This is a genomic window from Exiguobacterium sp. E17S (assembly GCF_057772545.1).
The window spans coordinates 1,549,261-1,664,603 of record NZ_JBYLRU010000001.1; the positions used below are offsets into that span (position 1 = coordinate 1,549,261).

General features: G+C 48.5%; 106 protein-coding genes and 2 riboswitches (2 of these 108 only partly in view). Of the genes, 39 read left to right on the forward strand and 67 right to left on the reverse strand.

Annotated features, from left to right (window positions below; all coding sequences use genetic code 11):
* Positions 1-203 carry the end of a hypothetical protein gene (locus AC3B4V_RS08025; RefSeq protein ID WP_029342519.1) on the forward strand. 301 nt of this gene lie to the left of the window's left edge, so only the last 203 of its 504 coding nucleotides appear in the window; its start codon lies beyond the left edge, outside the window; its stop codon occupies positions 201-203.
* Between the two features lie 83 nt (positions 204-286).
* Here the strand turns inward: AC3B4V_RS08025 and AC3B4V_RS08030 are convergent, their stop codons facing one another.
* Complete coding sequence (locus tag AC3B4V_RS08030) at positions 287-1,552, reverse strand: HAMP domain-containing sensor histidine kinase (RefSeq protein ID WP_488378094.1); 1,266 nt, start codon at positions 1,550-1,552, stop codon at positions 287-289.
* Positions 1,549-2,205: a response regulator transcription factor gene (locus AC3B4V_RS08035; protein WP_488378095.1), complete on the reverse strand. Its 657-nt coding sequence runs from the start codon at positions 2,203-2,205 to the stop codon at positions 1,549-1,551. Before AC3B4V_RS08035 ends, AC3B4V_RS08030 begins: the two co-directional genes overlap by 4 nt.
* Before the next feature lie 130 nt (positions 2,206-2,335).
* On the opposite strand from AC3B4V_RS08035, the gene AC3B4V_RS08040 reads away from it, so the two are divergent.
* From AC3B4V_RS08040 to AC3B4V_RS08060, 5 genes are all read left to right on the forward strand, one after another.
* The gene (locus AC3B4V_RS08040) at positions 2,336-3,490 is read left to right on the forward strand and encodes a hypothetical protein (protein ID WP_488378096.1); all 1,155 of its coding nucleotides are present in this window, start codon (positions 2,336-2,338) and stop codon (positions 3,488-3,490) included.
* Positions 3,491-3,688: 198 nt separating this feature from the next.
* Complete coding sequence (locus tag AC3B4V_RS08045) at positions 3,689-6,514, forward strand: sensor domain-containing protein (RefSeq protein ID WP_488378097.1); 2,826 nt, start codon at positions 3,689-3,691, stop codon at positions 6,512-6,514.
* 86 nt (positions 6,515-6,600) lie between these two features.
* On the forward strand, positions 6,601-7,482 hold the full coding sequence (locus AC3B4V_RS08050) for a YitT family protein (protein WP_294747993.1): 882 nt from the start codon (positions 6,601-6,603) through the stop codon (positions 7,480-7,482).
* A 23-nt stretch (positions 7,483-7,505) separates the two neighbouring features.
* Entirely contained in the window at positions 7,506-8,402 is an 897-nt protein-coding gene (locus AC3B4V_RS08055; protein WP_488378098.1) for an alpha/beta hydrolase, read from the forward strand.
* 15 nt (positions 8,403-8,417) lie between these two features.
* A complete protein-coding gene (locus AC3B4V_RS08060) occupies positions 8,418-8,585 on the forward strand; it encodes a hypothetical protein (protein WP_223040779.1) in 168 nt (55 codons plus the stop codon).
* 50 nt (positions 8,586-8,635) lie between these two features.
* On the opposite strand, the gene AC3B4V_RS08065 is transcribed toward AC3B4V_RS08060, so the two are convergent.
* The 14 genes from AC3B4V_RS08065 to AC3B4V_RS08130 form a co-directional block, all read right to left on the reverse strand.
* Positions 8,636-9,460 carry a squalene/phytoene synthase family protein gene (locus tag AC3B4V_RS08065; protein WP_029342526.1) on the reverse strand — a complete coding sequence of 275 codons (825 nt, stop codon included), beginning with the start codon at positions 9,458-9,460 and terminating at the stop codon, positions 8,636-8,638.
* Between the two features lie 194 nt (positions 9,461-9,654).
* Positions 9,655-9,879, reverse strand: coding sequence for a carbon storage regulator CsrA (gene csrA / locus AC3B4V_RS08070; protein WP_029342527.1), 225 nt, complete (start codon positions 9,877-9,879; stop codon positions 9,655-9,657).
* Complete coding sequence (gene fliW, locus AC3B4V_RS08075; protein ID WP_058705009.1) at positions 9,879-10,319, reverse strand: flagellar assembly protein FliW; 441 nt, start codon at positions 10,317-10,319, stop codon at positions 9,879-9,881. The genes csrA and fliW overlap by 1 nt, the downstream gene beginning before the upstream one ends.
* Positions 10,320-10,323: 4 nt before the next feature.
* Positions 10,324-10,902, reverse strand: a complete 579-nt coding sequence (locus tag AC3B4V_RS08080) for a DUF6470 family protein (protein WP_488378099.1) — start codon at positions 10,900-10,902, stop codon at positions 10,324-10,326.
* 13 nt (positions 10,903-10,915) lie between these two features.
* On the reverse strand, positions 10,916-11,854 hold the full coding sequence (gene flgL, locus AC3B4V_RS08085) for a flagellar hook-associated protein FlgL (protein WP_488378100.1): 939 nt from the start codon (positions 11,852-11,854) through the stop codon (positions 10,916-10,918).
* A gap of 7 nt (positions 11,855-11,861) precedes the next feature.
* Positions 11,862-13,388: a flagellar hook-associated protein FlgK gene (gene flgK / locus AC3B4V_RS08090; RefSeq protein ID WP_488378101.1), complete on the reverse strand. Its 1,527-nt coding sequence runs from the start codon at positions 13,386-13,388 to the stop codon at positions 11,862-11,864.
* 12 nt (positions 13,389-13,400) lie between these two features.
* Positions 13,401-13,808, reverse strand: a complete 408-nt coding sequence (locus AC3B4V_RS08095; protein WP_488378102.1) for a flagellar protein FlgN — start codon at positions 13,806-13,808, stop codon at positions 13,401-13,403.
* A 96-nt stretch (positions 13,809-13,904) separates the two neighbouring features.
* Positions 13,905-14,153 (reverse strand): flagellar biosynthesis anti-sigma factor FlgM, encoded by a 249-nt coding sequence (flgM, locus tag AC3B4V_RS08100; RefSeq protein WP_047393186.1) that lies wholly within the window; start codon positions 14,151-14,153, stop codon positions 13,905-13,907.
* A 36-nt stretch (positions 14,154-14,189) separates the two neighbouring features.
* Positions 14,190-14,570: a hypothetical protein gene (locus tag AC3B4V_RS08105; RefSeq protein WP_029342533.1), complete on the reverse strand. Its 381-nt coding sequence runs from the start codon at positions 14,568-14,570 to the stop codon at positions 14,190-14,192.
* Between the two features lie 42 nt (positions 14,571-14,612).
* Positions 14,613-15,017 (reverse strand): ComF family protein, encoded by a 405-nt coding sequence (locus tag AC3B4V_RS08110; RefSeq protein ID WP_230088504.1) that lies wholly within the window; start codon positions 15,015-15,017, stop codon positions 14,613-14,615.
* Positions 15,018-15,250: 233 nt separating this feature from the next.
* Positions 15,251-16,459, reverse strand: a complete 1,209-nt coding sequence (locus AC3B4V_RS08115) for a helicase-related protein (protein ID WP_488378103.1) — start codon at positions 16,457-16,459, stop codon at positions 15,251-15,253.
* 229 nt (positions 16,460-16,688) lie between these two features.
* Entirely contained in the window at positions 16,689-17,537 is an 849-nt protein-coding gene (locus tag AC3B4V_RS08120) for a DegV family protein (RefSeq protein ID WP_488378104.1), read from the reverse strand.
* A 134-nt stretch (positions 17,538-17,671) separates the two neighbouring features.
* Entirely contained in the window at positions 17,672-18,364 is a 693-nt protein-coding gene (locus tag AC3B4V_RS08125; protein ID WP_029342537.1) for a response regulator, read from the reverse strand.
* Positions 18,361-19,521 carry a sensor histidine kinase gene (locus AC3B4V_RS08130; protein WP_230088503.1) on the reverse strand — a complete coding sequence of 387 codons (1,161 nt, stop codon included), beginning with the start codon at positions 19,519-19,521 and terminating at the stop codon, positions 18,361-18,363. The genes AC3B4V_RS08125 and AC3B4V_RS08130 overlap by 4 nt, the downstream gene beginning before the upstream one ends.
* A 111-nt stretch (positions 19,522-19,632) precedes the next feature.
* On the opposite strand from AC3B4V_RS08130, the gene AC3B4V_RS08135 reads away from it, so the two are divergent.
* The 3 genes from AC3B4V_RS08135 to AC3B4V_RS08145 all read left to right on the forward strand — a co-directional run bounded on the left by AC3B4V_RS08135 (position 19,633) and on the right by AC3B4V_RS08145 (position 21,766).
* Complete coding sequence (locus AC3B4V_RS08135; RefSeq protein ID WP_488378105.1) at positions 19,633-20,274, forward strand: YigZ family protein; 642 nt, start codon at positions 19,633-19,635, stop codon at positions 20,272-20,274.
* A 135-nt stretch (positions 20,275-20,409) separates the two neighbouring features.
* Positions 20,410-21,375 carry an LCP family protein gene (locus AC3B4V_RS08140; RefSeq protein ID WP_353049752.1) on the forward strand — a complete coding sequence of 322 codons (966 nt, stop codon included), beginning with the start codon at positions 20,410-20,412 and terminating at the stop codon, positions 21,373-21,375.
* Positions 21,350-21,766: a GNAT family N-acetyltransferase gene (locus AC3B4V_RS08145; protein ID WP_488378106.1), complete on the forward strand. Its 417-nt coding sequence runs from the start codon at positions 21,350-21,352 to the stop codon at positions 21,764-21,766. Before AC3B4V_RS08140 ends, AC3B4V_RS08145 begins: the two co-directional genes overlap by 26 nt.
* A gap of 62 nt (positions 21,767-21,828) precedes the next feature.
* Here the strand turns inward: AC3B4V_RS08145 and chrA are convergent, their stop codons facing one another.
* The 4 genes from chrA to AC3B4V_RS08165 all read right to left on the reverse strand — a co-directional run bounded on the left by chrA (position 21,829) and on the right by AC3B4V_RS08165 (position 25,704).
* The gene (chrA, locus tag AC3B4V_RS08150; protein WP_488378107.1) at positions 21,829-22,980 is read right to left on the reverse strand and encodes a chromate efflux transporter; all 1,152 of its coding nucleotides are present in this window, start codon (positions 22,978-22,980) and stop codon (positions 21,829-21,831) included.
* 52 nt (positions 22,981-23,032) lie between these two features.
* Positions 23,033-24,136, reverse strand: a complete 1,104-nt coding sequence (locus AC3B4V_RS08155; RefSeq protein ID WP_488378108.1) for a DUF418 domain-containing protein — start codon at positions 24,134-24,136, stop codon at positions 23,033-23,035.
* Between the two features lie 62 nt (positions 24,137-24,198).
* Positions 24,199-25,242, reverse strand: a complete 1,044-nt coding sequence (locus AC3B4V_RS08160) for a glycosyltransferase family 4 protein (protein ID WP_029342543.1) — start codon at positions 25,240-25,242, stop codon at positions 24,199-24,201.
* Between the two features lie 60 nt (positions 25,243-25,302).
* The gene (locus AC3B4V_RS08165; protein WP_029342544.1) at positions 25,303-25,704 is read right to left on the reverse strand and encodes a Rok-like winged helix domain-containing protein; all 402 of its coding nucleotides are present in this window, start codon (positions 25,702-25,704) and stop codon (positions 25,303-25,305) included.
* Between the two features lie 292 nt (positions 25,705-25,996).
* Between AC3B4V_RS08165 and AC3B4V_RS08170 the strand changes: the two genes are divergently transcribed.
* On the forward strand, positions 25,997-27,481 hold the full coding sequence (locus tag AC3B4V_RS08170) for an N-acetylmuramoyl-L-alanine amidase family protein (RefSeq protein ID WP_488378109.1): 1,485 nt from the start codon (positions 25,997-25,999) through the stop codon (positions 27,479-27,481).
* A 93-nt stretch (positions 27,482-27,574) separates the two neighbouring features.
* Here AC3B4V_RS08170 and pgmB read toward each other — a convergent pair whose 3' ends face one another.
* Positions 27,575-28,246, reverse strand: coding sequence for a beta-phosphoglucomutase (gene pgmB, locus AC3B4V_RS08175; protein WP_488378110.1), 672 nt, complete (start codon positions 28,244-28,246; stop codon positions 27,575-27,577).
* A gap of 279 nt (positions 28,247-28,525) precedes the next feature.
* On the opposite strand from pgmB, the gene secA2 reads away from it, so the two are divergent.
* Both secA2 and AC3B4V_RS08185 read left to right on the forward strand, forming a co-directional pair.
* A complete protein-coding gene (gene secA2, locus AC3B4V_RS08180; RefSeq protein WP_488378111.1) occupies positions 28,526-30,889 on the forward strand; it encodes an accessory Sec system translocase SecA2 in 2,364 nt (787 codons plus the stop codon).
* Positions 30,873-31,634, forward strand: coding sequence for an SLAP domain-containing protein (locus AC3B4V_RS08185; RefSeq protein ID WP_064299378.1), 762 nt, complete (start codon positions 30,873-30,875; stop codon positions 31,632-31,634). Before secA2 ends, AC3B4V_RS08185 begins: the two co-directional genes overlap by 17 nt.
* 38 nt (positions 31,635-31,672) lie before the next feature.
* Here AC3B4V_RS08185 and AC3B4V_RS08190 read toward each other — a convergent pair whose 3' ends face one another.
* Together AC3B4V_RS08190 and AC3B4V_RS08195 are read right to left on the reverse strand one after the other, a co-directional pair.
* The gene (locus AC3B4V_RS08190; protein ID WP_029342549.1) at positions 31,673-32,005 is read right to left on the reverse strand and encodes an Asp23/Gls24 family envelope stress response protein; all 333 of its coding nucleotides are present in this window, start codon (positions 32,003-32,005) and stop codon (positions 31,673-31,675) included.
* 57 nt (positions 32,006-32,062) lie between these two features.
* Entirely contained in the window at positions 32,063-33,124 is a 1,062-nt protein-coding gene (locus AC3B4V_RS08195) for an acyltransferase family protein (protein WP_488378112.1), read from the reverse strand.
* A gap of 42 nt (positions 33,125-33,166) precedes the next feature.
* Between AC3B4V_RS08195 and AC3B4V_RS08200 the strand changes: the two genes are divergently transcribed.
* Both AC3B4V_RS08200 and AC3B4V_RS08205 read left to right on the forward strand, forming a co-directional pair.
* Positions 33,167-33,907: an SGNH/GDSL hydrolase family protein gene (locus AC3B4V_RS08200; protein ID WP_050678748.1), complete on the forward strand. Its 741-nt coding sequence runs from the start codon at positions 33,167-33,169 to the stop codon at positions 33,905-33,907.
* Between the two features lie 332 nt (positions 33,908-34,239).
* A complete protein-coding gene (locus AC3B4V_RS08205; protein ID WP_214746825.1) occupies positions 34,240-34,707 on the forward strand; it encodes a hypothetical protein in 468 nt (155 codons plus the stop codon).
* A 60-nt stretch (positions 34,708-34,767) separates the two neighbouring features.
* Here the strand turns inward: AC3B4V_RS08205 and AC3B4V_RS08210 are convergent, their stop codons facing one another.
* Both AC3B4V_RS08210 and AC3B4V_RS08215 read right to left on the reverse strand, forming a co-directional pair.
* Positions 34,768-35,364, reverse strand: a complete 597-nt coding sequence (locus tag AC3B4V_RS08210; protein WP_214805444.1) for an alpha/beta hydrolase — start codon at positions 35,362-35,364, stop codon at positions 34,768-34,770.
* Positions 35,361-36,299 (reverse strand): VOC family protein, encoded by a 939-nt coding sequence (locus AC3B4V_RS08215; protein WP_488378113.1) that lies wholly within the window; start codon positions 36,297-36,299, stop codon positions 35,361-35,363. Before AC3B4V_RS08215 ends, AC3B4V_RS08210 begins: the two co-directional genes overlap by 4 nt.
* 177 nt (positions 36,300-36,476) lie before the next feature.
* Between AC3B4V_RS08215 and AC3B4V_RS08220 the strand changes: the two genes are divergently transcribed.
* From AC3B4V_RS08220 to AC3B4V_RS08230, 3 genes are all read left to right on the forward strand, one after another.
* The gene (locus AC3B4V_RS08220; RefSeq protein WP_064299374.1) at positions 36,477-37,370 is read left to right on the forward strand and encodes an ABC transporter ATP-binding protein; all 894 of its coding nucleotides are present in this window, start codon (positions 36,477-36,479) and stop codon (positions 37,368-37,370) included.
* Positions 37,360-38,559: an ABC transporter permease gene (locus AC3B4V_RS08225; protein WP_195864483.1), complete on the forward strand. Its 1,200-nt coding sequence runs from the start codon at positions 37,360-37,362 to the stop codon at positions 38,557-38,559. Before AC3B4V_RS08220 ends, AC3B4V_RS08225 begins: the two co-directional genes overlap by 11 nt.
* Before the next feature lie 66 nt (positions 38,560-38,625).
* Positions 38,626-39,054, forward strand: a complete 429-nt coding sequence (locus AC3B4V_RS08230) for a hypothetical protein (RefSeq protein WP_029342557.1) — start codon at positions 38,626-38,628, stop codon at positions 39,052-39,054.
* Positions 39,055-39,102: 48 nt separating this feature from the next.
* On the opposite strand, the gene AC3B4V_RS08235 is transcribed toward AC3B4V_RS08230, so the two are convergent.
* The 8 genes from AC3B4V_RS08235 to AC3B4V_RS08270 form a co-directional block, all read right to left on the reverse strand.
* Entirely contained in the window at positions 39,103-39,732 is a 630-nt protein-coding gene (locus AC3B4V_RS08235) for a helix-turn-helix domain-containing protein (protein WP_029342558.1), read from the reverse strand.
* 30 nt (positions 39,733-39,762) lie between these two features.
* Positions 39,763-41,694 (reverse strand): ABC transporter permease, encoded by a 1,932-nt coding sequence (locus AC3B4V_RS08240; protein WP_488378114.1) that lies wholly within the window; start codon positions 41,692-41,694, stop codon positions 39,763-39,765.
* Positions 41,660-42,424, reverse strand: coding sequence for an ABC transporter ATP-binding protein (locus tag AC3B4V_RS08245; RefSeq protein ID WP_488378115.1), 765 nt, complete (start codon positions 42,422-42,424; stop codon positions 41,660-41,662). Before AC3B4V_RS08245 ends, AC3B4V_RS08240 begins: the two co-directional genes overlap by 35 nt.
* The gene (locus AC3B4V_RS08250; RefSeq protein WP_481266176.1) at positions 42,417-43,409 is read right to left on the reverse strand and encodes a sensor histidine kinase; all 993 of its coding nucleotides are present in this window, start codon (positions 43,407-43,409) and stop codon (positions 42,417-42,419) included. Before AC3B4V_RS08250 ends, AC3B4V_RS08245 begins: the two co-directional genes overlap by 8 nt.
* On the reverse strand, positions 43,406-44,092 hold the full coding sequence (locus AC3B4V_RS08255; RefSeq protein WP_047393119.1) for a response regulator transcription factor: 687 nt from the start codon (positions 44,090-44,092) through the stop codon (positions 43,406-43,408). The genes AC3B4V_RS08250 and AC3B4V_RS08255 overlap by 4 nt, the downstream gene beginning before the upstream one ends.
* 97 nt (positions 44,093-44,189) lie before the next feature.
* Entirely contained in the window at positions 44,190-46,106 is a 1,917-nt protein-coding gene (locus AC3B4V_RS08260) for an ABC transporter permease (protein WP_488378116.1), read from the reverse strand.
* The gene (locus AC3B4V_RS08265; protein ID WP_214723972.1) at positions 46,093-46,854 is read right to left on the reverse strand and encodes an ABC transporter ATP-binding protein; all 762 of its coding nucleotides are present in this window, start codon (positions 46,852-46,854) and stop codon (positions 46,093-46,095) included. The genes AC3B4V_RS08260 and AC3B4V_RS08265 overlap by 14 nt, the downstream gene beginning before the upstream one ends.
* A 158-nt stretch (positions 46,855-47,012) precedes the next feature.
* Entirely contained in the window at positions 47,013-47,516 is a 504-nt protein-coding gene (locus tag AC3B4V_RS08270; RefSeq protein WP_035396161.1) for a PTS sugar transporter subunit IIA, read from the reverse strand.
* 175 nt (positions 47,517-47,691) lie between these two features.
* On the opposite strand from AC3B4V_RS08270, the gene AC3B4V_RS08275 reads away from it, so the two are divergent.
* Complete coding sequence (locus tag AC3B4V_RS08275) at positions 47,692-49,398, forward strand: M3 family oligoendopeptidase (protein ID WP_290721269.1); 1,707 nt, start codon at positions 47,692-47,694, stop codon at positions 49,396-49,398.
* A 302-nt stretch (positions 49,399-49,700) separates the two neighbouring features.
* On the opposite strand, the gene AC3B4V_RS08280 is transcribed toward AC3B4V_RS08275, so the two are convergent.
* Together AC3B4V_RS08280 and AC3B4V_RS08285 are read right to left on the reverse strand one after the other, a co-directional pair.
* A complete protein-coding gene (locus tag AC3B4V_RS08280; RefSeq protein ID WP_290721272.1) occupies positions 49,701-52,487 on the reverse strand; it encodes a putative bifunctional diguanylate cyclase/phosphodiesterase in 2,787 nt (928 codons plus the stop codon).
* A 138-nt stretch (positions 52,488-52,625) separates the two neighbouring features.
* Entirely contained in the window at positions 52,626-53,048 is a 423-nt protein-coding gene (locus AC3B4V_RS08285; RefSeq protein ID WP_064299368.1) for a CBS domain-containing protein, read from the reverse strand.
* A 465-nt stretch (positions 53,049-53,513) separates the two neighbouring features.
* On the opposite strand from AC3B4V_RS08285, the gene AC3B4V_RS08290 reads away from it, so the two are divergent.
* Positions 53,514-54,671 carry a helix-turn-helix domain-containing protein gene (locus AC3B4V_RS08290; RefSeq protein ID WP_214858285.1) on the forward strand — a complete coding sequence of 386 codons (1,158 nt, stop codon included), beginning with the start codon at positions 53,514-53,516 and terminating at the stop codon, positions 54,669-54,671.
* Positions 54,672-54,772: 101 nt separating this feature from the next.
* Positions 54,773-56,902 (forward strand): bifunctional glycosyltransferase/CDP-glycerol:glycerophosphate glycerophosphotransferase, encoded by a 2,130-nt coding sequence (locus AC3B4V_RS08295; protein WP_082874146.1) that lies wholly within the window; start codon positions 54,773-54,775, stop codon positions 56,900-56,902.
* Between the two features lie 57 nt (positions 56,903-56,959).
* Here AC3B4V_RS08295 and AC3B4V_RS08300 read toward each other — a convergent pair whose 3' ends face one another.
* The 10 genes from AC3B4V_RS08300 to AC3B4V_RS08345 form a co-directional block, all read right to left on the reverse strand.
* The gene (locus AC3B4V_RS08300; protein WP_488378117.1) at positions 56,960-57,883 is read right to left on the reverse strand and encodes a hypothetical protein; all 924 of its coding nucleotides are present in this window, start codon (positions 57,881-57,883) and stop codon (positions 56,960-56,962) included.
* Between the two features lie 132 nt (positions 57,884-58,015).
* Positions 58,016-59,374 (reverse strand): 23S rRNA (uracil(1939)-C(5))-methyltransferase RlmD, encoded by a 1,359-nt coding sequence (gene rlmD, locus AC3B4V_RS08305; protein WP_035396153.1) that lies wholly within the window; start codon positions 59,372-59,374, stop codon positions 58,016-58,018.
* 25 nt (positions 59,375-59,399) lie between these two features.
* Positions 59,400-60,362 carry a diacylglycerol kinase gene (locus AC3B4V_RS08310; protein WP_023469333.1) on the reverse strand — a complete coding sequence of 321 codons (963 nt, stop codon included), beginning with the start codon at positions 60,360-60,362 and terminating at the stop codon, positions 59,400-59,402.
* A gap of 147 nt (positions 60,363-60,509) precedes the next feature.
* On the reverse strand, positions 60,510-61,943 hold the full coding sequence (gatB, locus tag AC3B4V_RS08315; protein ID WP_488378118.1) for an Asp-tRNA(Asn)/Glu-tRNA(Gln) amidotransferase subunit GatB: 1,434 nt from the start codon (positions 61,941-61,943) through the stop codon (positions 60,510-60,512).
* Positions 61,944-61,957: 14 nt separating this feature from the next.
* Positions 61,958-63,400, reverse strand: a complete 1,443-nt coding sequence (gatA, locus tag AC3B4V_RS08320) for an Asp-tRNA(Asn)/Glu-tRNA(Gln) amidotransferase subunit GatA (RefSeq protein ID WP_058264632.1) — start codon at positions 63,398-63,400, stop codon at positions 61,958-61,960.
* 15 nt (positions 63,401-63,415) lie between these two features.
* Positions 63,416-63,706, reverse strand: coding sequence for an Asp-tRNA(Asn)/Glu-tRNA(Gln) amidotransferase subunit GatC (gatC, locus tag AC3B4V_RS08325; protein ID WP_023469336.1), 291 nt, complete (start codon positions 63,704-63,706; stop codon positions 63,416-63,418).
* A 199-nt stretch (positions 63,707-63,905) separates the two neighbouring features.
* A complete protein-coding gene (locus AC3B4V_RS08330) occupies positions 63,906-65,150 on the reverse strand; it encodes an Nramp family divalent metal transporter (protein WP_488378119.1) in 1,245 nt (414 codons plus the stop codon).
* Positions 65,151-65,261: 111 nt separating this feature from the next.
* A complete protein-coding gene (gene putP, locus AC3B4V_RS08335) occupies positions 65,262-66,773 on the reverse strand; it encodes a sodium/proline symporter PutP (RefSeq protein ID WP_488378120.1) in 1,512 nt (503 codons plus the stop codon).
* Positions 66,774-66,852: 79 nt separating this feature from the next.
* The gene (pruA, locus tag AC3B4V_RS08340) at positions 66,853-68,397 is read right to left on the reverse strand and encodes an L-glutamate gamma-semialdehyde dehydrogenase (protein WP_029342578.1); all 1,545 of its coding nucleotides are present in this window, start codon (positions 68,395-68,397) and stop codon (positions 66,853-66,855) included.
* A 130-nt stretch (positions 68,398-68,527) separates the two neighbouring features.
* Complete coding sequence (locus AC3B4V_RS08345; RefSeq protein WP_023469340.1) at positions 68,528-68,815, reverse strand: HesB/YadR/YfhF family protein; 288 nt, start codon at positions 68,813-68,815, stop codon at positions 68,528-68,530.
* Positions 68,816-68,937: 122 nt separating this feature from the next.
* Between AC3B4V_RS08345 and AC3B4V_RS08350 the strand changes: the two genes are divergently transcribed.
* The 4 genes from AC3B4V_RS08350 (at position 68,938) to AC3B4V_RS08365 (ending at position 73,140) form a co-directional block, all read left to right on the forward strand.
* Positions 68,938-69,777, forward strand: a complete 840-nt coding sequence (locus AC3B4V_RS08350; RefSeq protein ID WP_488378121.1) for a hypothetical protein — start codon at positions 68,938-68,940, stop codon at positions 69,775-69,777.
* 13 nt (positions 69,778-69,790) lie between these two features.
* Entirely contained in the window at positions 69,791-70,240 is a 450-nt protein-coding gene (gene bcp, locus AC3B4V_RS08355; protein WP_149427820.1) for a thioredoxin-dependent thiol peroxidase, read from the forward strand.
* A gap of 330 nt (positions 70,241-70,570) precedes the next feature.
* A complete protein-coding gene (locus AC3B4V_RS08360; protein WP_064299361.1) occupies positions 70,571-72,220 on the forward strand; it encodes a peptide ABC transporter substrate-binding protein in 1,650 nt (549 codons plus the stop codon).
* Between the two features lie 269 nt (positions 72,221-72,489).
* A complete protein-coding gene (locus AC3B4V_RS08365) occupies positions 72,490-73,140 on the forward strand; it encodes a homing endonuclease associated repeat-containing protein (protein WP_047393045.1) in 651 nt (216 codons plus the stop codon).
* A gap of 96 nt (positions 73,141-73,236) precedes the next feature.
* Here the strand turns inward: AC3B4V_RS08365 and AC3B4V_RS08370 are convergent, their stop codons facing one another.
* Complete coding sequence (locus AC3B4V_RS08370; protein WP_064299360.1) at positions 73,237-74,934, reverse strand: GGDEF domain-containing protein; 1,698 nt, start codon at positions 74,932-74,934, stop codon at positions 73,237-73,239.
* A gap of 133 nt (positions 74,935-75,067) precedes the next feature.
* Here AC3B4V_RS08370 and AC3B4V_RS08375 point away from each other — a divergent pair, with 133 nt between their 5' ends.
* Complete coding sequence (locus tag AC3B4V_RS08375) at positions 75,068-75,676, forward strand: YktB family protein (RefSeq protein ID WP_064299359.1); 609 nt, start codon at positions 75,068-75,070, stop codon at positions 75,674-75,676.
* Positions 75,677-75,707: 31 nt separating this feature from the next.
* On the opposite strand, the gene AC3B4V_RS08380 is transcribed toward AC3B4V_RS08375, so the two are convergent.
* The 6 genes from AC3B4V_RS08380 to AC3B4V_RS08405 all read right to left on the reverse strand — a co-directional run bounded on the left by AC3B4V_RS08380 (position 75,708) and on the right by AC3B4V_RS08405 (position 80,715).
* On the reverse strand, positions 75,708-76,217 hold the full coding sequence (locus AC3B4V_RS08380) for a hypothetical protein (protein WP_064299358.1): 510 nt from the start codon (positions 76,215-76,217) through the stop codon (positions 75,708-75,710).
* A 161-nt stretch (positions 76,218-76,378) separates the two neighbouring features.
* Positions 76,379-77,452, reverse strand: coding sequence for an ABC transporter substrate-binding protein (locus AC3B4V_RS08385; RefSeq protein ID WP_214858294.1), 1,074 nt, complete (start codon positions 77,450-77,452; stop codon positions 76,379-76,381).
* 3 nt (positions 77,453-77,455) lie between these two features.
* Positions 77,456-78,256: an ABC transporter permease gene (locus AC3B4V_RS08390; RefSeq protein ID WP_029342587.1), complete on the reverse strand. Its 801-nt coding sequence runs from the start codon at positions 78,254-78,256 to the stop codon at positions 77,456-77,458.
* Positions 78,256-79,065 (reverse strand): ABC transporter permease, encoded by an 810-nt coding sequence (locus tag AC3B4V_RS08395; protein WP_029342588.1) that lies wholly within the window; start codon positions 79,063-79,065, stop codon positions 78,256-78,258. The genes AC3B4V_RS08390 and AC3B4V_RS08395 overlap by 1 nt, the downstream gene beginning before the upstream one ends.
* Positions 79,062-80,156, reverse strand: a complete 1,095-nt coding sequence (locus AC3B4V_RS08400) for an ABC transporter ATP-binding protein (RefSeq protein ID WP_023469351.1) — start codon at positions 80,154-80,156, stop codon at positions 79,062-79,064. The genes AC3B4V_RS08395 and AC3B4V_RS08400 overlap by 4 nt, the downstream gene beginning before the upstream one ends.
* Before the next feature lie 13 nt (positions 80,157-80,169).
* Positions 80,170-80,715, reverse strand: coding sequence for a helix-turn-helix domain-containing protein (locus AC3B4V_RS08405; protein WP_064299356.1), 546 nt, complete (start codon positions 80,713-80,715; stop codon positions 80,170-80,172).
* A gap of 187 nt (positions 80,716-80,902) precedes the next feature.
* Here AC3B4V_RS08405 and AC3B4V_RS08410 point away from each other — a divergent pair, with 187 nt between their 5' ends.
* The 3 genes from AC3B4V_RS08410 to AC3B4V_RS08420 are packed head-to-tail and all read left to right on the forward strand — an operon-like array spanning position 80,903 to position 82,938.
* Positions 80,903-81,748, forward strand: coding sequence for a DegV family protein (locus AC3B4V_RS08410; RefSeq protein WP_290721323.1), 846 nt, complete (start codon positions 80,903-80,905; stop codon positions 81,746-81,748).
* Between the two features lie 59 nt (positions 81,749-81,807).
* The gene (locus AC3B4V_RS08415) at positions 81,808-82,539 is read left to right on the forward strand and encodes a hypothetical protein (RefSeq protein ID WP_050678116.1); all 732 of its coding nucleotides are present in this window, start codon (positions 81,808-81,810) and stop codon (positions 82,537-82,539) included.
* Positions 82,540-82,590: 51 nt separating this feature from the next.
* Positions 82,591-82,938 (forward strand): iron-sulfur cluster biosynthesis family protein, encoded by a 348-nt coding sequence (locus tag AC3B4V_RS08420; RefSeq protein WP_050678117.1) that lies wholly within the window; start codon positions 82,591-82,593, stop codon positions 82,936-82,938.
* A gap of 233 nt (positions 82,939-83,171) precedes the next feature.
* On the opposite strand, the gene AC3B4V_RS08425 is transcribed toward AC3B4V_RS08420, so the two are convergent.
* The 3 genes from AC3B4V_RS08425 to AC3B4V_RS08435 all read right to left on the reverse strand — a co-directional run bounded on the left by AC3B4V_RS08425 (position 83,172) and on the right by AC3B4V_RS08435 (position 86,680).
* The gene (locus AC3B4V_RS08425) at positions 83,172-85,214 is read right to left on the reverse strand and encodes a bifunctional diguanylate cyclase/phosphodiesterase (RefSeq protein ID WP_064299354.1); all 2,043 of its coding nucleotides are present in this window, start codon (positions 85,212-85,214) and stop codon (positions 83,172-83,174) included.
* Between the two features lie 184 nt (positions 85,215-85,398).
* The gene (locus AC3B4V_RS08430) at positions 85,399-86,136 is read right to left on the reverse strand and encodes an anti-sigma factor (RefSeq protein WP_029342595.1); all 738 of its coding nucleotides are present in this window, start codon (positions 86,134-86,136) and stop codon (positions 85,399-85,401) included.
* The gene (locus AC3B4V_RS08435) at positions 86,117-86,680 is read right to left on the reverse strand and encodes an RNA polymerase sigma factor (RefSeq protein WP_488378122.1); all 564 of its coding nucleotides are present in this window, start codon (positions 86,678-86,680) and stop codon (positions 86,117-86,119) included. The genes AC3B4V_RS08430 and AC3B4V_RS08435 overlap by 20 nt, the downstream gene beginning before the upstream one ends.
* A gap of 226 nt (positions 86,681-86,906) precedes the next feature.
* Here AC3B4V_RS08435 and AC3B4V_RS08440 point away from each other — a divergent pair, with 226 nt between their 5' ends.
* From AC3B4V_RS08440 to AC3B4V_RS08450, 3 genes are all read left to right on the forward strand, one after another.
* Entirely contained in the window at positions 86,907-87,170 is a 264-nt protein-coding gene (locus tag AC3B4V_RS08440) for a metal-sensitive transcriptional regulator (protein WP_023469359.1), read from the forward strand.
* A gap of 167 nt (positions 87,171-87,337) precedes the next feature.
* Positions 87,338-88,144, forward strand: a complete 807-nt coding sequence (locus AC3B4V_RS08445; protein WP_488378123.1) for an SMP-30/gluconolactonase/LRE family protein — start codon at positions 87,338-87,340, stop codon at positions 88,142-88,144.
* A gap of 126 nt (positions 88,145-88,270) precedes the next feature.
* Positions 88,271-88,999 (forward strand): MBL fold metallo-hydrolase, encoded by a 729-nt coding sequence (locus AC3B4V_RS08450; protein ID WP_488378124.1) that lies wholly within the window; start codon positions 88,271-88,273, stop codon positions 88,997-88,999.
* A gap of 72 nt (positions 89,000-89,071) precedes the next feature.
* On the opposite strand, the gene AC3B4V_RS08455 is transcribed toward AC3B4V_RS08450, so the two are convergent.
* Positions 89,072-90,682 carry a glycoside hydrolase family 13 protein gene (locus AC3B4V_RS08455; RefSeq protein WP_406747246.1) on the reverse strand — a complete coding sequence of 537 codons (1,611 nt, stop codon included), beginning with the start codon at positions 90,680-90,682 and terminating at the stop codon, positions 89,072-89,074.
* A gap of 148 nt (positions 90,683-90,830) precedes the next feature.
* On the opposite strand from AC3B4V_RS08455, the gene AC3B4V_RS08460 reads away from it, so the two are divergent.
* The 4 genes from AC3B4V_RS08460 to AC3B4V_RS08475 all read left to right on the forward strand — a co-directional run bounded on the left by AC3B4V_RS08460 (position 90,831) and on the right by AC3B4V_RS08475 (position 94,782).
* Entirely contained in the window at positions 90,831-92,018 is a 1,188-nt protein-coding gene (locus AC3B4V_RS08460; protein ID WP_488378125.1) for an aminotransferase class I/II-fold pyridoxal phosphate-dependent enzyme, read from the forward strand.
* Positions 92,019-92,080: 62 nt separating this feature from the next.
* Positions 92,081-92,186: riboswitch (SAM riboswitch) on the forward strand.
* Between the two features lie 84 nt (positions 92,187-92,270).
* On the forward strand, positions 92,271-93,284 hold the full coding sequence (locus AC3B4V_RS08465; RefSeq protein WP_058712982.1) for a methionine ABC transporter ATP-binding protein: 1,014 nt from the start codon (positions 92,271-92,273) through the stop codon (positions 93,282-93,284).
* Positions 93,274-93,939 carry a methionine ABC transporter permease gene (locus tag AC3B4V_RS08470; RefSeq protein ID WP_023469366.1) on the forward strand — a complete coding sequence of 222 codons (666 nt, stop codon included), beginning with the start codon at positions 93,274-93,276 and terminating at the stop codon, positions 93,937-93,939. Before AC3B4V_RS08465 ends, AC3B4V_RS08470 begins: the two co-directional genes overlap by 11 nt.
* Positions 93,940-93,966: 27 nt before the next feature.
* Entirely contained in the window at positions 93,967-94,782 is an 816-nt protein-coding gene (locus AC3B4V_RS08475) for a MetQ/NlpA family ABC transporter substrate-binding protein (RefSeq protein WP_064299347.1), read from the forward strand.
* A 59-nt stretch (positions 94,783-94,841) separates the two neighbouring features.
* Here AC3B4V_RS08475 and AC3B4V_RS08480 read toward each other — a convergent pair whose 3' ends face one another.
* The gene (locus AC3B4V_RS08480; protein WP_488378126.1) at positions 94,842-95,339 is read right to left on the reverse strand and encodes a GNAT family N-acetyltransferase; all 498 of its coding nucleotides are present in this window, start codon (positions 95,337-95,339) and stop codon (positions 94,842-94,844) included.
* Positions 95,340-95,432: 93 nt separating this feature from the next.
* Entirely contained in the window at positions 95,433-96,311 is an 879-nt protein-coding gene (locus AC3B4V_RS08485; protein ID WP_488378127.1) for a CAP domain-containing protein, read from the reverse strand.
* Positions 96,312-96,659: 348 nt separating this feature from the next.
* On the opposite strand from AC3B4V_RS08485, the gene AC3B4V_RS08490 reads away from it, so the two are divergent.
* Positions 96,660-97,016: a hypothetical protein gene (locus AC3B4V_RS08490; RefSeq protein ID WP_050678127.1), complete on the forward strand. Its 357-nt coding sequence runs from the start codon at positions 96,660-96,662 to the stop codon at positions 97,014-97,016.
* A 15-nt stretch (positions 97,017-97,031) separates the two neighbouring features.
* Here AC3B4V_RS08490 and AC3B4V_RS08495 read toward each other — a convergent pair whose 3' ends face one another.
* Positions 97,032-99,779 carry an FN3 associated domain-containing protein gene (locus AC3B4V_RS08495; RefSeq protein WP_488378128.1) on the reverse strand — a complete coding sequence of 916 codons (2,748 nt, stop codon included), beginning with the start codon at positions 99,777-99,779 and terminating at the stop codon, positions 97,032-97,034.
* A 129-nt stretch (positions 99,780-99,908) separates the two neighbouring features.
* A complete protein-coding gene (locus tag AC3B4V_RS08500) occupies positions 99,909-100,088 on the reverse strand; it encodes a DUF2188 domain-containing protein (protein WP_050678129.1) in 180 nt (59 codons plus the stop codon).
* A gap of 600 nt (positions 100,089-100,688) precedes the next feature.
* Between AC3B4V_RS08500 and AC3B4V_RS08505 the strand changes: the two genes are divergently transcribed.
* Together AC3B4V_RS08505 and AC3B4V_RS08510 are read left to right on the forward strand one after the other, a co-directional pair.
* On the forward strand, positions 100,689-102,719 hold the full coding sequence (locus tag AC3B4V_RS08505) for a thioredoxin domain-containing protein (RefSeq protein ID WP_488378129.1): 2,031 nt from the start codon (positions 100,689-100,691) through the stop codon (positions 102,717-102,719).
* Between the two features lie 201 nt (positions 102,720-102,920).
* Entirely contained in the window at positions 102,921-106,505 is a 3,585-nt protein-coding gene (locus tag AC3B4V_RS08510; protein ID WP_488378130.1) for an SH3 domain-containing protein, read from the forward strand.
* Between the two features lie 225 nt (positions 106,506-106,730).
* Here AC3B4V_RS08510 and AC3B4V_RS08515 read toward each other — a convergent pair whose 3' ends face one another.
* The 5 genes from AC3B4V_RS08515 to AC3B4V_RS08535 form a co-directional block, all read right to left on the reverse strand.
* A complete protein-coding gene (locus tag AC3B4V_RS08515; RefSeq protein WP_058704512.1) occupies positions 106,731-107,819 on the reverse strand; it encodes a universal stress protein in 1,089 nt (362 codons plus the stop codon).
* Positions 107,816-108,337, reverse strand: a complete 522-nt coding sequence (kdpC, locus tag AC3B4V_RS08520; protein ID WP_023469375.1) for a K(+)-transporting ATPase subunit C — start codon at positions 108,335-108,337, stop codon at positions 107,816-107,818. Before kdpC ends, AC3B4V_RS08515 begins: the two co-directional genes overlap by 4 nt.
* 14 nt (positions 108,338-108,351) lie before the next feature.
* Positions 108,352-110,418 carry a potassium-transporting ATPase subunit KdpB gene (kdpB, locus tag AC3B4V_RS08525; protein ID WP_488378226.1) on the reverse strand — a complete coding sequence of 689 codons (2,067 nt, stop codon included), beginning with the start codon at positions 110,416-110,418 and terminating at the stop codon, positions 108,352-108,354.
* 20 nt (positions 110,419-110,438) lie between these two features.
* Entirely contained in the window at positions 110,439-112,079 is a 1,641-nt protein-coding gene (kdpA, locus tag AC3B4V_RS08530) for a potassium-transporting ATPase subunit KdpA (RefSeq protein WP_488378131.1), read from the reverse strand.
* A gap of 325 nt (positions 112,080-112,404) precedes the next feature.
* Positions 112,405-112,558: riboswitch (cyclic di-AMP (ydaO/yuaA leader) on the reverse strand.
* 241 nt (positions 112,559-112,799) lie between these two features.
* Positions 112,800-112,994, reverse strand: a complete 195-nt coding sequence (locus AC3B4V_RS08535) for a hypothetical protein (RefSeq protein WP_029342614.1) — start codon at positions 112,992-112,994, stop codon at positions 112,800-112,802.
* Between the two features lie 170 nt (positions 112,995-113,164).
* Here AC3B4V_RS08535 and AC3B4V_RS08540 point away from each other — a divergent pair, with 170 nt between their 5' ends.
* Positions 113,165-113,644 carry a glutathione peroxidase gene (locus AC3B4V_RS08540; RefSeq protein ID WP_214858312.1) on the forward strand — a complete coding sequence of 160 codons (480 nt, stop codon included), beginning with the start codon at positions 113,165-113,167 and terminating at the stop codon, positions 113,642-113,644.
* Between the two features lie 46 nt (positions 113,645-113,690).
* Here AC3B4V_RS08540 and AC3B4V_RS08545 read toward each other — a convergent pair whose 3' ends face one another.
* A complete protein-coding gene (locus AC3B4V_RS08545; protein ID WP_047392959.1) occupies positions 113,691-114,260 on the reverse strand; it encodes a hypothetical protein in 570 nt (189 codons plus the stop codon).
* A gap of 63 nt (positions 114,261-114,323) precedes the next feature.
* Positions 114,324-115,343 carry the 3' portion of a glycerate kinase gene (locus AC3B4V_RS08550; protein ID WP_214858316.1) on the reverse strand. It continues 54 nt past the right edge of the window, so the window shows 1,020 of its 1,074 coding nt (coding positions 55-1,074); the start codon falls outside the window, past its right edge — the gene reads right to left on this strand; its stop codon occupies positions 114,324-114,326.

Genomic DNA, 115,343 nt, shown 5'->3' on the forward strand with positions numbered 1-115,343 from the left:
ATGCCGATGAGCAAATCGAAAAAGTCGTTCTTGGGGTCAAAAAGGCGATGCAAGATGAGCACATCAAGAATCACGATCTCGTCGCGAACTTCTATAAGGAAACACTCGAACTTGCTTGCCAGATGGGCAGCCGTGTCGGGATGAGCGATGAGTTCTATACGCTCGTCAAACCAAGTCTCGTTCATGCGAACGACGGTCAATAATCGTTACATTAATTCAAGAGAGGTCAGTTCCGGAATGGTTTCCGAAAACTGACCTCTCTTTTTGTATGCCTGATAGAATCCGTTTAAAACTGAACGTAGAACACCGCTCCCCCACCACTCCGGTCACGAACACCATAGTCAAATTGATGACTATCGAGAATCATTCGACTGATCGCAAGACCGAGTCCATGTCCGGCACTGCCTTCTTGTTTAACGTAAACGTCCCAAATCGTTGCCCGGTCTTCTGCTCGGACACCCGCTCCCTCATCCTCGACCGTCAATTGGTCATGCGTTAAGCGAACGGTGACCGTCCCGCCGACGGGTGAAGCAAAACGGGCGTTCATCAGAAAGTTGATCAAGACACGTTCGAACATGCGTGGATCAAGGGACTGCCTAACCGGTTGCAGCTCCGTCGCCAGTATCAGTCCTGCCTGTGTGAACGTCCCGCGCAGGCGTTCAACTGTCGCAATCACGAGTTCATCGAGTGCCACATCCGTTCTTTCAAGCGGCATCCGTCCACCGGCAAGCTTCGAATAAAGCAACGTCTCATCAATCAGATGACCGAGTCGATCCGTCTCCTCGATGATGCTCGTCGTCACGTCGGGCAGTTCAGCAACGGGAATAACACCTGCCGCGAGTGCCTCGGTCTCGTTTCGAATGATCGCAAGCGGTGTCCGCAAGTCATGGGTGATGCCAGCAATGAACGTCTTCTGTAGATGATCCTTTTGTTTAAGTTGCGTCTGCATCTCGTCAACTGCGTCAATCAACTCCCCGACTTCATCCTTCGGTCGTGCCGGTAAGACGACATCCGTTTCACCAGCACCAATCTTTTGGGCAACGGAACGGAGCGTCACAATCGGTCGTGTCAGGTGCCGTCCCATATAGTAAGCGAGCAATGATGCGAGCAACAGTGTCACGAGTAACGCGAGTCCGATTGCGAGATAAACACCACTCAGCGCACTACTCGCCAGTGGTGCTTGCCGGACCGTCGTGATGCGCGTTCCGTCAACCGTCAACTGATACGTCAGCAACCGTTCGTCTTGCACTTCAATGACATCTTCCTTCTTGAGATTATCAAGAAGTGGCAACCGCCCCGCCGGTCCGCGCGCCCCGATCCGTTGCGTCAACCCGTCGGTCGTCAAAAATCCTTGGATGTCACGCGGTATCGGCGTGTTGGCTTCAAGCGCTTGTTTGATGATGTTCGCTTCCCGGGCGAGTTGATCGTACCGTTCGCCTTCTGCGAATCGATTGACGAGAAACGCCGTCAAGACGAAACTAAGGACGCCCATCACGAGCAGCGGACCGACGACAGCGTATAAAAACTTCCGCATCAAAGGACGTCGTTTCATTCAATCGCCTCCAATCGATAGCCGACCCGGTGGACCGTCTTCAATTGTTGTTTAACGACGGGTAACTTATCCCGCAATTGTTTAACGTGTGTATCGACGGTCCGGGTATCACCTCCGAACGCATACCCCCAGACGTCATCAAGAATCTGATCCCGACTGAGTGCCTCTCCGAGGTGTTCGATGAAATAAAGCAACAGTTCGAACTCCATCTTTGCGAGACTGACCGCCCGCTCACCTGTTTTGACTTGGCGTCCCTTCTCATCGATCGTCAAGTCACCAAACGCATGGCGAGCAACCGGACGGACTTTAAGTGCCCGTTCAAGCCGGATCGTCAACTCCTTCAGGACGACTGGTTTGACGAGATAGTCATCGGCACCGAGTTCAAGTCCGAAGACGCGATCATCGGCCTCTCCACGCGACGTCATCATGAAGACGACCGGCGGCTGGACTTGTGATTTGATGCCTGGCACGAGCGACCAACCGTCCCCGTCCGGTAAGCGGACATCGATCAAAACGGCATCAAATGCTCTCGTCAGGCACTGTTTCGCCTCTGCTAACGAACCAGCAATCGTTACGTCATATGCATGGTGCCGGAGGAAACGTGCCGTCACTTGCGCTAATTTTTGTTCATCTTCAATCAATAGTACTTTCATGGTCATCCCTCCACTCTTAGTGTAGCGCCTTTTTGCTCAGATTTGCCTTTCTTCGCAGTTTCTTTGCAACTTCCTCACAACTTCTCTTTCGTGACCCTCTACCATAAAAGGTGAAAGGAGTGATCAACCCATGACATTCAAAAAACAATGGATCACTGCATTGACAATTAGCGCATTAACAGTCGGAGGCGCATCAGCATACGCTGCGACGAACGACGACTCGAACACAACAAAACAAGCGAAACACGGGCACCACTTCGAAGGTATGAAAAAGCACGACATGACGTTACTCTTGAAAAAATTGAACCTGACACAAGCCGAGGCAGATGCTGCCCGCGAGAAAGGACAATCGATCGCTGATCTCGCAAAAGCAAAAGGGATCTCGTTCGCTGATTACAAGAAGGCAGAACTCGCAGCAGCGAAGGAACAACTCGCAAGTCTCGTCAAATCAGGCGACTTAACGCAAACGCAAGCAGACGACATGTTGAAGCGTCAAACGGAACGATTCAGTGGCGTCAAGAGCTACGATGAACTCAAAGACAAGATGCCGATGGGTCGCCACGGTGGACCAGGTTTCTTCAATGAATCATTGATCGCCGACGTCCTGAAGGCACTTGGACTGAGCCAGTCGAAGTTCGATGCAGCGAATCAATCGCTTGCTGCTTATGCGAAGGCACAGTCGATCAAGTTCGCCGACTATAAAAAAGCATTGCTTGCGGCGCAAACAAGCGAACTCAATCAACTCGTCAAAGATGGGAAGATGACGAAAAAGCAAGCAACGGAAATCAAGTCTCGTCTGACCGAAGAATATAAGGACGCGAAGAGCTACGACGATCTTCCGGATCGCGCCGAACACGGCAAGCGTGGTGACCATGGACCGGGTGGTGTCTTCGGTGATTCGACATCCGCGATTTTAAAAGCACTTGGACTCGATGAAGCGAAATTCGAAGCTGCAGAGCAATTCCTGCCTGAGTTCGCAGAAGCGAACAAGATCGCTTATGCCGATTTCGAGAAAGCCGTCCTGACAGCACAAACTGCTGCGATTGATCAACAAGTCAAAGATGGTAAGCTGACAGAAAAACAAGCGAAGCAGATCAAGGAACACATCCAGTCCCGCGCGGATGAAGCTTCAAGCTACGCTGATCTTAAGAAAGGTCCAGCACGCGATGGTGGTCATGGTCGCGGACACGGACCTGGTCCGGACGGTGACATGCCGGGCGCACCGAACCAAGGAACGGATACGGATCCCAATGCCAGTGAATCGTCCGTCGATTTAGCGATTTAAGGATGAGACCGAAGCTCTTTCATGAGAGTTTCGGCTTTTTTGTGTTCGATTTAGGACAGATGTCTTTTAATCATGATTTTTATATACTGGTTTACTTTTTTGAAAAATAAGTCTATTCCTTGAACGAAGGTTGCAATTTCCATTTCCTACACCCGATACTAGTAAAGAGAACGCTAGTATTGCAAGGAGGTGACGTGGATGGCTTTTCATGAAGCGATGAATCGGATTCGTCAATCCGACACAGCCCCACTCTATATCGGTGGACTGGAAGTGTCCCGTCCGGAAACGGCGGAAGCCTTCTTTCAGCAACAGACAGATGCAATCTTTTTATTCGATGCCTCTGGAACGATCATCTATTTCAATGAACAGTTACCAGACATGCTCGGCTATTCCGCTGAGACGCTCTATGAGCATTTCGCCGTGTTCAATCCGCCTGATCAGATTGAAGCGGTGACTGCCTTTTTCACGCGTGCCTTAAACGGTGAGACCGTTCATTATACGGCACAAGGACTTCATGCTGACCAACACCGGGTCACATTGAAGATTACGAACATGCCGGTTGAACAAGACGGACAAGTGATTGGTGTCTACGGAGTTGCGCGCGATATCACACGTGAGAAACAACTCGAAGAAGATGTCTCGTCGATTCGTTCTCAACTTGAACTGACGGAACAGATTCCGGAACTCGTCGTCTTTCACTTCGACGTCAACACACAAACAATCGAGTTTTCTCCCGCTTTGTTGCATTTTTTAGGTCTTTCAGAAATCGACGCGACGACGCTTGACCAAGAACAGTTATTTAGTCGGATTCATCCACGTGACTTCGATCCACTCCGGTTCGAGATGGAACGTTTGATTGCGGGTGAAAAGGAACGTTTTGAAATGGAAGTCTCCCTGCTGACCGCTGACGATACCTATCAGCTGTTGCGCTTGAAAGCCTTCCATCGTCCGCATCATCCAGATCATCTATCGGTCGTCCTCTATGACTTATCGGAAGTCGACGAGGCGCGACGTCAACTCGTCACGGAACGGGCACAGGCACGTGAAATCTACGAAGCCGTTAATGCCGCGATCTCACAAATCGACTTATTTTCGGGACGAATCCTCTTTCACTCACAAGGGTTCCTGCACATCTTTGAAGAATTGCCGCAGGATTTAATTCTTAGTCGTGAGTGGTTGTTCGAGCGGTTGGACGTCCGTGATCACGCGGCGATGAAACAGTTCATTAGACGGTTGGTCGACGGTCAGGCCGGCACGATCCAATACCGCCTTCACTTCCCGGATGGTCGCGTCAAATGGATCGAGGACCAACAGATCCCGGTCTTCCAACTGGATGGAACGATTGCTTACACGAATAGCATCATGCACGACATCACGCTTCAAAAAGCGTACGAGGAACAATTACGGCAACTTGCTTTGCGCGACGTCGTGACACATCTGCCGAACCGGCAAGCGCTCATCGAGACGATCGACGCGTGGCAAGAAAAGAATCAATCGTTCTTCATTCTCACCGTCTCCTTCAACCGGATCGCTGAGATCAACAACGCCTTCGGACACGGTTCCGGTGATCAGTGGCTACAAGGAACGGCAGCCTTATTACAACAAACAAAGCCGGACGAGACGTTTCTTGGGCACCTTGGCGGCGATGAGTACGCCTTGCTCGTACCGACAAGCTATAAACAAGACGTGACGACATGTGCTGAGGCACTACTCGACTTATCGGAAACACCAATCTCGATCGAACCATATGCCTTGTTCGCGCGGATCTCGGTCGGAGTCAGCCGGTATCCGGAAGACAGTACGGACGCTGTCGAATTATTGAAGCATTCCTACACTGCCTTACGTCGCTCACGTCGTGAAAACCACAGCACGATGCACCACTATGCATCGAATCTTGATATCGATTATTACCGTCGTTATCGCCTTGAGCAGGATTTACACTATGCGATCGAACGCAATCAACTGTTTCTTGAATATCAGCCGAAAGTCGACAGCTGGACCGGAAAAATTGTCGGTCTCGAGGCATTGATTCGCTGGCAACACCCGGAATGGGGGCGGATTCCACCGAACGACTTCATTCCGCTTGCTGAAGAAAGTGCCTTACATGTCGCAATCGGAGACTGGGTCGTCGAGACGGCGTGTCGTTCGATGCAACACTGGAAAGCAACAGATGCAGAGCTCGTTCCGATTTCCGTCAATGTCTCACCAAAACGATTCTTGATTCCTGGTTTTGAACATCATATCGAACGGATGCTATCAACGTATCAGCTCGCACCTGAATTACTCGAACTCGAAATCACGGAAGCGGCCTTGATCATGGATGACCCGATGACGAGTCGGACGCTTGAATACGTCAGTCGGATCGGTGTTCGAATCGCACTCGACGACTTTGGAAAAGGCTATTCTTCAATGGTCTATCTGCAACGGTATCCGATCAACGTCATCAAGATTGACCGACAGTTCGCGACCCACATCACGGATGACGCCAAAGCCCAAGCGATCGTCAAAAGTATTCTCTACATGGCAGGTGAGTTCAATCTAACGGTTGTCGCAGAAGGCATTGAGACGCTTCGTCAGCTCGATACGTTCCGGACGCTCAATTGTCCGAGTATCCAAGGTTATCTGTTTAGTCGCCCAGTGCCAGCGGACGTCATGGAATCGTTCCTCCTGCGTGAGATCTTGTATCCGATCGAAGCCTGTTCCTTGTCGAGCGATACGGTTCCTCGCTTCTCTGTCTCAGGAAAGGTTCGCATGTTAACGCATCATGAACGCCCGTTCGAACTGCCTTTTTCGGACATCGAAGCCCATCAGACGAGCACACGTGCACTCTATTTTTCGACGAAGACACCGTTACCGTTGTCGGATGCGACGTTTGAGATTCGCTTGAGTGAAGGATTACAACTCGTCACGTGTACGGTGACGATCACCGGACAGGAAGATGAACAATATATCGGCGAATACACGAATCCGACAGAAGCGGAACAGATCATGCGCTTCTTCCAGTCGTTACGCTATCGCCCTTGACCTCTCCACGAAGACGTTCACACACGTCTTCGTGCTTTTTTGTTATAGTAATCGTAAAGCGTTTTACTTCAGAAGGGAGGAATGGCATGCAGTCACCACTACCTACGAAACATCATCGCCGCTCTACGAAAGGTCAGCTTTTTCGACGATTGTTGATGCTGACGATCGGTGCCATCATCTTCGCGCTTGGACTGAAAGGATTCCTTGTTCCAAATAACATCATCGATGGCGGAATCGTTGGGATTTCGATCATCGGCTCAAAAGTGACCGATACGACGCTCGCCTTATGGCTGTTCTTCTTGAACATTCCATTCATCTTCTTTGGCTACAAACAAATCGGAAAGACGTTCGCCCTGTCGACGTTATATGCGATCTTCGTCATGGCGATCGCAACGAAACTCCTCGAACACATCGGTCCGCTGACGAGCGTGGATTTGCTCGCGACCGTCTTCGGTGGCTTGATTCTCGGAATCGGCGTTGGCATCGTCATCCGCTCGAGTGGATCACTCGACGGAACCGAGATTCTCGCTGTCTCCTTCAGCCGCTCGACGCCGTTTTCAGTCGGTGAGATCGTGATGTTCTTCAACGTCTTCATCCTCGGCGCCGCTGGCTTCGTCTTCGGTTGGGACCGGGCGATGTACTCGTTGATCACCTATTTCGTTGCCTTCAAGACGATTGATGTCGTCATCGACGGACTCGATCAGTCGAAGAGTGTCTGGATCATTTCGGAGAATTACGAAGAGATCGGTCTTGCAATCATGGATCGACTCGGTCGAAGCATGACGTACTTAAACGGAGAAGGTGCCTTCACCGGCGACGGTAAAAAAGTCATCTTTTGCGTCATCAGTCGCCTCGAGGAATCAAAACTCAAAGACATCGTCCGTGACTTCGATGAGGAAGCCTTCATTGCGATCGGCAACATCCATGATGTCCATGGCGGTCGCTTCAAGAAAAAAGATATCCATTAACCGAACGAAAGGAAGGAACACGGGTGTGGAAAAAACATCGTAAGAAAATCATCGGTGGCGTGATCGTCATCGTGACGCTTGCTGTCATCGTCGTCATCGGAATTTCCGGTTATGTCGGCTCCTCGTTGACGCAACCGGAACGGGAAGCCTTGACGACGACACCAAAGAAAGCGGAAGGACTCGACTATGAAGACGTCACCTTCCGCTCCTATAAAGACCGGACACGTTTGTCCGGCTGGTGGATGCCTAGCGAGGACGCCAAACTGACAGTCGTCTTCGCCCACGGTTACGGCAAGAACCGGGAACAAGAAGATGTTCCGGTCTTCCCGTTATTCAAGAAGTTCCACGACGCGGGCTATAACGTCCTGACGTTTGATTTCCGAGGATCCGGTGAATCGGACGGAAAACGTGTCACAGTCGGTGCAAAGGAACAAGATGATTTGCTGACGGCCGTTCGCTACGCGAAGTCGCGATCTTCTAAACCAGTCGTCCTCTACGGTATCTCGATGGGCGCTGCAACATCACTCGTAACCGCTCCAAAGGCGGACGTCGTCGGTGTCATCGCCGACAGCCCGTTTAGCGATCTCGAGAACTATCTCGCAACGAACCTGCCTGTCTGGAGCGGATTACCGAACTTCCCGTTCACCCCGATCATTCTGGAGATCACGCCACCTCTGACGGGTCTTAATCCAGAACGCGTCAAGCCGATTGAAGCGGTTCGACGAATCGAGTATCCGGTCCTGTTGATCCACGGGAAGGACGACGATGCGATTCCGGTCACGGAAAGCATGAAGATTCAAAAGGCGGCGCCGCGCTCCGAGCTCTACGTGACGGAAAACGGTGGACACGTCCAATCGTATGCGCACGACCGAAAAGCGTATGAAGAGAAAGTCATGACGTACTTGTCAGATCTGCACTGATGAAAGGAGATTGACATGCAACAGTTATCGTTGTTCCTGACCTTTTTCGTCGCACTGACAGTTATGACAATCGGACTGCTCGTCTCCCGCCGTGCCGGCTATCGTTTACCGTACGGACGAACGATTGTCTTGATTTGGACCGGCTCTGCTCTGATCGGACTAGCCCTTTACTTATTACGTTAAACGAACAGCCGCCCGCTTCCTTGACGGAAACGAGCGGCTGTTGTGTGTGCTTATCGTTTTAGTACGGCAGCGCCGACAATCTTCAAGACTTCCGGACGACTGAGTTTCTCTTTCCCTTTTGCAAGGGCATCGAGCGTCCCATGTGCGAGTGCAAGTGGAATGTGACAGAACTCATAAATCGTCGTCTCCTTCGGAATGGACGCAAGGTAGGCATCGGCTTCTGCGAGATTCTCACGCGCATAAGCAAACATCGTATCCGTCGTCCAACCAGGTGGGAAGTAACCGACACCACGCTCCGCATCCTCCTGTTGGTTCCGCAGGATGTTGACGGCTTGTAAACCACGACCAAATCCGATCGCTTGCTGTTTATCAGTGACGATACCAGCCTTCCAGTACCAAATGTCGGATAACATGACACCGACAAGTCCGGCGACATAATACGTATACTCGTCAAGATCTGCTTCCGTCTCGACCGTCCAGTCACGCTCTGCCCAGACCGCCATCCCTTCTGCCATCTCCGCCGTCGAATCGAGGACCTTCGGACGAATCGCGGCCGGACAATAGGCGATCCACTCCGGTAGACGGAGTGTTACTTCCGGTAGATGCGCCGTATAAGGCGCAATCAACTCGAGATAGGTCGTAGCGGAGAACGTGCCCCGCATCAATAACGCTGTCTCGCGAAGTAACATCGTCTTGACGTCCGTCGCCAAGTCCTCGTGGTCTTCAATCTCATCGATGGCACGCATGCATAGATAAGCAGCACCGACCGCTTCCTGTAAGTCTTGCGATAGTCGACTAATCGGGATATAGAAGGTGCGACTCGTCGCTTTTAATACACGGTTCGCGTCTTTTTTCAGCTGCTTCGTCTCATTCATTCCTGACAACTCCCTCTTTGGCTCAAAAGGTTTCTTTTCTCTTCATTACTATACACGATTCAACGCGTTTCAGCATTTGTTTCATGATAAGAAAGACTCCCCTTGCAGCACATTCGGGCAAAGGGAGTCTTTTCGTCCTCGTTTGAAGTGCCTCGTTCGTTAAAAAGATACGTTCCGATGACATTCAAATGGAATCATTTTTCCTGTTGTTTCAAGAGTTGTCCGATCAATCCAGTACTACGGGACGCTTCCGTGTTCTCTTCTTGGATCGACAAGTAGACTTCCTTCCGGTGGATATCGACTTGCCGTGGCGCCTTGATACCAATCTTGATTTGATCGCCTTCGATTGCAAGAATCGTCAGTTCGATGTCGTCACCGATTTGAATCGCTTCTCCCGTCTTTCGTTTCAGTACGAGCATCAGCGACCACCTACTTCCGTCAGACTACCAATCAGATGACGATTCGCGTATGTATCGTCTAGGATGATTTGTTTCGCGAGCCGTTGTTTCGTCTCCATGACGAAAGGTGCTCGTAAGTTCGTCGTCGACGTCGTGAACGGATCCCGTAATGTGACCGTCGTATAGACAGCGACTTGCGCCGTATCCTCGATTCCGAGTTGCTCTTTTGCTGCCTCTGGTAACTCGAAAACATATTCCGGATCAATCCAGAATGGGTTCGTCACAACGAAGGCACACTCCGGCTGATCAATCGATTGAAACGACCAGAACGGAACGCCTTCTCCGAACGGGAGCAAGATGAAGCGTTTTGCTTCCGGAAAACCTGGTAATTCAGACGCGAAGGTGATGATTTCCGTCTCGTCAATCGTGATGGTTCCAAAAAAATCCGTTTCGATCTGCATGTCGTTATCCTTCCTCATCGAATATGCCGCCAACCGGCCACATATTCAGTTGATTTTGTTCTTGTAGATAAATGTCGACCTGACCTTCTTTTACGGTCAGTTCCGGTCGATGCGTTTCAACATCGATCTTCGGACGATTCGCAGTATAACTTAATCGTACCTCAGCCGGTGTATAGGTCGTCTTGACTCGATCGAGGCTCCGCGGAATGAATCCGAGGGTCGTTACTTCAGCAGGTGGTGTATCATTGGCTTTCGCAATCCGCGCGACAGTTCCACCGCCCTGCTCGATCCGCATCAGTTGATCGCCTTCAGAGGATCGTTTCGCGACAGCTTCCTGCCCTTTTTGTCGTCCATAAGTAGCATACTGCCGAACGGATTCGAGCGCAGGAACGCGCCCCATCTCGATCCAGGCTTGCGTCGAATCGATCTCAAGGCGTGCCGCGACGGTTTCAATCGATAGTTCCCCACGTGGTTGTTCGATCGACAGGGAGGCAGGTGTCTGCTTCTGCTCGATTTGCGGACGCGTGATGTTCATCCCGATTCGTGCCGCCGTCTGACGTATTTCAAGATGCGGAAGATTCATCTGCCTTCCCCCCTTATCGTAAGAAATCGAGTAATGTCGGCTGAATGATTCGTGCCCCGGCGCTGAGTGCTGCGCGGTGTAACGTCTCGTATGACTTCAGCTCCATGATGACTTTTTCCGCCTCAATGTCTTCGTTATCCGACATGACCGTCTTCGCGATGATTTCCTGATCCTCGAGCCGTGATGTGTTCAAATCCATCCGGTTGACCCGTGCCCCGAGATCAGCACGTGTCTCGACCGTTCCGTTGACCATCTCATCGATATCTTTCAACATCCCGGATAAGGTAGCCCCGTTGTTATCAGCGTTCGTTCCGAGTGCATCATAGACTTTTTTCAACGTTTGGAACGTTTCCGGTCCGAAGACGCTGAGTGGTGAAATGTTAACTTGGACTTCGATACCAGAAGAAACTTCATATTTGATGGATTCCGTCTCCTTACCTGTCGGATCACCATCCGTGAAGACACCGTCAACAGGACCAGTTGTACTCGCTAAGTAATCACGCAATCCGTCCATCGAGATGAATGCCGTATCCGTCTTCGTTCCGTTGAAGATGCCTTTTTCATTGTATTTCGTATTCGCGAGCGTCCCAATGTGTTCAATCAATTGACCGACTTCGCTCTGGATCGCTTTACGTTGTGTTGCATCGTACGTATCCGTCGCCGCTTGTGTCGTCAACTCACGAATCCGACTCATCGCTGATGTGACTTCGTTAAGGGCAGAATCCGTCAAGTCCATCCAGCCCGTTGCTTCGCTGGCATTTTTCTTGAACTGTTCGACTTCTCGTACTTCCGTCCGGTAACGCACGCCTTGCATTGCAACGACTGGATCCTCAGACGGACGTTGAATCTTCTTCCCACTGATCAATTGTTCCTGAAGCGTGCTCAAGCGCTGATAGCTTGAAGATAAGTGCCCGATATTCGTTTTCGTCAACATCGTTTGTGTTACTCTCATCTATTCATCACCGTCCTACGAGTCCCATACCGTTGATGATTTTATCAAGCATCTCATCGACGGTCGTAATATTTCGTGCTGCTGCATTATAAGCGTGTTGATATTGAATCATCATCGTCATCTCTTCATCGATCGAGACGGCAGACATCGACATGCGGCGCTGATCCGCACTTTCCATTAAGACAGCAGCACTCTTACCAAGGCGTCCGACCTGATCGGTCGAGACCGCCATATCGCCGATGACGTTTTGATAGAACGAGCCGATCGTCGTCGTCGTTTTCGACTCCGTGAATTCGATGCTCGCTGTCTTCATCTTCGCTAGATTCAATGCCCCTTGACTATCCCCGATGTTGCCGTCCGTTGACGTCGCAATGTTATCAAGACTCGCCTTGATGTCCGAACCGACAGAAATCGTTGCTGCCGTGATGTCACCGCTTGTTGATGCGAAGAAGGCGTTTGATCCCGCTGTACCATCTTTCTTCAAGTTCGTCGCATGCGCAGCGTTAAAGGCGTTCGCGAATGTCTTTGCCATCTCATTGAGTTGGCTTTCCATCTTGACGTATTCCCCGACGGCTTTTCCGTCTCGCTCTTGCCCGTACATCTCGATTAGTCCTGATAAACGTCCTGTTGAGAAGCCACCGAGCTGATCAAACGTATAGGTTTGTGTCTCAGACTTAAAGCCGGTGTACAGTCCCTGGTCGTTCGTCGTGAACGTCAGCGTGCCCGCTTTCGGTAAATCGGAGTCGACAGCAAGCAGCTTATCCCCGTTCGGAAACTTGATGTTGACGTCGATGCGCCCTTCCGCATTGCGCAACGCATTCCCCATCTGTCCTGTTTCGATCGCCTGAGCATCTACTGTCACTTTTTCGAAATCGACATATTGAGCAAGCTCATCGAAGTAACGATCTCGTTCATCGTAGAGTGCGTTCGGCAAAGCACCAAGCGGTTCGACGACATGGATTTCCGTATTGATGTTATGGATTTTTTGTAAGAGGTCGTTGACTTTTTTCGTCGAGACCTCGACTTCACTCTTTAAGTCCGCTTTGACTTGATTGATTGCTTTCGCCATGTAATTGAAGGTCTGCGTGAGAGTCTCCGCTTTTTGACGAACGACACTGCGTGCACCTGAATCTTGCGGGTTCGTCGACAAAGTCTGGAGTGATTCCCAGAACCCATCGAATGCTTTTGAAAGACCCGTTTCCGACGGTTCGTTGATGATATCTTCCATCCGTCCGAATGCCGCTTGTTTCGTGCCGTAGTAGGACACCTTCGTCACTTCATCCCGGTACTGCTTATCGAGCATGACGTCGCGAATCCGCTCAAGCATTTCTCCGCGGACCCCGGTTCCGACTTGTCCATTTCGTCCAGATCCAAGTGAAATCGAAAGTTGTTCCGTCGTTCCCATGACGAGACGCTGACGAGAGAATCCTTCCGTGCCGGCGTTCGCAATGTTATTTCCAGTCGATTGCAGAGCCCACTGGTTCGTCGTTAATGCCCGACGTCCTGTCTCAAGCCCCATGAAAGTCGATCCCATCCGTATTCCTCCTTACGCGTTTCGATTGAAGTGTGTCTGGTTTAGTGCGGACTGTCCGTATGTGAAGTCATCCGCTTCTGGAATCAAGAGTTGGAGATGCCAATCCAAATACTGCAGGGATTGCTCTAGCAACTCCGCGTTTAGTGTGTTGAGCTGTCGCAGCTGACCGATCGTCTGCAACAACGTTCGGAGTGAGTCGACATCTTCCGGATGCGTCGCGATCCATTCCGTCATCGTCACACTCCCCATCAGTGCGAGCCGTTCTTGTTCTAGTGCTTCGATCCGCTTGATATGTACCGGTTCTTCTTTGACGATTTCAGACAAACGACGCATGTCATTTGCAATCAAGACCTGCTTCTTTTCTTCTGCGAGCGCAAGTAAATGAGCATGCGCCTCGTTGAGTTGATTGATGAGTTGCATTCGGTTTCTCCTTCCGAATTGAAAAGGTTCCATTCATATAAAAAACGACCCGCGCATCCGTGCCCCGAGTCGCCTCCATTGTCTACGATGTCCAACTTACAGGTTCAAGAAACGTTCCGCGATTTTTTTCGCATCCGGTTTATAGGTTCCATCCTGGATCGCCTGTTTGAGGGATTCAATCTTTTCAGTCCGTGACGACTGTGTCTCGTTGAAACGCGCACGCGCTTCTGTAGAGATACTGACTTCGTCCGGACGATTCGTACGTTGGTTTTTTGTTCCTTCTACTGATTGAGTTCTTTCGTACGTTTTGGGCATGTTCACCCATTTCGTAGAATCAATTCGCATGTGAACACCTGCTTTCTAGACTACAAGATTCTTAGTTCAAGTCCGATACGTCCTTGGTTTCGAAGAGTCAGAAGAGTCAAGCATCGCCTGGGCGAGGTCACGTCGTAAACGATCACGACATGCGGCACAAATCGTGCCTTCACGGGAGGGCTTCCCGCAACTCTCACACATGATTTCCATCTGGGAAATCTCGGAGATCAATAAGCGCCCTTCCTTGATGTAACGGAAGACGGTATCTCGACTAACACCCGTTCCGATCTCGACATCTTTAGGTGAAGTCCGGATTTTTCGTCGTTCTCGCAGAAATTCGCGTACCTTCTCAAAATCCGTATGATCCTTTCGTATGCAATCAATACACAGTTCTGAAGATTGACGCACGACTAACTTCCCGCAAGATTTACAATTGATGACATCCATTTCCTTCACCTCACATAGAGTATCGGCAGGAATGTTGCTTTCTTAAACACTTCGAAATAAAGTTACAGCAGAAATTTCTTTTGCTCCCGCTTCCTTGAGTCGAAACATCGCTTGGCGAAGCGTCGCACCTGTCGTATAGACATCATCGACAAGTACGATGTTCTTCCCTTTGACGTCACTCGTTACGCAAAACGGATTGCTACGCGCAAGTCGCGCTTGTCGCCCTGCCTTACTTTGTTCTGGACCATCCAAACGACTTAAACACGGAACGATCTTTCCGCGCATCCGACGTGCGATCAGCTCCGCTTGATTGAAACGGCGGTCTGAGAGACGTTCCGCGCTTAACGGAATCGGCACAAGAACTGCTTGCTTGATTTTTACCTTCTTCAAGTCATCGGTAAACATCTCAAGCAACGCACTATCACCGAGAAACTTGAAGCGATGCATGAACTCCTTCGCTGCATCATTGTATAGATAAAGAGGTGCTGTTTGGAGCGTCAGCCCTTGTCTTCGCCATTCTGCGCAGTCTGAACAGCACACTGGACCCGGCTTTCCGCAATCGACGCATTCCCCTCTTTTTACAAACTTTATTTTACAGGTCGGACAGGTCACTTGCCTAGTCCAGAGATTTCCGAGTTCCCAACTAGGTAAATAGACCTCTTGACAGAATAGACATCGATTCATGGTTGCACAGCGTTTGCTTTCTTGATGTGATAGATCGCTTCGTACATCGCATCACTCCGGTCATTGGCGCAAAATAAAATGTCACCATCCGGGTATGCCGACGATCGTCCGACTCGTCCGCTGATTTGAATCAGGGCTGCCGTGCTGAAACCTTGATCAGCATCCAGAATCGCGACTTGAACGTTTTCGATCGTCACCCCCCGCTCAAGAATCGTTGTCGTCAGTAAGATTCCTGTCGACTGTCGAAAACGCTGGACCTTCTCGACTCGTTCCGAGTCTGCAGCATGGACGGTCTCGACGTCGTAGCCCGCTGTCGCGAATCGGTTTTGCCATCGCTCGAGCTCCGCGATCCGTGAGACGAAGACGATCCGGGGTACAGTGCTATGACGCGCCAACCAATCGAACACGATCTGTTCGCTATACGGTACGACGAGCTTTGGAACTGGCAACGGATAGCCATGATAGCGTCGCATCAGCCGAACCGTCGGAAACCGTCGATGCCAAAACGAAGGCGTTGCACTCAATAAAATCAGCGCAGCATCTTTCGTCATCGCGCGCTTGACGTATCGATGTAACGTCCGATCGAGCCGGTACGGAAACGCATCGACCTCATCCAAAATGACAACGTCGAAACAATTCCGGTAATGAATCAGTTGATGTGTCGTACTGACCGTGATGTCCCCCAGCTCAAGACGGTCCGATGAACCACCGTACAAGGAGACGATGGAAGCGTCAGCGAATGCCCGCTTCAAATGTCCCGTCAATTCCCGGACGACGTCTGCCCGTGGTGCAGCAACAAGCACACGGCGTCCGCTGGCGAGAGAGTCTGCGATTCCCGGGAAAAGCATCGGTGTCTTCCCGGCACCACATACGGCATGGACGAGAAGCCGTTTATTAGTTAGAACCGTTCGCTGGATCGCTTGAGCGATTCGAAGTTGTGCCGGCGTCAACGTCAATGGTCCATGTTGTGCCGGTGTCACCGGATCAAGTGCCCGCTGATCCGTCACGAGTCGTCCACAGCTTCGTAGTTTGCCGTAAGCGAGACATTTCCGACAATAATAACAGGCTTTACCACATGTACAGTCTCCTCGCACTGGAAGCGCGCCACATCGTTGGCAACGCCATGTCACGGCTGGTCTGAATCGGTATGTCACTTGTGGTGCGTCGATCCATTCAACAGGTACGAGTCGTCCTCGAAGATCCATCGTCATCTCTCCTTTTCTGTTTCGTCTCTTTCTCGCGGACGTCCGTCATTTCCTTGTGAGCGTTCCACTACTCAACTTGAGCTTTTGACTCGCAGAATTCGAGGTAACGTCATACGTTACGGTTTCAACAAGCGTTTCCATATAGTCATCCATGATTTTTGAGGATTTTGACAAAACAAAAGCAGCAGGTATCCTCATGAAGAGAATCCCTACTGCTTCCGCTCTTATCTTATTCTGCTGCGTGATACCATGTGACACCGATTGCCCCTGGTCCGAGGTGTGTACCGATGACGGGTCCAAAGACACTCATCTCGATGCGTGCCTGCGGGAAAAGTGCCTTCAGTTCAGCAATCTCTGCTTCTGCTTTCGCAGAATCCTCGGCATGGATAACACCGATGACATAACCGGTACCATCACCGCGAATATCTTCCTTCATCATTTCCTCAATCCGATTGACTGCCCGCTTAAACGTTCGAATCTTTTCAAACGGAACGATTTTTCCATCAACGAAATGAAGGACCGGCTTGATTTTCAGGAACGAGCCGACGAATGCTTGCGCGACACTTAAACGTCCTCCACGCTGGAGGTGTTCGAGATCGTCGACGACGAAATAAGCACGAATCTGTTCCTTTAACGTCTCAAGACGCTGGACGATCGTCTCTGCCGTCGCTCCTGCATCTCGCAAACGAACGGCTTCTTGGACGAGAAACGCTTGCGGCATACAGGAAATACGTGAATCGACTGGATGGACGTTGACATGATCCACCATCATGTTGATCGTATGTAACGCTTGGTACGTTCCGCTGATCCCACTTGATAGTGTAATACCAATGATATCCGTTCCTTCTGGCAACTGCTCGAACGACGACACGAGATCACCGATGTTCGGTTGTGAGGTCGTCGGGAGACTGCCCGTCTGGATGCGTTCATAAAATTCCGCTACCGAGATATCAAACCCTTCCCGGTAGGCGTCACCGTCGAAGATGACACTAAGTGGTGCGATGTGCACTTGATGTTCTTCACAATAGGTAGTTGGCAGATAGGCTGTGCTATCCGTTAAGATCACAATCTGGCTCATCCGTGAATTTCCTCGCTTTTATAGTTCCGTCGTGACGCTGCCAAATGTGACACGCCACAATCGCTTTTAAGTGTAGCATTTTTTACTGGATAAAAAAAGAAAGACGGAAGCGGGAGCTCCTGTCTTTCGAGATATTAAACGACGACCCATCCACGACGGATGGATTCGACGACAGCACCGGTCCGGTCCGGCACATTCATCTTCCGGAGGATCGATGAAACGTGGTTCTTGACCGTCTTTTCACTGATGTACAACGTATCGCTGATCGCACGGTTCGAGAAACCGTCCGCTAACAATTGCAAGACTTCACATTCGCGACGCGTCAAGACGTGGAGTGGTGCTTCCGCGACTCGTTTTTCAACAGGTTGTGACGCCATCGTTTGTTTCATCTTCATCAAACGACGGTATTCCTGCAATAAGTTCGGTGTGACTTTCGGATGGACGTATCCACCTTCGCGGTACACGGAACGAATCGCATTGACGAGTTCGTCCGTTGCCATTTCCTTTAAGAGATAACCGACTGCACCGGCACCCAGGGCGTGCATGACATACGTCTCATCATCATGAATCGATAAGATGATGACACGAACGTCCGGATAGACTTCCATCAGACGTTTTGTTGCTTCAACACCGTTGACTTGCGGCATGTTGATATCCATTAAGACGATATCCGGTTGATGGGTTTCGACGAGCGAGATGACTTCTGCTCCGCTTTCCCCTTCCGCTACGACGACGAACTCTTCTTCGAAATCAAGAATTCGTTTAACGCCTTCGCGGAATAACTGATGATCGTCGACGATGACTACTTTCACTTGCTCGTTGTTCACAGTGTTTCCCCTCTCGCTTCGGATTCCTCGATTGGAATCTTGACCTTGATGACCGTACCTTTTCCGGGCTGCGTCTCGATATCGAATTCACCATCGATCAATTCGATCCGTTCACGCATACCTACGAGTCCGAATGACTCGTCGCATGATGCGACGATGGAATCGAAATCAAATCCAACGCCATTATCCTTCACGTGGATTCGTACGGAATGTTGATATTGTTCTATGATAATACGAATGTCACTCGCTTTGGAATGCTTAACTGCATTTTGGACGGCTTCTTGGACGATTCGGAAGACGGCAACTTCATACGTCGAATCGATCCGTTCACCGCCTCCTAGATAATTGAAGTGAACCGGAATATTCGAAATTTCTTGAATATGGCGAAGATAACGCTCGAGCGTTGGAACGAATCCGAGATCGTCAAGCGTCATCGGACGTAAATCGTATATGATACGGCGGATATCGGCAAGCCCATCCCGAATCAACGTCCGTAAACGGTGAATCTCTTCAAAAGCTGCCTCTGCCCCATTATGCTGGTGAATCTTTTCAATCAAATCAGCCCGAATCAAAACGTGGGCAAGCGTCTGCGCCGGACCATCGTGCATGTCGCGCGACAAGCGGCGGCGTTCATTTTCGGCGGACTGGAAGACTTTTAGACCCATCTCCTGTTTTTGCATCGCCTTTTCATATTTTTCATTCATCATCTGCATATCGTCCGTCAAGAAGTTGAGGACGACCGAGACACGTCCAATCAATTGATCTGCCCGTTCAATCGTCTCATCGAGCTGAATCAGTCGGCGTTCGAGCTCATCGCGGCGCTTTCGGCAATTCATCTCATCTCGTTGATTGATGAACGATTCGAGTTGTAACGCGTTCGCTGTCTCGTAGGCCGACCGGACATCCTGTTCCGAGTAGCTGTCGAAGTTCTTACTGACGACGACGAGTCGCGCCTTCGCATCCTTGATATGGCGTTCGAGTCGTTCTGCTTCTTTTATATAGTCGTGCACCCGAATTTTCAGGTCGCGCAGTTCTTGCTGGATTTCGGCATATTGTTCGCGAGAACTTTCCGTGATCCGGACGATTTCTTCCCGACTCTCTTCTACGACGCCGATGATGTTCTGTACGATATCATTCAAGGATAGCCGCTCCCTCATCTCATTCGTCATGGTATTCCCTCCATTCCTTGCCAGTCGTCTACGGTTGTCTCTCTCTTGGAACGTCGTTATGCTAGAAAGAACTAGTTAACGAGGAGGACATTTTTGATTATGACATTATCTAATTATTATACAGTAAAAGAAAACGGTTTCCACGAAATCATTATCCAAAAGTCACGATTCATCACTTATTTAGCTCGCGCAACGACGGAAGAACAAGCCCAGGCGTTCATTTCCGAGCTGAAAAAAAAACATCACGATGCGAACCACAATTGCTCCGCCTACGTCATCGGTGAGCGTAATGAGATTCAAAAAGCGAATGATGACGGTGAACCGAGCGGAACAGCTGGTGTTCCGATGCTCGAAGTCTTGAAGAAGCGTGACTTACGCGATACGGTCGTCGTCGTGACACGGTATTTCGGCGGCATCAAGCTCGGTGGTGGTGGATTGATTCGTGCATATGGTTCGAGTGTCTCTGAAGCATTGAACGCAGTCGGTGTCGTCGAACGAATCGAGCATACCGTCGTTTCTGTCAATGTCGACTACACATGGGTCGGAAAGCTTGAGAACGAATTACGAGCGAGTGTTCATCCGATTGATCAGATCCATTACCTCGATCAAGTCCAGATCGACGTCCTCGTCAAGACAGCCGATGTCCCCGATTTTCTCGACTGGATGACAAACATGACGAACGGTCAAGCCAATTTGTCAAGCGGCTCTACTCGTTACCTCGAACGTGACATTATTTCCTGACCTGCTATACTGATTGTAAAGAATTTTAAAGTTTTTTAAAAATTCAGTTAAAGTTAGGAGTTAATAAAGGTGGAAGAGCGAACCCGCAGTAATAAAAAAAAGATAAAGAAAAAACGTTCGTGGTTCAAGGTGTTCGTGATCAGTTTTCTGGTCGTGCTCGTCGGTGGAGGTGCGACCTTCGCTTACGTCGCGTATAAGACGTTCCAGACTGCAAACGATGCGAATGTCGATTTAGCGCGCGGTGACAAGTCCGAGAAACGAGAAGCAGCCATTGATTTGACGAAAGATCACTTTTCCGTTCTGCTCGTCGGGACGGATGAACGACCTGGCGACACCTCATCCCGTGCTGATACAATGATTGTCGCGACATTCAACAAGGACGATCAAACCGTTGATATGGTCAGCATTCCCCGTGATTCACTCGTCGAGATCCCTTCTGTCGGTTACGAGGATAAAATCAATCACTCTTATGCCTTTGGTGGCATCGATTCAACGATTGAAACGGTCGAGACGTTGCTCGATATTCCAATCGATTATTATGCATCGATCAACTTCAATGGTGTCGTCGCGATCGTCGACGCATTAGGCGGCATCGATGTCGATGTCAAGTTACCGATCGATACACTCGACTCATCCGATAAGCGCAATGGCGTTAAATTGGAACCGGGTCAACAGACGTTGAACGGCGAGGAAGCACTCGCCTATGCCCGAATGCGTTATCAAGATCCTGAAGGAGATATTGGTCGAACAAAACGTCAACAACAGATCGTCGAAGCCATCGTTGATCAGTCGACATCGTTCGGTTCAATCACCAAACTAAATACGCTGATGGACGCGACGGGAGACAATTTCCGGACGAACATGTCGTTGACGGAAGCGTTCCAACTGCAACCGTTCATCAAAAAAATCGGTTCCATCAACCGGATCGACCTTAAAGGAACGGACACGAAAATTAACGGGGTCTATTACTACCAGCTTGATCAAACTTCATTGGCTGACGCGAAGACAACATTGAAGGAACAACTCAATTTGCCAATTGATGAGACGACAGACAGCATCACGTCGGAGGCTGCAGATGATTCGTTCACTCCAAGCAACTGATCATGCGTCACTACTGGAAGTACAACGTCGCGCTTATCAGATAGAAGCCGCATTACTCAATGCGACTGATTTCCCGCCCTTACGCGAAACGATCGATGAGATTGACGTTGAAGCGCCAATCGGTTTCGTTTACGTCATTGATGACGACATTGTTGGTGCTGTCACGATTGCTGACGGGACGATCACTCGACTCGTCGTGGATCCGGCATACTTCCGTCAAGGAATTGCACAGTCCTTACTGCATCACGTGATGGAGCGACATCAGACAAGACACGTCATGACCGGTGCACGTAATCTGCCAGCGCTGTCGCTCTACAATCGTTTCGGCTTTTCAGAAGTCCGGCGCGAGTGGCGTAGTGGGATCGAACTTGTCTTTTTGACTCGACTCTGATGAAGCGGTATAAGCGAAAACAAATAAGCAGCAGACCAATGTCTGCTGCTTATTTGTGCGCTTTAAAAGAAAAGAAATCCGAGAGCGGCTCCGATTAACACGATTCGTAACGGCGACTGTTTATAAAAACGAAGTAAACAGAACAAACCGAAGGCAATCAAGAAATCAAGACCACTCTTGATGCTTGAAGTAAAGATTGGATCATAAAGAGCGGCAAGCAAGATACCGACGACGGCAGCATTGACGCCAATCAACATGCGTCCGACTGCTTGATTCTTCCGAATACGATCCCAGTACGGTAAAACACCGATGACGAGTAGGAATCCTGGCAGAAAGATGGCGAGCGTCGCAAGAATCCCTCCAGAAATACCAGAGACGATCGTACCGAGATACGTCGCGAACGTAAAGAGTGGACCCGGTACCGCCTGTGCAGCAGCGTAACCAGCAAGGAACGTATCCGTGTTCATCAGCCCAGGTACGAGTGTCTGCTCAAGGAATGGCAAGACGACATGTCCGCCACCAAAGACAAGGGCACCAGCACTGTACATGATACTCGTCAGTTGGACGGTTCCCGTCGCAGATTGCGCGAGAAACGGTGTGACAGCAAGTAAGACGAAGAATAAGACGAGTGCTGTGATGCTAAGTAGACGTGGTACGCGAATCGACAAGGATCCACCCGTCTCCGTCTCTTCTTTAAACCAGAAGAACGCAAGAAGACCTGCGAGCAACAAGACACCGACTTGCGCCAGTGGATGTGCGATCAACAGTACCCCTGCTAGCGCTAGTAGCATCAACGTCATCCGTTTGACGCCTGTCGCAAGTTTCATTCCCATGCCAAGGACGGCGTCAGCAACGATTGCGACAGCGACGAGTTTCAAGCCATGAATGAATCCGGCTTCCGCGACATCGAATTGTGTCGCAAGAATCGCGAATAGAATCAAAGCGATACTCGACGGCAACGTAAAGCCAACGAAGGAAATGATTGCCCCTGCTACACCTCCACGGATCAAACCGATTCCCATTCCGACCTGACTCGAAGCGGGACCCGGTAGGAATTGACAGAGTGCAACTAAGTCAGCATAGGCTTTCTCATCAATCCATTTTTTCCGTTTGACATATTCCTCATAAAAATATCCGAGATGGGCGACCGGACCGCCGAATGACGTCAATCCGAGCTTAAATGATACAAGAAAGATTTCAATTAAACGATGCATGTTTCACCTCCATCTTTCATTCTACACAAAAGATGTTAAGTTCTTGTGAACTTCAACGACTTTTCTTTCCATAAGTCCCTTTTCGCCACAATTTCTCCATGGGACCTTGTGGATGAGACTGGAGATATCTGTTTGAAGCAACACCTTGTGCGATCAAAAGTAGGAAAACGAGTAACAGTCCTTGCCATAACGGTGTCGTTCCATGTTGTCCACTGAAGAAAACGAACACGGTAAAGACGACTGTATGCATCAAATAATTCGTCAATGCCATCCGTCCCAGTCCAGCAAACCATTGCATGCGCCCAGCACGAACGAGTAGCGCGACGGCACAAGCATAGGTGATTGCAAGCGTGCGTCCTGAGAGCCAGACGTAAAATAAATTGATTGATCCGTCTGGTACATCAGCATGTGCTTGTATGATTCCAGCGAATGACGGAAGTGTCAGTAGTAAACTAATTCCAAGCGTCCACCACAGGAAACGATTCGTCGGGGGTGCTGCGCTGAAGCGTTCCATCAAATAAGCTCCGATCAAGAACAGGGATAGAATTTCTGGCCAAATGACACCGGAATTCATGAGGGCTTCCGGTAATTGAACTGTCGCGTGATGCGATAAAAATCCGAGAAGATCGCGCGATGCGACGAACGACTGAAGTGTCTTATCCAGCTCGACGACGGGAGCGTCGCCAAATTGACGAGCCCCAAAGAAAATAAGTAGATAGAGCAGAATGGCATAGATTTGAAATGCTATCGCAAACAAGAGTTTCGTGACCGGCTTTGTTTTGGCGAACAATAACAAAATGAAGCCCGTCAACGCATACGTATGTAAAATATCTCCCTGCCAGACGAGCAGGTGCAAAAGACCCATGATGAGCAGAATTCCGAGACGCCTTGCGAAGATCGTCATCGGTAGACCACGTTGTCGCAACCGATTGATGAACAGATAAAAACCGGCTCCAAAAAGAACACTAAACAGGGTATAGAATTTCGTCTGGATGAAGAGATCGAAAATGAGACGAATCGATTGATCCATCTCCCCCATCATCGCATTCGGTCGATCACCGAGAAAACTCGGCATGTTGACGAATAAAATCCCGCATAATGCAAAACCACGCAACACATCCAAATAGACGATGCGTTGATTCAATGATTGATTCATTCCAACACTCCCTTTCTGAAAAAAGACCGCTCACACGGATGAGCGGTCTTTTTTGATATACGTTATTTCGATGTAAAACGTTCCAACAAATTCAACAATGGTCGATAACGTTCGCCAAGCAAACCGAGCGACTCGACGAGAATGTCAAGAACGAGCAATAACATGACGAGTGAGACGAGGGCACCGATCGAATTCGTCTGCGAGAACAGAATCGCCGTCATTCCGAAGATGGCACAGAGTCCATAGATGACGAGCACGGCTTGGCGCATCGTAAAGCCGAGATCAAGCAATCGGTGATGCAGATGGGCCTTATCCGGCGCAAATGGTGGTTTTCCTTGCAATACCCGTCGAACGATCGCAAACAACGTGTCGGAAATCGGGATCCCAAGCAAAATGACCGGAACGGCAAGCGAGAACAACGTCACGTTCTTGAATCCAAGGAGTGATAACACACCGAGCATATAGCCGAGGAACAAGGCACCGGTATCACCCATGAAAATCTTCGCTGGGTAGAAGTTATGAAACAGAAAACCGAACGTACTCATCAATAAGAGAATCGCGACGATCGTCACGTAGACGTTTCCTTGAATGACGGCAAGACTAATCAATGTCAACAAGACGATACTCGAGACACCAGCTGCTAATCCGTCTAATCCATCAATCAAGTTGACGGCATTCGTGATCCCGATGACCCAAAGGAATGTCAACGGAACGCTCCACCATCCGAGATATAACTGCTGGTCGAACGGTAGATTGATGAACTCGATCCGGATCCCACCGTTTAGGACGATGACGGCAGCAACGATTTGCCCCATCAGCTTCAAACGAGCATTGAGTTGGAATCGATCATCCAGTGCACCGGTCAAAATGATAACGAATCCACCGACTAAAATGTGCGTCGCATACGGACTCGAAGGTTGTAAGATGAAATAACCGATCATGAAGGCGATATAGATCGCTAATCCGCCAAGTCGCGGCATGATTCGGACGTGTACTTTTCGCGCGTCCGGACTGTCAACGGCACCGACTGCAATCGCAAAGCGTTTCACGACGGGTGTGATCAGTAAGGCGGCGATAAAACAGACGATGGACGCAGTCCATAACATAGTAACATCACGCTCCTGCGCGAATTATATCATAAAAAAAAAAGAGCCGACGAGCGGCTCTTACATGAAGATTGGTACTTCAGCAGCTGGATCATATGTATAGATACCGCGCCCGACTTTTTTGATGGCAGGGTTTGCCTGTTCGACTTTCGCCATCAATTGGTAGATGTTACTAATTTGGTGACGGTAACGCAATTCAAGCTCCATTTGGATGTCACGTGCTGTCATTGATTCACGCTCGCGCATCAAATCGCTGATTTGGTGCACGTAGACTTCTAGCGGGTACCGTTGGTTGACACGACGTTGTTTTAACGGACGCTCATGCGTGACGGCGACTTCTTGCGAATGTTCTCCCGTTCCACGGCTTAATTCCGAGATCAGATACTCGGCACGCCGCTGTAAGCGACGGTATTCCTCCTCGATTTCCATTAGTTCGCGGTAGATATGTTCACTGTTACCCATTCCTTGCCCCTCTTTCCTTTTTATACATTAATGTTTCAATCATGTTTCAATTGTATGTATTTTGAAATATTTTAAACTATAATTTGTCTTGATAATATATAATTTCTTTAATTATTTAATTATCCTGTAATATTTTCATATCCTTACCGATAAATTGGCTACACCTCATATTAACAGAAAGGAGTGAAAACGGAACATATAATTTCGATATTTAACTATTTTAATAATACTTAAGTTCTACTAATTCAATATATATCTTTCTTATTTTACCGAAAAGGAGACTGGAAATTTAATGGGCAAATTACCTAAAACACTTCGTACCGCTCTAGTACTTTCGTTGGTATCCGGTTGCTTCGCTTCTACTTCTACTGTATCGGCTGCTTCTGGTACAACCTTTACGAAAACTTCGTATCAGACGACAGATGCCTTGAATCTACGCAGTTCGAACTCGACGTCTTCTAAAAAATTGCTGACGATCCCGAAGACGACGAAAGTCACATCGAGCTATCGAAAAGGCTCTTGGTATAAGTTGTCATATAAAGGAAAGACGGGATATGTGACCGGATCTTATCTGAAAAAAATCGAGAGTGGCACTTCTTTTTCGAAGACGTCTTATCAGACGACGGATGCGCTATCCTTACGTAGTGCCGCAACGACATCTTCTACTCGATTACTGACGATTCCTAAGGGAGCCGGTGTACAATCAAGTTTCAAAAGCGGGAATTGGTATAAAGTGACCTATGCAAATAAGACCGGTTATGTTTCTGGTTCGTATTTAAAGAAAGTGACTACACCAGCCAAAACGACGGTCTATACGACGACGGATCGCTTGAATTTCCGTTCGTCTCCTTCGACATCCGGAAAAGTCCTGACGACGATTCCAAGTGGAACTGCCGTCAATTCCCTCGCCGTTAAATCGAATTGGCACACGGTCCAGTACCAAGGGAAAACGGGGTATGTCATGGGAACGTACCTGAAGAAAGGGACTTCCGTTCCTGCCTCGACGACTGGAAACGTCGATTATAGTGGTTCAAAGATGTATGTGTTGATCCCATCAGGCAATAGTGTCGCGCTTCGTGCGAGTGCATCGACGCTCAGTGGTCAAATCGCTCGTCTTGGACGTGGTACTCCTGTCGTCGTCACGAATGCGCGTCATCAAACGAAAGGGTTCGTCGCCGTCCGGACGGCAAGTGGTCAAAGCGGTTATGTCGATGCGACGTATCTGACGTTGTTCCAACCGGCACCATCGAATCGTCCACTTCTCGTCCTTGACCCAGGTCATGGAGGACACGACGCAGGTGCAGTTCGTTACGGCGTGACAGAGCGTGACATCGTCCTTGCTGTCACGAAACAAGTCGCCGAGCGTCTTGCCGGAAAAGTCGATGTGACGATGTCACGCTATACGAACGACTACTATCCGTCACTTGGAGAGCGAAGTGCCCTTGCGAACAGTCATGCAACGACTGCTTTCGTCAGTGTCCACATCAATGCTTCAACGAGTATGCAAGCATACGGAGCAGAGACCTTCTACTATAAAGGCGCCTCTTCGATCAACCTTGCTCGTAATGTCCAACAACGCCTCGTCTCCTACGCCGGCATGCGCGACCGAAGCGTTCACTATGCGAACTATGCCGTCATTCGTGGTACGAAAGCACCGTCGATTCTAGCGGAACTCGGGTTCCTCTCGAACAGCGCGGATCGTGCGAAACTGACGAACGCATCGTATCAGTCACGTTACGCGCAAGCAATCGCAGACGGTATTCTCGCCTCACTTTAAATCAACGCCATATCAAAAAGGATCGCTCAGGGAAGCGATCCTTTTTGCATACACATAACTTTCAAGGAATGTCCTTCACCATCAGGGAATGGTTCAGACAAGGGAGCGACTAGCGAGGATTTGCTCAAGGGATAGCAAATCTGTCGAATCGACACGATAGTCTGCCTCATGGAGCGCCGACTTCGGTCCAACTCCGACGGCATACATGCCGGCAGCGTGGATGGCAGTAATGCCAGCTGTCGCATCTTCTACACCGATGCAACGACTCGGTTCGACGTCGAGTGCTTCTGCAGCACGGAGAAACACTTCAGGGTGTGGTTTCGATTGTGCAACGGTCGCAGCGTCTACGATGTCATCGAAATAGTGTCGGACCTTTAGTGCCTCGACGACCATCAGCGCATTTTTAGAGGCGGACGCCATTCCGATCTTCAGCCCAGCGTTTCGGATTTCATCGAGGAATGCAGTGATTCCAGGAAGAAGATCCTGTTCAGAGATATGTTGAATCAATGTGACGTAGTGTTCGTTTTTCTTCGCAGCAAGTGCTAGCTTCTCTTCCTCCGAAAAAGCGTTCTGTTTTCCACCAAGCGCAAGGATACGCTCGAGTGAATCCATCCGGCTGACACCTTTTAATGTCTCATTGAATTCCCGGTCGAACGGGATATCCAAATCCTCTCCAAGTTGTTTCCACGCTAAGTAATGATACTCTGCTGTATCGGTAATTACGCCGTCTAAATCAAAAATGACCGCTTCGATCGTTGGTGCCATCCGACATCCATCCTTTCTTCCATCGTCCATGAAAGGCAAGAAATCGAATGACTTTGCGCAAACGATTGCACTTGCCTTATGAATAATTTTACTGGTTCTTCCGAATCTTTGCAAGCGTTATCAAATATTTCTGATTTTCTATTTTTAAGCACGAAACACGTTAATATTGATAACGCTTTCAATTTTAAGGGAATGTTTTACTTATTTCGTTCTTTACTATTCGTTTTACATTTTTTAACTGCTATAATGAATCTCATAGCATATGAGGGAGTGACGAAGATGTTTCAACGTGTTAAACAGTTGTTGAATGATCAAAGTCGAAGAATTCATCGTTATGAAAAAATCGTAACGACGATCAATAGCCTAGAACGAGAAATGGAACAAACATCCGATCAAGCGTTACGTGAATTGACCGCCTCATTACGTGAGCGGCTACAAGCCGGGGAACGAATCGATGCAATCACACCAATGGCATTCGCCCTTGTCCGAGAAGCGAGTAAACGAACGCTCGGCTTACGGCATTACGATGTGCAGCTCATGGGCGGTCTGGCGTTACTTGAAGGACAAATCGCCGAGATGGCGACCGGTGAAGGAAAGACGCTCGTTGCTTCACTCGCGAGCTTCACTCAGGCGCTTCACGGAAAAGGTGTCCACGTCATTACCGTCAATGAGTATCTGGCACAACGCGATGCGGAGCAAATCGGTCAGATTCACCGATTTTTAGGGTTGCAGGTCGGAATCAATTCCGCTGAAGCTACGTTTGAGGAAAAACGGATCGCCTACGCAGCAGACATTACATACGGTGTCGGAACTGAATTCGGGTTCGATTACCTGCGCGATCATCTGATCATGGAGCCGACGGAACGTCTGCAACGTCCGCTTCATTTCGCTTTGATCGACGAAGTCGATAGCATTTTAATCGATGAAGCGAAAACGCCACTCATCATGGCGGAACGAGACAGTGTCCACGAAGGGTTACAGCAACTCGTCCGTCATGTCGTCCAGACATTCGAAGACGAGCGGGATTATACGTTCGACGAAGAGATTAAAGCGGTCGCCTTGACTGACCATGGGATTGAGACGATCGAAGAGGCGTTTGCGATTGATCATCTGTTTGCTGCTGAGCACTCCGTCCTCTTCCATTACGTCATTCAAGCCTTACGTGCTCATGTCGTCCTCAAGCGAGATGTCGACTATATCGTCAAGGATCAAAAAATCGCGCTCGTCGACCTCTTCACGGGTCGTCTGATGGAAGGACGCAGTCTATCCGACGGGTTACATCAGGCACTTGAAGCAAAAGAAGGTGTTCCCGTCACGGAAGAGAACCGGACGACGGCACAAATCACGATTCAGCATTATTTCCGTCTCTATCATCAGGTGGCAGGAATGACGGGTACAGCGGCGACGTCACGGGAGGAGTTTCAAAAGACATACGGGATGGATGTCGTGACGATTCCATCGAATCGACCGAAAATCCGGATCGATGCGGAGGACGTCATCTTTGCGACGCGTGACGAAAAATTAGAAGCGATCGCGCTGGCGACAAAATCGGCACACGTCACGGGACGACCAGTTCTGATCGGTACTTCATCGATTGAACAGTCCTTACGCGTCGCGAAGACACTTGATACACATGAACTCACCTACGAGATCCTGAACGCAAAAACCGTCGATCAGGAAGTCCGGATCATCGCTTCAGCCGGACAAGCCGGTCGAATCACGATCGCCACGAACATGGCAGGTCGCGGAACGGATATTTTACTTGATGAAACGGCACAACAACAAGGCGGCTTGTTCGTCATCGGAACCGAACGCCATGAATCGATTCGGATTGACAACCAACTCCGTGGTCGAGCAGGTCGCCAAGGCGATCCCGGATTGACGCAATTTTATCTCTCGCTCGAAGATGAACTGCCACGTCGTTTCGCGCGCGACCGTCTCGCACGCGTGCAACAAAAAGTACGAGATGCTTCCGGTCCACTGGCTTCACGTGACGTTCGGGATCTATTGCAGTTCGCTCAGTCGACGTGTGAATCCGTCAATCGGAGTGTTCGAGATGAACTCGTCCAGCTCGAAGAAGTCATCAGCGAACAACGGCAAGCAATCTATCATCTCCGCAATAGAATCGTTGATGTGACGTCACTTGAAGACATCGTCCAACCGTTTGCCGGACGTGTCTTGCCGTCGATCATCGACCAAACACTTTCTGACGATCTCGTCCCGGAAGAATGGCCACTGGCTCTCGTCACGACAGAACTCGAGCAACTGTTGCATCAACCGGTCACGTTAGAACGACTGGAAACGATCGACGAGATGAAACGCCAACTTGAGCCGCTGATTGCTGACACTGAAGCCTTACTCGTTGCCCATGTTGCGGCTGAAAAAGAGACCGTCAAACGCTTCATCCTCCTTGCACTGGATGAGCAATGGACGCGCCATTTAACAGCCATGAACAGCTTAAAAGAAGGAATCCACCTCCGGAGTTACGGACAAGAGCAACCAGTCCGCATCTTTGAGCGAGAAGGCATGGATTACTTCGAATATGCCATTGCGAGTTTCGAAAAGCAGGTCCTTTCTGGCATCTGCCGCGCCGAACAGACATACGATAGCGAAGGAGAACTGCACCATGCACACGTCGAATGAAGTGTTTCGTCCCCCACTCTATTTCACGGAGGACATGCCGATCGTCAAGGAAGATGAATACGTCTTTCGTCACGTCGCGAAACAACTACCTGAGTTACAGGTCAATCAGATGGCAATCCATCTGTTTCAAGTCTTATCGCGCCGTCCACTTCAAGTCATCGCCTTGTTCCAAAACACGTTGTCCCGGTCGTTCCATCTGAATGATCTCGTCGTCCTTGCACTCTCCGGTGACGAACTCGTCGCTCGGAAAGTCCTCAGTATCGAAGAAGTTCCTGTCATACTCCCGATGGCGACGTTGCCGCTCTGGTTGACGTTCGAAGAAGACGAATGTTTCGTCGACCTCGAGCAGTTGACGGAGCCATTGCAGCTCGTCTTCTCAAGTGAGACGCTGACCGAGCTGTTCATCGAAGACGACTTCACGGAATCGGAACGACGCATCATCCGTCAAGTCGCTTATTCGCACCCGACACCTCCAGCAGATGGCTGGTCGTTATTACCGGTCTCAATCATGCGCGAGCCGGATACTGTGACCGCGACCGTCCTCGTCCGTAATGCCAGCGATCAGACACTGACGCTTGAGGCGCTAACGTTCGAATTGATGGATGACGAGACGCCACTCGCAGACGTCACCCATCCTGGATTGTCCTTACCCGCTCATAGCCAACATGCGATTCGTCTCCGTTTCGCCTGCACCGCAACAGACGTCCCTGCATTCGGTCTCCGTTATCTTCCTCCCTCTTCCTAAAAAAACGTCTCGGCACACAAGATGCCGAGACGTTTTACTTATCCTTTTAAGAGTCCGATGACGCGGACGTTGATCGCTTTTGGTTGGAACGCAAGCATGTTTTCCATGTCTTGCGCAATCCGTTCTTGGACTTTTCCAGCTGTCTTGATGATCGACATGCCGTATTTGATATGCACGGACAGACTGACCGTGATGTCGCCACCGACATCTTCGACTTTTACGAGTTTGACCATCTGTTTTTCCTGCAGTTTCGAATCATCTGCTGTAAAGGCGATGCCTTCCGTTTCTTGAACGGCTACCCCTGCGATGACCTCGATGACTTGTTGCGAGACGTTCACGACACCGTCCGCATTATTTAAATTATATGACATACCTTCCACGCCCTTCGTCTAGTAATCCATCTATCTTAAAGTGTAATGCATTCCGCCTTATTTTAAAAGGTCTTCCCGTTTCTCGACGATCGGACGAATGTCAATCTCAATCAAAGGACGGAGGACACGGACGACGAGCGGGTGTATGATGATACCAACGATCAACAAGGCGACGCCAATCATGATCAGTAAAGCGAGCCACGGTTGCGGTACGAATGCATCCGTCACATATTGACGCCACGCCATGACGAAGAAGACATGGAGTAGATAGACGTAGAGGCTGAGTTCCCCAGCTCGTGTGATGAGCGGAAGACGACGCATCGGGATCAACATCATGAAACCGAGCGAGGCCGCGATCGACAAGACATAGATGACGCTATGCTTGAGTACACCAATCCACGTGTCACTGTCATACTGTTCAGCGTACGGGAAACGATGCTTGAAGGCATTCGCGAAATCGACGATCTCTTGCGGTGTGTCACGCCACGCCTCGAACAATAAGAAGCCCATGACGGCTGCGAACGTCACACCACCAATCAAGCGGACGTTCATCCGGCGCTTGAAGTTCTTCGGCATCTCGAAGATGCGGATGAATTCGTGTTCCGATAGATAGTTCCCGAGCAAGAAATACGGATAGAACATGATCAGCTTCCGAAGTGCCAAGAATCCAGTGTTCTCGAGTTCAAATCCATACAGCAAGGCGAAGGCAAGACCGAACCAGACATATCCACGCAAGTGAACGACATACGGCGTCACGATATACCAGACGACCATGACGAACAGATACCAAAGTGCCCAGTAGGGACGTAGGAGATGCGTACCGATGTTTTCACCAGAAAAGAGCGGCAATCCTTCTCCAAGCGTCGCCCAAGATCCAATTAAGATTTGCCAGACACAGTAGACGGCAAATAGTTGGATGACACGTAAATACTTGTTTTCGCGGAAGAAATAACCGCTTAAAATAATGAATAATGGCATATGAAACGAGTAAATCAACAGATAAACCGTCTCAAGCAACTTTCCGTCATAATCAAACCGTAAATCCGTCAGCATGTGACCTATGACGACGAAAATGACAAGAAAACCTTTGATATTATCAAACCACGGATTCCGATTCATGTTACACTACCCCTTATACTCCCTCGAAAGGAACGAATGTTTATGAAAAAGACACTCCTGATTCTATCTGTCGTCTTGAACGTCGTTCTCCTTGCATTGTTACTGGGACGTAAACCGCTCGAACTATTCGAAAGCGTCTTACCTGCAACGAGTACGACTCCAGTCACGACCTTCCAATACGATAAGAACCCGAACTATGTCCGTCTGAATAGTCTATTCCATACTTATCAATACCCAAAATCAGCGAACGCTGTCATGTTAGGCGACTCGATGACGAATTTTGCCGATTGGCGTATCTTGATGGAAGACCCGACGATCGTGAATTTCGGGATTCCTGGTGATACGACAGAAGGCTTTTTGACTCGCCTCGACTTGATCATTGAGATGAAACCAAAACGCGTTTTCTTGATGGGCGGTATCAATGATATTCGTCACTATACACCGATTCCGCAAATCACTGAGAACATGACGACGATTGTGACGACACTTCGAAAAAATAACATCGACGTCGTCATTCAGTCAACCGTTCCTGTCGCACCGAAATATTCGGACTCCGTCCGAATCAATCGGGACGTCGAAGCGTTGAACCGGAATTTACAAAACCTTGCTCAATCGGTGGATGTTCCATTCGTTGATCTACGACCTGTCTTGACGAATAAACAGGGATACCTGCAAAATCGGATGACGTACGATGGACTCCATCTCGTCGGTGGCGGTTACCTGCGCTGGAGTGATGCGCTGAAACCCTATGCGCTGAAAACCGATTTGACAGCAAATAACTAAACGAAAAAGCGGCTCATCCCGATTTCCGGGATGAGCCGCTTTCGATTATTAGTCTTCTTGGTTTTTGACACCCATGTACGCTGCGACGCTCGATGCTGAGAAAACTGCAACGGCAACGATACCGACAGCAATCCAAATCACTTGATCCATCATTTCTTTATATCCCCCTTTATGTAACCGCTCACTTCTACATTTAGCGTACACGAATTTCGTCAAGAAAGAAACACATTTTCCATGTCTAATGACTAGACGATTCGGGAAAAAGTAACTATAGTAGAAGGACAACTACAAATTGTCAGAAAATTCGATTATTTAACAAGGAGGTGTTTCTGATGGCCACTTCATTGCTTACGCCGAAAGTGACGTTACGACATCGAAGTACTCTCAACTTTGGATATTGGCTTGTCATCGGATGCATAGGATGGGGGATGCTTGCCCTCGTCACGAATGTTGGTACTGTTATTAGTCGTCTTCCTTTATATGAAAGCATTCCCCTCGCCATCCTTGTACTTGGTCTCACGGGTATCGTACTAAAAATGGCGCGTGACGAGTGGTGGATTCGTTATCTTGAACGTCAGACCCAGTATTACATCGGACACGAAACCGTGACCGGTTGGTGTACGACGATTGATAGCATGTGGCTGATCCGCAAGACGATGCGCCGTGAACTTCGCCTGCTCTACAGACAACTTGCCAAGACGAAAGCATCGGAAGAAGTGAAACAGACGCTCGCCCTCCAGCTCGTCGAGCGTGGTGTGCTCATCGTCTATTCTCGACCAAAAAGTGATCATCCTGCTTGAAACAAAAAGAGGACTGCCCCATCATCTTCTATGAAAGAAGTAGATGGGACAGCCCTTTTTTTACTGTTTCAGCCAATCCGTTGCTGCTTCAATCGTTGGCATGACGAGTTGGTGACCATAATTCGACCACGTGACGTCGACTGATGCACCAGCTTGTTTCAAGAGTGCTGATAACTCTTCCGTTTCCTGAGCCGGACAAATCGGATCATTGCTTCCGGCACCAATGAAGACGCGCACATCCGATAAATCAGGTAACGTCACACCACGACGCGGTACCATCGGGTGCAACAGAATCGCTTGTTTGAACAAAGCTTCTTCGAACAACATATTCGCCGCGATGTTCGCCCCGTTCGAGTATCCGACTGGAATCAGACGATCGAGCGCGAAGTCACGCTCCGCTGCCTGATCACGTAAAAACTGAATTAAACGCGCTGTCCGTAAAGCGAGGTCTTCTTCATCGAAGACGCCTTCCGCGAGTCGTTTGAAGAATCGTGGCATCCCGTTTTCCGAGACTTCCCCGCGGACGGACAAGTAGCCTGCTTCCGAATCGAGCAACGAGACGAGTCCGACGAGATCTTGTTCCGTTCCGCCTGTGCCATGTAAGAATAAAAAGATAGGTGCGTCTGCTGTTTTTGGTGCTTGGTATAAATGAATCATACGAGTCTCCCCTTCGGTACAGTAATAGGTGTTACATGATTTGTGATTGCACTGCGATGTGCTTCGAGTTGTTCAGGCAACTTCAAGTCTTCTCCGAGCATCTCGAACGCTTCATCGATTGCGAATCCTGGATTGTCGGTCGCAATTTCATGGAGGATCCGACCGCGGTCATGGAAATAGATCGATGTGAAGTAATTGCGGTCCTTCACTTCAGTCGTCAGCAAACCGAACGCGTTGATGGCGTTCATCCAGTCGAGTTGTTCCTTTTGATCCGTTGCCCGCCACGCGATATGGTGAACCGTTCCCGTTCCCGGACGACCGATTGGCATTTGACCATGAACGACGTCAACGACATTCCCGAACTCGCCTTCTGCGATATACCGGTCAACGGTTTCAGTCCGTTTGCTGAGTGTCAGTCCGAATGTGTCTGTCAGTAATTTTGCTGTGTCTGATGGATCCCGTGATAGTAACGTCGCTCCCGCGAACCCTTTGATGGCGACCTCACGTGTGATGCCGTCGATTTCATAGCGACTGTCTGGTCCTGCCTCGCGTTCGACGAGTTCAATCTGGAGACCATGTGGATCTTCGAAGGCGATCTGTTGCTCTCCGAACCGAACCGTCTCTTCAAACGAGACGTTTTTTTCTGTCAGCCGCGCTTTCCAAAAATCTGCTGCCCCGACCGGAATCGCGTAAGCTGTTGTTCCGACTTGTCCGGCACCGACTTGTCCTTTTGCCATGCCTTTAAACGGAAAGAACGTGATGATCGTTCCCGGTGCCCCGGATTCATTTCCAAAATAGAAGTGGTATGTTCCTGGATCATCGAAGTTGACCGTTTTTTTGACGAATCTTAGTCCGAGAATGGTTCCGTAAAAATCGAGATTTTCTTGTGGATCGCCGACCATTGCTGAGATATGATGAATGCCTTGCGTTTTCATATGATGCGTTCCTCCTTCAGTCGTATCTATTAACACAATAATAGTAACCAAAGAACAAAAAGTAAACTAATAAGCCTTTTCTCGTTTTTTCTGGAACCTTTATCCAATTTAGACCGTAGGACACTAGGTAACAATGGTACACTTGTCGTGCAACAGACGTCTTTAAAGGAGGTTCATATGTTAGAAATCAAACACATCACGAAGCGTTTCGGCGATTTTACGGCCGTAGATGCTCTGACGATCGAGGTGCCGCGCGGGCAAATCTTTGGTTTGCTTGGGGCGAACGGTGCTGGAAAGACGACGACGTTCCGGATGTTGCTCGGTCTACTGCAACCGACTGAAGGATCGATCACCTGGAACGGAGAGCGCATCCCGACTTCAAAGATTGGATACCTTCCGGAAGAACGAGGGCTGTATCCAAAAGTCCGCGTCGATGAACAACTTTTGTTCCTCGCAGAACTCCGGGATATGAAACGGAAGGATGCGAAACGAGCCTTGACGGAATGGCTCGACTATTTCCAAATTCCGCAGTATGAAAAAATGCGCGTCGAACAACTCTCAAAAGGAAATCAACAAAAAATTCAGTTGATCTCTGCCGTCCTACATAAACCTGAACTGCTGATTTTAGATGAACCATTCAGTGGACTCGATCCGGTCAACGCCGAACAATTAAAACGTGCTGTCAAAAAGTTAACCGTCGACGGAACGACGATCGTCTTCTCAAGTCACCGGATGGATCATGTTGAAGAACTCTGCGAACACGTCGCGATCCTCGATCACGGAAAACCCGTCGTTGCTGGCTATCTCCCTGACATCAAGGCGGGATACGGAAAAACACGTGTCCTCTTGACGACAGATGCTCCACCACTCCTGTGGGATAGCTTGCCAGGTGTCCTACAAGTCGAGTCAGACAACAATGGGCATATCGTCCAAGTCTCTTCAAAAGAAGCGGCTGATCAACTTCTCCAACATATCGTCAGTCAAGGACACCATGTCGATCGTTTCGTCTGGGATCAGTTATCCCTACAGGATATCTTCATCGAGGAGGTCGGCAAACGTTATGAACCGTAAATTCCTGACTTTATATCGCTTCAATCTACTACAAAAATTACGTGCTAAAAGCTTTTTGATTTCGACGGTCCTGATGGTCCTGTTCCTCGTCGGCTTCGGTAATATCGAACGGATTCTCGACTGGTTTTCGGGTGACGATCCGAAAGTTGCTCTCGTTAGTGAATTGTCGACCGATCTTCGTCCGGCCTTGAAGAAGGCTGGTGTCACTTCAGACATCACGACGAAGGACTATACGGTCGCACAAGCACGAAAGGCAGTCGACCGTGGTACATTCGATGCCGTGGCAATCGTTCAGGATTCATATGACGTGACACTCGTCAGTGCTAGTCCTGAGTCTGAATTACAGACACAGGTCGCAACGGTCGTCAAACAAGTCCGTGATCAAGCCGTCATCACGGATGCTGAAATCGATCCGAACGTCCTTGCTTCGCTCGCTGAACCTGTTCCTGTCAAACAGGAGTTGACGTCGACAGGTGGGAAAAGTGAGGATGAACTCTTTGCTGCCTCGGCGCTCGTCTATGTGTTGCTGTTCTTGATGTACTTCACGATTGCGATTTACGGTGGGATGATCGTCACGGAAATCGCGAACGAAAAGTCATCCCGCGTCATGGAATTGCTGATTTCAGCAGCGAGTCCGATTCAACATATGCTAGCGAAGATCCTCTCGATCGCTACGGTCAGTCTCGTACAATTATCGATCCTCGTCGGTGTCGGCTACTACAGTGCTCAAAACAGTAGTTTATTCGATCAGTTATCACTCGATTCCTTGAGTGCTCGGACGATCATTTATCTGTTCGTCTTCTTCCTGCTCGGATACTTCCTGTACGCGACGCTCCTCGCGGCACTCGGTTCGCTCGTCAGTCGGGTCGAGGATGCGCAGCAAGTGACGTTACCGGTCATCTTGTTGATCGTCGCTGCCTTCATGATTTCGATGTTTAGTCTGAATGCACCGACGAACCAAGCTGTCGTCGTCCTGTCATTCGTTCCGTTCTTTACACCGATGGTCATGTTCCTGCGCGTCATGTTGACCGATGTACCGCTATGGCAAGTGTCGATTTCGCTCATCTTGATGCTGATCAGCATCTCGCTTGCCTTGTTCGTCGGAACGAAATTCTACCGGGGTGGTGTTCTGTTCTATGGATCGAATCCACTCAAACAGTTGCGCCGGATTTTAAGCGGTCGCCGGTAACAGTTTACAAGACGAATCGTTTCCGCTATCGTTAGGTGAGAAAAAGCCTTTAGGAGGAACTACGTTATGCGGTCTCGTTTTTGGGCAGCGATCCTTTTCACAGCTGCTGCCATGGTCTCGTCACTTGTCATGTTCACGAAATTCCCGCAAGCGAGTGCGACATGGGAACTCGTACTTGCCTATGGAGGCATGGCGTTCGTCTCTAGCCTCTTTTGCTGGTCCTTCGTTGCGGTGCGCCGCCACTCTTCTCGTTTATACGGAAGCTGGGTCGGTGTCTTCATCGCCGGACTGACTGTCTTACTTGTCTGTATCGCGCGATTCGTCTTACGTGGTGATGTGATGATGATTTTCAAATGGCAAGCGATGCTCGGTAGCTTAACTCTCAATTTCGGCTATGTCGGTTGGGTACTCGTCATTGCAAATGCAATCATTGGTTTCATCATCGGTCGGATCCGTCAAAAGACGCGTCGTCCACGCCCGATGCCACAACGTTAATAAAAAGTCGCTGTCTTCTGAACGTCAATCAGAAGACAGCGACTTTTTTTATTTGCGATGATAGCGGGAACGACTTTTCCGGTCGCTGTAATCCGCATAATAGGTTGAACTCGATAAAGAGACACCGTCCGTCATACGATCGAGGTATTCATCGAGCTGCATCATCGATGGTAATTTATCCTCGAACAACTCATACGTCTCTTCCGCTTGATCGCGTTGCAATTCCCCTGCTTCCATCACGGCTTCGACGAGCTCATGGAAGATCCGTTGCTCGGTCGCACTCATCGTCTGCTCGATCCGTTTGACGTCCTCATCATACATTAAATCAAACAGGCGCATTCGCTCTTCGAGCTGTTCTTCGACCCACGTCCCGTCTTGTCCGAGCGTCTGTTCATAAGCAAGCTTCATCTCTTCAAGCGGTGTGTTCTGTTGCATGATGAACTTCAATGACTCCCCTGTCCAGATATGCCGTGCCAAATAACTAGCGTCGATGTTCAAGACGTCCGCCAATGCTTCGATGTAGGGTTTGGTTGGATAGACTTCGCTGAGCTCCGTCCGGCGGATGAAGTATGGTGCGACGCCGAGTCGTTCAGCCAACTGTTCGATCGTAATCCCGGCACGCTCCCGTAAAATACGAATCCGGTCACCGTAACCCCGATATGGTGAATGGTCTAGCATACGATTCCCTCCCTTATTCCTATGGTATCATCATACCCTTGAATCCGGTGTCGGATACATCGAACTTTCGGATGAATTCCGAAACAGATGCCGTGGGTAACGCAACCAAATCGGTAGGACACTTAAGAAGTACCCGACCGTGACGATACTGATCCAAAAGACAGCTAAGTTAAGAAATGATCCCGTCTGTAGTCCGGCTTGTGTGACGACGACTTGGAACAATAAAAAGGCATGAAAGACAGAAATCAGATACGGAATGAGCAGAACAGCGCCATACTTCATGAGTAAGTAGCAGCGGATGTTCCTGGAACCGAATCCTAGCGCAAACAACGTCTTCATCCGCTTTTGTTCCTGTTCCGCCGTCATCTGCATCCACACATGCAAAAAACTGGCATTGATGACGAATAACCAGATCGTCAGGAGAATGACGACGAACGTGACGAGTCGCACGATTCGGATCCCGTCCATCTCATCTTCCGTCTCATTGATCAATTGATAGGGCACCGGTTGCTTCTCATCGAGCTTTGCTGCCGACTGGATGTTGCGGACGATTTTCATCCACTGTTTCCAGTCCTTCGTTCCGTAATCATGGTAGGCTGGCGTATCGAAGACGACGATTTGCCGGACGGGTTGCTTGAGTGTCTGAAAGACGGCATCACTGACGACGAAGATCGTCTCGATTTGATAATTGTAACCAAATATTAAATCGTGAGAAGCAGCGGGAAGTAATTCAAAGTCTTCTTTCTCCATCGCCTGTTTCTCTTTTTTCATCGTCGGTGTATTCTCTTCGAGTTGTACCGGACGTGCTGGTACAAAGAAACTTTGACGTCCCGTTGCTGTCCGCTCCTTAAGATCCAGTTGCCGCATCATCTTGTTGTACGACGAGATCGGTAAGAGGACGCGTGTTCCTTCTGCCTTCACTTGGATATCCTGCTGATAGCGATCCGGGAATGCCTCCGTCATCGTCTGCTTGATATCCTTTAATCGTTTCGTCGGTTGAGCGGACTCTTCGTAATAGACGAGCCCGAATTGGTTCTGTGATGATAAGTCGAGTCCAATCAATTGAAACAAGAAAACGAGTCCGACTGCTGTTAGCGCACACGATGTTAGAATCGTTCCGAGGGCAATGAGCGTACTATTCGTTCGCAATTGATTGGCGATTTCCGAGACGATCAGTTTCCGCAGTGACAAGCGACGTGGTCGATATAACTTGGTTAACCACGGTAAGACATATCGACAAATGAAAAACGATCCGATGAAGATGACAAGTGGGAAAAATATATAAAATCCTTCCGTCCGAACAAAGGCTAAGGCATAACCATAGATCAACAGGAGTAACGCTCCGATTTGCGTCAGAATCCAGGCTCGTTTTCGAAATAGCGAACGGGAACGTGTCGGTCGATCGGGACGAAATCGGTAGATCGCAAGGACCGTTGCCGTCAGCAACACAAGGAAGGCACCACCAATCAACGCAAGAATCGCATAAAAGGATAGTTCGAATTCGATTGCTGGTAAGAACATGACTTTGACAACGGACAGCAACAGCATCTTCGTCAAGACATTACCTAAAATCATTCCCGCAGTGATGGCTAAACCACCAACGATCAAGACTTCAATTAAAAAATACTTTAAAAAATGCGACAGACCACTGCCGAGCGTCCGCATCGTCCGTAAATCGTTCTTGCGGTGCTCAAGCATCGTATAGGTCGTCGAATAGATGAACAGTACACTGAAAAATAGGATGATCAGCTCTGCGATGAAGACGAAGAAGATCGTCATCTCGATGACTTGGTTCAATTGACTGAGGATTTTAGCGACGTTTTGGAATGATCCATTCGTCAACAAGTTCCAATAACTTGTCACGATCGTCATCGCGATGATGATTGTCAAGGCATAGCCGTAATACAAGCGCTGATAGCGCCGGATGTTACGTAGGGCGTATTGCAGATAATTGATGCTCATCCCCTCCTAACAACGATAGCGATTCGATGACCCGTTGGAAAAAGACACGGCGTGGTTCATCGCGGAACAACTCCGTTTGAATACTACCGTCTTTTAGGAACAAGACATGATTACAATACGACGCGACTTGTGGATCGTGTGTCACGATGACCATCGTCATCCCCGTCGCGTTCAACTCGGCTAGGACATCCATGACGTGTTTCGTCGCTTGGAAATCGAGTGCTCCCGTCGGTTCATCCGCAAGCATCAGACGTGGTGTATGGATCAGGGCGCGACCGATCGCCGTCCGTTGCCGTTGTCCACCACTGACCTCATCGACCTGTTTATCAAGCAGATCATCAATTTGTAGACGACGCGCCAACTCTTCCATCTCTTCCCGCGCGAGCTTTGTTTTTTTCCCTGACAGCATCAACGGGACGAGCATGTTCTCACCGAGCGTCAACGAATCGAGTAAATTGAATTCCTGAAAGATGATGCCGAGCGTCTCGCGTCGGAAACGTGTCATCTCTTTTCGTTTGAACGTCGCTGTGTCGACGCCGTCAATCAGAATTGATCCCCAACTCGGTTCGTCGAGAGTCGCAAGCAAGTTAATCAGCGTCGATTTCCCACTACCGGACGGTCCCATGACCGCGACCATCTCACCTTCTTCGACTCGGAAATTCACATCCGTCAGCGGTTGTTCCGTCACCTTTCCGGGATAGACTTTCCCTAATTGTTTGACCTCAATCATGTGCGCGACCTCCTACTAATCGAATCCGGCATGTCGTACCGACCCCTTCTTCACTCTCGAGTTCAATCTCATGCCCGAGCTTCAAGCAGACTTGCTGGACGAAATACAACCCCATCCCGGTCGATTCTCCGTAACGTCGTCCGTTTTCGCCAGTGAAGAACGCATTAAAGACACGTGGGACGTCTCGTTTTGGAATCCCGACGCCATCATCTTGAACCGAAAGGACGACTTGCCCCTTTGTCACTTCTGCCGTCAGAACGACTTCACGACCATGTCCCGTCGTGTACTTGATGGCGTTCGTCACGAGCTGTAGGACGAGGAAACGAAACCACTTCGCATCCGTGTAGACGTACACGTCTTCAGCGATATCGAGTTTCGGAAAGACCTGATTTTTAACGAATAATCGTTTCTCTTGATTGATGATGCTCGTGACGAGCGGCTTCAGTGCCAATCGTTCCGCCTTCAAATCTGTCTCGATTGCTTCTAAACGTGACGAATAGAGCATCTGGTCGAGTCCACTGCGCAATCGATCGACCTCTTGACGTAAATCCGCTTGATAGTGTTCTCCTGGGTGCTCAAGGATCAACTCGATGACGGATAACGGTGTCTTCATCTGGTGAATCCATTGATCGACATACCGATGCCGTTCCTTTTCTTTTCGTCGCTCAGCAAACAGACTGTTTCGAAACAATGTCTGTTGCCGCTCTAAAAATTGTTCGACGGCAACGGAAATCGGTTCTTCACTATCACTGCGAATCGGTTCTGCGACCGATTGAACCGGCTGTTGCATCCGTCGTAGCAACGGAAGCATGCTGAAGAAACGATAACTGAGATAGATCAGAAGACCGATACTGTTCAAAAGTACGATATAAAAGAAGGCTGCTGGGCGATACAAATCATAGAGCCATAAGACGGCATATAAAATCAGCATTTGTCCAGTAAAGAATATGATGCCTGGTATCGCGTGCCGTAAAAAGAGCTTCATGGTTCAAGAACCAGTTTATAACCGACGCCTCGCACCGTCTCAAGTCCGGCGACACCAATCTCGGCAAGTCGTTTGCGGACACGCGTGATATTGACGTTCAACGTATTCTCATCGACGAACGCTTCGTCATCCCAAATCCGTTCGAGCAGATCGCCCCGACTGACGATCCGGGGACTTGCCGTCAGCAGCATCTCAAGGATCAACCCCTCTTTTTTCGATAGCTCGATCGACTGTTCCCCGTACTCGACGATATAACGATCTAAGTACAGCGTGACACCTTCTTTTGTCACTGTCCGCTCATCCGTTTCGTTCGACAGCGTGCCATATGCTCGGCGAATCTGACTTTTAATCTTCGCGATGACGACCGCTCCTTGGAATGGTTTGACGATGTAATCATCCGCTCCGTATTCGAGCGCCATGACTTGATCCATCTCCCCGACCCGTGCCGAGATGAAGAGGATCGGCGCCCGTGTCTTCATCCGCAATTGCCGACACCAATAAAAACCGTCAAACTTCGGCAAATTGACATCTAATAGAATGACGTCCGGATTCGTCTCTTCATAGACCGCGACGACATCCCCTCGTCCATCTTCAACGACGACTCTAAAATCATAGCGTTCGAGTAGTTCTTTCAATAATGTGGCAATCTTCATATCATCTTCGACTAATAAAATCGTATGCATCGTTCATGTCAACTCCTTCTCCCTTTATCATAACGAACTCAAAAAGGACTGGAAACGATTATTCCGTTTCCAGTTCTGTGTACCCCTATTTAGTTCATCACGTGACGATGCGGCGGTACGCACGAACCGTGACGATATAGTAGATCAGATAGACGATCGTATAACAAACAATCGCAAGTAATGTCGGTCGAACGATGTTGTAGTTCAACAGTTTCTGCAAGACCTGCATCGCAACTAAACTATGAACGAGTCCGAGCACGTACGGTAAGGAGAAGACGAATCCGACAAGGCGACGGATGATGCCTGTCTGTTCCTTCTCATCGACACCGATCTTCTGGATGATGGCAAACCGTTGTTTCGATTCTTCTGCTTCCGCGAGCATCTTGAAGTAGATGATCGAACCTGTCGCAAGTAAGAAGACGAGACCGAGGAAGCCGGCAGCAAACGCGAGTAAGCCCGTCGTTGCCGTTGTCATCGCGTAGACAGGATAATAAGCCGCCATCTCCGTGTCCGCTTGTTTTCCATATAGTTGTGTCAACTGTTTCATCAATCCATCGTCATGACGTTCATCTGAGAACTGATAATTCGTCAGCGTGAAGCCTTTTTCCGGCATCTTCGCGAACGCATCATCGTTTACGACGAAGGCGAGCCGCTGTTTCTCATAAAGTTGAGCGATTGGTAGATTCGTCGCAGCGGTGATACGAAAGGAATCATGAACGTCCTTGATTTTAACACCGACCGGCGATTTGACTTTCATCTTCAACAAATCGTTTCCTTTGAACGTCTCAAGGACGATCGCTTCGCCTTGTTTCGGTTCTTTGATGACCGTTTTCCCGTTCGCTTTCGCGAGCTTGACGTAGTCCGAATAGTTGACGTAGCTGAATTGTCCCGGTTGGTCTTCATATGCATACGTCGCGTAGTAACGTGTAAACGTCAGAGGGTTCGGCAGATCGGTCATCTCATGGTCGACGTTCTTGACGTTGACCATCGTCCGGCTGTCGATCTTTTGGTCAGACTTCGCAATCAGCTTTTCCGCTTCCGCTTGTTTACTGGCAATCGACAGACTGTACGGGACTTGCTCCTCGACCGTCTGATCGATGAAGTAATAGATCGATGTCGCTGTACCGACCGTCGTCAATGTCACCGCAGTGATGACAGTAATCGTCGATAGCATGACGGCATTCGATTTGATCCGTGACAACAATTGCCCGTTCAGAATTAAATTCGTCCCTTTAAAGTGCCGCGCTTGATTACTTAAGACGCGCAATAAGAAGATCGTGAAGTAACTCATCGTTCCGAACGTCCCGAGAATGACGCAGAGCACCAAGAGCGGTGCGACGATCGTAAAGTGATCCATCAATGGTTGTCCCGTTAAATAGTAACCGACACCGATCAAGACGACCGAAAGAACGGCCAGAATCGGATGGACTTTTGGTAAGGATTCCGCTTGTTGTTCTGCCTTGAACAGTTCAATCAATGTAAAACGATAAATCGTTCGTGCCGAACGTAAGGCGATGATCAGAAAAATCAACAGAAAGACACCAATCGTCTGCATGACGGAAGCTCCGCTGATCGTAAAGGTCGCATCGACTTGCATCGCCATGACGGAAGCCAGCAATTGCACGAAGTACTTCGAAGCGACGGTACCGATCGCAATCCCGAGGATCAGACCAATCACTCCGTACCCCATCGTCTCAAGGAAGATCAGTCGGGCGATTTGCCCACGCTCTAGACCAAGCAATGCATAAAGTCCGATTTCCTTCTTACGGCGGCGTAAGAAGAAGTCACTTGAATACCAGATGAAGATGGCAGAGAAAAGCGCTAGAATGACACTTGCTCCCGTAAAGACCGTTCCCAGTTTCCCGTACAATTCGTTCGCCTGAAGCATCGCTTCATTCGATCGAATCGCGAGGAACGTGTAATAAATAAGAATCGCAAACGTGACGGCACCGAGGTACATCACGTTTTGACGGATGTTCTTCAAATTTTGAAACGCCAGTTTAGACAAGCTCACGGACGGCACCTCCGAGTTCGCGTTGGACTTCCATGATCTGCTCGAAGAATTCCTTCTGTGAACCGAAGCGATGGACTTCCTTGAACAGCTCTCCATCCTTGACGAACAGAATCCGTTCCGCATAAGACGCTGTCATCGGGTCATGCGTCACCATCAAGATCGTTGCGCCTTCGTCGTTGAGCGCTTGCATCGCTTCGAGCAATCCTGTTGCCGACTTCGAGTCAAGCGCACCGGTCGGCTCGTCGGCTAAAATGAGCGACGGATCATGAATGATGGCGCGAGCGGCAGCCGTCCGTTGTTTTTGTCCACCTGATAGTTCGACGGGACGTTTATCGAGTAAGTCGTGGATACCAAGTTGACGCGCCACACGATCGACACGTTCTAAAATCATCTTTTTATCGACGTTCGCGAGTGATAGCGGTAAGGCGATGTTTTCTCGAACCGTCATCGTATCGAGGAGATTGAAGTCCTGGAAGATGAAGCCGAGTTGCTCCCGACGGAAACGGGCTAATTGTTTTTCCTTCATCGCTGTCACGTCTGCTCCGTTGATTAAAATCGAGCCGTCCGTCGGCTGATCGATCGTCGACAGCAGATTGAGTAATGTCGATTTCCCGGCACCGGATGGCCCCATGATACTGACGAACTCTCCTTCGTGGACACGGAGCGTCGTCGGACGCAGTGCTTCGTGGCGCGCTGTTTTCGTTTGATACGTTTTTGAAATCTGTTCTGCTTGTAAGATTGCTTTCATCTGTATTGCCTCCTGTGTTTGATTCGTTACACTCAGTCTAGTCCTTCCCTGCTTTTCTCAAAATGGACTTTGCTTTCACTTCTCTTACAAAACGGTAAGACACGGGAGGAGACGACAAAAAAAGCCCCCATCCGCAAGGAATGGAGGCGTATCGTATCTTATTTATGTGTTGCTTTGAAGAGCTCTGTGTCGCCTGCGACAACAGAAGTTCCTTCAGCTGGTACAGCTGAAAGCGTGAATTGATCGTGGTTCGTCACGATGATCGGTGTGATCGTCGATGGTGCGTTCGCACGGATGTAGTCAAGGTCGAACTCGACGAGGACGTCTCCTGCTTTGACTTTGTCACCTGACTGGACGTGAGCCGTGAAGCCTTCACCTTTAAGGTTAACTGTATCAAGACCAACGTGGATCAACAGTTCAAGACCATCTTCACCTTTTAGACCGATTGCGTGTTTTGTTGGGAAGATCGTTTCAACCGTTGCGTTGATCGGCGAAACAACTTTACCTTCTGTCGGCTCGATCGCGACACCGTCGCCCATCATTTTTTGAGAGAAAACTTGATCGGGTACGTTCTCGATGTTGACGATTTTACCTGTAAGTGCAGAAGCGATTTTCGCGTTTCCTGCGTCGTTACCACCAAACAATTTTTTTAAGAATCCCATGATACTATCCCTCTACTTTCTCGATCGTTTTTCTTCCGAATGGAAGTTTCGATTTTTTATAGGAGTAAGCTGTCAGACAGCTCGCTCACGTTCTCACAAAAAGCATACGTTTGTCCCTCTGGTTTTGCAAGTATTTTTGTGTGATAATAGTTAGAAATCATAAGGAGGCGCTTACATGTTACCATTTTCAGAAATTACATATGTCCGTCCTGACCTTGCCTTGCTTGAAACATCCATGAATCAAGCGATCGCTCGACTGACGGAAGCCAAACAGGTAGATGAAGCAAACGCAGCCATCACTGAGATTAATACCCTCAGAAATCAATTTGAAACGGCAAGCCAGCTCGTCGAGATCCGTCACACGATCGATACACGCGATACGTTCTACGAAACGGAACAAGGATTCTTTGATGAAGCGAGTGCGATCTATCAAGGATATGTCTCAAGCTATTATCAAGCGTTGACGACGCATCCACTCCGCAGCGAACTCGAACAGACGCAAGGCAAACAGTTATTCCTGATTGCGGAAGCGAGCCTGAAGACGTTCTCGGAAGAGATCATTCCGAAACTCCAAGAAGAGAACCGTCTCTCGAGTGAATATACGAAACTGATGTCTTCTGCTCAAATCGAGTTCGATGGCAAGACGTTGAACTTGTCGCAGTTCGGTCCCTATCTTCAATCACCTGATCGTGATGTCCGTAAAGCAGCTTCTGAAGCACGCTATGGCTACTTAAACGAGCATGGTGAAGCAATCGATACGATCTACGACAAACTCGTTCGCATCCGGACAGACATCGCGAAGACACTTGGTTTTCCATCGTTCGTCGAGCTCGGATACGCACGGATGCTCCGCGTCGATTATAACCAATCGATGGTCGAACAGTACCGCGAACAAATCCGTGAGACGATCGTTCCGCTCGCGACACAACTTAAAGAACGCCAGCAACGACGCATCGGTGTCGATCACTTGTACTACTACGATGAAGGATTTGCCTTCAAGTCTGGTAATGCGACACCTAAAGGCGAAGAGTCGTTCATCATTGAAGGTGGCAAAAAGATGTACGCAGAGATGTCACCGGAGACGAACGAGTTCTTCAACTACATGCTCGACCGGGAAGCACTCGATTTGACGGCGAAGCCTGGGAAAGCCGGCGGTGGGTATTGTACCTACATCGCAGACGAAAAACTCCCATTCATCTTCTCGAACTTCAATGGAACGGCAGGCGACATCGATGTCCTGACTCACGAAGTCGGTCATGCGTTCCAGGTTTATGAGAGCCGTCACCTGACAGCTCCAGAGAGTGCTTTCCCAACGTATGAAGCGTGTGAGATTCACTCGATGTCGATGGAATTCTTCGCTTATCCGTGGATGGAAGAGTTCTTCGGTGAAGAGACAGCGAAATACAAGTTCAATCACCTCGCAGGAAGCGTCACATTCCTTCCGTACGGCGTTGCGATTGACGAGTTCCAACACGTCATCTACAATCAACCGGAATTGACACCAGCTGAGCGTCGCGAAGCATGGCGGACGATTGAAAAGAAATACCTGCCGCATCGTGATTACGAAGCGAATGATTATCTCGACTCTGGCGCATGGTGGCATCAGCAGGGACACGTCTTCGGCAGTCCGTTCTACTATATCGATTACACGCTCGCTCAAGTCTGTGCCTTCCAGTTCTATGCTTGGATGGAACAAGACCGGGAAGCGGCTTGGAAGTCGTATCTCGATCTCTGTCGTGCCGGTGGATCGGAAAGCTTCCTTACGCTCGTCGAACGTGCTGGATTGAAGTCTCCGTTCGCTCCAGGTACGGTCGAGGCAGCAGTCGCACCGGTCAAAGCGTATCTTGAACAAGCAGACGATCTCGTGCTCGATCGCGTTTAATTCTTCGCGTGCAAGGTCGTACTGACTAAAAGTCAGAACATCTCGAGCAACATCAATAAAAGAAGAGGCATTTTCCAGAATATCATCTGGAAAACGCCTCTTCTTTTTTGCTACATGATTATAGAACGTATTTGTATTTGTTCATCCTTGACTCCTACAGGAAAAGAAAGTATGACTTCCGCTTTCGTCAGGGTTAGGTAAGACCCGGCACACCGTATGAAGTGCGTGGTGCCGCGGCTTACCTCCCGCCCGTGGAAAGCAAGGATGACAAAAACGTTCGTAAAACGACGTCAGGACTCATTTCACTCAGATAGAAGCTTTTCATGGTACTTCCCGTACCAGACCCGAAACTCGTCGGCTGGAATCGGTCTTGAATAATAGAATCCTTGCGCATACTCACAGTCAAGCACTCGTAAATGATCCGCTTGTTCAAGTTCCTCGATTCCTTCAGCGACGACGTCATACTTCAACGTATGAGCAAGCTTGATGATCGTCTCGATGAGCGGTGCGTTTGAACAGGCATCCGGACCACTGATGAACGAACGATCAATTTTCAGCCGTTGGATCGGTAATCGACTTAAGTACGACAAGGAAGAATAACCAGTACCAAAGTCGTCAATCGCAAGACGATATCCCATCTGGTGCAACGTCTGTAAGGCATCAAACACGCGTGTGTCTGAAAAGACACCAAACGATTCCGTAATTTCAAGTTCCATCCGTTGTTCAATCCCTGGATGAATCTCTCGGACATCGGTCAGATAATCGACGATTCGACCGGAGACGAGTTCTTTGACGGATAAGTTCGCCGAGACACGTAGTACTCCGAGTTCCGTATCCTTCCACTCTTCGACTTGTCGGACCGTCTCGGCAACGACCCACATCCCGATTTCTTCAATCAACATCGATCGTTCAGCAATCGGAATGAAGATTGCCGGACTAATCATTCCCCGTTCAGGATGGAACCAGCGCAAGAGTGCTTCACAGCCATCGACCTGACCTGTCGCGAGATTAATCTGTGGTTGATAGAACAATTGTAGCTCGTTCTTCTCGATCGCTTCTCGTAATTCCGCTTCGAGGGCGACCGATTCAAGATACTCCGCACTCATCCAGGACTCGAACCAGACCGGTCCACCCTCTGTTTGTTGTTTCGCATGCTGCATCGCGATGTCGACTGAGGATAATAAGGAGGTGACGGCCACCGCATCATCCGGGTAGCGGACCATGCTCATACTGATGCTGACATTGACGTATTCTCCGTTGATCTCATAGACATGTTCGATGACCTGCTTTAACTTCTGGTAATCGACGATATCCTGTTGTGCGACCAGCACGGCGAATTCATCTCCACCAATCCGCGCCGCTTGTCCGGTTCCGATGAAATGATGCTTGAGGCGATTTGCGAGATCTTTTAGAATCTGATCTCCCGCCCCATGTCCGTAGATGTCATTGATTCGTCGGAATTGCCGGACGCTGATGGTGACGAGTTCTCCCGGTTGAGGTGCTTTTAGGGCATCTGCCATCTTTTGCTCGAAACCATTCCGGTTCAACAAGCCCGTCAACATATCGAAGAGTGCTAGTTGTGTGATCCGTTCTTCCCGTCGGAACTGATCCGTCTCATCATGACAGGATAAGTAGAGGGCAACACCTGTATCGTCCTCTTTATTGGCGACATGGATGATATTGACGAACATGTTCAAAATCTTTTCATCAAAGAGCATCTTACAACGAATCGTCTGACTCTGCCCTTCCAGCGATCGTCTCAATGCTCGGCGCATCCGATTCAAATCAGCCGGATGAATCAGTTCTTCAATCGTCCACCCCGCTGTCGCGTTCGTTAATTGTCGAAAACGTTCATTTCCGTTCACGATCGTGTAATCCGATGACATCGCAAGGATCGGGTCGGTATTCTGCGAAAAGAGCGATTCGATTTCCGCTTTTTTCTGTTTGATTTCTTTCGTCTTCGCGTCATTGTAATCGAGCAACCCGGCGATGATGGCTGTCATCGTCCGAAAAGCTTGGACGACGGGCTGGAAATCATTTCGCGCCGGTACGTCATAACCGGATTGTCGGCGGTCTTCCGCGAAGGTATTCGCTTCTCCCTTCAATAAAGAAAGATCTTGGCGAAACGCGCGTAATAACGATAAGGTCAACATCAACAACCCAAGAATCAAGACACCGGTTGCGCCAAACAGAAGCCAGGCATTACGAATGATTTGATTACCTCGATCTTGCATTTCTTGCGCGACTTGCTTAAGTTCTTGATCGTATAGACGATACATACTGGATTCATATTGTTCGGCTTGATTCGCTAACGCAACGTACGTCGAATCTTTCGGAGCACGTAATAGATCATCGAGCGTTTGTGTGTAGGCATCCATCTGTTCCCGCATGATTGCGATATCCTGACGTCCTGCGTCATTTTGAAGCGAAATCACGTCATACAAGGATTTGATGAGCGAGTCTTGTCGCAAAGGTAAATCAATCCGCATCTGTTGAATCCGTAGCTGATCAATGGAACTAGGTTCTTCTTTTTGTCGAGCATTCTTCAAGATTTCAGCGGATTTACCCAGTTGTTCTTCCATTAAAATCAGATTGGAGAACACATTATAATAAGACCCTGTTTCTTTACTCAGCACGAGCTGATTGAATATGATTTCACTTTTGAAGTTCGTCATCGTCGTGAAAAAACGATGATTCGATTCGTATCCTTGGCGTTGTAGTTTTTTGATTTCTGTCAGGACTTCTTCGCGTGTCGACTCGGTCGCTTTCATATCCGGAAGCCGGTCCGTCAATTGTTCAAGCGATCGATTCGCCCGCTCTGAAGCTTGCGTCAAATCGGCATCGTCATTCAAAGACGATAGATAGTAGCGCGTCACTTCCTGTTCGGCATGATTAAAAGGTGTCACTTCGGCAATCGTTTTCCCCGATGCCTTGAAGCGATACCCTTCATCTAACGTTTTCGTCAAATGCTGACACGCGACGATCAACGCTACCAGACCGATGATCGCAATCATCCATGAGAACGTTTTATAGTAGGAGCGTCTTCGAAAAGCTTCTACGATGAAGACTGGTGATAAACGTCGCAACACATCGTCCTCCCTAAATTGTCATTATGCTTCTATATCGTCGCCTCCTCCCATTTCGTGAAGTCGTTTTGGGTCAATAAAAAGCACTTCTTCCCACATTTCTGTGAAAATCAGTGCTTTTTTTACTAGTTTTATTCATTTTTAATAACTGACGTTCTCCCGCGCTACTTTTTTAGCAAAATAATCGATGATATCACGCCGTCGAATGATGCCGATAAAATGTTTGCCATCATCAATGACGGGCACGAAGTTTTGATCCGTAATGACTTCAATCATCTCTTCCATCTGCGCTGTAATTGAAACTGGTTTATAACGGACACGTTGTTTAATATCAGTTAATCGTGTCTGTAAAACGTGGTCGTAATCAGCATGCTCGAGATTTGCTTCGAGTGCCCACAAGATATCGCCTTCTGTCAGCGTTCCTGCGTATTTCCCTTTACTGTCAACGAGTGGGACCGACGTAAAACGATGATGTTTCATCTTTTCTAGTGCTTGTCTGACCGTTGACTCAGGATCTAAATATTTCACCTCATCTTTAGGTAATAAGAAAAAAGCAATATTCATTTCTGTTCCTCCCTAGCCACTCTGTGACACCCTTTTCATTTTATCATGAACCCCGCGTTGATTCATTTCTCAAATGATGAAAATCTCTACATAATTCTTTCATATTTAGTTATACTATATTCCAATATTCCAAGTAGACATGAAAACTGACCAGTGACGTTTAGGCACTGATCCAACGAATGAAAGAAACCTCTGACACCGTAAAAACGATTTTCGCTTTGACGAATGAACTCATTGCAGAAATCATCTGTCCAAAACAATCATTTTTGCCTAAAGAAGCAACTAACACGTTACTGGATGTTGAACGACACGATTCAGATTCAAAAGACTCCTCAGTTCCATCCGATCGACTTGATAGTGAAGCCTTTTTCGGAAGGCTTCGTTTTTTCTTGGTTCGTTCTCGACTATCCGCGAAAGAGGACATACACTAGAAGCAATCCACTTTATTTCGAAAGGAGTCGTGTCATGAATCGCTTGTCGACATCCGACTTGACGCAAATCGCAGAGCACCTTTACGGAATGACCGGTTTTTTCGTCACGTACCGAGATCGTAATGGTACTCCGCTTGCACTACGTCCAGAAGCTCCACCTCATCCGGGAACCCTGCCGATTGAGAATGAATGGCCCGTCCTTAAAAAGACTCCTTTACTCTATACCCTGAAAGATGGTACAGCCTACCTCTTTTTGGACGTTCCGGAACAAGGTATGTATCGAATTGGTCCTGTTTTATTACAATCTGCTCTCTTTCGGGCGCATATCCAAGATGAAGCCTATCATCAGTTTTATAAAGTCTTGCCGCGTACGACGGAGAACCGATTGATTGACTGTGCTCACCTGATGTATCGCTTGTTGCACGGGGAACCATTGCCGAAGCGAGAAATCGAACAACTGTCTGATATTCAGGAAGCTGAAATCCCACTCGTTGCGGATGCACCGTCCCATACAGGGGTGACCGCGTACCGAAAAGCATGGCAACGGGAGCAACAAATCATTGACTGGATCGCGACGGGTCAAAGCGAGCGACTCGCAACGACTTATTCGTTACCTGCCTATGGTGAATTCGGCACACTCGCACGGCATCAACCGTTACGCGCTGAAAAGAACCTGTTGCTCGGAACCGTCCTATTGAGCGCACGCGCTGCGATTCGCGGAGGACTAGAACCGGACGAAGCGTTCTCTCTAAGCGACCGGATGATTGAGACGATCGAAGCCGCGACGAGCATTGCCGAACTCCGGAATCGTCATGTCCGGATTACAGTTTCGTTCGCAGAAGCCGTCAAGGAACTCCAAGCGCTGCGGCACTCGCCTCATGTACTCGCTGCGATTCGCTATATTCAGCAACACCTGTATGAACCGTTGTCCGTCTCATCAATCAGCCAAGCCATTCATGTCTCGTCCAATTACTTGTCCGTTCTGTTTAAGGATGAGACCGGTCTGCCACTCGCCCGGTATGTCATCCGGGAACGCATTCGGGAAGCGAAGCGTCTCCTGCGCTCGTCCGACGACTCGTTGCTGACGATCTCAAATAAGTTGCACTTCTCAAGCCAAAGTCATTTCAGTCAAGCCTTCAAACAGACGACTGGCGAGACACCGACACATTACCGGCAACGAAGTGAATTTTAAGAGAGTCGTGCCTTTTTTTCGTTTTGTGATATCCTATTCAACAGGAACTATTTTCGTGAATCCGTTTTTGACGGATTCTTTCATCAAAAAGGAGAATCAACATGAACTCAATTAGTGTCATCATTCCTGTCTATCAAACTGAATCACAAACGAAGGCAGCCATTCAATCCGTTCTCGACCAGAAGGTGTCGATCCCGGTGGAAATCGTCGTCGTCTTTGACGGACCAAGCACATACATCGATGAGCTCCGTTCTCTCTATCCGACATGTACGATCGTGGAACAGGCGCATCAAGGAACTTACGCAGCACGTCGACGTGGTCTTGAAGTCGCAACAGGTGACTACGTTACCTTCCTCGATAGTGATGATATCCTCGCACCACGTGCACTCTATACGTATATCAAAGCTTATGAGAAATCACGCGGTGAAGTCATCATCGGTAAGGTCTCACCTGTCTACAACAAGAAAAAATGGCTCATGCCGATCGATGATGATCGTTATTTCTTCTATACTCGTACGAAGTTCAATTCGCGTCATTTGACGACGATTCACGGCTGGATGATTAAAAAGGACTTGCTCAATGATCTACCTGTTCTTGAGACACGATGGTTCGCCGATACGATTATCGCCCATACCATCATTTCGAAACTGACGAACCTGACATCGGTCAGTTATGTCGTCTATGGTCGAAACTCACGTAGTACGCCACTTGAAGGACAATCGCTCTACCAAGCGCGTGATATCACGACATTATCCGATATCTCACGGATCTACGGTATGTTATCTGCCCATACGAAGGATAACGACGTTCAAAAATTCTTAAATACGTGGTACAAACGTTTCATCTCAAAACGTGGTCGAGCATTGCTTGAGCGCAGTACATCAAAAAGCCAGCAAACCGACGTCTTCCGTCATGTCGCTTACGACTTGAGACGGGCGAAGACACAAAGCAAGTATCTGCAGGCATGGTCGACGGGTTCGTATATCATGTTCCGTTCATATATCACTGCTGTTAAGACAAAGCAGACATTACGGACGGCACGACGTAAAAAAATCAAGAACGGTCTCATGCTCTATCGTCTGTTCCAAAAGATGCCGGTTAAAGAGAACCTTGTCTTATTCGAGAGTTTCCTTGGACGAAGCTATTCCGATAATCCGAAGGCCCTTTATCTGAAATTAAAAGAACAACGCCCTGAACTTGAGCTCGTCTGGATTTTCGCGAATGAGCCTTCAGATGACGTCAAGGAAGCTTGCCCAAACTGGGTGCTCAAAAACAGCTTCGCGTATTACCAAGCGATGGCACGTGCGAAGTACTGGATTTTCAATACACGTCAACCGCTCAGCTTAACGAAACGCGAAGAAACGATCTACCTTCAAACATGGCACGGCACACCATTAAAACGACTAGGTCTCGATATGGAAGAAGTCCACATGGCAGGAACGAACGCGACGCGCTACAAACGGAACTTCTACAATCAAGCACAGGAATGGAATTACTTGATTTCTCCGAATGCCTATTCGAGCGAAATCTTCAAGAGTGCGTTCGGGTTCCAAAACACGATGCTTGAGACAGGTTATCCGCGAAACGATCTTTTGTATGCGGACGATCAAGCTGGTCTCATCAGCGAAATCAAAGCACGTCTTGATATCCCAGCTGACAAGAAAGTCGTCTTGTACGCACCGACATGGCGAGATGATGAGTTCATCGCGCGCGGAAAATACCGCTTCGATCTCCAACTCGACTTGAACGAGATGCAGGCCCGACTCGGTGACGATTATGTCGTCTTGCTTCGGATGCATTACTTGATTGCGCAAAACATGGATATCAGTGGACACGAAGGCTTCGCTTATGACGTCTCTTCGTACGGCGATATCGCAGAGTTGTATTTGATCAGTGATGTCTTGATCACTGACTACTCGTCTGTCTTCTTCGATTACGCCCACTTACAACGTCCGATGATCTTCTTTACGTACGACTTGGAGAAATATGCGTCGACGTTACGTGGATTCTATTTCGATTTCGAAGAAGTCGTTCCAGGACCACTCTTGAAGGAAACGGATCAAGTCATCGATTATATCGAACAGATCGATACGAAATCCGTCGCTTACCAAGAAAAATACGATCGCTTCCTCGAGCGATTCTGTAGTTTGGATGACGGTACGGCAAGTGAACGTGTTCTTGCTGAGTTGTTCCCGAATGCAAGCTCAGCAGATGCTGAAGATGCTGAATAAGGAGACACAATGAAAAAGGAGAAAGATGCGCTTTTGCGCTCTTTCTCCTTTTTCGTATCATCGTCTACGATACGGTGCAATCCGCTCTTCAAATTCAGGGTGAACGAAACTAGGGCGTAACGATAAGACGACCTCACCGAGGAGATGTTCTACCACGTCGTCCCATCGTTCGACGATCTCAGAAGAGGTCTTCGCAGATACATCCCCCTCTTCGAGTAATGCTGTCTCATCCGTCGTTCTCATGAAGACCCACGTATCATCAGATCGTTTGCGCCCCATCAGAGTGATACGTCCACCTTCCATCCGGTATAGAAGGATTCGCTCCCATTGACGCTTCCGACTCGGTACCATGACTTCACGATGTCGCGCGATGATTTGCTCTTTGATCGTTTCCCGGCTAGCAACGAGATTCGGACACAGATGATAAAAATCATCTGTTCGTGGATGCTTGATACCAAAGTGAGGAATACCCGACGCTTCAAGACGCTTCAACCATTCTTCTTTCGCTTGTCGCAGATGTGTCCAGCGAACAAGATGACTTCGGACGCCCCATCCCGTGATCACGAAAGGATGTCGACGCAATTCTTCGACTGACGCAAACAACGTCTGCTTTTCAAAAGAGGTTTCCTGACAGAGTTCTTCGAAACGATTGATCGATGTGACATCATTGCCATGTTGCATCGGGAATAGATTATATAGATGAAAGCGTCCCGATAAGGCTTGTCCTTCGTAGATACCTTCTACGATCCGGATGATTTGTCGCATCGTCTCATCCAATCGACCAATTTGACCCGTCGCTTGTCCTGCCGTATCAAGTTGCTGACGTAATGTAGGATCCACCGTCGCAGAACCTGGATTCAACATCAGGCACGCACCGAGAGACGCCTCACTCTCACCCCACTGGATATATGTATGATAGCGATACAATACGTCTTGCTCTAGCCGGAATGTCGCATACACTTGAACATCGTTAGTCGTCATCATGAACCCTCCTATAATTTTATATACAACTTGATTATTTTACCATATAGAGGTTCTTATTTACTTTTGTTTATACATCAGGTCAATCAAAAAATGCCTCCTTCCTTAACGGAAAGAGGCACTTCAAACGATTTAGTTACGGACGAATAAGGCAACGCTCTCGACGTGAGTCGTATGCGGGAACATATCGACCGGCGTCACTTCAACGAGTGTATACCCGAGTTCTGTTAACAACTTTGCGTCACGCGCTTGTGTCGACGCGTTACATGAGACGTAAACGATCCGCTTCGGTGCGACATCTGCTGCTGCACGCAAGAACTCTTCGTCACAGCCTTTACGTGGTGGGTCGACGACGATAACGTCCGGTTGAATACCGGCTTTAACGAGATCTGGCATGACCTTCTCAGCTGCACCGTACTCGAATGTCACGTTCTCGATCCCGTTCGCTTGTGCGTTCCGGCGTGCGTCATCGATTGCTTGCGGTACGATTTCGATGCCGTAGACGTGCTTCGCTTGTTTAGCGAGTGACAAGGAAATCGAACCGATACCACAGTAAGCATCAACGACTGTCTCATCGCCTGTCAACTGAGCATACTCGAGCGCTTTCGCGTAGAGTTTCTCTGTTTGCAGCGGGTTGACTTGGAAGAACGAATGCGGTGAGATCTCATACGTCAATCCAGCGATTTGATCGCGGATGACGGACGGTCCGTACAAGACGACGTTCTTCTTCCCAAGGATGACGTTCGTATCATCCGGGTTGATGTTGTGCTGGATCGAAGTGACGTTTGGTAACGCCTTTAAGATTCCTTCAACGATCTTATCGATACCACGAAGTTGTTTGACCTTCGTGACAAGCACGACCATCAACTCGTTCGTGTGATAACCATGACGTGCCATGATATGACGGATGACACCTGCTTTTTTCTTCTCGTCGTACGCTGGGACTTTTAAGTCAGCAAGGACTTTACGAACCGCTTGGACGGCTTCGTCGTTTTCTTTGTTTTGGATTAAGCAGTAGTCCATATCGATGATCCGGTGACTCCGTTTTTGATAGAAACCAGCCATCAATTTGTTCGATTGGAAGGCAACCGGTACTTGCGCCTTATTGCGGTAACCCCATGGATCTTCCATCCCGATCGTCTCGTGGACCGGAATTTCAAGACCTGCTAGGCGCGCGAAAGCGTCACGGACACGGTTGTGCTTGAACTTGAGTTCTGCATCGTATGACAAGTGTTGCAATTGGCAACCGCCACACTGGTTGTAAACCGGACAAGGCGGCTCGACACGATCGACACTCTTCGTCTTTTGACGGATGATACGACCGAATCCGTAAGACTTCGTCGTTTTCGTGATTTTGATCTTGACCTGCTCCGTCGGCAATGCGCCCGGGATGAAGACCGTATATCCATCGATGCGCGCGACCCCTGATCCTTCATGCGTCAGGTCGACGATCTCGACGACGTGTTCATCGTTCTTTTGTACTGGAATCATGAATATCCTCCTTAAAAACCTCGCTTCACGCGAGGTTCGTTTCTGCTTCTTGTAGTTGTGTATTGATTTGTTCCATCTCTTCGATCCGGAACTTTGGTGTCATGACTTCGAAATGAGAGCGAAGATTCGTCATCTCGCCTTCGCAAATGCCGCCAAACTCACCATCGATGTTCAAGCTCATCTCTGATGTATTCTTCATGCGGACGAATGAGGTCGTGACATGCTCGATGCAAGGGTCCGAGAAATGATCCCCTTTTAAGGCAAGACGCATGACACGAATCAGTTCGACGAGGTTACATTTCTTGAGAATGAAGAGATCGAACCGACCGTCATTGAGTGACGCGTTCGGTGACAATTTCTCGAATCCGCCGACGGAGTTCGTATTGGATGTCAAGAACAGCATGACTTCTCCTTTGAATATACCCTTTTCATGCTCCAGTTCGACATATGTCGGTCGGATTTGCGGAAGTTTCTCCATCCCTTTGACGTAGTACGCGAGCTGTCCGAGTGCCGTCTTCAGCTTCGAAGGCACTTCGTACGACAGTTCTGTCATGATGCCACCGCCAGCGATGTTGATGAAGTAATGGACGCCTGCCGATCCTTCGATCTTACCGATATCGACCGGCATCGTATGTCCTGTGCAAATGACATCCATCGCTCCTTCGATCGTCAATGGAATACGCATTGCCCGACCAAAGTCATTCGTCGTTCCAACAGGTAGTACACCAAGCTTCGGACGTTTGTTGTAGGCAGCCATTCCGCTGATCACTTCGTTCAACGTACCATCGCCGCCTGCTGCGACGACGAGATCAAAGTCTGCTTCGCATGCTCGTGCTGCTTCATACGTCGCATCGCCGACCGCTTTCGTCGAGTAGACAGATGTCTCATAACCCGCTGCTTCGAGTCGGTCGAGGATATACGGTAAATTTCGTTTAACCATCTCTTTCCCGGAAGTCGGGTTATAAATCACGCGCGCTCTAGGTCTCATAAGATTTTCTCCTTTTTGACTCAACCGTTCATTTGATACATAACTGTTTTATTTTACATGAACTCTCGAGACATTACAAAGCCAAAAAAGACAGCGTCCGTTTCCTCGCAGAAGTAAAGGAGGAACGAACGCTGTTTGATCAGGTACTTATTTTAATTTTTCAAGCTCTTCATAGAAGAGTTGATCCAGGAGGGCAGGGTTCGCCATTCCTTTTGTTTTCTTCATGATTTGACCGATGACGAAGCCTTTCTTCCGGTCACGTCCACCGAGTAATTCCTCGACGACGGCTGGGTTCGCTTCGAACATCTCGACGATGAGACCACGTAGCAATCCTTCGTCTGAAATTTGTGCAAGACCGTTTTCTTCGACGTATGCACGTGGCTCGACACCTTCTTCGATGACGGCTGTGAAGACTTGTTTGGCGATTTTCGAAGAAATCGTGCCACTTGCGATCAAGTCGATCATCTCTGCCAGACGAGCTGGTGTCATCTTGACTGTTTCGAACGTTTCCGTCGATTTATTCAAGTGACCTTGGATCTCACCGATCGTCCAGTTGGCTGCTGCTTTTGGCTCTGCGCCTGCTGCCAGTGTCGCTTCGAAGTACTCTGCCATCTCACGTGTAACTGTCAATTGCTTCGCATCATACGCCGAAAGACCGAGTTCTTCTTGGTAACGAACGCGACGTGCATCTGGAAGTTCCGGGATACCGGCACGAATCACTTCTTTCCAATCGTGATCAAGTACGAGCTTGACGAGGTCAGGCTCTGGGAAGTAACGGTAATCCGACGCCCCTTCTTTGACACGCATGAGGACCGTTTGTTTTTTCGTCTCATCGAAGCGAAGTGTTTCTTGACGCATCACACCACCTGCAAGCAACAACTTACGGTGACGATCTTCTTCGAACTCAAGACCTTTTAAGACGTTTCCGAATGAGTTCAAGTTTTTAAGTTCTGTTTTTGTACCGAACTTCTCTTGTCCGTATGGGCGAACGGAGATGTTACAGTCACAACGAAGTGATCCTTCTTCCATCTTGACGTCCGAGACGCCTGCATATTGCAAGACTTCCTTGAGACGTTCGAGGTAGGCGACTGCATCTTTCGGTGAACGCATGTCCGCTTCACTGACGATCTCGATGAGCGGCGCACCTGTCCGGTTGAAGTCGACGACTGAGTGATTAGCACCCGTGTGGTTCATCTTACCAGCATCTTCTTCCAAATGGACACGTTCGATTCGGAAGCGTTTCGTTTCGCCATCGACTTCCGCATCAATGTAGCCATCGAAGCCAATCGGTTGATCGAACTGTGAGATTTGATACGCTTTTGGCGTATCTGGGTAGAAATAGTTCTTCCGGTCGAATTTCGTTTGATCGGCAACTTGGCAGTTAAGTGCCATTGCTGCACGAACAGCGAGTTCAACGGCTTTTTCGTTGATTTTCGGCAAGACGCCTGGATGTCCAAGACAAATCGGACACGTTTTCGTGTTCGTCTCCGCGCCGTATTCCCGCGCACAACCACAGAACATCTTCGTGTTCGTGCTCAGTTCGGCGTGGACCTCGATCCCGATGATCGTTTCAAAGTTCATGATACATTCGCTCCTTATAACTTCGGAAGCGCGAATCCACCTGTCGCAAGCTCAAACGCATGCGCAGCGCGATAGATCGTCGCCTCATCGAAATGTTTTCCAATGATTTGTAAGCCGACCGGAAGACCGTCGACGAATCCAGCTGGAACCGAGATTGCTGGGACACCCGCTAAGTTGATTGGAATCGTCAAGATGTCATTCGCATACATCGTGACGGGATCATCGAGTTGTGCACCGAGTTCGAATGCTGGTGTCGGCGCTGTTGGTCCGATGATGACGTCATAGTTCGCGAGGACATCGTCGAAATCCTTTTTGATCAACGTTCGCGCTTGTTGTGCTTTTTTATAGTAGGCATCGTAGTAACCTGAGCTGAGCGCATACGTTCCGAGCATGATCCGGCGTTTGACTTCGTCTCCGAATCCTTGTGAGCGGGAATACTTGAAGACATCTTCAAGTGCGTCCGCTTCCGCACGGACTCCGTAACGAATACCGTCAAAGCGCGCGAGATTCGATGATGCTTCTGATGAAGCGAGTAAGTAGTACGTCGCAAGCGCATATTTCGAGTTCGGGAGTGACACCTCATCGACTGTCGCACCGAGTGCTTCGAGTTTTTTGATTGCTTCACGGATGTTAGCTTTGACACCTTCACTGACACCTTCACCGAAGTATTCTTTCGGAACAGCAATCTTCAGACCTTTGATATCACCTGTCAACGCTTGTGTGTAATCCGTTGCTGCGACGTTCGCAGACGTCGAATCCATCTCACAGTGTCCTGCGATCGCGCTCAAGAGATACGCGTTGTCTTCGACTGTTCGTGTCAACGGACCGATTTGGTCAAGAGACGATGCGAACGCAACGAGACCGAAGCGTGAGACGAGACCGTATGTCGGTTTCAACCCGACGACACCACAATAGGCAGCCGGTTGACGAATCGAACCACCTGTATCCGAACCAAGGCTGAACAAGACTTCGCCTGCTGCGACAGCTGCTGCTGAACCACCCGAAGAACCACCTGGAACGTGTTTCGTATTCCATGGGTTGCGAACCGGTTTGTAGGCTGAGTTCTCGTTTGAAGAACCCATCGCGAACTCATCCATGTTCAATTTCCCGATCGTGATCGCTCCTGCTTCATGCAGACGCTCGACGACCGTCGCATCATGAGCTGGTACGAAGTTCTCGAGGAATTTCGAACCACATGTCGTCGTCATCCCTTTCGTGACGATGTTATCCTTAACGCCTATTGGAAGACCAAACAATGGATTCGCTTCGTGTTTCGCGACATCATCCATTCGTTTTGCTTGCTCGAATGCTTCTTCGTTCAATGAAAGAAACGCACCGATTTTTCCATCGACGCGGTCGATTTGATCAAAGGATTCTTGGACGAGTTCAGAAACTTTGACTTCGCCATCCTGAATGAGTGTGTGTAGTGTTTTGACACCATGTTCAAAAAGTGACATCGGGTCATTTCCTCCTTATTCGAACACCGCTGGGACGCGGACTTGTCCGTCTTCCCAATCCGGTGCGAGTCGTTCTACTTCCGTACGAGGAAGTGATGGACGTACTTCGTCCTTACGTAGGACGTTCTTTAAATCGAGGACATGAGTCGTCGGTTCGACGCCTGTCGTATCGAGTTCATTTAATTGTTCAGCGAACCCAAGAATCTTCTCGAGTTGTCCTGTGAATTGTGCTACTTCTTCATCTGTCACGGCAAGGCGTGCCAAATGCGCCACGTGGCGGACTTGCTCCTCATTAATCTTTGCCATGTCATTCCACCTCCGGAACTTTTGCGATATATTTTACACTATTTCTAATCATAGCACTTTTCGTCCAGACAAAAAAGACGATGGTGCATCGGGGGGAGGTCCGCACCATCGTCCTATAGGGGTAGCAAAGCTTCCGGGCGGAAAGCTTCTAGTTATGAAATACCCGCTTTAAATCAGACGAAACAAAAATACTGAATATTCATACTAAGACATCGACGAGCAGATAGCTATTGAAGACGATGACGATCGAGACGATCACCCATGCCAACGCGTTCATGAACCGACTGTTCCGATGTTCTCCCATGTACCGCTCACTCGCAGTCGCCCGAATCAAGGGAATCAAGGCGAACGGAATCCCGAACGATAAGGCGACCTGACTAAGGACAAGTGCTCGTGTCGGATCAAAACCGGAGAACAGTAACAAAATCGCAGGCAACATCGTCACGGTCCGTCGAACGAACAATGGCAGTTGAAGATGAAGAAAGCCGCGCATGATCGCGTCACCTGACATCGTCCCGACGCTTGAAGAAGCGAGACCCGAGACGAGTAAAGCAATCGCAAACAGATATGGCGCAATGCCACCGAGCGTGACATGAAGTCCCTTGTAGATCGCTTCAAGCGAACCCGCTTGATACGTCGTGCCGTAAAACACACTGGCAGCAATGACGAGCATCGCTCCATTGACCGCTCCGGCAATCAACATCGCTCCCCAAATATCGAAACGCTGAATCCGTAACATCGACAATTTATTTGCAACGTGCCCCATCCGTCGTTTCGTTAAATCGGAATGGAGATAGATCGCATGCGGCATGACGGTCGCTCCGAGCATCCCGGCAGCAAGGACGATGCTCGACGTACCTTCAAATCCCGGTAACAATCCTGCCGATAGATCACGAAAGACCGGATGAACTTCAAATACTTCAATCGCAAAAGCAGCGGCGATGATTAAGACGAGTACGGCGATGACAGCTTCGAAATGCCGGAGTCCTTTTTGCTCGAAGCCGAGGATGACGAATGATAGGATTGCCGTCAACAGCGCCGCCATCCGTAAATCGATTGCGAACAGTAAATGAAATCCGAGTGCGGCCCCGACGAACTCTGCGAGATCGGTTGCCATCGCGACGAGCTCCGCTTGTACCCAGTAGAAGAAGCGAGAGACCGGCGATAACTCCTCCCGGATCACTTCCGCTAAACTGAGATTACTGACGATTCCAAGCTTGGCTGATAGGAACTGAATGACGACGGCCATCAAGTTCGAGGCAACGATGACCCAAAGCAGCAAGTAGCCATACTGAGCGCCTGCCGTCATATTCGTCGCGAAGTTTCCCGGATCGAGATACGCGACGGCAGCGACGAACGCTGGTCCAATATATGTCCGTTTTTTCGGTAAATCTTGTGTAAGTGGCTGTGTCGCCATCTCGTTCACCTCACTTTTTGTTTTCATTATACGCTCATTTTGCACAAGTACAACAAATATGTTTATGGTAAATAACAACGTATGAAGTGAATTAAAAAGGGATGTCTCCTGTAATCAGGAAACATCCCTTTTTGTTAATTAGACGATCTTCCGCTCAGGTTCTGAACCTTTTAGCTGTGCTTGCACTTGATCGAATTCATCATAGATCGCTTGACTCGGTTCCTTCGTCACGAGACTACCGACGACGAGCGCAACAGTCGAAGCGAAGAAGGCTGGAATCATCTCGTACATCTCAGAAATGTAGAATGGCAACCCTTCGACATTTTGTTTGATGAGAATCCAGGCGATGACGACGACAGATCCCGTAATCATCGAAGCAAGTGCTCCTGTCTTGTTCATCCGGCGCCAAAGCAAGCTGAACAGAACGACTGGTCCGAACGCGGCACCGAAACCAGCCCACGCATAACCAACGAGAGTCAAGATCGACTTCTGTGCACCGAACGATAAGAGAATCGCTAGAGCAGCGACGACAAGGACCATCACGCGCCCCATGACCATCAATTCACGATCCGAAGCATCACGCTTGAAGAAACGTTGATAGAAATCATTCGTTGCCGCACTCGAAGAGACGAGTAGCTGTGTCGAGATCGTCGACATGATGGCAGCAAGTAAGGCTGCAAGCAACAGTCCCGTAATGAAACCAGGGAAGAGGTCGCGTGATAATTGAATGAAGACATTCTCTGGTTCTCCTAAAGGACTATTTTGTTGCGTGAAGTAGGCATATCCGATCAAACCTGTCACCATCGCTCCAACGATTGAGAACGTCATCCAGATCATCCCAACGCGACGTGCTGACTTCATCTCGTGTAAGTTCCGAATCGCCATGAAACGAACGATGATATGCGGCTGACCAAAGTAGCCGAGTCCCCATGCGAGTAGCGAGACGATCCCAATGACCGTCGTACCTTTGAATAACTCGAGCTTTGAACCGTCCGTCGACCGGATCGTTTCGAGCGTCTCGTTGATCCCACCGCTTAAAGCGAGGGCAACGCCTGGTACGATCAGCAACGCGATGACCATGATCATCCCTTGGACGACGTCCGTCCAACTGACGGCAAGGAAACCACCGAGGAAGACATAAGCGATGACGACGCCCGCTAAAATCCAAAGACCTGTCGTATAATCCAGTCCGAAAACCGCTTCGAACAAACGACCACCTGCGACAAAACCACTTGATGCGTACATTATAAAGAATATTAAGATAACTCCAGCTGAAACAGTACGCAAGACACCACTTTTATCGTGGAATCGTTTTTCAAAGTAATCGGGAATCGTGATCGCATCCCCTGCATGTGCCGTATACGCACGCAGACGCGGCGCGACGAGTAACCAGTTGGCATATGCGCCAAGCAATAAACCCACGACGATCCAGCCACTGGACAGACCAGTTGCATACATTGCGCCCGGTAATCCCATCAACAGCCAGCCACTCATGTCACTTGCCCCTGCAGAGAGCGCCGTGACGACGGGACCGATCGTACGTCCTCCAAGCATATAGTCATTCATGTTCTTCGTCCGATAATACGCAATGATGCCAAGTGCGACCATCAGGCCGAGATATAGCAAAATCGCGAACCACATTCCGTTCATCCTTGCTCCCCCTTTTTTACATGATATAAGAAAAACGGGTATGCAGGTCGCACACCCGTTTCATCTATTAAACACCATTTCAGAACATTTCTGAAGTAGTTTTTGCTTGAAGATGTAAAGTCAAGTAATCCGGTCCGCCCGCTTTTGAATCGGTACCAGACATGTTGAATCCACCGAATGGTTGGTAGCCGACGATTGCGCCTGTGCAACCACGGTTGAAGTAAAGGTTACCGACGTGGAAGTTCGCACGCGCGTACTCTTGGTTCGTCCGGTCTTGCGTGATGACAGCACCAGTCAAGCCATATTCCGTGTTGTTCGCGATGTCGATTGCTTCTTTGAAATCTTTCGCTTTCGTGAAGGCGACGACTGGTCCGAAGATCTCTTCTTGCATCAAACGATCCGTTGGTTGAACGTCCGCGACGACTGTCGGTGAGACGAAGAATCCTGTTGAATCGTCTGCCGTACCACCTGCGACGATGCGACCCTCTTCTTTTGCGACGTCGAAGTACGACGTGATTTTTTTGAACGCTGCTGCGTCGATGACTGGTCCGACGTTGTTTGAGACATCTGTCGGGTTACCGATGCTGAGTTTGTTCGTGTTTGCGACGACTTTTTCGAGCAACTCGTCATAGACAGAGTCGAGTGCGACGACACGTGAACAAGCTGAACATTTTTGACCCGAGAATCCGAATGCCGCTTTCGTGATCATGTCCGCTGCGTAATCGAGGTCAGCCGACTCATCGATGACCATCGTATCTTTTCCGCCCATTTCCGCGATGACGCGTTTGAGCCAGATTTGACCTTCGTTTAGTTTCGATGCCCGCTCGTTGATACGAAGTCCAACATCACGTGATCCCGTGAAGCTGATGAAACGTGTTTTCGGGTGATCGACGAGATAATCACCGACTTCTGCTCCTGAACCTGGTACGAAGTTCAAGACACCAGCCGGAAGACCAGCCTGCTCCATCACTTCGACGAATTTCGCCGCGACGACCGGTGTCGTCGATGCGGGTTTCAAGAGGATCGGGTTCCCTGCCACGATTGCTGCGACAGCTGTTCCAGCCATGATCGCGAGTGGGAAGTTCCATGGTGAGATGATGACACCAACACCGAGTGGGATGTAATCGTAACGGTTGTATTCGCCTGGACGACTCTCGACTTTTTTACCGTCTTTTAAGACGAGCATCTGACGTGCATAGTACTCGAGGAAGTCGATTGCTTCTGCTGTATCGGCATCGGCTTCATTCCAAGGTTTCCCTGCTTCTTTGACGAGGTAGGCAGAGAACTCATGCTTCCGCTTACGGATGATGTTCGCTGCTTTGAATAGGACGTCCGCACGTACAGACGGATTGACGAATTTCCATGTTTCGAAAGCTGTGACTGCTGCTTGCATCGCTTCTTCTGCATGTTCCTGTGTCGCTTTTGAGACACGTCCGACGATCTCTTCTTTGTTAGCCGGATTGACGGAGACGATTTTATCTTCCGTCGTCACATGTTTTCCACCGATGACGAGCGGATAATCTTTGCCGAGTTCTTGCGTGACGAGTGCAAGTGCCTCTTCGAACGCTTTCTTGTTTGCTTCTTGTGAGAAGTCCGTGAATGGTTCGTGTTTGTACGGAATCATCTCTATTCCCCCTTTAATCTCTACTTTAAATCGCTTACATTCTCCATTGTACAGAAGCATGAGTCCGCTTACAATTATTCTAGTCAAAAAAATAGAGGAGCGACCGATTTGGTCGCTCCTCCGTTATCAATTATTCCTTCGCTTGTGAAAAGACGATCTCTTCGTGTTCAATTGAAACTTTGACGTCTTGCCCTTGGAATAACCAATCATCTTGATCCGAGACGACGAAGTGAATGCCATCGACGACTTCTTCGACTGCTGCCCGTTCGACTTCTTCCATATGAACACCAACCGAGAAACCTTGTGTTAAATCCGTTGAGCCACCATATTTTGCGAAGAAGCGAATCGTATCGCCTGATTTTGCTTCCATCTCATCTTTAAAGTATTGCAATGCCTCATCTGTAATATGAATTTTCATATCTATCACTCCCCTTTCGTTTAGTGTACCGATATCCTACTCAAAAAAGCGAATTTCCTGTATGGTAGAGACAAGATTAGCTATGGAAGCACCATGAAACATTCATCTTAGGAGGAATTCGAATGAAACGATCGCTCGTAGTGCTGCTTGCGACCAGTCTCGTACTCGTCGGTTGCGGAAACGATGCCCCGTCTTCTACAGATACCAAATCCCCGAAGACGACGGAAACGAAACAACAGAAGGCTGAACAAGCCGTTCTTGACGTCTATCAAACATACGAAAAAACACTCGGTCAATCCGGGCGAGCAGATTTAAAAGACCTTGCATCGATTGAATATACGGGTGACGAAAAACAACTTGAACCGCTTGCCGTTGGTGCGAAAAACTTGAATGTCGTTCCCGGTAAGGTCGTCAAGTCGTTCCAAAAGGGCGACGTCGCCTATATCATCCACGAATTCAAGGATGCGAAAGGATCGATTCTCCCGAACCGAGGATCGAAGCTGTTATTGAAGAAAGACGACGAGTGGAAGATCGTCCTGACACCGACGACATTCGATCCGTCCGTCTTCTCGACACTTGGTGACATGTTCACTGGATTTAACGCTGATGAGTATGGTGTCAATGCGAAGGCGGCTGATGAGATCGGAAAAACCGATGAAAAAGAGCAAGATGCCGTCTTTTCTCGCGTCAATGCGCAAACCGATTATATGGCGCTCGAGATGAACAGTAACATTCTGATGATTTATGGTGAGGCGCTCAAGAACGAAGGAAACCCTGAGACGCTCGTTGATTACTATCAAGACTACGCAGACTGGTATGAAGAAGAACAGCCACTCCTCATGAAGACGGCGAAAGCCGGGACGGATTATGAGAAGTACTTGATCGCACTCGATCCATTAAAAGAGAGTCTTCAAAAGAAGCTTGAGAAATATGCGGATCAATTAAACATGGAATTAGGATAAGGAGGAATTTTTCATGCAAGCACCTACATTCACCCTTCCGAATGCACAAGGAGAACCGATTTCCCTCGAGGATTATCGTGGAAAAAAAGTCGTACTCTATTTCTATCCGAAGGATTCAACGCCTGGCTGTACGACCGAGGCATGTGATTTCCGCGATGCGACGCAAGCGTTCGAAGAGAACAACACCGTCATTCTCGGTGTTTCTGCCGATAGTCAGAAACGGCATCAAAACTTTATCGCAAAATATGAATTACCATTCCAATTGTTATCAGATGTCGATCACGAAGTGTGTGAGCAATATGGTGTCTGGCAACTGAAAAAGAACTACGGAAAGGAATATTTTGGAATTGTTCGTTCAACGTTTTTAATTGATGAATCTGGTGAAATCGTCAAAGAATGGCGCAGTGTGAAAGTAAAAGATCACGTCGCAGAAGCACTTCAGTACGTCCAAAAACAGAAATGAGATTATGAACCAGTTGTTTCATACAACTGGTTCTTTTTGTATTCAATAATTTTAAAAACTCCTAATTTTATCCTTACATAAAAATAATTTTTCGTGAAAAAACGTTGGTATCACACATAAATTTAATAATTTTGAAATAATCTGAAAATATTCTATTGATTTTTCTGAATATTGTATTTATTATTGATAACAAGTTGATCCGGTGCTTTCCACAGCTTAAGAATAAAAGGCGATGACCCCTCTTATTTTTAGTCGGACACCGGATCGCTATCCTATCGGTTCTTATCGTTTCACCAGATATATCTATTTCTTTTGGGAGGGATTTACTTTATGGAAAAGAAAAAGGCACTTGCACTCGTCGGAGCACTGACAATCGCTGGCTCAAGTCTTGCAGCATGCTCGACGACAGATGAAGGTTCAAAAGAAGGCGGTTCGACATCTGGAGAAAAATCTTCAGACAAACAAGTCTTGAATATCATCAGCGGTTCGGATATTCCAGCACTTAGCCCAACCGTCGCAACAGACTCTGTATCCTTCACAGTCTTGAACAACGTTCAAGAAGGTCTGTTCCGTCTAGACGAGAATCAAGAAGCAACACCGGGTGTCGCAGAAAGTGTTGATGTTTCTGAAGATGGACTTACATACACGTTCAAACTTCGTGATTCGAAATGGTCGGATGGCAGCGATGTCACAGCAAAAGACTTCGAATACGCATGGAAACGCGTCCTTGATCCGAAGAGTGGTTCACAGTATGCGTATATCATGTATATCATCGATGGCGCTGAAGCATACAACACAAGTAAAGGAAAAGCAGACGATGTCGCAGTCAAAGCGGTCGATGACAAAACGCTTGAAGTCAAGTTGACTCAACCGGCTGAATACTTCAAATCGTTGACTGGTTTCGGTTCATTCATGCCACTGAAACAAGAATTCGTTGAGAAACAAGGTAAAAACTTTGCTTCGAAGCCGGACACATTCCTTTACAACGGACCATTCGTCCTCTCGGATTGGAAGACGGATGTTGGCTGGAGCTATAAGAAAAACGATCAGTACTGGGATAAAGATAATGTCAAACTTGAAGAAATCAACACGAAAATCGTTAAGGAAGTCTCGACAGGCGTCAACTTGTACGAAAAAGGTGACATCGATCTAGCTGGTTTAACAAGTGAGTTTGTTGATCAATACAAAGACAAAGAAGACTTTGATACACGTCTTGATGCAGCAATGTACTATATCCAAATGAACTTCAAGAATGACCTCTTGAAGAACAAGGATATCCGTAAAGCGATCGATTCAGGATACGACAAGAAGCAGATGGCTGATGTTCTCTTGAACAACGGTTCAATCCCTGCTTACTACTACGTACCAAAAGACTTCGCGAAAGGTCCAGACGGTAAAGATTTCCGTGATGGCAACGAAGGTTTCGGTTCATATGACGCATCATCTGCAAAAGCATCATTCGAAAAAGGATTGAAAGCCGTCGGCAAGAAGTCTCTCAAACTCGAACTTCTTTCATATGATGATGACAACTCGAAAAAAATCTCGGAGTACCTCAAAGGCGAGTGGGAGAAAAACCTTCCAGGTCTTGAAGTTACAATCAAACAACAACCATTCAAGAACAAGTTGGATCTCGAGTCTAAAGGTGAGTTCGAGCTATCGTTCGCAGGATGGGGACCTGACTACCAGGATCCGATGACATTCCTCGATATGTGGGTAACTGGTGGACCATACAACCGTGGTAAGTACTCAAGCGATAAATATGATTCACTCATCAAGTCAGCTCAAAAAGAAGTAGATGCTGAGAAACGTTGGCAGGCTCTCAAGGATGCTGAAAAAACACTCCTTGAAGAGGATCAAGCAATCTCAGTTATGTACCAAAAAGGTGTTTCGCTTCTTCGTAAACCGTACGTCAAAGGAATCGTTAACCACAAAGTCGGTGCCGATACTTCGTACAAATGGGCTTACATCGAAGGAAAATAAGTCATACCTCAAGACCAGATTCGCTGACGAGCGTGTCTGGTCTTTTTTTCCATATGAGCCGTTTGTCCTATTTTTCTGAATAGAATTAAAATTTCGTGTCATTCTGTTTTCATTTCCATGACTTCCATTTATACTAAGCAAAGAATCCGATTCACTTTATTTACAATATTTTGCGGGAATTATTCATAATTAATGGAAATGTACCGATATATCTAATACAGAGGACTTTTGCCTCAATACTACATCGAACTAGGAAGGAGGACTCACTCATGAAGCAACGTGTACTTACGAGTCAACAGAGTTATACAGAAGAGCAGCTTGAGATGATTGAAGCCATCCGTGCGGTCGGTGAACTCATCCAGGACCGTCCACGCCGTACTGTCTATCGCCGTTATGCTTTAGTTAATGACTGGCCTCAGCCAGAAAACATCATCCGTCAATTTGGTTCGTGGCCAGAAGCCTTGTCTGCCGCTGGATACGAGTGGAATGTCGATCAACAGCCAGAGGAGCTTGAGCGGGCACCGAAATATACGAAAGACGAAATCTTAAAGTCATTCGAACGGTACGCACAAGACGTCGGCTCTACGATCACACTTAAGAAATATCAAATGTGGCGTAAATCTGTCCATCATGCACCGAGTCACTATCACATCGTCAAGATGTTCGGTTCGTGGCACGATGCGTGTACCGCTGCAGGACTTGAAGCAAGCGTCACTTATTCGAAAGCTGAACTTGCTGCTTCTCTGCGTCAAGCAATCGAGGAAGTTGGCTTTGCCCTCTCTTTTGAAGCGTACCGGGAATGGGCGAAACGGAACAACAAACCATCGACGAAAGCCTTACTTCATCGCTATGGTTCTTGGTCAGCCGCGATCCATGCAATCGAAAACGAGATTCGTCTCAGCAAACAACAAGCACAATGAACTTATTCTTTTTCGATCCTTCTCGTTCATCCGAACTGGGAGGATTTTTTACATCAAAAAAGAAGATAGCGTCTCTGCTACCTTCTTCTACTTGATTTAAATGACCTTCTCTTTCCACTCCTGATACGATGCGACACGGTCGCGCCCTTGGAACTTCGCTCCGACGTACATCGCACGGTCGGCATTTCGAATCAAACTCGCGAGATCACCAAGTTCCTTTAATGTATCGATGCCGATGCTAGCCGTGATCCGGAGCGTATGCCCTTCGACTAAGATCGGATTCGCATGCAACGTCTCGCGGATTCGTTCTGCGACGATTTGGGCTGAATCAAGATCCGTATTCGGTAGTAAGATGACGAACTCCTCTCCTCCGTAACGTGCGACAAGATCCGTGATGCGTGTTGCTTGCATCAATAACTTCGCCACTTCAAATAAGACGACGTCTCCAACTTCATGACCATACGTATCATTGATTTGTTTGAAGTGATCTAAGTCGATCATTAAGGCTGAGAACGGATAAAGGTCGCGTTGTTTAATACGACGATCGCCCCACTCTTGAAGGGCACGATAGTTCGGTAATTTCGTCATCGCATCCGTCCTGCTATCGGTCAACAAGCGTTCTCGCTCGTGTGCCCGTTCCACTGCCCACGACAGGACACGAAGGGCACGGTATAGCTCATATCCAAAATCCTGCGTGAATTCACCACTTGCGTTCGAGGCAAGGAGCAACGAGCAGTTGATCGTCTCCGTCGCTTCCGGTTGAATGAAGAGGACCGACTGTGTCTCTTCCGGCAAGCTATCGTAAAGACGAATATCCCACTCCTGTTGCATCCCGTAAAGAAGGACTTCTTCTTTTTCGATGATGTCTTCAATGATTCGTCCTTCGACATGATCGGCTTTTAACTTTCGTCCGTCCTTCAACGAATAGTACACGCTTTGCTTTCCTTCTTTGAAATCAAACTTAATCCAAGCGATATCCGGTTTGACGAATTGATTGAGCTGTCGTAAATACCGCTCGATGATGAACTGGGCATCACCGTCTTTCCAAGCCGCCTCTTTCAATCGCTCGATCTGCTCCCAATGTTCGATCCGGTCTGTTGCTTCAACGGAACTTCCCAGTGCACGCTTGATGATGAATAAGGCAAACGCCGCCATGACGAGTCCGCTATTCCCGTTCCCTTGAACGACGAGTGTGCTGAAGATTCCGTATAACAATTCTGCTGTGATGACGACCGCTTCGAAACGTAGCAGTTGGAACATGACGTCACTTGGAATGTTTTCTCCAAGAAGAAATCGGGATAACTGGTATTGCAATAAGAGGACGATCCAGAGAATCGCAACCATCGCCAGTAACGGTACGATGTTTTCTGTCAGCACGAATGCTTCGCCATGTGTTCCGCCGAGTGCATTATAGGCAAGACCTGCTGGAACGATTAAAAACAATTCGAGTGCGACGTTGAAGGGATAGTTATGTAACATCCGCCGACGTCCGATTGGTGTATGAATCGTTCGCAACTGATAGATGAGCATCGTCAATTGCCCGACACAAATCGCTGATAATAATCCATACGTCAAGAATGTAAAGAGGACGAATCCAAAATGGAAAGTAAAACTCATATGACGACGACGGACAGGATCGACGACGAAAATCGTCGATAAGGCGGCAATCAATAAGAACGTAAACAAATCGACGCTGAGACTATAATCTCTCGACTTCGCAAAAAGATCGATGCCTATGACGATTACGAAAAAAACGACCCAGCTTCGAAGGAGATATTGTTGAAAACGACGCACAAAACATTCCCCTTCCTTTAAGTTATGTAGTTGTATATTACTGGAAATCGATATGCCCATTATTCTACTTTTCGAGCAAAAAGTCGAACTTCGATGGTCTCCTTTGATACAATTGACGCGAGGTGATTTTTTTATGACAAATACATTCACGCAACACGCATTTGATACATTTCAGATCGATGGACTAGAACCACGGATGGAAGCGATTCGCGAACGCATCCAGCCGGTCTTTCGAGACATTGGTCAGGAAGTCGCACCTGACTTAACGGTCGCAACAGCAGAAGATGTCCATGTTCACATCGCGCAACATGCACGTCGGAAGGTCAACCCTCCGAAGGATACATGGATGGCATTCTCACCCGATAAACGTGGATACAAAAAACATCCGCATTTCCAAGTCGGTCTGTTTGATGATCATCTGTTCATTTGGCTTGCCTATATCTACGAGTTACCGAATAAACAACAATACGCATCGAAACTGTTACAGCATACAGAACTGCTGACATCCCTTCCGGATGATTTCGTCGTCTCATACGATCATATGAAAAAAGACGCCGTCTCCGTTCATGAGACGGATATCGAAAAAGGATTACAACGTTTCCACGACGTCAAAAAGGCAGAATTCCTTGTTGGTCGTCATATTCCGGCAGAACAAGTGCATCACCTGTCACGCGAAGAATTACTCGATATGATTCGAAATACCTATTCGCATCTCGTACCACTCTATAAAACGATTAAATAAAAAGGATGGCCGAATCGGTCATCCTTTTTCATTAGTTATATTTTACTAGAATTGACATGACTTGTGTACGGTCGGAATTCAAATTTAGATAAATGTTGACCTGTTTTGAGGAAACAGTCATGACGTTGAATGTTTTATCGAGTTTCGCTGTCGGATACGCTTTTTTGACTTCCTTGACCGTCACAGTCCGCTTGACCTGCTTCGGATCATAGACGATTGCACTAACTTTTGCTTTTGTGTCCTTCACCCCATACGTGGAGCAGTAATGAAGAGCACGATCCGCTGAGGCAAGACCATTTCCGCTTTGACACCAATTCGAGTTCTTTTCCCCCTTATAGGCTTTATGTACTTGGGCAAGTGTTGTTTTTTCAAGAACAACTTTTCCATCGAGTGAACGTGCTTGTTTCGCTTGTGTTTGAATTTCTTGCAGCCATTTGACGTCTGTCTGTTTTGTTGCTTCGACCGGTTGGTTATATGAAGTGCCTGACACGATGCTGACAGTGAGTGCGGCAGTTAAGATGATTCCTAAGACTTGTTTCATGATGATATCCTCCTCTGCGCCTATAAATGGCGTTGATAATAAACTCATTCCCCTATTTCAAAAAATTATTCAGTTTTTATAGTTTTTTTCTGGGAACTTATATTTATTTTTTTGATGAGAAATAAAAAAAAACCTAGTGTCGCCTGACACTAGGTTCTTCCTCATTTCTTATGCATCTTAAACTCTAAGAACAACTCATTGTAATGCGCGAGCATCTTTTTTCCGAGGTTCTCATAGACTTCAAGCGTATCGGTAACTTGTTTATCAGGATAGAATCGCTCATCGGTCCGAACCGATTTATCGAGCAATTTCAAGCCTTCTTTGTTTGGTGTCGAATAGCCGACGTAGTCCGCATTTTTCGCTGAAATATCAGGACGCAGCATGAAGTTGATGAACTCGTGTGCCCCCTCGACGTTTTTAGCCGTCTTTGGAATGACGATATTATCGAACCAGACGTTTGATCCTTCTTTTGGAATGACGTAGTCGAGATTTTCGTTTTCACTCATGATCTCGTTTGCATCACCCGACCAGACGACACCGAGCCCTGCTTCTTCGTTCGCAAGCAATAACTTGATCTCGTCCCCGACGATTGCCTTGACGTTTGGTGTCAGGCGCATCAAGTTCGCTTTTGCTTCCTGTAGTTTCGACTCATCCGTTTCGTTCAGCGAATAACCGAGACTATTCAAGCTCATCCCCATGACTTCACGGGCACCGTCAGCGAGTAGAATCTGATTCTTTAGCTTCGGATCCCAGAGATCCTTCCAGCTCGTCGGTTTCTTCCCACCAATTAAGTCTTTATTGTAGACGATACCGACCGTTCCCCAGAAATACGGAATCGAGTACTTATTGTTCGGATCGAATGATAAATCTAAAAAGCGTGAATCGATGTTCTTGAGATTCGGAATTTTTTGATGATCAATCGGAACGACGAGCTTCTCATCGATCATCTTCGCAATCGCATAGTCGGACGGAACGGCGATATCGTATGTCGTTCCTCCCTGCTCGATTTTCGTCAGCATCGCTTCGTTCGAATCGAACGTTTGATAGACGACCTTGATACCGCTCTCTTTTTCAAACTGTTTGATCAGTGCAGGGTCGATGTAATCGCCCCAGTTGTAAATGTTCAAGACATTTTTACCCGAATATCCCTGTGTCTCATTTAACTGATTCAAGGTGAACAGGATGACACCTGAAATCAAGAAAATCGCGGTGAACAATTGAATCAATTTTTTCAACGGTCATTTCACCTCCGGTCGCGAAAGCTTCGTAGCAGCACGTTGGTTCAAGAAGTAGTAGCCGATGACGAGCAGGAACGTAAACAAGAAGATGACAGTCGACAGGGCGTTGATCTTCATCGAAATCCCTTGACGGGCGAGTGAGTAGATCTCAACGGACAACGTTGTGAAGCCATTTCCTGTCACGAAGAACGTCACCGCAAAATCATCCAATGAGTACGTCAATGCCGTGAAGAATCCAGCAAAGATACCTGGTGTAATGTACGGTAAGATAACTTTCGTCAAAACATCCCAACGACTTGCGCCTAAGTCACGTGCTGCATCAACGAGCGTCGGACTCATCTCCTGCAACTTCGGTAAGACGAGAATGACGACGATCGGTACCGAAAATGCGATGTGGGACAGTAAGACCGACGTAAAGCCGAGCTGGATGCCAAGTAGCGTGAAGAAAATCAAGAACGATGCCCCGATGATGACATCCGGACTGACGATCAAGATGCTATTTAGCGTTAACAACGACGTCTCGACACGTTTCTTACGGACGGCTTGAATCCCGATCGCTCCGAATACGCCAAGGATCGTCGAGATCGCAGCTGACAACAAGGCAATGACGAGTGTGTTCAAGACGATGATTAACAAGCGTGAATCTTGGAAGACTTCCTTGTACCAATCCCACGTGAACGAATCGAAGTTCGTCATATTGTCAGCGCTGTTGAACGAATAGAATGCCAAGTAGAATATCGGAGCATACAAAATGATGAAGACTCCGATTAGATAAAGATTTGCTAGTTTCAGACGTTTCATCAAGTCGTCGCTCCTTTCTTCCGTTTCGTACTCGTCAAGGCAAGGATGATCGCCATCGCGATGATGAGGAAGACAGCGATCGTTGCTCCCATACCCCAGTTCTGTGTCACGAGGAACTGCTGTTCAATCGCTGTACCGAGCGTGATGACGCGGTTTCCGGCAATCAGACGCGTAATCATGAACAGCGATAATGCCGGAATGAAGACGAGCTGACAGCCTGACTTCACACCATCAAGCGTCAACGGGAAGACGACACGCCGGAACGTCGTGAAGTTCGACGCCCCAAGATCACGTGCAGCGAAGACGAGTGACGGGCTCAGTTTTTCAATCGCGTTGAAGATCGGCAAGATCATGAACGGAATGAAGATGTACACCGAGACGAAGACAAAACTGAAATCGGTAAAGAGAATCTGTTGTCGTCCAATCCCAATCGCTTCAAGCGTTTGGTTCGCAAGACCATACGTACTGAACAACCCGATGAAAGCATAAGCTTTCAACAATAAGTTGATCCATGTCGGTAAGATGATCAAAAGTAGCCACAGCTGTTTATGCTTCGTTTTCGTCAACAAATAAGCGGTCGGATAACCGATCAAGAGCGAAAACACCGTAATCAAAAACGCATACCAGAACGAGCTGAGTGTCATCGTCAAATACGTCGACGTAAAGAAGTTCTGGTAGTTCTCAAATGAGAAGTTACCGTCCAAATCAAGGAATGAATAGTAGACGACGAGTACGATCGGTGCGATGACGAACAAGGCAATCCAGAATAGATACGGGATGAGATACCAGTTACGTGATTTTTGCATCATAACACCCCGTCGTAGGATTCCAGACGCTTATCGAATTCTTCTTCCGTCTCGTTCAGTCGCATGACGTGAATCGCTTCCGGATCAAATGTCAGTCCGATCTGCTCACCAACCGTCGCCTTTTTCGTACTGTGGACGAGCCATTCGTTACCGACTTCATCCATACAAGCGATCTCGTAGTGCACGCCACGGAAGAGTTGCGAATCGACGGTGACTTGTAGTTTCCCCTGTGTCACGTTCGTGATTTCAAGATCTTCCGGACGGATGACGATCTCGACCGGTTCGTTCAATTCAAGACCACGGTCGACACATTCGAATTCCTTTTCTGCGAACCAGACTCGGTAGTCTTCCACCATGCGCCCTGGAATGATGTTCGACTCACCGATGAAGTCAGCGACGAAGCGGTTGATCGGTTCATCATAGATATCCGTCGGTGTGCCCGATTGTTGAATGACACCGTGATTGAGGACGAAGATTTCATCTGACATCGCCAGTGCTTCTTCTTGGTCGTGCGTGACGAAGATGAACGTGATGCCAAGACGACGTTGCAAGTCGCGGAGCTCATACTGCATCTCTGTCCGTAATTTCAAGTCGAGCGCTGATAATGGCTCATCGAGCAAGATGACTTCCGGCTCATTGACGATTGCCCGGGCAATCGCGACACGTTGCCGTTGTCCACCTGACATCTCGGTGATTTCTCGTTTCTCATAACCGGACAAGTTGACGAACTTCAACGCATCCGTCACACGTTTTGCGATTTCTGCTTCTTTCACCTTCTTGATGCGAAGACCGAAGGCGATATTTTCGAAAACGTTCAAGTGCGGGAAGAGTGCATAGTCTTGGAAAACAGTATTGACTTGACGTTTGTTCGCCGGTACATCGTTGATCCGTTTTCCGTTGAAGATGATGTCCCCTTCTGTCGCTTCCGAAAAGCCGGCAATCAGTCGTAAGATCGTCGTTTTCCCACAACCCGATGGTCCGAGTAACGTATAGAACTTTCCGCGTTCGATTTCAAAGCTGACTTGGTCGAGGACGGTCTGATCGTCGTATCGTTTCGTGACGTCCTTGAATTGAATAATCGTAGTATCTGCCAATCTAGTTCCTCCTTTATAAGTATGAGTCAGTCGCGGTCACGAGGACCTTCGTCTCTTGTGTTGACTCATTGCGTAGTTGATGGATTTCTGAAGCCTTATAGTAAAGTGTCTCTCCTTGTTTCGCTACAAAAGACTGACGTCCGAGCGTCAATGTGACGTTTCCTGCGAGCACATAGACGAACGTCTCGGCACCCGATGGCTCATACGTCTTGAATGCTCCCCCTGGCGCGAGTGTCAATAGGACTGGTTCCATCTCTTTCTCGTTCGATTCCGGAATGAGCCATGTGACATGATATCCCTGTTCCTCATCGGCATACGTCGTGACATCCTCTTCACCGTAGATGACTTTTTGATTGAGTGTATCCTCATCAAAGAAATCCTTCGGTGAGATGCCGAGGACTTCGAGGAGATGAAACAGCGTCTCGATCGACGGTGAACTGAGTTCCCGTTCGAGTTGCGAGATGTACCCTTTACTCAGGTCTGTTCTTTCCCCTAGTTCCTCTTGCGTCAATCCCTTTTGAAGACGGAGGTTCTTGATTTTTTGACCGATTGAGTACAATCGACGTCCTCCTCTCAGCGGCTTAGTTTAGTATAAGATGACTAAAAGTTTACTAATCACGTACCGATTATAGCGTATTTCATTATTTAATCAACTAAAACGTTCAATATTTTTTAATGTTCATTTGACAGCGAGAACGCTTACACCTACAATTGATATCAGGTACTAATTTAAGGAGGAACTTGTTATGCGGATCGCTTGGGTCACTGATAGTACAACGATTTTACCGGATACGATCGCTCAGCGCGATGATCTTTCGGTCGTCCCTTTACTTGTCATGAAGGATGGAGAAAGTTTCGTCGATGGTGTCGACGTTGATGCAGAGACCGTCTATAGCTGGATTGACTCAAAACACAAGGTAACGACGAGCCAACCTTCGATCGGGAGTTTCACTGAGCACTATGAACGGTTGAAAGAGGATTACGACGTCGGCTTCGCTGTTCACCTATCGAGTGAACTGAGCGGAACGTACAACGCTTCCGTTCAAGGGGCAGAGATTGCTGGCTTTCGTCTGATTGCGATTGATTCCCGTTGCGGTATCTACCCAGCTGGTCAACTTCTAGCAGAAGCGATCGAACTCGTCGAAGCCGGGCACTCGATCGAATCCGTCGAACAGATCATTCTCGAGCGTCGTTTCGACCATCACATTGAATTCACGGTCGCGAACCTCGATCAATTACAAGCGGGCGGACGCATCTCTTCGACGAAGGCATTCGTCGGTAACTTGTTGCAACTTCGCCCGTTGTTCCACTTCGAAGAAGGAAAAATCGTGCCTTACCAAACCGTCCGGACGTTTAAAAAAGCGCATTCAAAGATTTTTGATCATCTTGTCGCAATCATTGAACGGGGGCAGGTCACGGATATTTCACTATTCCACGCGACAGCTTATGAACTGGCACTCGAGTGGAAACAACGACTCGAATCGCAATACGATGTGCGTGTCCGCATCGATGACTTAACGCCGGTTCTCGGTTCGCATACAGGGAATCCAGCAATCGGTATGTCCTTTTTGAACCCGACACGCCGACCGTGATGACTAATGAAAATGATTTTTGGGTAAACCTTCTTTAGAGAATAAAGGAGGTTTTTTGTTTGAAAACTAATAAATGGATTTGGCTCAACTGGGTCGGCTTCATCTTCACGATTGCCGTGAACGCCCTTGATGGTGGAAAGACAGGACGAATTTCCGATTCGATCATCACATTGTTCAAACCGGCTGGGTATGCGTTTTCGATTTGGGGATTGATTTATACAATTTTACTCATCTGGTTGATTTTGCAATCGATTCCGAAATTCAAGGAACACGAACTGGCGAAGAAAATCGGACCGTGGTTCTTGATCAGCTGTCTGTTCAACGCTGGCTGGATCGTCTCCTTCACGTTTGAACTGTTCGTCGTCTCGGTCGTCGTCATCGTCGGTCTTTTGCTGTCATTGATCGTCATCTACTCAAAAATTGATCGTGAGACGAAAGGATTACGCTTCAAGCTACCGTTCTCGCTTTATCTCGGCTGGGTATCGGTCGCGACGATCGCTGACATCTTCCTGACGATCAACGCAGAAGGTGTGACATCTTGGCTTGGAATTGGAGATGCAGGCTGGACGATGATCATGCTCGTCGTCGGAGTCGTCGTCGCTCTTCTCTTCATGTTTGCGAACCGTGATCCGATTTATCCGCTCGTCTTCGTCTGGGCGTATATCGCGATCAATTTCGAGTCCGATAACGGTCTCGTCGATACGACGGTTCTCGGTAGCGTCGTCTTATTGTTAGCCGGTTATATCTTCCTTCTCGTCCGGATGCGCCGCCAAGTCAGCGTGAGCAAGTGACGTTCCTTTCTTGTTCAAACGGCGTATACTAAAGGAAAGGAGTGAATGACCATGAATATCACATTTACACCGTCTGCTCAGGAGCGGATCCGCCAATTACGTGGTGAAGTATCCGGTCAACTGCACCTCTATTACGATACAGAGGGTTGTGGTTGCGGAAACTCTGGTATTTTCAGTATTCGCATCGTCGATGAAGCGACACCGGAAGACATGACGATTGATTCGAACGTCGGTCCCGTTCTCGTCAAGCGGTGGTCGAGTCATTTCCTCGATCAAGAAATGACACTCGATTACAACGCGGAGAAAAAAGCGCTCATCCTAAAAAGTGATGGACAATACTTCAATACGAATGTGCTCGTGACGGATCAAACAGGTTGCGTCCTGACGGTTCGTTCATAAGTACAAATGAAAAAGGGCAACTTCCGTCGTGGAAGTTGCCTTTGTTTGTGTTCGAACAGACAGGTGCTGCGTTGAAAGCTGGATTGCCTGAGTATAGTCGAATGTACTGGATGTCTGTCTGCATCGTGCACGAGCTGGTGAAAACCTCCAGCGCTTTGCGTCCCCCCAGACGTCGCATGCATCATCCTCGCATGCTTATCTAGTATACGAACGGAAGTCACGTTTGGATTGCCTTATCCGACATTTAGAACCGTTTCTTCGATCGTCCGCTGGTTTAGATCCTTCACGTGCATCGGCTTACTGTAATAGTAACCTTGACCATAATCGCAACCGAGACGCTTTAAGAAAAGATGCTGTTCGAGTGTCTCGACACCTTCCGCGACGACTTCGATTCCAAGACTCTTCGCAAGCTGAATGATCATTTCTGTGATCGCTGTTCCCCGTTCGTCATGTGGGACTTCATCGATGAACGACTTGTCGATCTTCAGGATATCAATCGGGAGATGCTTTAAGTGTGTCAGTGAAGATAGACCCGTTCCGAAGTCATCGAGTGCAATCGTCAGACTGAGTTGCTTCAGTTCACCGAGCATCATCATCGCTCGGTCGAGATTCTCCATGACGGATGTTTCTGTGATTTCGAGCTGTAGTTGTAACTCGCTTCCACTCTTTAAGGAATGGTGAACGATCTCTTTAATCATCACGTTATGTGACTCGGACCGGAAGTGCATCGCGGATAAGTTGACAGAGACTTGACGAATGAAATAATCTTCCTTCTTCCAAATCTCCATCTGTGCGACGGTCTCCTTCAACACCCACTCGGTCAAACGGTGAATTAAACTGTATTTTTCAGCAAGCGGGATGAACTCCGCCGGTGAGATGAAACCAAACTTCGGATGATTCCAGCGAATCAAGACTTCCGCCTGATCGACCTTTCCTGTAGCGAGTGCGATCTTCGGTTGGTAGACGAGAGCGAACTCCTTGAAATCCGTCATCGCTCGGCGTAAGGAACCGACGATCAATTGCTCCCTGCGATCGGAGTGTAGCGCATCATCGTACACGATGAATCGATCACGTCCCTCGTTCTTACCAGCACGTAGCGCACTTTCCATCTGACCGATTCGCATTTCAAGCGATTCCTTTGTGTTCGGTAAAATGACGCCCATCGTTGCCGTCAAATGAACCGGCTGATCCTCGAGCGCAATCGGTTGACGCACGTCCTCTAAAATCTGTTCGAAGACCTCTGTCATGTCTTCTTGTGAAACACGTTTGATGAGGAAGAACTGGGTGCCGTTATAGCGAATGCACGCTTCATCTTCCTTCAACGTCCCTAGCATCCGTTCTGCGAACTGCCGGATGACCGCATCGCCCTTATCAAAACCGAATGTGTCATTGACCCACTTGTATCCATCAAGATCAAGTAAAGCCATCGCCATCTCTTGTTTCGCTCGACCGTAATGGGCATCGACCTTCGTCATGTGATGGTCAAGCCATCTCCGATTATGCAGTCCGGTCAAATGGTCCGTATACGCCATCATTTGTAGAGCACGTCGTTCCAAGTGAATATAGAGCCCAGCAATCAAGATGACAATCAAGAAGACGGGGATCGCGACTTCGTTTAAGATATTCGACGTGATTGGAGCGTCGCCGATGATCTCGGCATTAGAAGCTGGGATACAAAACGATGTACCAAGCATTCCGACATAATGCATCGAAGAGATGGCAAACCCCATCACGACCGCGATGGGAATCAAGATCCGTTTCTGATCGACATGTCTTAAGCGATGGAGCAGTAGCAAAGCGATATACGCGACGGTAACGGCAATCAGAACCGATAAGAGGAATAATCCTGTCTCATACCGAACGGTTCCACCGAACTGCATCGCCATCATTCCGAGATAATGCATCGTGGCGATTCCGCCCCCCATCAGTGCCCCCGCTAAAATCACCTTATTTCTCGTAATCGTCGACGAGTACAAGAGATGGAAGGCAATGAAAGCAGCTAAAATGGCAGGAATGACGGATAAGAACATTAAAAACCAATCATAGCGAACCGTAACCGACAGGGCGAATGCCCCCATCCCGACGAAATGCATTCCCCAGATTGATAATCCCATCGTCAATGATGAGAGGAACAAGGCACGCTTTTTCAAGGAAGTCGCCTTCGCTAGACGCCGATTTAACTCTAGTGAACCATATGATCCGATGATGGCAACGAGCACTGACACTACGACGAGTGTCACTTCATAATGTTTCGTTAAGATGATCCATTCATTCATTGTATGAGGCCTCTCCTTAATAGACTGTCATTCTCCTAACTATCGTCTGCTCGGTCTCATTTCTTCAGTAAAAATTAGAAATTCATTCGATTTCTTATCATTTCAACGCGCTTTTGCTTATTCCATTCAGCACCTTGCACAAAAAAAGCGAATCCGTAAGATACGTATTCGCTAGAGCTATCGATTATAATGCGACCGATGCGACGATTTCGCCCGTCGGTTTTTCTAAATCCGGTTCTGGTTCGACCGTGATGGCGACCGCGTCCACCTTGCCGTCTCCTTTAAGTGGGAAGACAGCTGCTGCCTCTCCATCTTTTTCGATGACACCGTTCGCAGTAGGTGTTTCGCCTTCGATCGTCCATAACTGATAAAGTTGCCCTTCTTGAAGGGGTGGTAAATCCTTCAACTGGACCAGCATGTACGATTTATCGTTTTGCGTGAAAATCATGCTTGATCCTTTGATGGACTCTGTGCTTTCGAAGTTCCCCATCCCTTTGATCTCATCCATGGCTAACGTCTCGGGTGTATCCGTGCTTTCTTCCTGTGAGAGGAAGTAGGCGTTCGCACCAAGTGAGAGAATCAAGGCAGCGGCGATACTCATCAACCAGCCGAGTGGGACACTTTTTTTCTTCGTTTGTTGCTGACGTGCTTGTTTAATGTCTACCGGAGTAGTCATCGGTGCTTCCTTCGGAGATGCTGTCTCTGCTGAACCAAGGACTTCTCCAAGAATCCGTGCTTTCATACCTGCAGGAACGGGTCGCTCCGGAAGCGATTCAGCGATGGGAAGCATGAGTTCTTCCATTTCTAAAAGCGCTTCACGACATTCTTCGCACGTCGCAAGATGCGCTTCGAACGCGTCGCGATCTGCTGCGGATAATGTTCCATTGAAATAATCGATTAAGTCATGACAACGTTCTTCCATCTCGTTCCCTCCCATCCATTCGTTTTCGTAATGCTTGAATCGCGCTCCTGATTCGCGTCTTGACCGTTCCAAGAGGTAAATCGAGTCGCTCTGAAATCTGTTGCTGCGTCATACCCTGGAAGTAAACGAGTTCAATCAGCTCTTGCTGCTCTTGCTTCAGTTCACTAACCGCCCCGCGCACTTCAGCAGCTGTTTCCCGCTGCATGACCGTCCGCTCGACCGGCTCGTCGTATCCACCATCTCGTTCTTCGACCTCGATTGTCGGCTGTCGTTTTTCACGACGGAGACAATCAAGTGCCGCGTTACGTGTAATCGTTAAAATCCACGATGAAAACTTTCCTTTTTGTGTATCAAAATCAACACGACCATTCCAAATCTTCATCCACACTTCTTGTATGACTTCTTCGGACAACCGGTCATTATTCGTAAAGCGATGGGCGAATGAAAACAATAACCGCTCGTATTTATCGTACAATGTCTCGAGGGCTTGCTCATCACCGCTACGCATCAGATGATAAAGCGATTCATCGGATTGAGTGTGCATCCTTCTCCTCCTTCTGACGTCAGCCTTATCATATAGTATACGCAAGCTGACACCAAATCGTTTTCGATTTTATCAAATTTCTAAGTAAAAAACTTCACCACATCCATATTCCCTCATTCTATCAAAAATATAGCTTAAAATTCTGTTGAATTGACAGCGATACCGTAATGGGCATAGCATAAAGATACTACATGACGTCAGGTCAACGGGAATCGGAGGAATAAAAATGGATTATGATCGGAAGATGAAGAACCGTGTTAGTCGGATCGAAGGACAGCTACGAGGCATTTTACGGATGATGGAAGAAGGGCAAGATTGCCGCGATGTCATCACCCAGCTTTCCGCTGCCCGTTCCGCGATTGACCGGACGATCGGCGTCGTCGTCAGTTCGAATCTAATTGAGTGCGTCAAGGACGCCGAACAAAATGGCGATGGACAAACCGAGGAACTCGTCAAGGAAGCGGTCAACTTGCTCGTTAAGAGCCGCTGATATAACGCTCGTAGGATAGTCTGCTTTGATAGCAGGCTATTTTTTTAGACGTTTATTTAGTATACCAGCCGTTTGATCCAGGTTTGATTGCGCGTCAAAACAGGTATACTAAATTGTTATTATCTGGACTGCTCGTAAAAGGTGTCCACTTAGGAGGAAGAGTACTTATGACCGTTTCCCTATTCATTGATGTCGCATGTAAGACAGGCGAATCTCCTGTTTACGACGCAAAAACAAAGCGCTTTTATTTCGTTGATATTCCGAATCAACTTCTTTTTTCATATGACCTCGTCACAGAAGCGCTCAAACCGTATACGTTACCAAGCGCCATCACATCGATTGCCTTGACCGATGCACCGGATTTATTACGTGTCACGGCTGAACACGGATTCGGAACGTTTGATCTCAAAGAAGGACACTTGTCTCTTGAGCATCAACTGTCGTTACCCGATTCCGACCGAATGAACGACGGAAAGCTTGATCCGACCGGACAATATGTTGCCGGTAGCATTAATGAAGAAGACGGCAAGACCGCTGGATTGTTCCGTCTGCGTCACGATGGTTCCATCGATGTCTTGCACGAAGACTTAACGAACTCGAATGGACTCGTCTGGTCAGAAGATGGCAAGACGCTCTATCACATCGATACACCGACGAAAAAAGTCTATGCCTTTGACTACGCTCCAGACGCACCACTTTCGAATAAGCGTGTCGCCGTTGACCTTGAAGAGGAAGAAGGGTTCCCGGACGGTATGACGAAGGACGCGGAAGGTCACGCTTGGATCGCACATTATGCTGGATCATGCATCACCCGGTGGAATCTTGCGACAGGCGAAAAATTAGATCATGTCGACTTCCCAGTCGCAAATCCGACGTGTCCGATTTTCTATGAAGATCGATTGCTCGTCACGACCGCTGCTAATGGAGATGATGCACCACACGCTGGTGCCGTCTTCGCCGTAACATTTGAATGATGCGTAGAGGAGGGATCATCTTTTTAGAGGTGATGCCTCTTTTTCCACACAATTCGTCTAGACGCATCTAAAAAAACAGACGATACTAAAGAAGAAGACTATTCATTTTTTGAAGGAGTGAAGCCGATGCGTGTCACGACAATCGAACGTTTACACCAATTGCAGACGACCCCATCCTTTTTCCCGGTCAACTGCTACCTGTTTGAAGAAGCAGACAGTTTAACATTGATTGATGCCGGACTCGGAATCAACGCAAAGGCGCTCTATCACTATATTCGACAGCAAGAGAAACCACTCGGTGCAATCATCCTCACTCATGCGCACGCCGATCATGTCGGCTCACTTGATTTCCTGGCGAACGCCTTCCCACTCGCTGAAGTCTGTATCAGTTACCGAGATGCTGCATTGCTCAGCGGGGATGAGACGCTACGAGAAGGCGAAACGACACCCTTAAAAGGGGGCATTCCGAAAAACATCAAAACGCGACCGGATCGATTACTCGAGAGTGGTCAACAAGTCGGTAGTCTCAGCGTCATTGCTTCACCCGGTCATACACCCGGTTCCATCTCGCTTTGGCATGAAGGAAGCCGGACGTTGATCGCTGGGGATGCTTTTCAGACGCAAGGTGGACTTGCCGTCTCCGGTGATGTCCGTTGGCAATTCCCGTTCCCCGCACTCGCGACATGGGATCCGAACGTTGCCCTTCGCTCAGCTGATCAACTGACGGAACTGTCTCCAGATATTCTTGCCGTCGGACACGGTCCCCTCATTCTCGGACCGAGTTACGAGATGCGACAAGCTGTCGATCGATTCACTCAGGTCTTGCAGACGAAAAAATCATCACCTTTCAAATAATATACGCATATGAAAAACATCCGCGAACGTGTTCCTGACATGTCGCAGATGTTTTTTCGTTCAACAGACAACTCACGTCTGTTCTGTAACAGCATAACGATAGACTCGTGCTTCATAGGGACGCAAGATATCCGGGCTATCCGGATAGTTTGATACGAGCAATTTTTCATGCGGTAAGACGAGGGCGGTCTGCATCGGTTCATCATGCACGTTGAGGACGATCCGCCAGACCTCTCCCTCTAATTCCCGCTCATAGATATAGAGATACGGATCATGAAGCGCTAAGTCTCGGTACGTACCGTAGACCATAATCGGATGATTCTTTCGCATCTGAATCAACGATCGGTAAAAAGCAAGCACGGACGATGGATCGGCTTCTGCCTGCGCGACATTGATGTCTGTATAATTCGGATTGACCGCTAACCATGGTTTCCCACTCGTAAAGCCGGCTGCATGCGTGTCATCCCACTGCATCGGCGTGCGGGAGTTATCGCGGGCGAGTAACTGCATCGATGAGAGTACGACCTCCGGGTCCTCTCCACCAGCAACGCGTTCTTCGTATCGATTGCGAAAGGCGACGTCTTGATAGAGCGATGGATCTGAGAAACGAATCCCCGTCATGCCGATTTCTTCTCCTTGGTACACGTACGGAATGCCGGGTAACGTATGCAACATCAAACCGAGTAATTTCGCACTCTCGACCCGGTACCGTTCACTGCCGAAGCGGGTCACTTGTCGCGTATGATCATGGTTGTTGAGGAACTGTGAATTGACACCTAGTGGGTATAAGACGTCGTACCAGCGTTTCTGAATTTCCTTGAATCGTAAAAGATCCATCGCCTCCATGTCGTCCGCGATTTCGAAGTGAAACAGCGTCCGAAGTTCTTCTCGTTCTTCACTGACATATAACAGACCGTCTTCCGGACCAACGAACGGAATCTCACCGACTGTGAATAAATCTTTTCCCGCAAGGACGTTCGCATGCATCTCCTGCAGGAAGTCATGCACGCCTGGCTGATTTCCAAGGTACGATAGATCAAATGGATTGGCGACATCCTCAAACGACCGTTTTTTGATCAAGTTGATGACATCCATCCGGAAGCCGTCGATCCCTTGAGCGATCCACCAGTTCATCATATCGTAGATCGCTTGCCGGACAGCTGGATGTTCCCAGTTTAAGTCTGGCTGTTCTTTGGCGAAGGAATGAAAATAATACTGCCCACGCTCTTCATTCCACGTCCACGGGCTTGGCGCAAAGTACGAGCGCCAGTTGTTTGGAGGCGTCTCTTTCGTGCCATCCTGCCAGATATACCAGTCTTCCTTATCGTTGATCCGCTCTCGCGACTGACGGAACCAGTCATGCTGGTCACTCGTGTGATTGACGACTAAATCGAGAATGACCTTCAATCCACGGGCATGAGCGGCCGTGATCAACTCCTGTAGATCTCCCATTGTTCCCGCTTTTTCCATGATCTCGTAATAATCGGCAATATCATAACCGTTATCGACATCCGGTGAACGATAACACGGATTCAACCACACGACATCGACACCAAGTGAAGCGATGTAATCAAGCTTGTCGATGACACCTCGCAAATCACCAATCCCATCCCCGTTCGAATCTTTAAAGCTACGCCAGTAGACTTGATAGACGACTGCCTCTTTCCAGTTAGCTCGCTTCATCTCCTCACTCCTCTCCCTACTCTTTATTCCCGCTCCACTTATCTGTACCTGTTTATCCGACAATTTTTTTGAATTTCGAAAAAGTTCTTTTCTTTTGACTGAATATTCGTTATCCTTGACGACAATACCACGAAGGAGGCATTCATCCATGAAACATTTCGCTCCATCCATCGCCATTGATCGGCTTCCTGCTCCTGTCTTCGCTGAACTCGCGAACCGAATCGGTGCTGTGAAAGCTGCCGGACACGATGTCATCACACTTGGTCAAGGAACACCCGACCAGACGACGCCTGTACATATTCTCGATGCCTTAAAACAAGCCATCGACGAGCCAACGAACCTTCAATATCCACCGTTTCGTGGACATGATTTTCTAAAGCAAGCCGTCGCGCGCTTTTATGCGACCGAATTCGGTGTCACGATCAATCCGGCAACGGAAGTCGCAATTCTGCTCGGTAGTAAAGCCGGCATCGTCGCCTTACCGCAGACGATCGTCAACCCTGGAGAAGGTGTCATCGTTCCGGATCCAGGATACCCGGATTACCTGTCTGGCGCAGCACTTGCTGGCGCATTCCCGATTACGCTTCCGTTACTTGAGAAAAATAACTTCTTACCGGATTACGACTTACTTGATACGACGGACGTCGAGCGTGCCCGGATGTTGTTCCTTAACTACCCGAGTAATCCGACGGGTGCGACCGCGACGGCAGAAGCCTTCGAACAGACAGTCGCTTTCGCCGATGCCCATGATATCTGTGTCGTCCATGACTTAGCATACGGCGGCATCAGTTTCGATGGTCCGACGCGAAGCTTCCTGCAGACGGAAGGGGCAAAAGACGTCGGGATCGAGCTATTCTCACTCTCAAAACGCTTCAACATGTCTGGCTTCCGGATTGCCTTCGCGATCGGAAATCCGTCCGTCATCTCAAGCATCGAAACATACCAAGAACATCTCTACGTCAGTGCCTTCACACCGATTCAGCATGCGGCGACCGTTGCCCTCACGAGTGACCAAACGTGCGTCCGCGAGTTAAGTAGCTTGTATGAAACACGACGCGATGCGTTGTTCGCAAAACTCGATGCGATCGGCTGGAGTGGACCACGCCCGGGCGGTTCCTTCTTCGTCTGGCTTCCAGTTCCAGAAGGTTACACGTCCCAAAGCTTCACCGATCACCTGCTTGACGAAGCACACGTCGCCGTGACCCCGGGATCATTCTTCGGCGAATACGGTGAAGGCTACGTCCGGATTAGCTTGATTGCTGACGTCGAACGTCTAGAAGAAGCCGTCGATCGAATCGGAACGCTCAACCTGTTCCGGACACCTGTTGCGGAATAATTCTGAAAAAACATTTGACAGATGGGAATCATTTCCGTTAAAGTAAATCCCAACAGCATAACTACTTATCGAGAGCGACCGAGGGATTAGGCCCAACGACGTCCGGCAACCACCTGTAAGGAACGGTGCCACATCCTACAGAATGATTTTCATTCTGAGAGATAAGTTACGAAATCTTACACTTTCGTCGCTTTTTTCTGGTTGCTCCGCTACTAGGAAAAAGCGACTTTTTTTGTATGAGGAGATGAGCGGATGATTGAATTCAAACACATTACAAAACGGTTCGTTCGAGATCGGACCCCGATTTTTGCATTACGGGATGTCGATTTGACGATCCAAAAAGGAGAAATCTTCGGGATCATCGGTGAGTCCGGTGCCGGTAAGAGTACGTTACTTCGCCTAATCAACGGACTCGAGCATCCGACACAGGGAACCGTCAAGGTCGACGGTGTCTCGCTTGGCGGAATGTCAAAAGCAGATTTGCGTCAACTTCGCTTACGGACAGGAATGATTTTTCAGCATTTCCAATTGATCCAGTCGCGCAACGTCGCGGATAACATCGCTTTTGCACTCAAGGCTGCTGGCGTCAAACGAGCAGATTTCCCGGAGCGAATTCGCGAACTCGTCTCGCTCGTCGGACTCGAAGGATTTGAGACGAACTTCCCGAGTCAATTAAGCGGTGGGCAGAAACAGCGCGTTGGGATTGCCCGGGCACTCGCAAACAATCCGACCGTCTTGTTATGTGACGAAGCGACATCAGCTCTTGACCCCGTTACGACACTACAGATCCTTGAACTGCTGAAGGATTTGAATGAACGACTCGGATTGACGATCGTCCTCATCACGCATGAAATCGATGTCGTCAAACAGATTTGTCATCGTGTCGCCGTCATGTCGCAAGGGGAAGTCGTTGAAGTCGCCTCTACCTATGACTTGTTCAGCCAAGCCAAACATCCGGTGACGCAACATTACGTCGACACGGCGTTACAAATCGAGCTACCGGAACGCATCTTACAAGCGACACCGGGAAAAATCATCCGCTTGCAGTTCACAGGCGAGAAGACCGGCGAGAGTACGTTATCAGAAGCAATCCGCCGTTACGATATCTCAGTCAGCATCTTGCACGGCAAGGTCGACTACATTCAAGACGTCGCCTTCGGTGTCCTGATTGTCAGCTTGACGGGATCATCCGACCAAATCGCTCCTGCCCTTGACTGGCTCGCGACGGAACTTCACGCACTCGAGGTGATTCAGGATGTGGCTTGATCGTATTCAAACGATGTTACCTGAGCTCTTGAAGGCACTCGGCGAGACAGCATGGATGGTTGGCATTTCGCTTGCCTTCGCATTGGTCGTCGGGATTCCGCTCGGTATTCTCTTGTTCGTCACCGACCGCGGATTGTTTTTTCAAAACCTTGCCGTCCGACGTGTTCTTGATTTCGTCGTCAATATCGTCCGGTCGCTACCGTTCATCATCTTGCTAGTTGCCCTCATTCCGTTAACAAAGTTCTTGCTCGACAATACGATTGGTCCGACGGCAGCATCCGTCAGTCTCAGTGTCGCAGCGATTCCGTTTCTCGCGCGACTCGTTGAGACGTCACTCCGCGAAATTCCGCCTGGTCTAATCGAAGCAGCGGAAGCCTGTGGGGCGAAACCATTACGGATCATCGTCAGCGTCCTCTTACCGGAAGCACTCCCTGGCATCATTCAGGGCATCACATTAACGACAATCAGCTTGATCGGCTTCTCAGCGATGGCTGGGATCGTCGGTGGCGGTGGTGTCGGTGACCTCGCGATCCGTTTCGGTTACTATCGCTACGATAATCTCATCATGATCGTGACGATCGTCGTGCTCATCGTCATCGTTCAAAGTATTCAAGCACTTGGCAATCAACTGGCGCGAAAAACAGATAAACGCTAATCATACATACAAAGGGAGAGTGGAATCATGAAAAAACGATATGCCTTTTTAGCAACAGCCTTACTTGGTGCAGGAGTCCTCGCAGGATGTGGAGACAGCAGTGCTGATGAAAAAGACAAGACGATCAAGATTGGTGCGACGAGTGGTCCGTATAGCGACATGGTCAAACAAGCAATCCAACCACAACTCGAAAAGAAAGGCTATAAAGTCGAAATCGTCGAGTTCAGCGATTACATCCAACCGAACATCGCCCTCGGTAGCGGGAACATCGACGCCAACTTGTTCCAACACTCGATCTATCTCAAGACGTTTTCTAAAGAAAAGAACCTCGATTTAAAAGGACTCATCACGGTTCCAACAGCACCGATGGGACTATACAGCAAGACAGCGAAGACACTCGACGACGTCAAGACCGGTGCTGAAGTCGCGACGCCGAATGATCCGACGAACCAAGCACGAGCACTGAACCTCTTGGCAGAACAAGGCTGGATTGAACTCAAGCCGGACGCTGATCCACTGACCGTTTCCGAGAAAGATATCGTCAAGAATCCGAAGAAACTCGTCATCAAACCACTCGAAGCGGCTCAACTGCCACGTGCTGTCGAAAGTGTCGATATCTCCGCCGTTCCAGGGAACTTCGCGCTTGCTGCGAAATTCGACTTACTTGATGCGTTAGCGCTTGAGACGATGGACGAACAATACCGTAACCTCGTCGCTGTCCAAACGAAAGATGCGGACAAGCAAGTCGCAAAAGACTTAAAAGCAGCCGTCGAATCGGACGCTTTCAATACAGTCATCGAAAAATCATTCAAAGGCTTCAGTAAACCTGAATGGGCAAACTGATGTAAAAAACGACCGGAATTCAACGAGATCACCTCTCTTTGAATTCCGGTCGTTTTGTGTTAGAACCGATACCACATCAGTTCTTCATCATGATAGGTATCATCGATTTTCAGCGCCCGCGGTTCAATCGCGTATGATTCAAAACCAAGTGAGCGATATAACGCTTTAGCAGCTTCATTCGTCTGAACGACCGAGAGATGGACTTGCTCGATCACAGGATGCTGCTTTAATGTACGTAATGCCTCTTCTACGAGTTGCCGTCCGACCTGTTGTTTTCGGGCGCGTGGTGTGACGTACATCGCGAATAAATTCGCTCGATGTCGCATCTTGACCGGATCGGAGCAGACAATCGTGACGACACCGACGAGCTCTCCTTCATGAAACGCACCGAACGTCGCTGCTTGTTCACTTTGAAAACGCATAGCGTACTGGTCGACCGGTCGATCTTTTTCTGCATCATAATCAGAACCGAATGCTTCCGGATGATTCTGCAACGCCTCTAATCGTAACGCCTTATACAGTACTGCATCTTCTGCCGTCAATTGACGGATTTCCAAGTACATCACCTCCTATACCTTTAGTTTAGTATAGAACAAACCGACTCATGAAAAAGAGGACGACATCGAGTGATATCGTCCTCTATTCTTCTATTAAGGTGTTCGAAAATTAATCGTGAAGTACGGTGAATCATCTCGGAATGCTACACCGACATCTGCCTGTTTGAAGCTTTTTTGAAGAATATTATCACGGTGTCCTTTCGAGTTCATCAAGCCCCAATGCGCCGCAAAGACGTTCGGATACCCCATCGAGAGATTCTCACCGGCTCCCATGAACTTGATACCGCCTTGTTCCATTCGATCGAACGGGTCACGCCCTTGTGGATCCGTATGCGAGAAGAAATTATTCTTCGCCATGTTTTCGCTGTGACCACGTGTGACCGGCTTCAGTGCTGTGTACGGTGCTAACGGATTCAACTTATAGTCGGCCCGTTCCCAGTTCATCAACCGAAGCATCAGTTTCTCATCTGTCGTTCGTAACGCATTCGACGCCGTACCATAGAAGCCTTTTTTCTTCGCTTCGACGTCTTTTGGAATCGCAAGCGTCGCTTTGACCTTATTGCCGTCATGCTGGTCGAAGAAATATGTCACGTAATTGCCTTTCTTCTCGTAGACGGCGGCATGATCCAGATTCAACATGTAGTTCGTGTTGCCTTTACGGTAGGACTTCACTGCGGTCCAACCTTTTTTCTTCAGCGACGATTCCGTATCTTTATTAAGAACGGCGCCTTGCGTCGTCACCCCGTTCTTGAAACGATACTTCCCATAGTCTTTCCCATCCTTCGTCAAGGCGACGAATTCCTCCGTTGCTGTCCGTCTGACTTCCCAGTCGTATCCCGGGTACTCACTGCTATATCGATCAATCAGCTTGCCGCCGCTTTTCGGGTAATCGGCTTCTGCTTGTTCCATTGGAATGTTTTCGTAGCCGAAAAAGGCTACTGCTGCTACTCCGATGATTAGCCATTTTTTCATGCCCTCGTTTCGCCTCCTTCTATTTCATTACCTTTATTTTAAAAGAAAATCATTCCTTCGAACAGTCATCGGCTCTCATTTGTCTAAATCACATCTTTCGTCCACAAATCCGACATATTTCGTGAGAACGCTCCCATTTCAAAAAAGCTTTTGTTTAAACGATTCTTGAAAGAATTTAATATACATTCTAAACTATCTTCCCCTATTGTTGAAATGTGCGAACATTCTTTTATTTCATTCTCAACGAATTTTGATTGCTCTCCGATTATCGACTCGGTATCATTAGAATTCGTAAGCCAAACTTTCAATGCTTTTCCAAATAACAAGATGATATGAAGGAGTTGACCTATGGTTTTACTGTATTTTATTTATGAATCCATTGCTTTTTTACCGATTCAACAATACTTATTTTCCGGCTGGATGATTCTTGTCGCGTTGACCGTATCGTTTAGTTTAGCGAATGCACACGAAGATGTCCGCCTGAATCAACGGCTCGGTTTCGAGTTGCTCGTACCCGGATCAGGTATGCTACTATCCAAGAAATTCATTCCTGGTCTTGCTATCATCCTTTTTTTAATCTTGATCCACTTCACGTATATGTTCCGCGTCATTCCTCTACCGATTGCTTTAATTTCGACGCTCTCTATCAGCACCCTCTCACTTCTTTCGCTTTTAATTCCAGCACGCAAAAAAGCGGACCGCTAAGTCCGCTTTTTAATTTTATTGATATTTTGTTGTTTCAGTTAGTTTATATTTGTTCGACAGTTCGAGCCAAATCGTTTTGCCTTTTTTCGTTTTCACTTGGATGGTTGGATTGTCTTGTGATACACGAAGGGCGAGAAGGTCCCCTTGCTGATCGGCATGTGTTTCTCCGACCTTCTCCCATTTCGAACTTACTTGACGTTCAATGAAGATATGTTTTCCTTTTTGAACAGCACGCCAGTTTCCAACTTCTGCTTTTCCTTTGACCGGTACGGCCGTCTCTGCACCTTGAATCGAGATGATCGCTGGATCATGGTCACTCGCGCTACCGTCTGCTTCCATATACTCTGAGTTGATGTTGACGATATCCGACGACGTATACGATTTCAAGTTATTCGAGATCAAGATATGGTCGAGCACTTGAGCGTTTCCGTTATACACATACGAGTACCGCTCTGATTCCGGCAGATCGTCGACTGTATTCCACAAATTATCACCTTTTAAGATATCAAGTGTTTTCGAGAACTGGAAGTCGTTCAAGTCACCGAGAACGACGACATTCGAGTCTTTGACTTCCGTCTTCAATTCAGAGACGAAGTCCTGAACGATGTTCGCAATCGCATGACGCTGGACTTCACTTTTACGCACGACCGGTTGGTTTTTACCAAAGTCAGCGCCGTCGCCACCTTTTGAGTTGAAGTGGTTGACGATGACATGGTACGAATCACCGTTGAAAAGGAATTCTGCGACGAGCGGTTTCCGTGAACTCGCGAAGTTCGGATCCGTCGGCTGAATACGACCTGGGTTTTTCGTTAACTTACCTTCTTCCACCGCAACGGCTTCTGTCGCGCCACCTTTTTCACCTGGTGCGAGCGATACACGTGCTGGATTGTAGAGGAATCCGACACGAATGTTTCCGCCTGGCTGTCCACCGTCTTTCTTATCTTCTGGTGCGATGTCCGTGTACGCATACCGGACACCTGTTTTCGCTTCGATCGCTGCAATTAATGTCTCAAACGATTTCGAAGCATCAACTGTACCGCTATCCGTCGCACCATCGTTATCCTGCATCTCTGTCAAACCAACGATGTCCGGTGTCTTGAGGAATGTCGCAATACCTTCTGAGACGCGATCGACTTTTCCAGCGTCTGCTGTTGAGGCGAAGTTCTCGACGTTGTACGAAGCGACAGTCAGGCGTGATTCACCTGTTTCGATGTTCGTCGGCTGACGATCCGCTTCACGCGCAACAAGTTTCGGAAGGTCCGCTGCTTTTGAAAGGACTTTATACGCCGAATAGTTGTAGCTCATGACCCCTTCGATCGTTCCGTCGAACGTATCACCAGCTTTTGCACGGAACGACGAGCTACCCATCTCAACGAAGAGACGTTCCGGGTTGACGTTGTCCTTCGTCAGGATTGGAGTTCCGCGTTTCGTATAGACCTTATTCGCCGTCTGCGTCCGAACTGGAATCGTCCGGTTTGCTTGCGGACCTGTGACGATTGCATTCGGTAAAGCGACACGCATGCCTTCTAAGCTTTCATACAAATCAATCGCGTCTTCTTCTGGGTCAAACTGAGAAAAAGAGTCGTTATCAACGACTTGTGTCGGAATCAAGACACCTTCATCACCGAGAACGATACTCGCTGGTAACCCTTCGTTGAGTGCACCCTTCACAAGATTGACCGTACTGATTTCCGTGACTGCTAAGTCAGTATCGAACTTATCGCTGTAGCCGCCAAGCAACCACTCTTTGACATATCCTGTCGTCGCGACTTTTTGTCCAACAGCAGCACCGTGGTTTTTTGCATAGACGAGAATCCCTTCTGATGTCCGGCTGTCGTTGTCCGGATTCGGATCCTGCATGTAGAAGTTATTCGCATCAACGACATACGTGACGACACCTGTCGTCCGGACGAGCTGGTCGGCATATGGTGATGTATGCGCAATACCTTGGATGCTGCTGATTTTCGTGATCGGTGGTGCGATGTAATACTTGAACGTTGAAACAGCTGACGTTTTACCGTCCTTGACAGCAACTGCTTGAATCGTCACTTCATCGTTGATCGTGATGGGTGACGTATACACCGGGCTGTCGACAGTCGGTGTTGATCCATCAACCGTATAATGGATCGTTCCTTCGCCTGACAACGTCACTTGATCTCCACGTTCGACTTCACCCACCGGAGAAGCTGTAGGTGCTGCGAGAACGTCGCCCGCTTCTGTCTGATGACTGCCGAGATTCGTCAGTGTATCAACCGGGAAGCTCGTCCACTGTGATGGTTCGTACGTTTTAGCGCCAGACGCGACGCTAGATTTCCGGACAAGTGTCGTATCTTTTGCGAAATCCGTCGATGAACCGAGTGGTCCGATGATATCAAGAACGACATCACCCTTTTTCAATGCGATCGGATCATTCCCGTTGAAGTTTAATGATCCCGTCGTCAATTGTGCTTTTGCTTTGATATCTGCATTCGCACTCGAGTTCGCGATGACGAACGTCTTTCCTGGATCCACTTTCCCCGATAGTGTAATTTTCGCTTCTGACGGTCCACCATTCGTATACTGAACGAGTGTATAGTCTGCTAAATCAATGATTTGCCCCGACCCATTGTATAGCTCGATTGCCTTGTTGTTGCTTGTTCCTTCTATGTATTCAGACAAGATGACGCCTTCGCCTTCTGCCCCGACAAGACCCGCTTGTGGAAGGATTCCTGCTGTTAATACTCCGGCCAATGCCCACTTTCCAAACGTACTGCCGTATTTCATGATGAGACCCCCTATTGAATTTTCTGACACTTCTTTATAATATCAGATTATATTCTCAATAGTGTATATTTTTCGTAAAAAAAGATACCATCCTTCGTAAACGAAAGTAATGGTATCGCTTACAACTTTTTATTGTTCGTCTTTATGACTTTCGTACCATTTTTCAGCTTGCGACGTCGCGATTGGAATGGCGCGTCCTTCCTCATACCCTTCTTCTAACAGAGCATTTGCAATCTCAATCGCTTTTTTTCGTAGTGGTGGATCAAAGTTCTTGAATGACTCTGGATAGTCGTTCTCATTCCATGGCATATCGTCACCCCCTTCTTTCAGCATTACCCGAAAAAAGGCACAAAAAAAACGCCTCATCAGCGTGTCGTTGTTTTTGGTTGTCATGAGAATCGAGGATTACAGGTGATCAAAACACCTGAAACGACGAAAGCCCTACCTCTCTTTCGTTGTTACGGCTCCTTGGCCGCGCCAGCTGAATCAAGCATTTTAGCAAGAATCATGATGCGTCTGCAACGGACGCATGATACTGGGATTTTTAGAAATAGCTCGGGAATGAGCGGAAAAGTATCGATTGGAAGGTTTATCTTGCTGGGTCAACTTCTCCTCGTAGTATGAAGAAGGACAAAATAAAAGCGATGACTTATGTCTGACTCATTTGTCAGTAGCGGTCTAAAAATCCTGACCTGTCGATTTAATTGTATGATATGGATTGAAGATTCTCACATGAGTGATCATCCCCGATTCATGACTTATATTAATCTATCACACTTTCTTTTATAAAGTCAATCTTTCTTTTGAAAAATCGTTTTCTCCTGTCTCAGAATTGGAGTTGCACCTGCCGTAAAAGCCGAGTATCGTGAAGAGGACTTATTACTATAGAAGAAACGAGGGAAATCCATCATGTCGAATCGACTTATCCATGAAACGAGTCCCTACCTATTGCAACACGCTCATCAGCCTGTCGATTGGTACCCGTGGGGCGAAGACGCCTTCACTGCCGCTCGCGAAAGCGACAAGCCGATCTTTTTATCGATTGGTTATTCGACGTGCCATTGGTGCCATGTGCTGTCTCACGAAAGCTTCGAGGATGAAGAAACGGCACGCCTCTTGAACGAACGCTACATCGCAATCAAGGTCGACCGGGAGGAACGTCCTGACATCGACCACTTGTACATGACGGCGGCTCAAGTCATGAACGGACAAGGCGGCTGGCCACTGAGCGTCTTCATGACAGCGGACCAGCAACCGTTTTATATCGGTACGTATTTCCCGAAGACGCCTCAGTTCAACCGCCCGAGTTTTCGTCAGGTGACGCTTCAGCTAAGCGAGCAATTCCGCCGTTCACCAGAACAAATCGCACAAGTCGGTCAGAACATGTCGCAAACGCTTCGCGACGTATTGCAGCCTACAGCGTCTACTAGTACTTGGAATGAATCCATCATTCACGAGACGTTTGATCAAGCGATGCGCCAATTTGACCGTCAACACGGTGGATTCGGCGGGGCACCGAAGTTTCCGTCGCCAGCCCTGCTTCGTTTCTTGCTTGATTATTATCAATATGCGGAAGACGAAACAGCGCTCCAGATGGTCATGCGTTCATTAATCGCGATGCGTGACGGTGGGATGACCGATCAAGTCGGCTACGGTCTGTTCCGTTACACGGTCGATGCCAAGTGGCAGATTCCTCATTTCGAGAAGATGCTGTACGACAATGCTTGGTTCGCAACCTTATGCATCGAGACGTACCAAGTGACCGGACAAATCCGCTTCCGACGCTATGCGGAAGAAGTCCTATCGTTCACAGAACACGAGATGACCGCACCGGACGGCACTTTCTACGCCGCACTGGATGCGGATAGTGAAAGAGGAGAAGGATATTATTATACCTTCACGGCAGCTGAACTGACGGACTTACTCGGACCAGATGCACTGTACCCGCGCTTCTATCATGCTTCACCGTCAGGAAATTTCGAAGGACGGAACGTCTTTTACCGGACAGGACGAACACTTGAGGCATTCGCACGTTCTGTTCACTTGTCGCCTGCTGAGACAGCGGCGCAACTCGAACGAGAGCGCCAGCTTCTCCTTCGTGCGCGAAATGAACGTCCGCGTCCGTTTCGCGATGATAAGCGATTGACATCCTGGAATGCGATGATGATCTCGACGTTCGCTAAAGCCGGTCGTGTCTTTGATGAACCGCATTATACACGTGTCGCAACACGTGCGATGATATCACTTGAACGATTCGTCCGCACGGAGAATCAACTTGCCGTTCATTATCGCGATGGACAAGCGACCGGACATGGATTCCTCGACGACTATGCTTATTTGATTGACGCACATCTTGAACTGTTTCAATCGACACGACGAGCGCTTCATCTAAAGGAAGCCTTAGTACTTGCAGATGTGCTACAAGGTCAGTTCCAGACAGTAGATGGCTATTTTTATCTGACATCTTCACGCTCCGACGAACTACTCGTTCGTCCACTTGATCTGTATGATGGGGTCACACCGGCTGGAAACAGCGTTGCCTTGCATGCGTTCTTCACGCTCAGTCGCCTCACCGGGCGTCTCGTCTATCAGGAAAGTGCCGAAAGAGCTCTCGCGGCATTAGTAGAGGAAGTCGAGCAACAACCAACGGGCTTTGCCTCACTTGTCAGTACGTTCACCTATCGGCAGATGGAACCGAAGGAATTGATCATCTTGATTCCTGAAGAGTCGGAGATTCCAATCGAAATCGATCAACTGCAACAGATGCGCTTACCGGAAGTCGCTTTATTGATTGGGACGAAGCGTGACCTTCTACCGCTTGTACCACTGCTCGCAGATTATCCTGAACCAAACGTACCTACTGCTTATCTCTGTCATGATTTTTCGTGTGAACGACCAACGACGAATCTGACGGAACTCCTCGCTCGTCTCAATATCTGACCATATTCCCTCTTGTTTAAAAAAACAGGAGGGTTTTTCAAAAAACCAGACCCCTTTTTTCAAAAAAATTCAATATTTTGTTCATAAAAATCCGATATTGTCGATAGTAAGGATAGGCAATAGATTTCACAACTTAGACTTAGACATCCTAGAAGCCGATTCCGTCCATCCGGACGAATATCTACTAGGAGGAAAGATACTTTGAACACGACATCATTCTCGAAGACCTTGAAGGTGTTCGCGAGCTTTCTCATCGTTTTCAGCATCGTTTTAACGTCTTTACCAGTAGCTGAAGCAGCGACGACGAAAGCAACGACCTACCGTCTGTCTACCGATAGTTATCTGTACGACAAGACGGCATCTTCTCGGAAACGCTTGTTGACGATCAAGACCGGAACTGTCGTTTCATCCACGTATGCTTCTGGAGCATTCAGAAGAGTGACATACGCTGGAAAAACGGGATATGTCGCGTCGAAATACCTCACGCTGTACGAAAAGAAACAAACCGTTTCTGGACAGCGCTACCTTGTCCTCAAAAAAACACCGATCAAAAAGACCGCAGTGGATACTGCAACGACGATCGGTACGTTGAACGAAGAGGATGTGTACTACACGTCACAACGTGTGACGAATCCATATGGCGAAACATGGTACCGCGTCAAATATGACGGGAAGACGGGCTATGTAGCTGCCGGCGCAAAAGCAGTTGCCTATAAAAAGGTGACGAACACGACGTCAAGAACGGTCGACGCTTATATCTTGCGCCAATACGCTGGAACAGGTTATCCAAAAGTTCAGACCATTCCATCTGGAAAAGACGTCAAAATCGTTGGTCGGATCGAGGACTGGGTCAGCGTCGAGTACGATGGGAAAAAAGGCTACATGCACCAAGATGCGTTCGCCTCTTCTGAAAAGCAAAGTGTGACCCTGATCCCACAAACACGGTATCAGACGAAAAGTGTGACACCCCTTTACAGTCAAGCGGAAGCGAAGAATAGCTTAGCCAGTCTTCCGAAAGGCACGATTGTCACATCAAGCGCTAAGACGGCAACGTATCATCAAGTCACATACGCTGGTAAAACGGGTTACGTCTTATCCGCTACATTGGCAGAGTACACAGAAAAGACGAAGCTTCCGTCTTCACGCTTCCTGTTGAAAGCATCACTTGCCATCAAGACGACACCTGCAACAAACGGAAAAACACTTGCGACACTAAGTGCTGGAAACGTCTACTACACGAAGACACGTGTGACGAATCCACTCGGTGAAACATGGTATCAAGTATCGAAGGAAGGTAAAACTGGCTTCGTATTAGCGAATCAGGCAACACCAATCGCTTATGAATCACAATCAAACCTTTCATTGAAAACGACAGCCGCGACAACAATCCGCTCGTATGCAGGTCCATCGTATGCTGCAGTGCAAACGATCCCGAGCAATACGGTCATCAAGATTTCTGGACGGATCGGCAATTGGTACCGGGTCAGTTATAACGGTAAAACGGGATATGCTGCTTCCAGCACCTTTACGACGCTTGCAACGAAGCAGAAAATTGCAGGTGCACGCTTTGAACTTGAAAAAGCGGTTTCGATCAAATCTTCACCAGATGCAAAAGCATCCACGCTTGCAACACTTCAGAGCGGTGACATCTACTACACGACACAACTCGTCACATCAAACGGTCAGCAATGGCATCGTGTGAGCAAGGATGGAAAGACAGGCTACATTCCTGTCGGTCAAGGCAAGAGTGTTCGTTATCAATCGGACCGGATCGTCATGCAAACGACGACTTCGACTCCCCTCCGTTCATATGCTGGAAACACTTACGCGACCGTCAAAACGATTCCTTCTGGTACGAGCATCACGGTCACTGGAATGATCGATGATTGGTATCGTGTGACGTACAACGGGAAAACAGGTTATATCGCTTCACGTTACGCTAAGGAAAAAGTCATGACGCAATCGATTCCATCTTCTTCTTATCGCCTTGGACGTACCGTCGAAGTAAAAACGTCGCACCAAGCGACAGCTGACACTCTCGTTCGCCTCTCTTCTGGAGACGTCTACACGACGAATCAAGTCGTCACGACTGGTCGTTCGGAGCAATGGCATCGCCTGACGGTTGACGGAAAAACCGGTTACATTCAAATCAATCAAGGCTCACCTGTCACATATGAAAGCGTCAATAACCACCGCTATCAAGCAACGACGGATACGACACTCCAGTCGGATGCCGGTTCAGCTTATGCGATGGTGACGAAGCTGCCAAAAGCAGCCATCGTTCAAGTAACAGGCAGTCTCGATCAGTGGTTAAAAATCAGCTACGCTGGTAAAAACGGTTACGTCTTAAAATCAACACTGACACCGTACACGGAAACGAAAAAGATTACAGGTGCACGTTTCTTGGCGAATCAATCACTTGTCGTCAAACAAGCACCGGACGATCAAGCAGCAACTGTAACGACACTCTCGTTCGGAAATGTCTATTACACTTCTTCTTTGATCACATCGTACACGAACACCTCGTGGCATAAAGTGACGATTGATGGCAAAACGGGTTATATCCGGACTGGTCAAAATACGTCATCGATCAAATACGAAGCAAAACAAAAATTGTACGTACGGGCTACATCAAACGTGGCTTTACGCTCTTACGTCGGTAGCTCATACAATGTCATTAAGACGATTCCTCAAAATCTCGTCGTCACCGTCTCTGGTCAAATCGGTGATTGGTATAAGATTTCCTACGATGGCAAAAGTGGATATGCATATAAGGGGGCGTTCGTGACGACTTCTTCTAAATTAAACGTCTATAACTCCGTCGCGACACCGTATACGTTCGATAGCTTCATCAGCGCACAGATGAAACTAAATCCACCACCGCAAACGGATATCTACAAAAACAAATTGATGTACGTCAGCACGGGTTACGTCCGCCTCGGTGGTGCACTCGATCCAGTCAATGGAACGATTGCGACTGTCACAGCGACGACACCGCTCAACATTCGTTCAGGCGCTTCGACTGCCAGTCACGTCTATGGTCAATTCCAGCCTGGTCGGATGATTCGCGTCTATCAATCCGTCAGTGGCTTCTATACGACGTACCCACGTGTCTATTCGAACGCAACGAATTATTCGACGATCCAATGGTTGAATGCACTCGAAACAGATGTCCGTAACGCTGCTGATCCACTCAAGGTCGACCGAAATTCTTCAGACTTCTATCAGTTCCTTGATCTATCGAAGACAACAGGTGCGACACCTGCGACACTCGATAAGATGTTAGCGAACGTGACGAAAGGTGAAGGAATCTTTAACAAGTGTAGCAATGGTAGTTGTGGTCAAGCGTTCATCGATGCTGGTCAAAAGTACAGCGTCAACGAAGCTTACTTGATCTCCCACGCTTTGCTTGAGACAGGTAACGGAAAATCGACACTCGCAATGGGTGTAACATGGAATGGACGCAAAGTCTACAACATGTACGGCATTGGTGCGTATGATTACGATGCAATCAACACTGGTGCTGCTTATGCGTATAGCCAAGGTTGGTTCACTCCGGAAGCCGCGATTGTCGGTGGTGCTGAATTCATCAGCACGAAGTACATCCACAATGCCTATGGACAAAATACGCTTTACAAAATGCGTTGGAGTCCGATGCGCCCTGGTAGCCATCAGTACGCAACAGACATGGGATGGGCGGTCAAACAGACGTCACGGATCTATTCACTCTATCAACAGATGGATAGCTATACAGCAACCTTCGATATTCCGGTCTTCGCTCGTTAAGGAGACGATGAAGCTGAGTCTTTAAATCAATGAAATGATTCCAACAAAAAAGGAAAGACCGTTCTAGTGACTTCACTGGAACGGTTTTTCCTTTTTGATTGATGTAGAACGAAAAAGGTCATCCTCCACTCCTACAGGATGAGGAAAGGGAGAATGACCGACTCGTTCGTCTTGTGAAACGACAAACTTCGAAGAGAACCCCTGCATTTACGCGGAAGGGCTCCCCTAGCGTTCCATGTCATCGGCAACGATTTGAATATCGATCCCGCGGACATGACGCATGATTTCATTGATGATCGATCCACGCCGGACTTCCTGCCAACGGGTCCGTGCAGATTGACCGAGGACGATTTGGGTGATGCGATGATGCTTGGCAGCCGCCGTGATCGCTTGGGCGATCGAGCGCTCGCCTTGAATTCGGATCAGCACCTCTGCTCCGAACAAGGAACCACTCTCGCGTACCATCGCAAGCACTTCTTTTTGTTTCGCATTCAATTGATTCTCTGCCGTCGGTAAAATCGTCAGCACATAAAGATCCGCTTTCAGACGACTCGCCATGCGAAAGCCGCGATAGATCAACTTCCGTGCGTTGTCGTTGAGCTGGATACAGACGAGAATTCGTTCTTGTAGCGACGCCGGATCCTTTTCAATCAACAAGCGTGATTGATAGACTTGATCGTCGACTTCGTCCGCGACCTGACGTAGCGATAACTCACGTAAGCTCGCAAGATTCTGAAGCGAAAAGAACGAATTCAAGCTCTGTTCAATCTTTTCCTTCTTATAAATCTTTCCTTGCTCGAGTCGTTCCCGTAACGTCTGTGGCGTGACGTCGACGAGTAGAATCTCATCGGCTTCCCCGAGAAACGGATCCGGGATGCGTTCCCGAACCTCAACGCCCGTCACTTCTTTGACCTTAAAGAGCAAGCTTTCGAAATGCTGAATGTTGACGGCCGAATAGACATTAATTCCTGCTTCAAGAAGTGCTGCGACATCTTGATAGCGTTTCTTTCGTACCGATCCTGGCGCATTCGTATGCGCCAGTTCATCGATCAGTACGATATCCGGGCGACGGGCAATGATCGCGTCCACGTTCACCTCAGGGAATATCTTGTCCTTATAGACGACTTCAAGTAGTGGGACTTGTTCGAGTTGCCCGACCATCTCCGCCGTCTCTTTTCGACCATGCGTCTCAATCAGACCGATGACGACATCCTTACCTTCAAGCGTCAATGTTCGTGCATCGGCAAGCATCTTATACGTCTTTCCGACACCAGGAGCTGAGCCGATATACAGCTTCAGCTTTCCTCGTGTCATGACTTACTCCGATCAAGGGCTAAGTTCAAACGCAGGACGTTGACGTAATCATGTGTTCCTGCTTCCTTCGTGATCAACTTCCGTACTTCTTCACGCGACAGGTCGCGCGCGGTTGCGATACGCTTCGCCTGAACCAAAGCATAATCGACTGAGATGTGCGGATCGAAGCCAGAACCGGATGTCACGAGGGCATCGTCCGGAAGCGAAGCGCCGTCCACTTGGTTCTGTTTCTGTAATTCCGCCATCTTCGTGCCAAGCTCCGGGTTCGACGCTGCTAGGTTATCCCCAGCAGACGCTCCCGCTAATTGATCGACCGCTGATGGACGTCCGTGAAAATACTGTTTCGACGTGAACGGCTGGGCAATCAATTCCGATCCGATGAATTTTCCGTTTTCTTGTACTAAAGAACCTTCAGCTTTATCCGGTACGAGTAGTTGACCGAACAGGGTCAATAAAGCGGGAAAGACGATCCCGCATAACGCCGTGACGAAGACCGTCACACGAATGGCTTGTTTCATGATTCGTTTTCTCCTTAGAGGATGCTTGCAAGCAAGACATCGATGATTTTAATCCCAATGAATGGAACGACGACACCGCCAAGACCATAGATCAGTAAGTTACGACCGAGTAATTGATCCGCCGTCATCGGTTTGTAGGTAACCCCTCGCATCGCAAGCGGAATCAACATCGGAATGATGATCGCATTGAAGATCAAGGCAGACAAGATCGCTGTCGTTGGTGAATCAAGACGCATGATATTGAGCACTTCCATCTGTGGAATCGCGACCATGAACATTGCCGGGATGATCGCAAAATATTTCGCGACATCGTTTGCGATCGAGAACGTCGTCAACGCCCCTCGTGTCATCAAGAGCTGCTTCCCGATTTCGACGACTTCGATGATCTTCGTCGGGTTCGAATCAAGGTCAATCATGTTCGCAGCTTCTTTTGCAGCTTGCGTCCCACTGTTCATCGCGAGGCCGACATCGGCTTGAGCGAGTGCTGGTGCATCATTCGTTCCGTCTCCTGTCATGGCGACGAGGTGACCGGCTGCTTGTTCCTGCTGAATGACACGAATCTTGTCTTCCGGCTTACATTCGGCAACGAAATCATCGACGCCTGCTTCGCGGGCAATCGTTGCTGCCGTCAACGGGTTGTCACCCGTACACATGACCGTCTTGATCCCCATCTCACGCAAACGATCAAATCGTTCGCGCATGCCCGGTTTCACCGTATCTTTCAAATAGATGACACCAAGGATTGTTGCGTCGATCGCAACGACGAGTGGTGTGCCGCCAAGACGAGAAACCGCATCTACTTTCTCTTGTAAATCATTCGGAATGGCGCCGCCTTGCTCCTTGACCCATTCTTGAATCGCTTGCCCTGCCCCTTTACGTACGCGGCGACCATCTCTTAAGTCGAGTCCGGACATTCGTGTCTCTGCGCGGAACGGTACGATCTCTGCGCCATCTAACCAGTGTTGTTCCACCGGCATCGCGCGAAGTTCAGCGAGTTCAAGAACAGAACGTCCTTCTGGTGTCTCATCAGCAAGTGAGGCGAGGATCGCCCCCTCGAACGCCTGCTCAGCAGTACGTCCGCCGACTGGTGTGATCTCCGACGCCATCCGGTTACCGAACGTGATCGTTCCTGTTTTGTCCAGGATGATCGTCTGGATATCGCCTGCTGCTTCGACCGCTTTCCCGCTCATCGCGATGACGTTGAAGCGGGTAACACGGTCCATTCCGGCGATTCCGATTGCTGACAGTAAGCCACCGATCGTCGTCGGGATCAAACAGACAAGTAAGGCGATCAAGATTGGACCTGACAGATCAAATCCAAGGTAGTTCGTAAAGACCGGTAATGTCATGACGACAAGTAAGAAAATCAATGTCAAGCTCGTCAAGAGCGTTGATAACGCGAGTTCGTTCGGTGTCTTTTGACGACTTGCGCCTTCGACGAGGGCAATCATCTGATCGAGGAATGACTCACCTGGATTGCTCGTGATTCGGACTTCGATCTCGTCACTGACGACGAGTGTTCCGCCGATGACCGAGGAGAAATCACCGCCCGCTTCCTTGATGACGGGTGCGGATTCACCGGTGATCGCTGATTCATCAATCGAAGCAAGTCCTTTGATGATTTCACCGTCACCCGGTACATACTCCCCTGCTCGGACGAAGACGATATCGCCTTTGCGGAGTGTCGCCGACGAGACGCTTTGAATCAGTTGTCCGACACGTTTACGTGCCATGACATCTGCTTTTGACGCTTTCAATGAGTCCGCCTGGGCTTTCCCGCGTCCTTCCGCGATTGATTCCGCGAAGTTCGCGAATAAGACCGTCAGGAAGAGGATGATACTGACCGTTAAGTTAAAGCCACGCATCTCATCAATGAAGATCGTATAGCCGATTGCGAGCAAGCAGCCGATCCAGACGACGAACATGATCGGTTGTTTGACCATATTGACGGGATTTAATTTTTTAAAGGCATCGATCGTCGCTTGACGCGCGATCGAGCCACTGATTGCTGACTTCGTTTGGTGTTCCGGCTCCCCGTTCGGTTGGTGTTCCTCGGGCGTCGGATGCATGATTCGTTCCATCATATGCTTTTATCTCCTGTTCACATCGTCAGCCAATCCGCGACCGGTCCAAGTACGAGCACTGGCAAGAATGTCAATGCACCGACGAGTACGACCGTACCGAGGAAGACTGTTCCGAAGAGTGGTGTGTCTGTCTTAAACGAAAATTCATCTTGCGGAACCGATTGCTTCGCTTTAAGCGAACCTACGATTGCAAGCATCAAGATCAATGGGATGTAGCGTCCGAAGAACAACGCGAATGACGTCGAGACGTTCCAGTAGACGTTTGCGTCGCCGAGTCCTTCAAAACCGGATCCATTATTCGCCGTCGCGGATGTGAACTCATACAAGACTTGCGACAGTCCGTGATAACCTGGGTTCGAGATGCCGGCGACGCCTGGTGCAGCGTACATCGAGATTGCCGTTCCGACGAGAATCAGGAATGGCGGCACGAGTAGCGCGATCGCGATCATCTTCACTTCGAACGTCTCGATTTTCTTCCCGAGGAACGTCGGTGTCCGACCGATCAAGAGACCTGTCAGGAAGACTGCGACGAAGGCGTAAAGCAAGACGTTCAGGAATCCTGCACCTGCTCCACCGTAAACAACGTTAAGCATCATATTGCCGAGCTGGATCAATCCAGCGAGCGGATGCAGTGAGTCGTGCATCGCGTTGACCGCACCGGTTTCAGCTGCCGTTGTGATTGAACTGTAGAGCGCCGTTCCGATTTGACCGAACCGTAGTTCCTGACCGTGTGCCGTTGGATTCGCAAGCAAGCTCCCTGCCATCCCGACCGTCATCATGATGAAGAGAAGCGTCATGACACCAAGGAACAGTCGTCCTTGTTTCGCGGAACCGATGATTTTACCGTATGCAATTGGAAGTGACATCGGAATCAGCAACATCAAGAACATCTGGATGAAGTTGACGAACTGGTTCGGGTTCTCGAATGGGTGCGCTCCGTTGGCACCAAAGAAACCACCACCGTTGTTACCAAGCTGTTTGATGACTTCAAATGCAGCGATCGGTCCACGGTAAATCAACTGTTTCGCTCCTTCGAGCGTCGTGACGCTGACCGCACCACCAAATGTCTGCGGTACGCCGAGTAAAATCATCAACATCCCGAACAAGAGTGAAATCGGAATCAGGATCCGGAAGATGAAACGAACGAAGTCGGCATAAAAGTTACCGAGTGGTTTGTTCGCAAGACCACGAATGACGGCGATACAGACCGTGAACGCCATCGTTGGTGCGACGAACAACATCGTCCCGAGGACGAACGTTTGCGAGAGATACGATAAGGCTTCACCCGAATAGTGCTGCTGATCGGTATTCGTCATGAAACTGATCGTCGTATGCAGTGCCGTCGACCAGTCGAGATTCACAGCACCGTTCGGATTCAAGGGTAGACTGCCTTGGAAGCGAAGTAGCAAATATCCACCGATGAAAAATAGCAAATTGACGAGCAAGAGGCTCTTCGAATAGCCGACCCACGATTGATCGTGTTTCTTTTCATCGACACCGAGTAACAACAACAGTCGTCGTTCGACCTTACCAATTTTATCGACCCGACGCTCTGCGACAGGTGCGAAGTATATCCCGATGTAGCGACCAAGCAAGACCGCCGCACAAAGTGCGATGACGAGTAGGATCCAAAATTGGATCATGAATTGAGTCCACATGTTTTTCTTTTCTCCCTATGCGATTAGAATTTTTCTGGATACATCAGACAATAACCGAGATACAAGAAGACGAGGCAGCCCGTCGCTAGTAAAAACCATGTCATTTGCGGTCACCTGCTCTCCACTGGACACGTTCGATCAGATGAATCATCCCGAACGTCATACCGAAGAAGAAGGCAAGCAGTACGATACTCCATAGCTCTCCCATTATGAAAATACCCCCATATTATTCAATATTTTTACAATTAAACACGACAAAAAGGCGATGTGAGGCAATAAACGGCCCCAGCATCGCCTTAATAACTTGGCATACTGAAAAAGAGTCGTTCCCTCCTAAAAACGCCTGCGAGGTTAGCTGTCGGATTCGGGCATACCTAGGAATTCGCCCTACCTTTCCCGTTCGGAAAGGATTCACCCCGTGTCACGTGTCGTGACGGTTGGGTCCCCCGCTTCAATCATGAATTCGGCGTACTTTGAGATCGAAGCATTAACATGTTAGTGTTCGTTGATGAGATGGATATTACTCCGATTTTTTCGGGTTGTAAATAGAAAAGTTGAAAAAAAAATAATCTGATTTTTTAATGACTTACTTTCGAAAAATAGCGTTTTTCACCTCTATGCTATAGAAGAAAAAAAACCGCAGAAATCGATTCCTTCATCTAAAATGGAGGAGCTCCATTTTAGCAAGAATCGTTCCGCGGTTTCATGAACGAACAATGATTATGATTGCTGATTCATTTTAGCATGGACCGTCAAAGGAGCTAGCATCGTCACCCATAGGGCAACCACTCCAGAAACAAGAATCACAATATCGCGTTCGAACCCAAGCGTCAGTAAGGTAATACAACTACTGACCAGGACGAGACAAAGCGTCGCGATCATGACGAACCGCGATTGTTTCAACATTTTTCTCATGTGGCATCTCTCCTTTCCTTCCATATTCCTTTTTATCGTAACAAAGATTCATCGAAAAAGCGTCGCTGACACCCGATTGTGATGTTTCTGTCATCTCGCAAGTAACGATAGAAGACGACGAGAAAACGGATTTGTTACACTGGAGAAGTACTTAAAAAGGGGGAATCGATATGTTACAAGATCATTCATTTCAACGCGTCGACGGAACGTCGGCATCCTTAAGTGACTACCCAGCTCAAGCATGGCTGATCGTCAATACAGCCAGCAAATGTGGCTTGACGCCACAGTTCGAAGGACTCGAGCAATTGCATCAAGACTATCGTTCGCAAGGGTTGACCGTACTTGGTTTCCCATGTAATCAGTTCGCGAATCAAGATCCGGGAACGGACGAGGAGATCCAGTCGTTCTGCCAAGTCAACTACGGCGTGACATTCCCCGTCTTCTCAAAAATTGATGTCAACGGTGAGCAAGCACATCCATTATTCGAGGAACTGAAAGCACAAGCACCAACGACGGACGGTGCAACAGACGTCGAGTGGAATTTCACAAAATTCCTCGTGACCCGTAATGGAGAAGTGACGCGGTTCTCACCAAAAACGAATCCAACTGATTTGACGGCAGCAATTGAACGATTGCTCGTTCAAGTCTAAAAAATAAGCTTCCCTCCTTCTCTCTTGAAGGAACGGAAGCTTATTTTTATGTTGTCCCCGGCTCGAGATGACGGCTGATCATCTCTTCCGCCAATCGTTTGACGTCATCGATGTCGCGCATTTCCGTGAACGGATGCCCCCAGACGATCAGCTCTTCGATTTCTTCAATCGGTTGCGTCGTATAGCGTGTACCGTCGGCAACGAACTCTTGCGCAATCGTAGATTCAAAAGCTGCGTATTTCAGGAGCCACGGCTTTTCACTTAAGATTTTTTGCGCATGTTTTGCTTGCTTGAACGCAACATCGCCGACGAGGACGACCGGATCGAATCGTTCATGGAGCGGATGCGTATATTGAACAGAGATCAGCAATCCATGTTGGTTCGTTTTTTCTTGTTGCCGGACATACGTCCGTGTTAAAAAGTGCGGCACGAGTGACTCCGCACTCTCCTTCGTCTGATGGATGCTCAGACCATGTTCCGTTTGGACGACTTCCGGGAGAACCGGTTCGTATCCACGGTTTGCTAATTGTTGATCGAGCTCTTTGAATAATAGCAGGGTATGTTCGACCAGTGCTCGGACTTGGCGAAACGATAATTGAATCGATTGATTGATCATACGATGACCTACCTTCTCTAAAAGTATGGCAATATACAGTTATTTACCCAAACTTTTCCGACTTCATCCCTGTTTCAGTGAAAGTTCCTCGAGCCACTTACGTGTTTGTTCGCTCATACGAGCCATTGTCTGTTCTCGCTCCAGCGTGATTGCTTGTCCGGCATGGATCGAGCGACAATCGAGTGCGTGCGGCATGTTTTCTTCGACGATTCCAGCAAGGATCAGACAAGGAACGTCAGCTGCTTTTGCCATCCGCGTGACCTCACCTGGTAACTTACCGATTTGACTTTGACGGTCGACGCGTCCTTCTCCTGTCCAAACATAATCCGCTTGCTCCATCCGCTCTGCTACGCGAAGATGTTGCAGGATTGTCTTGGCTCCCGGAACGATCGTGCCGCCCAGCGCATAGACCGCTCCCCCGAGTCCACCGGCTGCTCCAGTTCCTTTGACATTTTCTAGTCCAAGTAACCGCCCGATCCGTTCAAGTTGCTGATCGAACTTTACGATGTCTTCTAAAAGCAGTCCTTTTTGGGGACCGAACAGATACGCTGGACCATCTGGACCATGATAAAGAGCTGTCACATCGACGAGTGCTTCCAGTTGAACAGAATACGCCGGGCATTGAATAGCATGCGTCTCAAGTAACGGATTCGTTTGAAACGAAATCGGATTACCAGACGCATCTTCAAGCCGACAACCGACTTCCGCGAGCAAACCGAGTCCTCCGTCCGTCGTACCAGTCCCGCCTAAAGCCAGTCGGATCTGCGTGATTCCCTGATCGCGTAACTGCTCGATCAAACGACCAACGCCACGCGTATTCATTCGAACGGGATCATCCTCGCTTCGCCGCATCGGCAGTCCACAAATACGCGCGACTTCGATGACGGCGTCTGTCCCCTTGACAGCATACTCTACTTCACACGGACGACCTGCTAGATCGATCGTCATCGCCGTCTTCACGTCATATCCGAGTGCAAGATAGACATCGAGCGTTCCCTCCCCGCCGTCCGCAACAGGTAAGGAATCGATGATCGCTGTCGGATCATACGCCCGGATACCGGAGGCGACAGCTTCTGCCGCCTC

Excerpts from the sequence above, each read along its gene's own strand:
- AC3B4V_RS08430 (WP_029342595.1), bottom strand. The coding sequence starts at position 86,136 with ATGGAAGAACGTTGTCATGACTTAATCGATTATTTCAATGGAACATTA.
- AC3B4V_RS08380 (WP_064299358.1), bottom strand. The coding sequence starts at position 76,217 with ATGAAACAAGTCTTAGGAATCATCTTAACTGCCGCACTCACTGTCAGC.
- AC3B4V_RS08225 (WP_195864483.1), top strand. The coding sequence starts at position 37,360 with ATGAACCGTAAATTCCTGACTTTATATCGCTTCAATCTACTACAAAAA.
- AC3B4V_RS08285 (WP_064299368.1), bottom strand. The coding sequence starts at position 53,048 with ATGAATATTGCTTTTTTCTTATTACCTAAAGATGAGGTGAAATATTTA.
- AC3B4V_RS08540 (WP_214858312.1), top strand. The coding sequence starts at position 113,165 with ATGTTACAAGATCATTCATTTCAACGCGTCGACGGAACGTCGGCATCC.
- AC3B4V_RS08490 (WP_050678127.1), top strand. The coding sequence starts at position 96,660 with ATGGTTTTACTGTATTTTATTTATGAATCCATTGCTTTTTTACCGATT.
- AC3B4V_RS08190 (WP_029342549.1), bottom strand. The coding sequence starts at position 32,005 with ATGTCATATAATTTAAATAATGCGGACGGTGTCGTGAACGTCTCGCAA.
- AC3B4V_RS08110 (WP_230088504.1), bottom strand. The coding sequence starts at position 15,017 with ATGCATCGCTTCAAGTTTCTCGGTGATAGTGCGTTGCTTGAGATGTTT.
- chrA (WP_488378107.1), bottom strand. The coding sequence starts at position 22,980 with ATGCATCGTTTAATTGAAATCTTTCTTGTATCATTTAAGCTCGGATTG.
- AC3B4V_RS08035 (WP_488378095.1), bottom strand. The coding sequence starts at position 2,205 with ATGAAAGTACTATTGATTGAAGATGAACAAAAATTAGCGCAAGTGACG.
- kdpC (WP_023469375.1), bottom strand. The coding sequence starts at position 108,337 with ATGAAACAAGCCATTCGTGTGACGGTCTTCGTCACGGCGTTATGCGGG.
- AC3B4V_RS08290 (WP_214858285.1), top strand. The coding sequence starts at position 53,514 with ATGAATCGCTTGTCGACATCCGACTTGACGCAAATCGCAGAGCACCTT.
- AC3B4V_RS08050 (WP_294747993.1), top strand. The coding sequence starts at position 6,601 with ATGCAGTCACCACTACCTACGAAACATCATCGCCGCTCTACGAAAGGT.
- AC3B4V_RS08375 (WP_064299359.1), top strand. The coding sequence starts at position 75,068 with ATGACAAATACATTCACGCAACACGCATTTGATACATTTCAGATCGAT.
- AC3B4V_RS08045 (WP_488378097.1), top strand. The coding sequence starts at position 3,689 with ATGGCTTTTCATGAAGCGATGAATCGGATTCGTCAATCCGACACAGCC.
- AC3B4V_RS08060 (WP_223040779.1), top strand. The coding sequence starts at position 8,418 with ATGCAACAGTTATCGTTGTTCCTGACCTTTTTCGTCGCACTGACAGTT.
- AC3B4V_RS08250 (WP_481266176.1), bottom strand. The coding sequence starts at position 43,409 with ATGAAGCTCTTTTTACGGCACGCGATACCAGGCATCATATTCTTTACT.
- AC3B4V_RS08130 (WP_230088503.1), bottom strand. The coding sequence starts at position 19,521 with ATGAGGGAGCGGCTATCCTTGAATGATATCGTACAGAACATCATCGGC.
- AC3B4V_RS08390 (WP_029342587.1), bottom strand. The coding sequence starts at position 78,256 with ATGAAACGTCTGAAACTAGCAAATCTTTATCTAATCGGAGTCTTCATC.
- flgM (WP_047393186.1), bottom strand. The coding sequence starts at position 14,153 with ATGCGAATTGATTCTACGAAATGGGTGAACATGCCCAAAACGTACGAA.
- AC3B4V_RS08445 (WP_488378123.1), top strand. The coding sequence starts at position 87,338 with ATGACCGTTTCCCTATTCATTGATGTCGCATGTAAGACAGGCGAATCT.
- AC3B4V_RS08205 (WP_214746825.1), top strand. The coding sequence starts at position 34,240 with ATGGCCACTTCATTGCTTACGCCGAAAGTGACGTTACGACATCGAAGT.
- AC3B4V_RS08460 (WP_488378125.1), top strand. The coding sequence starts at position 90,831 with ATGAAACATTTCGCTCCATCCATCGCCATTGATCGGCTTCCTGCTCCT.
- AC3B4V_RS08040 (WP_488378096.1), top strand. The coding sequence starts at position 2,336 with ATGACATTCAAAAAACAATGGATCACTGCATTGACAATTAGCGCATTA.
- AC3B4V_RS08135 (WP_488378105.1), top strand. The coding sequence starts at position 19,633 with ATGACATTATCTAATTATTATACAGTAAAAGAAAACGGTTTCCACGAA.
- secA2 (WP_488378111.1), top strand. The coding sequence starts at position 28,526 with ATGTTTCAACGTGTTAAACAGTTGTTGAATGATCAAAGTCGAAGAATT.
- gatC (WP_023469336.1), bottom strand. The coding sequence starts at position 63,706 with ATGGCAAAGATTAATGAGGAGCAAGTCCGCCACGTGGCGCATTTGGCA.
- AC3B4V_RS08235 (WP_029342558.1), bottom strand. The coding sequence starts at position 39,732 with ATGCTAGACCATTCACCATATCGGGGTTACGGTGACCGGATTCGTATT.
- AC3B4V_RS08155 (WP_488378108.1), bottom strand. The coding sequence starts at position 24,136 with ATGAATCAATCATTGAATCAACGCATCGTCTATTTGGATGTGTTGCGT.
- AC3B4V_RS08470 (WP_023469366.1), top strand. The coding sequence starts at position 93,274 with ATGTGGCTTGATCGTATTCAAACGATGTTACCTGAGCTCTTGAAGGCA.
- AC3B4V_RS08120 (WP_488378104.1), bottom strand. The coding sequence starts at position 17,537 with ATGAGCCAGATTGTGATCTTAACGGATAGCACAGCCTATCTGCCAACT.
- flgK (WP_488378101.1), bottom strand. The coding sequence starts at position 13,388 with ATGGGATCGACTTTCATGGGGCTTGAGACAGGACGTCGGGCATTAACG.
- AC3B4V_RS08330 (WP_488378119.1), bottom strand. The coding sequence starts at position 65,150 with ATGAAAACAAAAAGTGAGGTGAACGAGATGGCGACACAGCCACTTACA.
- AC3B4V_RS08255 (WP_047393119.1), bottom strand. The coding sequence starts at position 44,092 with ATGCATACGATTTTATTAGTCGAAGATGATATGAAGATTGCCACATTA.
- AC3B4V_RS08215 (WP_488378113.1), bottom strand. The coding sequence starts at position 36,299 with ATGAAAACGCAAGGCATTCATCATATCTCAGCAATGGTCGGCGATCCA.
- AC3B4V_RS08030 (WP_488378094.1), bottom strand. The coding sequence starts at position 1,552 with ATGAAACGACGTCCTTTGATGCGGAAGTTTTTATACGCTGTCGTCGGT.
- AC3B4V_RS08065 (WP_029342526.1), bottom strand. The coding sequence starts at position 9,460 with ATGAATGAGACGAAGCAGCTGAAAAAAGACGCGAACCGTGTATTAAAA.
- AC3B4V_RS08310 (WP_023469333.1), bottom strand. The coding sequence starts at position 60,362 with ATGAGACCTAGAGCGCGCGTGATTTATAACCCGACTTCCGGGAAAGAG.
- bcp (WP_149427820.1), top strand. The coding sequence starts at position 69,791 with ATGCAAGCACCTACATTCACCCTTCCGAATGCACAAGGAGAACCGATT.
- AC3B4V_RS08265 (WP_214723972.1), bottom strand. The coding sequence starts at position 46,854 with ATGAAAGCAATCTTACAAGCAGAACAGATTTCAAAAACGTATCAAACG.
- AC3B4V_RS08195 (WP_488378112.1), bottom strand. The coding sequence starts at position 33,124 with ATGAATCGGAATCCGTGGTTTGATAATATCAAAGGTTTTCTTGTCATT.
- AC3B4V_RS08095 (WP_488378102.1), bottom strand. The coding sequence starts at position 13,808 with ATGCAACTCATCAATCAACTCAACGAGGCGCATGCTCATTTACTTGCG.
- AC3B4V_RS08450 (WP_488378124.1), top strand. The coding sequence starts at position 88,271 with ATGCGTGTCACGACAATCGAACGTTTACACCAATTGCAGACGACCCCA.
- AC3B4V_RS08220 (WP_064299374.1), top strand. The coding sequence starts at position 36,477 with ATGTTAGAAATCAAACACATCACGAAGCGTTTCGGCGATTTTACGGCC.
- AC3B4V_RS08210 (WP_214805444.1), bottom strand. The coding sequence starts at position 35,364 with ATGATTCATTTATACCAAGCACCAAAAACAGCAGACGCACCTATCTTT.
- AC3B4V_RS08475 (WP_064299347.1), top strand. The coding sequence starts at position 93,967 with ATGAAAAAACGATATGCCTTTTTAGCAACAGCCTTACTTGGTGCAGGA.
- kdpB (WP_488378226.1), bottom strand. The coding sequence starts at position 110,418 with ATGGAACGAATCATGCATCCGACGCCCGAGGAACACCAACCGAACGGG.
- rlmD (WP_035396153.1), bottom strand. The coding sequence starts at position 59,374 with ATGATTCCAGTACAAAAGAACGATGAACACGTCGTCGAGATCGTCGAC.
- AC3B4V_RS08145 (WP_488378106.1), top strand. The coding sequence starts at position 21,350 with ATGATTCGTTCACTCCAAGCAACTGATCATGCGTCACTACTGGAAGTA.
- kdpA (WP_488378131.1), bottom strand. The coding sequence starts at position 112,079 with ATGTGGACTCAATTCATGATCCAATTTTGGATCCTACTCGTCATCGCA.
- AC3B4V_RS08440 (WP_023469359.1), top strand. The coding sequence starts at position 86,907 with ATGGATTATGATCGGAAGATGAAGAACCGTGTTAGTCGGATCGAAGGA.
- AC3B4V_RS08455 (WP_406747246.1), bottom strand. The coding sequence starts at position 90,682 with ATGAAGCGAGCTAACTGGAAAGAGGCAGTCGTCTATCAAGTCTACTGG.
- AC3B4V_RS08105 (WP_029342533.1), bottom strand. The coding sequence starts at position 14,570 with ATGGATGTCATCAATTGTAAATCTTGCGGGAAGTTAGTCGTGCGTCAA.
- AC3B4V_RS08275 (WP_290721269.1), top strand. The coding sequence starts at position 47,692 with ATGTTACCATTTTCAGAAATTACATATGTCCGTCCTGACCTTGCCTTG.
- AC3B4V_RS08165 (WP_029342544.1), bottom strand. The coding sequence starts at position 25,704 with ATGGGTAACAGTGAACATATCTACCGCGAACTAATGGAAATCGAGGAG.
- AC3B4V_RS08115 (WP_488378103.1), bottom strand. The coding sequence starts at position 16,459 with ATGGATCTTCGAGGACGACTCGTACCTGTTGAATGGATCGACGCACCA.
- AC3B4V_RS08185 (WP_064299378.1), top strand. The coding sequence starts at position 30,873 with ATGCACACGTCGAATGAAGTGTTTCGTCCCCCACTCTATTTCACGGAG.
- AC3B4V_RS08410 (WP_290721323.1), top strand. The coding sequence starts at position 80,903 with ATGCGGATCGCTTGGGTCACTGATAGTACAACGATTTTACCGGATACG.
- AC3B4V_RS08350 (WP_488378121.1), top strand. The coding sequence starts at position 68,938 with ATGAAACGATCGCTCGTAGTGCTGCTTGCGACCAGTCTCGTACTCGTC.
- AC3B4V_RS08465 (WP_058712982.1), top strand. The coding sequence starts at position 92,271 with ATGATTGAATTCAAACACATTACAAAACGGTTCGTTCGAGATCGGACC.
- AC3B4V_RS08300 (WP_488378117.1), bottom strand. The coding sequence starts at position 57,883 with ATGACGACTAACGATGTTCAAGTGTATGCGACATTCCGGCTAGAGCAA.
- AC3B4V_RS08485 (WP_488378127.1), bottom strand. The coding sequence starts at position 96,311 with ATGAAAAAATGGCTAATCATCGGAGTAGCAGCAGTAGCCTTTTTCGGC.
- AC3B4V_RS08270 (WP_035396161.1), bottom strand. The coding sequence starts at position 47,516 with ATGGGATTCTTAAAAAAATTGTTTGGTGGTAACGACGCAGGAAACGCG.
- gatA (WP_058264632.1), bottom strand. The coding sequence starts at position 63,400 with ATGTCACTTTTTGAACATGGTGTCAAAACACTACACACACTCATTCAG.
- AC3B4V_RS08545 (WP_047392959.1), bottom strand. The coding sequence starts at position 114,260 with ATGATCAATCAATCGATTCAATTATCGTTTCGCCAAGTCCGAGCACTG.
- AC3B4V_RS08435 (WP_488378122.1), bottom strand. The coding sequence starts at position 86,680 with ATGCACACTCAATCCGATGAATCGCTTTATCATCTGATGCGTAGCGGT.
- AC3B4V_RS08230 (WP_029342557.1), top strand. The coding sequence starts at position 38,626 with ATGCGGTCTCGTTTTTGGGCAGCGATCCTTTTCACAGCTGCTGCCATG.
- gatB (WP_488378118.1), bottom strand. The coding sequence starts at position 61,943 with ATGAACTTTGAAACGATCATCGGGATCGAGGTCCACGCCGAACTGAGC.
- AC3B4V_RS08425 (WP_064299354.1), bottom strand. The coding sequence starts at position 85,214 with ATGAATGAATGGATCATCTTAACGAAACATTATGAAGTGACACTCGTC.
- AC3B4V_RS08515 (WP_058704512.1), bottom strand. The coding sequence starts at position 107,819 with ATGACACGAGGAAAGCTGAAGCTGTATATCGGCTCAGCTCCTGGTGTC.
- putP (WP_488378120.1), bottom strand. The coding sequence starts at position 66,773 with ATGAACGGAATGTGGTTCGCGATTTTGCTATATCTCGGCCTGATGGTC.
- fliW (WP_058705009.1), bottom strand. The coding sequence starts at position 10,319 with ATGCAGATCGAAACGGATTTTTTTGGAACCATCACGATTGACGAGACG.
- AC3B4V_RS08365 (WP_047393045.1), top strand. The coding sequence starts at position 72,490 with ATGAAGCAACGTGTACTTACGAGTCAACAGAGTTATACAGAAGAGCAG.
- AC3B4V_RS08200 (WP_050678748.1), top strand. The coding sequence starts at position 33,167 with ATGAAAAAGACACTCCTGATTCTATCTGTCGTCTTGAACGTCGTTCTC.
- AC3B4V_RS08505 (WP_488378129.1), top strand. The coding sequence starts at position 100,689 with ATGTCGAATCGACTTATCCATGAAACGAGTCCCTACCTATTGCAACAC.
- AC3B4V_RS08500 (WP_050678129.1), bottom strand. The coding sequence starts at position 100,088 with ATGCCATGGAATGAGAACGACTATCCAGAGTCATTCAAGAACTTTGAT.
- AC3B4V_RS08395 (WP_029342588.1), bottom strand. The coding sequence starts at position 79,065 with ATGATGCAAAAATCACGTAACTGGTATCTCATCCCGTATCTATTCTGG.
- AC3B4V_RS08240 (WP_488378114.1), bottom strand. The coding sequence starts at position 41,694 with ATGAGCATCAATTATCTGCAATACGCCCTACGTAACATCCGGCGCTAT.
- AC3B4V_RS08535 (WP_029342614.1), bottom strand. The coding sequence starts at position 112,994 with ATGAGAAAAATGTTGAAACAATCGCGGTTCGTCATGATCGCGACGCTT.
- AC3B4V_RS08245 (WP_488378115.1), bottom strand. The coding sequence starts at position 42,424 with ATGATTGAGGTCAAACAATTAGGGAAAGTCTATCCCGGAAAGGTGACG.
- pgmB (WP_488378110.1), bottom strand. The coding sequence starts at position 28,246 with ATGGCACCAACGATCGAAGCGGTCATTTTTGATTTAGACGGCGTAATT.
- AC3B4V_RS08420 (WP_050678117.1), top strand. The coding sequence starts at position 82,591 with ATGAATATCACATTTACACCGTCTGCTCAGGAGCGGATCCGCCAATTA.
- AC3B4V_RS08080 (WP_488378099.1), bottom strand. The coding sequence starts at position 10,902 with ATGAATCTTCCGCATCTTGAAATACGTCAGACGGCGGCACGAATCGGG.
- pruA (WP_029342578.1), bottom strand. The coding sequence starts at position 68,397 with ATGATTCCGTACAAACACGAACCATTCACGGACTTCTCACAAGAAGCA.
- AC3B4V_RS08160 (WP_029342543.1), bottom strand. The coding sequence starts at position 25,242 with ATGTTATGGACTGCGTCCATCGTCTGTTTTATCGCCGCCTTACTGATC.
- AC3B4V_RS08295 (WP_082874146.1), top strand. The coding sequence starts at position 54,773 with ATGAACTCAATTAGTGTCATCATTCCTGTCTATCAAACTGAATCACAA.
- AC3B4V_RS08170 (WP_488378109.1), top strand. The coding sequence starts at position 25,997 with ATGGGCAAATTACCTAAAACACTTCGTACCGCTCTAGTACTTTCGTTG.
- flgL (WP_488378100.1), bottom strand. The coding sequence starts at position 11,854 with ATGAGAGTAACACAAACGATGTTGACGAAAACGAATATCGGGCACTTA.
- AC3B4V_RS08495 (WP_488378128.1), bottom strand. The coding sequence starts at position 99,779 with ATGAAATACGGCAGTACGTTTGGAAAGTGGGCATTGGCCGGAGTATTA.
- csrA (WP_029342527.1), bottom strand. The coding sequence starts at position 9,879 with ATGCTCGTACTGAAACGAAAGACGGGAGAAGCGATTCAAATCGGTGAC.
- AC3B4V_RS08345 (WP_023469340.1), bottom strand. The coding sequence starts at position 68,815 with ATGAAAATTCATATTACAGATGAGGCATTGCAATACTTTAAAGATGAG.
- AC3B4V_RS08360 (WP_064299361.1), top strand. The coding sequence starts at position 70,571 with ATGGAAAAGAAAAAGGCACTTGCACTCGTCGGAGCACTGACAATCGCT.